The following is a 113,529-nucleotide window of genomic DNA, read 5'->3' as shown; positions in this document are numbered from 1 at the left end:
TCACCAGCAGATCGTCGGTGACATCACGCTCGCCCGGCGCCTGAAGGTGGTGGTGGACTGCGGCAACGGTGCCGCCGGGGTCAACGCCCCGCAACTGCTCGCCGCGCTGAATTGCGAGGTCATCCCGCTGTTCTGCGAGGTGGACGGCAACTTCCCCAACCACCACCCGGACCCAGGCAAACCGGAAAACCTGGTGGACCTGATTGCCAAGGTCAAGGAAACCGGTGCCGATATCGGCCTGGCCTTCGACGGTGACGGCGACCGCGTCGGCGTGGTGACCAACACTGGCAGCATCGTCTACCCCGACCGCCTGCTGATGCTCTTCGCCCAGGACGTGCTGGCCCGCAATCCGGGCGCCGAGATCATCTTCGACGTCAAGTGCACTCGCCGCCTGATCCCGCTGATCGCCCAGTACGGCGGCCAGTCGCGGATGTGGAAGACCGGCCATTCGCTGATCAAGAAGAAGATGAAGGAAACCGGCGCGCTGCTGGCCGGCGAGATGAGCGGGCACATCTTCATCAAGGAGCGCTGGTTCGGCTTCGACGATGGCATCTACAGCGCCGCACGCCTGCTGGAGATCCTCAGCAAGGCAGACGTCGATGCCGAAACCCTGTTCGCCGCGTTCCCGAATGATATTTCCACGCCGGAAATCAACATTGATGTGACCGACGAGAGTAAATTCAGCATCATTGATGCACTGCAACGCGACGCCGACTGGGGCGAAGCCGATCTGACCACCATCGACGGTGTGCGGGTCGATTATCCCCACGGCTGGGGCCTGGTCCGCGCCTCCAACACCACGCCGGTGCTGGTCCTGCGCTTCGAGGCCGACAATGACGCCGAACTGCAGCGAATCAAGGCTATATTCCACGCGCAACTCAAGCGCGTAGCCCCTGACCTGCAACTACCGTTCTGACCGAACCACTTGTTCCAACTGGAGCCCTGCATGACCCTCGATCGCGATGCCGCCACCCATGTCGCCAAGGTACTGTCCGAAGCGCTGCCTTACATCCGACGCTTTGTCGGCAAGACCCTGGTGATCAAGTACGGCGGCAACGCGATGGAAAGCGAGGAGCTCAAGACCGGCTTCGCCCGCGACGTGGTGCTGATGAAAGCGGTCGGCATCAACCCGGTGGTCGTGCACGGCGGCGGTCCGCAGATCGGTGACCTGCTCAAGCGCCTGTCCATCGAAAGCCACTTCATCGATGGCATGCGCGTTACCGACGCCGCCACCATGGACGTGGTTGAAATGGTCCTCGGGGGCCAGGTGAACAAGGACATCGTCAACCTGATCAACCGCCATGGCGGCAGCGCCATCGGCCTGACCGGTAAGGATGCCGAGCTGATCCGCGCGAAAAAGCTCACCGTCACCCGTCAGACCCCGGAAATGACTACCCCGGAGATCATCGACATCGGCCACGTGGGCGAAGTCGTGGGCGTCAACACCGACCTGCTGAACATGCTGGTCAAGGGCGACTTCATTCCGGTCATCGCACCGATCGGTGTCGGCGCCAACGGTGAGTCCTACAACATCAACGCCGACCTGGTCGCCGGCAAGGTCGCCGAAGCGCTGAAGGCCGAGAAGCTGATGCTGCTGACCAACATCGCCGGCCTGATGGACAAGCAAGGCACCGTACTGACCGGCCTGAGCACCGAGCAGGTCGACGGCCTGATCGCCGACGGCACCATCTACGGCGGCATGCTGCCGAAGATCCGCTGCGCACTGGAAGCCGTCCAGGGTGGCGTGCACAGCTCGCACATCATCGACGGTCGTGTACCGAACGCGGTACTGCTGGAGATCTTCACCGACACCGGCGTCGGCACCCTGATCACCAACCGCAAGCCACGTCAGTAATGACACCGCGGGGTTCGCCCCGCGCCTGAATGCTGCAAGCGCCAAGCCTCAAGCCGCAAGAAAAAAGCAGCGTCGATACGAGCTGCTTTTTCTTGTCGCTTGAGGCTTGGCGCTTGTGGCTTCAGATGCCGTACTGCGCGCGGTAGGCTTCCACCGCCGGCAGGTGCTGCTTGAGCTGTGGATCGTCGGCCAGGTACTCCAGCACCTGGGTCAGCGAGACAATGCTGACCACTGGAATGCCGAAGTCGCGTTCCACTTCCTGGATCGCCGACAGTTCGCCATTGCCGCGCTCTTCGCGGTTCAACGCGATCAGCACGCCGGCGGCGTTGGCCTGCTGGGCCTTGATGATCTGCATGACTTCGCGGATCGCGGTGCCAGCGGTGATCACATCGTCGATGATCAGCACGTCACCGGCCAGGGGCGCGCCCACCAGGCTGCCGCCTTCGCCGTGGTCCTTGGCTTCCTTGCGGTTGAAGCACCATGGCACGTCGAGCTGATGCTGCTCGGCCAGGGCTACCGCAGTGGCTGCGGCCAAGGGAATGCCCTTGTACGCAGGGCCGAACAGCACGTCGAACGGGATCTTGCTGTCGACGATGGCCGCCGCGTAGCAACGACCCAGCTGAGCCAGGGCCGAGCCGCTGTTGAACAGGCCGGCATTGAAGAAATACGGGCTGGTGCGACCCGACTTGAGGGTGAACTCACCGAAGCGCAGAACCCCGCGATCGATGGCAAAACGGATGAATTCGCGCTGATACGGCTGCATGAGGAGTCCCGGATACCACGGATTTAGCTAATTGAGTAGAGCTCGGGTATCATACACGCACGTGATTTTTGGGGCCATTTATGCGGATCATCAGTGTGAACGTGAATGGCATTCAGGCTGCGGTCGAGCGAGGTTTGCTCAGCTGGCTGCAAGCTCAGAATGCCGACGTCATCTGCCTTCAGGATACCCGCGCCTCGGCCTTTGAACTCGACGACCCGGCTTTTCAGCTCGATGGCTACTTCCTTTATGCCTGCGACGCAGAAGTACCCGCCCAAGGCGGCGTGGCACTTTACTCGCGTTTGCAGCCCAAGGCAGTCATCAGCGGCCTGGGCTTCGAGACAGCCGACCGCTACGGACGTTACCTGCAGGCCGATTTCGACAAAGTCAGTATTGCCACCTTGCTGCTGCCTTCCGGACAGAACGGCGACGAAGACCTGAACCAGAAGTTCAAGTTGATGGACGACTTCGCCAAGTACCTGGACAAGCAGCGCCGCAAGCGCCGCGAATACATCTACTGCGGCTCGTTGTACGTGGCGCAGCAGAAGCTCGACATCAAGAACTGGCGCGACAGCCAGCAGTCGCCAGGCTTCCTCGCGCCAGAACGCGCCTGGATGGACGAGATCGTCGGCAACATGGGTTATGTGGACGCCCTGCGCGAAGTCAGCCGTGAAGGTGACCAGTACAGCTGGTGGCCAGACAACGAACAGGCCGAGATGCTCAACCTGGGCTATCGCTTCGACTACCAGTTGCTGACCCCAGGCCTGCGCCGCTTCGTGCGCAGCGCCCGCCTGCCACGCCAGCCGCGCTTCTCGCAACACGCGCCGCTGATCGTGGACTACGACTGGACGCTGACCATCTGACCTCCGGAGCCACAAGCTTCAAGCTGCAAGCCATAAGAAAAGGCAGTTGCCGTACCGCTCTTGCTTACCGCTTGCAGCTTGTTGCTTGAAGCTCAAAAACGAAAAAGCCGACCATCAGGTCGGCTTTTTCGTTTGTGCCAGCGGCTCAGTCAGCCAGCGCAGCTTTCTGCAGCTCGAACAGATCGGTCATGCCTTTCTGCGCCAGCTCCAGCATGGCGTTGAGTTCCTGCGGCTGGAACGGTGCACCTTCGGCGGTGCCCTGGACTTCGATGAAGCCGCCAGCGCTGGTCATGACCACGTTCAGGTCGGTTTCGGCGGCGGAGTCTTCCAGGTAGTCCAGGTCGAGGACCGGAGCGCCCTGGTACATGCCCACCGAGACGGCGGCAATCATGTGCTTGAGCGGATCGCCGCCCTTCAGGCCGCCACGCTTCTTGACCACGCGCAGGGCATCGACCAGGGCGACCATGGCGCCAGTGATGGACGCGGTGCGGGTGCCGCCGTCAGCCTGGATCACGTCGCAGTCGACGTACAGGGTGATGTCGCCCAGCTTGCTCATGTCCAGCGCTGCGCGCAGGGAGCGGCCGATCAGGCGCTGGATTTCCAGGGTGCGGCCACCCTGCTTGCCACGGCTGGCTTCACGCTGGTTACGCTCGCCGGTGGAACGCGGCAGCATGCCGTATTCGGCGGTCAGCCAGCCCTGGCCCTGGCCTTTGAGGAAGCGTGGAACACCGTTCTCGACGCTGACCGTGCAGACGACCTTGGTGTCGCCAAACTCGACCAGTACCGACCCTTCGGCGTGCTTGGTGTAGTTGCGGGTGATGCGGATCGAGCGGAGCTGATCGGCAGCGCGACCACTTGGACGTTTCATAAAGGGATACCTGTACTGGGTTTCGAATCTGCCGAGCATTATAGAGTGCCAGACTGCTGCTGGACATGCCCGGTGGCGAAAGCCCGCCGCACCACTCGTCGCGACGACGAAACCCCGGCCCCAAGGGCGTCGGTCGGGTTTTGCCCGGGCGCTTGCCCCAGTTTGTAACATCCGTTTATGGGAGCCGGGGTCGCACTGCGCTACAATCCTGCGCCTTTGCAGCCTGTCGGCTTTCCCCTTCATCTATCTGCGAGGTACTTCCCATGGTGCACAGCATGACCGCCTTCGCTCGTGCCGAACGAGCCGGGACCCAAGGCACCCTGATATGGGAACTGCGCTCGGTCAATCACCGCTACCTCGAACCGCACCTGCGCCTGCCCGAAGCCTTCCGCGACCTTGAAGGCGCCGTGCGCGAGTCCCTGCGCCAGGGCCTGTCCCGCGGTAAAGTGGAGTGCACCCTGCGCTTCAACGAGGAAAATGCCGGCAAACCACTGCAGGTCGATCGCGAACGCGCCGCACAGCTGGTGGCCGCTGCCGAGACCGTAGCCAGCCTGATCAAGCAGCCCGCGCCGCTCAACCCGCTGGAAGTGCTGGCCTGGCCCGGCGTGCTGGTGGCCGACGCCGCCGACCCGCAGGCGCTGAACCAGGAAGCCATGAGCCTGTTCGAAGCCGCCCTCACCGAGCTGAAGAACGGCCGCAACCGCGAAGGCGCGGAGCTGGCACGCCTGATCAACGAGCGCCTGGACAGCATGAGCCAGGAAGTCACCACCCTGCGCGCCCTGGTGCCACAGATGCTGGCCACCCAGCGGCAGAAAATCCTCGACCGCTTCAGCGACATGCAAGCCGAGCTCGACCCGCAGCGCCTGGAGCAGGAAATGGTCCTGCTGGCGCAGAAAAGCGATGTTGCCGAAGAACTCGACCGCCTCAGCACCCACGTCACCGAGGTGCGCCGGGTGCTCAAGTCCGGCGGCGCGGCGGGCCGGCGCCTGGACTTCCTGATGCAGGAGCTCAACCGCGAAGCCAACACCCTGGGCTCCAAAGCCTTCGACCCACGCAGCACCCAATCGGCGGTCAACCTCAAGGTGTTGATCGAACAGATGCGTGAACAAGTACAGAACATCGAGTAAGGCCACCCCTACCATGAACCACAGCAGCGGCACCCTGTACATCATTTCGGCCCCCTCCGGCGCCGGCAAGACCAGCCTGGTCAAGGCCCTGACCGATGACCTGAACCACATTCGCGTGTCGGTCTCGCACACCACCCGCGCCATGCGGCCGGGCGAGCACGACGGGGTGAACTACCACTTCGTCGACCGCGCCGAATTCGAGCGCCTGAACGCCCAGGGTGACTTCCTCGAGCAGGCCGAGGTCTTCGGCAACTGCTACGGCACCTCGCGCAGCGCGCTGCAGCACACGCTCGACCAGGGCCACGACCTGATCCTTGAAATCGACTGGCAAGGCGCCCAGCAGGTGCGCAAGCTGATGCCCGGCGTGCGCTCGATCTTCATTCTGCCGCCGAGCCAGCAGGCTCTGCGCCAGCGCCTGACGAACCGTGGCCAGGACAGTGACGAGATCATCGAAGGCCGGATGCGCGAAGCGGTCAGCGAGATGGTCCATTACGACGAATACGAGTACGTCATCATCAATGACGACTTCGCGACCGCACTGGAAGACTTGAAGGCCGTGTTCCGCGCCAATCGCCTGCAACGCGACGGCCAGCAACAGCGCCACGGCGAGCTGCTCAAGCAATTGCTCGCCTGAGCCCTCGCCGCACTGTGCCCGGCCGCTTCAGCGGCGGCTGGGCACAGTGGCGTGACGACGCAGCGTCATGCCCAGGAAGAACGCCGGCGCCCGCAGGCGTGAAATCAGCATCAGCACGATGCCCAGCAGCAGAATGATCATCGCGATCACGAACACTAGCCCCAACCCGCCCACGTGCGAGCCACTGCCGAATTCCGGCGAGGCGCTGTCGATCGCGGTCTGAACAAAGATCACCGAAAGAATCCCGCCGCCCAGCAACGGGCACAGGCCGCGCATCAGGAAGTGCCGCAGGCTGTCGAACAGGCTGTGGCGGAAGTACCAGACACAGGCGAACGCCGTCAGCGAGTAGTAGAAGCAGATCATCATTCCCAGGGCGGTGATGGTGTCGGCCAGCACGTTCTCGCTGAGGGTGCGCATGGTCACGTAGAACACACCGGCGGCGACACCGGCGCAGATGGTGGCGTAGCGTGGGGTTTGCGAACGCGGGCAGATGCGCGCGAAACGCTCCGGCACGGCGCCGTAGTAACCCATCGCCAGCAGGGTGCGGGCCGGCGACACGAAGGTCGACTGCAGCGACGCGGCGGTACTGGCGAGCACGGCGATGGACATCAGGATCGCCAGCGGCCCCATGACCGGGCCGGCCAGGTGGGCAAAGACGTTTTCCTGGATGCGCGGGTTACCCAGCCCCAGGCCTTCCTCGCTGATACCGGCAAATTGCAGAGTGGCGATCGCGGTCATCAGGTACAGGCCCAGAATCAGCAGCACCGTCAGGGTAGCGGCGCGGCCCGGAACTTCATCGCTGCCCACCGATTCTTCGCTCATGGTCAGGCACACGTCCCAGCCCCAGAAGATGAAGATCGACAACGACAGGCCGGCAGCGAAGGCCGAGAACGATTCGACACCGAACGGGTTGAACCAGTCCATCTCGAAATTCATCGGCACATGCTCGGCACTGCCACCGAATGCCGCCATGGCGAAGCCCACCAGCACCACCAGTTGCAGCGCCACCAGGCCGTACTGCACCGTCATCGTCGTACCGATGCCGCGACAGCAGATCCACACCGCCATGGCGATGAACACGCAACAGGTGGTGACGTTGACCAGCAGGTTGTCGCTCAGCGCAGCCACCTCGTGGCTGCCGGTGAGTTGCCCGAGGAAGAGATAGAAGAAATCCACCGCCACGCCAGCGAGGTTGGACAGCACGATGGTGGTGGCCGTGACCAGGCCCCAACCGCCGATCCAGCCGATCATCGGGCCGAAGGCGCGGGCCGACCAGGTGAAGGAGGTACCGCTGTCGGGTTCGGCCGCATTCAGCTCGCGGTAGCCCAGGGCTACCAGCAGCATCGGCAGGAAGCCGACGATGAACACCGCCGGCAAGTGTTCGCCGACCTCGCGGACCGTTGGACCCAGGGCGCCGGTGAGGGTGTACACCGGGGCGATGGTGGAAATGCCGAGCACGATGCTGGCGAGCAGCCCGAGGCGGCCCTTGGCCAACCCCTTGGATGCTCCGCCAGATTGCGTGCGAGCCGTCCCCGCCGTACTCGGGGACAGGCTTGCTTGGAATTCGCTCATGAGTTGTTGCCGCCGCTATTGGTATTGTTTTTCAGGGCATCCGGGGATGCCCGCACTCAATGAAACTGCCGGTAAGGCCCGGCGATATTGCCTTCGCAGGGCTTACAGGATTGCCAGACGCTGGCTTTCGCCACGCGCATAGGCGTTACAGGCTGCACGGAACGCCTGAAACAGACGCAACGAAACCGGGTTCTCGGCGATACGCCATTCCGGATGCCACTGCACCCCGAGCACGAAGCCGGGTGCATCCTCCATGGAAACGGCTTCGATCAGTCCGTCCGGGGCGGTCGCCTCGACGCGCAAACCCTCGGCCAGGCGGTCGATGCCCTGGCTGTGGAGCGAGTTGACCATGAAGCTCTGCGGTAAACCCAGTCGCTCGAATTGCCCATCGGGCTCGACATTGACCAGGTGGCGCGGGCTGTACTGCTCTTCCAGCGGGGCGTCGTGGGGTTCGCGGTGGTCCAGGTAACCGGGCAGTTCCTGAACCCGTTGGTGCAAGGTGCCGCCCAGGGCCACGTTGAGCTCCTGGAAACCACGGCAGATGCAGAACACCGGGACGCCGGCGGCAATGGCCGCCTGCAACAGCGGCAGGGTAAGCCGGTCACGAAACACGTCGTGACGGGTACCTTCCGCGCTGGGGGCGCCATTGTAATGATGCGGCTCGACATTTGAAGGCGAGCCGGTGAAAAGAATGCCGCCGAGCTTTTCCAGCAACTGCTCCGGCGCCAGCGCTTCGTTGCGCGCTGGCAGGATCAGCGGAATGCCGGCAAAACCGGCGGCCTCGACGTACTTGTCACCCACGGTGTGGGACGGGGTGTTGCCCAACATCTGGCGGCACGCGGTGACGCCGATCAAAGGGGTTCCGGCTTGCTTCATCGATCCAGCCTCGCATGGAACAACAAATGGCGCATTGAGTTGACACAGCCCTCGTGGGAACTGGCTTGCCAGTTCCCACAGCAAGGCACCGCCACCTGTTCAGAGCTTGATCCAGGTCGCCTTGAGCTCGGTGTACTTGTCGAAGGCATGCAGCGATTTGTCGCGACCGTTGCCCGACTGCTTGAAACCACCGAACGGTGCGGTCATGTCGCCGCCGTCGTACTGGTTGACCCACACGCTGCCGGCACGCAGGGCGCGGGCGCTGCGGTGGGCTTTGGAGATATCGGCAGTCCACACCGCCGCCGCCAGGCCGAACGGCGAGTCGTTGGCGATGGCGATGGCTTCCTCGGCGCTGTCAAAGGTAATCACCGACAACACCGGGCCGAAGATTTCCTCGCGGGCGATACGCATGGCGTTGCTCACGCCGTCGAAGATCGCCGGCTCCAGGTATACGCCACAGGTCTCTTCCAGCACGCGGCGCCCGCCAGTGACCAGCGTCGCACCCTCGGCCTTGCCGGCTTCGACATAGCCGAGCACGGTGTCCAGTTGGGTGCCGTCCACCAGCGCGCCGACGCGGGTTTCCGGGTCGAGCGCATGGCCGGGCTTCCAGGCTTTCAGCGCGTCGACCACCATCGGCAGGAAGCGCGCCTTGATCGAGCGCTCCACAAGCAGGCGCGAGCCGGCAATGCAGACTTCGCCCTGGTTGAAAGCGATCGCACTGGCGGCAGCTTCAGCGGCAGCCTGCAGGTCCGGCGCGTCGGCAAAGACGATGTTCGGGCTCTTGCCGCCGGCCTCCAGCCAGACACGCTTCATGTTCGATTCACCGGCATAGACCATCAGTTGCTTGGCAATGCGGGTCGAACCGGTGAACACCAGGGTATCCACGTCCATGTGCAGGGCCAGGGCCTTGCCCACGGTGTGGCCGTAGCCTGGCAGCACGTTGAGCACGCCAGCCGGAATGCCGGCATCCACCGCCAGTTGGGCAATACGGATCGCAGTCAGCGGCGACTTTTCCGACGGTTTGAGGATCACTGAGTTGCCGGTCGCCAGGGCCGGGCCGAGCTTCCAGCAGGCCATCATCAGCGGGAAGTTCCACGGCACGATGGCCGCGACCACGCCGATGGGCTCGCGGGTGACCAGGCCGAGCTGGTCGTGCGGGGTCGGCGCCACCTCGTCGTAGAGCTTGTCGATGGCTTCGGCGCTCCAGCGGATGGCGTTGGCCGCCGCTGGAATGTCGATGCTCAGCGAGTCGGCGATCGGCTTGCCCATGTCCAGGGTTTCCAACAGCGCCAGCTCCCGGGCATTGGCCAGCAGCAGGTCGGCGAAGGCGATCAGCACGCGCTTGCGCTGGGCCGGTGCCTGGTGCGCCCAGATGCCGCTGTCGAAGCTGCGGCGCGCGGCGGCCACGGCCAGCTCGGCGTCGGCAGCATCGCAACTGGCGATGGCGGCCAGGGCGCGACCATCCACCGGGCTGAGGCAGTCGAAGGTGTCGCCGCTGGCGCTTTCGCGATATTCACCGTCGATGAACGCGCGGCCTTCGATGCGCAGTTGTTGGTAATGGGCTTCCCATTGTTCGCGAGACGGCATTGTCATTGTTCTGTGCTCCGGGCATTACACGGTATGCAGGTACCAGTTGTATTCGAGGTCGGAAATCGACACCTCGAACTCCGCCAGTTCGCTTTCCTTGCAGGCGACGAAAATATCGATGTAGTCAGGGCTGATGTACTGGTTGAGCACTTCGCTGTCGTCCAGCTCGCGCAAGGCATCACGCAGGTTGTTCGGCAGGCTCTGCTCCAGTTGCTCGTAGGAGTTGCCTTCGATGGGCGCTCCCGGCTCGATCTTGTGGGTCAGCCCGTGATGAATGCCGGCGAGGATCGCCGCCATCATCAGGTAGGGGTTGGCGTCGGCACCGGCCACGCGGTGTTCGATGCGCACGGCATCGCTGCTGCCGGTGGGCACGCGAACCGCCACGGTGCGGTTGTCCAGGCCCCAGCTCGGCGCGTTCGGCACGTAGAACTGCGCGCCGAAGCGGCGGTAGGAGTTGATGTTCGGGCAGAGGAAGGCCATCGAGGCCGGCATGGTCTCCAGCACGCCACCGATGGCGTGGCGCAGCGGCTCGCTCTGTTCGGGGTCGTCGCTGCTGAAGATATTCTTGCCGGTGGCCTTGTCCAGCAACGAGATGTGCACATGCAGCCCGTTGCCCGCCTGGCCCGGATAGGGCTTGGCCATGAAGGTGGAGTCCATTTCATGGTCGTAGGCGATGTTCTTGATCAGGCGCTTGAGCAATACCGCGTAGTCGCAGGCCTTCATCGGGTCGACAACGTGGTGCATGTTGACTTCGAACTGCGCCGGGGCGCTTTCCTTGACGATGGCGTCGGCCGGAATGCCCTGCTCCTTGGCGGCTTCCAGCATGTCTTGCAGGCAATCGACATATTCGTCGAGGTCGTCGATCAGGTAGACCTGGGTCGATTGCGGGCGCTTGCCGGAGATTGGCGAGCGCGGCGGCTGCGGGCGACCGTTCAGGTTGTCCTGGTCGATCAGGTAGAACTCCAGCTCGAACGCCGCGCAGATGGTCAGACCCAGGGCGTCGAACTTCTCCACCACGCCGCGCAGCACTTCACGGGGGTCGGCGAAGAACGGCGTGCCATCCAGCTCATGCATGGTCATCAGCAGTTGCGCGGTCGGGCGCTTCTGCCAGGGCTCGAAGCTCAGGGTGCCGGGAATCGGGTAACAGATACGGTCGGCGTCGCCGATGTCCAGGCCCAGCCCGGTGCTCTCGACGGTCGAGCCGTTGATATCGAGGGCGAACAGCGACGCGGGCAGGTTGATGCCCTTTTCATAGACCTTGACCAGGCTCGCCCGCTCGACACGCTTGCCGCGCACCACGCCGTTCATGTCGGCGATCAGCAGATCGACGAACTGCACCTCGGGGTGGGCCTTGAGAAACTCGCCCATTTCGTCAACAGGGATGGCGCACGGAGAGACCGACGTCATGGCTAGGCATCCTTTGGATTTTTTATTGGGGCAGCGATGTAGGGGGTAACGGGGAAATTCGGGGCGGCGATGGCTGGCTTTTGTTCTCGGGAAGTCCATCGGGGGAACGGCTGGGCGCGACACGATCGGACGGGCGTCCCAGGTTCTGGCGCATCATGCCTTGCTTGACGGCCACCGTCGCACTATAGAATGGCCCCCACGCAACAGACATTGGCGTTTTGGCAAGCGAAGAGTGCACCGATGCAATATCAGATCAGTCATGCCGACCTCTCCCTGGTTCTTGCCCTGGTCCGTGGGCGCTCCCTGGCCAAGGCGGCGGAACTGCTCAAGGTCGACGTTTCCACGGTATTCCGCTCGATCCGACGGATGGAGGCGGCGCTGGGGACGGCGTTGTTCGTAAAAAGCCGCAAAGGTTACATCCCCACCGGCACGGCCCAGGCCCTCGCCGAGCAGGCCGAGCGGGCCGAACAGGCGCTGGATGCGGCGCGGGTGGCACTGGCCCATGGCGAGCAGGTGGTCAGCGGCACCGTGCGCCTGACCTGCACCGACGCCGTGCTGCACAGCCTGCTGCTGCCAGCGCTGGCCGACTTCATGCCGGCCTATCCGGCGCTGACCCTGGAGCTGGCGACCTCCAACACCTTCGCCAACCTCAGCCGCCGTGACGCAGACATGGCCCTGCGTCTGACCAACTCGCCGCCCGAGCATCTGGTCGGACGCTGCCTGGGATCGGCGTCCTATGTGGTCTGTGGCCGCGAGGAATTTCGCGCGCGCCTCGACCAGGTGCCGGCCAGCCTGCCGTGGATCTCCCCGGACGACTCCATGCAAGACCACCCCACCGTGGTCTGGCGCACCGAGAAACTGCCTGGCGTGACGCCCCGTTACCGCTGCAGCGGTATCTCGTCCATCGCCCAGCTGGTGGCCGCCGGCCTTGGCGTGGCGGCACTGCCGGACTACATGGCGCACACCTTGCCGGGCGTCGAGCAACTGAGCGACGCGCTGCCCGGTTGCGACACGCAATTGTGGCTGCTGACCCGCCCGGATTGCCGCGCGCTGCGCTCGGTACAGACCCTGTTCGACGAGTTGACCCCACGCTTGCGCAATGCCTTGATCTGACCAATAGACGAAGACTATTGAAATAGACGCTTACAAGTCGGTATTGTCAGCGTATTCAGGGCTCGCAGCCGAAATCAGCGCTTCCCTAACCGCTGGTGATTTTTTAAACTGTCGAGTCCGCTCGCCCACATTCGGGCAGTACACCGCATTTGCTACTTGAGGAACACCATGGCCCGCGTAACCGTTGAAGACTGCCTGGAACACGTCGATAACCGCTTTGAGCTGGTCATGCTGTCCACCAAGCGTGCCCGTCAATTGGCAACCGGCGGCAAGGAGCCGAAAGTGGGCTGGGAAAACGACAAGCCTACCGTCGTCGCGCTGCGCGAAATCGCCGAAGGTTTCGTGACCGCCGAGTTCATCGCCGCCGAAGAGATCGTCACTGAAGACCCTGTCTTCACTGCGTTCGAGGACGAGGCCAACGAGGCCGTCTAAGTCCATGCCTGGTCGACGTTGTACGGCGCGGGGCCCTCATCTTCTTCGGCAGGAGGTCGTATCTTGCCGAGCATAGACGCCCTCGCCGATCGTCTGTCGACCTACCTCGGCCCGGATCAGGTCAACCTGGTCCGCCGAGCCTATTTCTACGCCGAGCAGGCCCACGACGGCCAGCGCCGCCGCAGTGGCGAGGCGTATGTCACGCATCCGCTGGCGGTCGCCAGCATCCTCGCCGACATGCACATGGACCATCAGAGCCTGATGGCCGCCATGCTGCACGATGTCATCGAAGACACCGGCATCGCCAAGGAAGCCCTGAGTTCACAATTCGGCGAAACCGTCGCCGAACTGGTCGATGGCGTCAGCAAGCTGACCCAGATGAACTTCGAGACCAAGGCCGAAGCCCAGGCGGAAAACTTCCAGAAAATGGCCATGGCCATGGCCCGGGATATCCGCGTGATCCTGGTCAAGCTGGCCGACCGGCTGCACAACATGCGCACCCTGGAAGTGCTGTCCGGCGAAAAACGCCGACGCATTGCCAAGGAAACCCTGGAAATCTACGCCCCCATCGCCAACCGTCTCGGCATGCACAGCGTGCGCATCGAGTTCGAAGACCTGGGCTTCAAGGCGATGTACCCGATGCGCTCCGCGCGTATCTACCAGGCGGTCAAGCGCGCCCGCGGCAACCGCAAGGAAATCGTCAACAAGATCGAAGAGTCGCTGAGCCACGCCCTGGCGGTGGATGGCATCGAAGGCGAGGTCAGCGGCCGGCAGAAACACATCTATGGCATCTACAAGAAGATGCGCGGCAAACGCCGGGCCTTCAACGAAATCATGGATGTCTACGCCTTCCGCATCATCGTCGACAAGGTAGACACCTGCTACCGCGTGCTCGGCGCCGTGCACAATCTGTACAAGCCGCTGCCCGGCCGCTTCAAGGACTACATCGCGATTCCCAAGGCCAACGGCTATCAGTCGCTGCACACCACGCTGTTCGGCATGCACGGTGTGCCCATCGAAATCCAGATCCGCACCCGCGAGATGGAAGAGATGGCCAACAACGGCATCGCCGCCCACTGGCTGTACAAGTCCAGTGACGACGAGCAACCCAAGGGCACTCACGCCCGTGCACGGCAGTGGGTCAAGGGCGTGCTGGAAATGCAGCAACGGGCGGGCAACTCCCTCGAATTCATCGAAAGCGTGAAGATCGACCTGTTCCCGGACGAGGTCTACGTGTTCACGCCCAAGGGCCGGATCATGGAGCTGCCAAAAGGCTCCACTGCCGTGGACTTCGCCTACGCCGTGCACACCGATGTCGGCAACAGCTGCATCGCGTGCCGTATCAACCGTCGTCTGGCGCCGCTGTCCGAGCCGCTGCAAAGCGGCTCGACGGTGGAAATCGTCAGCGCGCCGGGCGCCCGACCGAACCCGGCGTGGCTGAACTTCGTGGTAACCGGCAAAGCCCGGACCCACATCCGCCACGCCCTGAAGCTGCAACGCCGCTCCGAATCCATCAGCCTGGGCGAACGCCTGCTGAATAAGGTACTCAACGGTTTCGACAGCGCCCTGGACAAGATTCCGCCGGAGCGCATCCAGGCCATGCTCGCCGAGTACCGCCTGGAACTGATCGAGGACCTGCTCGAAGACATCGGCCTGGGCAACCGCATGGCCTACGTTGTGGCCCGCCGCCTGCTCTCCACCGAAGGCGAACAATTGCCGAGCCCGGAAGGCCCGCTGGCGATCCGCGGCACCGAAGGCCTGGTCCTGAGCTACGCCAAATGCTGCACGCCGATTCCCGGCGACCCCATCGTCGGCCATCTTTCGGCCGGAAAAGGCATGGTGGTGCACCTGGAAAGCTGCCGCAATATCAGCGAAATCCGCCACAACCCGGAAAAGTGCATCCAGTTGTCCTGGGCCAAGGACGTGACCGGCGAGTTCAACGTCGAACTGCGCGTCGAGCTGGAACACCAGCGCGGCCTGATCGCGCTGCTGGCCAGCAGTGTCAACGCCGCCGACGGCAACATCGAGAAGATCAGCATGGATGAGCGCGATGGTCGCATCAGCGTCGTCCAGTTGGTGGTCAGCGTACACGACCGCGTGCACCTGGCCCGTGTGATCAAGAAACTGCGTGCGCTGACGGGCGTCATCCGAATCACCCGCATGCGCGCGTAGCCCTTCCCTTGCAAGGAGTCACCATGACCAAGACCGTCATCAACAGCGACAAGGCCCCTGCCGCCATCGGCACCTATTCCCAGGCGATCAAGGCCGGCAACACCGTCTACATGTCGGGCCAGATCCCTCTCGATCCGAAAACCATGGAACTGGTCGAAGGCTTCGAAGCCCAGACCGTTCAGGTCTTCGAAAACCTGAAAGCCGTGGCTGAAGCGGCTGGCGGCTCCTTCAAGGACATCGTCAAGCTGAACATCTTCCTGACCGACCTGAGCCACTTCGCCAAGGTCAACGAAGTCATGGGCCGCTATTTCGAACAGCCTTACCCGGCGCGCGCGGCCATCGGCGTCGCCGCGCTGCCACGCGGTTCGCAAGTCGAGATGGACGCCATCCTGGTACTCGAGTAATACCTTGCGGCGAGCCCTGCCGGGCTCGCCGCTCTTGTCTTCCTGAAGGACCCCGTCATGCGCCACGCGCTTGCCCTTTCGCTGCTTGCCGCACTGCTTGGCGGCTGCGCCAGCCACAAACCCGAAGATTTCAACGGCGTCTGGATCAACCAGGCCGCTATCGATGCTGCCTCCAAAGGCACCGGCCTGCGCTACGCCCTTGAGCGTCACGGCCCGAATTTCGAATGGAAAATCAATATTCCCGCCGGCCAGGCCAGCTACAGCAATGGCTTCGAACTGGTGGAAGGTCGCCTGAAAGCCGTCGATGAAGACCGCTGGCAAGTGGAACTGGAAGGCGACCAGGTGGAAAACCTCGAACTGGACGGCAAGGAACTGGTGCAGGCCACCAGCGATTGGGCCCCGGAACAGCACTTCCAGCGCAGCAGCGAGACCATCAACCCTGACGCCCCACCCGGTGCCGCCTTCGAACAGGCGCTGTACGGCGCTTACCTGAAAGGCAACTGGAAAGTCCTCGAAGGCCCCGGCCAGGGCGGCGTGGTGCGCTTTCGCGACAATGGCGCCCTCGACGGCCTGCCGAACCTGGACCGCTACGCCCTGTGCCTGGCCGGCGACTGCGCCAGCATGACCGGCAAGTGGGACAGCCTGTGGCTGGAACGCAACCAGCAGGGCAACCCCTGGATCTTCAAGCGCAACGGCAAGCAACTGGAGATTTTCCAGGCCGTCAACGAGGCTCAGCCCGATGAAATGCCCGAACTGCGCCCCGGTGCTCGCCGCTGGCTCCTGGAGCAGAAGTGACCGAAGGGCGCCTCAGCGCCCTTCGAGAATCGCCGAATATCCCTCGCGGTAGCTGGCAAATGCCGGCGCCCATCCCAACGCGCGGGCCCGGGCATTGCTGCAGCGCTTGCTGCCGGTACGCCGCACACGCTGCTGATCGGACCACTCGGTAACGCCCAGGTACTCGCGCAGCCAGGCCACGACCTCGGCCAGCGGCGCCGGCGCGTCATCCACGCCAATGTAGCAGTCGTCCAGGGGTGTTCCCGCCAGATCCGCCTTGAGCAGGAACGCGAGCAGGCCGGCGGCATCCTCGGCGTGAATGCGGTTGCCGTACAGCGGCGGCTCCTCGGCGACTCGATAGCCCTGGCGCACCTGGCTCAACAACCATTCACGCCCCGGGCCGTAGATGCCGGTCAGGCGCACGATGCTGGCGGGCAAACCGCTGTCGAGCGCCAGACGCTCCGCTTCCAGCATCACACGCCCGGAGTATTCCTTCGGCGCAGTCTCCGAGGTTTCATCGATCCACTCGCCGTTCTGCTGGGCGAACACGCTGCTGCTGGAGACGAAGAGAATGCGCCGGGGCCGCTGCCCACGGTCGCTCAGCCAGGCCAGCACATTGCGCAGCCCCTCGACATAGGCCGAGCGGTAGCCGGCCTCGTCATGCTGGCTGGCAGCCACGCTGTAGACCAGGTAATCCGGAGCCTCCACCGGCCAGTCTGCCGGGCACAGGCCGGTTTCCAGATCGCCGGCGATGCCCGTGACACCCTCTGGCAGCGCACTGATGTTTCGGCGCAGCCCGCTGACCGACCAGCCGGCACCCAGCAATTGCCTGGCGAGGCGCCCCCCCACATCACCACAGCCGACGATCAGAACCGAAGGTAAAGACATGCCGAAACTCCCATAACCAAAGACCGAACTATTCCGCCATATTCGATAGGCGGCTAGCCATCATTGCAAAAAAAGCTACTTTATTATTTCTGCTAACAAGAATTACTTGCAATAATGGCCGCCCTTTTTTCGTTCTCGGCCTGTTTCGAGGCCTTGAAGACCATTCACTCCTTCTCTTCATCAGGTCCGGCCAGCATGACACGCATCCAACCTTCCGCTTCGCCAACCACGTCGCGCTCCCTGCGCGCCATCGCAGCGCTGATGCTCAGCCTGATGCTGGCGCCCGTCGCAATGGCTGAAGAACCCGCCAATGCCGCCGCAGCACCCGCTGCTGCCGCTGCTGCCCCGGCCGCACCTGCCGCCGAAGGCAGCGCGCCCGCCGCAGCCCCTGCCGCCGCCCTGACGCCTGAGCAGCAGGCGCAACTGGATGAAGCGCTGAAGAACAATCCGGAACTGAAGGAGGCAATGGACAATCTGGAGAAGCTGGGTGCCGACCTCGAAGCGCAAAAAGCGCTGGAAGAAGACACCACCCTGGGCATGGGCCATGACCTGTCGCCGTGGGGCATGTACCAGAACGCCGACGTGGTGGTGAAAGCCGTGATGATCGGCCTGGCCATCGCCTCGATCATCACCTGGACCATCTGGATCGCCAAAGGCTTCGAGCTGCTGGGCGCCAAACGTCGCCTGCGCCGTGAAATCGCCGTCCTGAAGAAGGCCACCAGCCTCAAGGACGCCAGCGACAACACCAACACCCCCGGCACCCTGTCGCACATCCTGGTCCATGACGCGCTGGAAGAAATGCACCTGTCGGCCAACGCCCGCGAGAAAGAAGGCATCAAGGAACGCGTCAGCTTCCGCCTGGAGCGCCTGGTCGCCGCCAGCGGTCGCAACATGAGCAGCGGCACCGGCGTGCTGGCGACCATCGGTTCCACTGCACCGTTCGTCGGTCTGTTCGGTACCGTATGGGGCATCATGAACAGCTTCATCGGCATCGCCAAAACCCAGACCACCAACCTCGCCGTGGTTGCCCCGGGTATCGCCGAGGCCCTGCTGGCCACCGCACTGGGCCTGGTCGCAGCGATTCCGGCCGTGGTCATCTACAACGTCTTCGCCCGCTCCATCGCCGGCTACAAGGCTCAGGTCTCGGACGCTTCGGCCCAGGTCCTGCTGCTGGTCAGCCGTGACCTGGACCATCAGCCAGGCGAGCGCTCCGCTCAGCCGCACATGGTGAAAGTGGGGTAAGCCATGGGCCTGCATCTTAACGAGGGTGGCGACGACCTCGCCGAAAACCACGAAATCAACGTGACGCCGTTCATCGACGTCATGCTGGTTCTGCTGATCATCTTCATGGTGGCAGCGCCGCTGGCCACGGTCGACATCAAGGTCGACCTCCCCGCGTCGACCGCGAAACCCGCGCCGAGACCGGAAAAGCCGGTGTTCCTCAGCGTCAAGGCCGACCAGAAGCTGTACCTGGGTGAAGACCTGGTGCAGCAGCAGGACCAGTTGGGTGCGATGCTCGACGCCAAGACCAAGGGTGACAAGGAAACCACGATCTTCTTCCAGGCCGACAAGGGCGTGGATTACGGGGATCTGATGGAAGTCATGAACGTTCTGCGTGCCGCCGGCTACCTCAAGGTCGGTCTGGTCGGACTTGAGACGGCAGCCAAGAAATGATCGAGACCCGGTACAAGCTGGGGCGTTACGGCGGTAGCCTGTTCCTCGTACTGGCCGTGCATGCCATTGCCATCGTGTTGACCCTGAACTGGTCGACCCCACAGGCCATCGAACTGCCGCCCCAGGCCATGATAATCGAGATGGCCCCGATGCCGGAGCCGGCGCCGCCGCCACCGCCCAAGGTGGTGACGCCGCCGCAGCCGCCCGCGCCGGTGGAAGAGCCGCCGTTGCCGAAGCTGGTCGAAGCGCCGAAGCCGAAAATCGCGATTCCAAAGCCTGCCAAGCCCAAAGCCAAGCCACAGCCGCCCAAGCCTGAGCAGAAGGAAGAACCGAAAGAGAAGCCGGTCGATCAGGAGGTGGTCGATACACCGCCGAGCAATGCTCCGGCGCAGAAATCGGCCGCACCGCAACCGAGCATCGCCAGCAACAGCAACGCTCTGCCCACCTGGCAAAGCGACCTGCTGCGTCACCTGGCCAAGTACAAGCGTTATCCGGAAGATGCCCGTCGTCGCGGACAGACCGGTATCAACCGGCTGAACTTTGTGGTGGACGGCGAAGGTCGGGTGCTCTCGTACAATCTGGTCGGCCGCTCGGGCAGCGCCTCGCTGGACCGTGCGACCCTCGAGATGATCCGCAAGGCGCAACCGCTGCCGGTACCGCCGAAGGAGTTGCTCAATAACGGCACGATCGAAGTGAACGCGCCGTTCTCCTATACGCTGGACAAGCGCTAGGTTTGAAACAGGCTTGAGAGGACTGCGGCGTGAGTCGCAGGCCTTCCAGGCCTGTTTGCATTTTGCCAGGCCTGAATCCGCAGCCTGGATCAATGTTTCCGTCTCCCGCATGCAACTCTGATAACGTGCGTCTATCGGTTGCAGCCGCTATGCTGGGGCCGCTACCTCATGGACGCACGTTATGACCCTTACAGAATTACGCTACATCGTCACTCTTGCCCAGGAACAGCATTTCGGCCACGCGGCCGAGCGCTGCCATGTCAGCCAGCCGACCCTGTCGGTGGGCGTGAAAAAGCTCGAGGACGAACTCGGCGTGCTGATTTTCGAGCGCAGCAAGAGCGCGGTGCGCCTGACACCCGTCGGTGAAAGCATCGTCGCCCAGGCGCAGAAAGTCCTCGAACAGGCCCAGGGGATCCGCGAACTGGCCCAGGCCGGCAAGAACCAGCTGACTGCGCCACTCAAGGTCGGTGCCATCTACACCGTCGGTCCTTACCTGTTTCCGCACCTGATTCCGCAACTGCACCGGGTCGCCCCGCAGATGCCGTTGTACATCGAGGAAAACTTCACCCACGTCCTGCGCGACAAGCTGCGCAACGGCGAGCTGGACGCGGTGATCATCGCCCTCCCGTTCAACGAGGCAGACGTCCTGACCCTGCCGCTCTACGACGAACCCTTCTATGTGCTGATGCCTGCCGGCCATCCCTGGACCCAGCAGGAGACCATCGATGCCAGTCTGCTCAACGACAAGAGCCTGTTGTTGCTCGGCGAAGGCCACTGTTTCCGCGATCAGGTCCTGGAAGCCTGCCCGACCCTGACCAAGGGCAACGACGGCGCCAAGCACACCACGGTGGAATCCAGTTCGCTGGAAACCATCCGTCACATGGTTGCCTCGGGCCTGGGCGTGTCGATCCTGCCGCTGTCGGCCGTGCACAGCCACCATTACGCTCCCGGCGTGATCGACGTACGCCCGCTGAGCGCCCCGGCGCCGTTCCGCACCGTGGCCATCGCCTGGCGGGCGAGTTTCCCGCGGCCCAAGGCCATCGAGATCCTCGCCGATTCGATCCGTCTCTGCTCGGTGGCCAAGCCACCTGCGGACCAGTAGGTTGTTGCCATGACCGAGTTGTCCCAGGTGTCGGTCACCGCACTGAAAGGCGTCGGCGAAGCTATGGCCGAGAAGCTCGCCAAGGTCGGTCTGGAAAACCTCCAGGACGTGCTGTTCCACCTGCCCCTGCGCTACCAGGACCGCACCCGTGTGGTCCCTATCGGCGCACTGCGTCCGGGCCAGGATGCGGTAATCGAGGGCGTGGTCAGCGGTGCCGATGTGGTCATGGGCCGACGCCGCAGCCTCGTCGTGCGCATGGGTGACGGCAGCGGCGTACTGAGCCTGCGCTTCTATCACTTCAGCAATGCCCAGAAAGAAGGCCTCAAGCGCGGCACGCACCTGCGCTGCTACGGCGAGGCCAGGCCTGGCGCCTCGGGGCTGGAGATCTACCACCCGGAATACCGTGCCCTCAATGGCAGCGAGCCGGCACCACCGGTGGACCAGACCCTCACCCCGATCTACCCGACCACCGAGGGCCTGACCCAGCAACGCCTGCGTCAGTTGTGCCAGCAGAGCCTGGACATGCTCGGTCCGCGCAGCCTGCCGGACTGGCTGCCCGAAGAATTGGCCCGCGACTATCACCTCGGGCCGCTGGACGAAGCCATTCGCTATCTGCACCAGCCCCCGGCCGATGCCGATGTCGACGAGCTCGCCGAAGGCCAGCACTGGGCCCAGCACCGCCTGGCGTTCGAAGAACTGCTCACTCACCAGTTGTCCCAGCAGCGTCTGCGGGAAAGCATGCGTACGCTGCGGGCGCCGGTGTTGCCCAAGGCCAGGCGACTGCCGCAGCAGTTTCTCGCCAACCTCGGCTTCCCGCCCACCGGCGCCCAGCAACGGGTCGGCAACGAAATCGCCTACGACCTCAGCCAGCACGAGCCCATGATGCGCCTGGTTCAGGGCGATGTCGGCGCGGGCAAGACCGTGGTCGCCGCCCTCGCCGCGCTACAGGCCCTGGAAGCCGGTTATCAGGTGGCGCTGATGGCGCCCACCGAGATTCTTGCCGAACAGCATTACCTCACCTTCAAGCGCTGGCTCGAGCCACTGGGCATCGAAGTCGCCTGGCTGGCCGGCAAGCTCAAGGGCAAGGCGCGCACGACGGCGCTGGAGCAGATCGCCGGCGGCACGCCGATGGTGGTCGGCACCCACGCGCTGTTCCAGGAAGAAGTGAAATTCCACAACCTGGCACTGGCGATCATCGACGAACAGCACCGTTTCGGTGTCCAGCAGCGCCTGGCCCTGCGCCAGAAAGGCGTTGGCGGCCGTTTCTGCCCGCACCAGCTGATCATGACGGCGACACCGATCCCGCGGACGCTGGCCATGAGCGCCTATGCCGACCTCGACACCTCGATCCTCGACGAGCTGCCGCCCGGCCGGACGCCGGTCAACACCGTGCTGGTGGCCGACAGCCGGCGCTTCGAAGTGGTCGAGCGCGTCCGCGCCGCGTGTGCCGAGGGACGCCAGGCCTACTGGGTCTGCACCCTGATCGAAGAGTCCGAGGAGCTGACCTGCCAGGCGGCGGAAACCACCTTCGAAGAGCTTTCCAGTGCCCTTGGCGAACTTCGCGTGGGGCTGATCCACGGACGCATGAAGGCCGCCGAGAAGGCGGCGGTAATGGCCGAATTCAAGCAGGGTCATCTGCAATTGCTGGTGGCCACCACGGTGATCGAAGTCGGTGTCGACGTTCCCAACGCCAGTCTCATGATCATCGAAAACCCCGAGCGCCTGGGCCTTGCGCAACTGCATCAGTTGCGCGGCCGGGTCGGGCGCGGCAGTGCGGTAAGCCACTGCGTGCTGCTGTACCACCCGCCGCTATCGCAGATTGGCCGCGAGCGCCTGGGGATCATGCGCGAGACCAATGACGGTTTCGTCATCGCCGAGAAGGACCTTGAACTGCGCGGCCCGGGCGAAATGCTCGGTACCCGGCAGACCGGCCTGCTGCAATTCAAGGTCGCCGACCTGATGCGCGATGCCGACCTGCTGCCCGCCGTGCGCGACGCTGCCCAGGCTCTCCTGGCGCGTTGGCCCGACCACGTCAGCCCGCTGCTCGATCGCTGGCTGCGCCATGGCCAGCAATATGGCCAGGTGTGACGTGGTCGGCGGAATGGGATCCAGTCGGCGTGCCAGGCTGGTTATACTCTTGCCACTGTAAAGAATTTGGATACAGACCATGATTGAAGTTGCCCTCGAACCCGCAACCCCACAGGTTCCGTCTGTTATCCGGCTGCTGCTCGAGAAGCTGGGCGTCGCCTACCGCGAAGTGCCCGAACACCCGCAGTTGCCGCCCGAAACCCGCATTCAGGCCGTCCTGCTGGACGACTCGGTCGGCGCCCTGATGGTGCTGTTCCCGCAGAGCCAGCTCCTGGACCTCAACCGCCTGACCGAGCTGACCGGACGCAAGCTGGTTGCCGTGCCCCTGGATCGCCTGCAGCACATGCTCGACAAGCATGGGCTGCGGATCCTGCCCGGCATTCCGGCCCTGACCAGCTCACCGTGCCTGTACGAGGAAAGCGTGCTCAAGCCCGAGCACATCCTGGTGCAGTCGGGCGAAGCGGGTCTGCTGCTGGAAATCCAGCGGGATGACTTCCGCAAGATGCTCAGCAAGGCAAGCGCCGGTCAGTTCGGCGAGCTGCTGAGCCAGATCCGCCCCAACCTCGACCGCCCGGCGGATGACCGCGACGAGATCATCCACGCCGTCAACGAATTCACGGCCCGGCGCATCCAGCAACGCCTGGAGTCCACCATCGAGATCCCGCCCCTGGCGGAAACGGCGCAGAAAATCATCAAGCTGCGGGTCGACCCCAATGCCACCATCGATGACATCACCGGCGTGGTGGAAACCGACCCCGCACTGGCCGCCCAGGTGGTCAGCTGGGCAGCGTCGCCCTACTACGCCTCGCCCGGCAAGATCCGCTCGGTGGAAGACGCCATCGTCCGCGTACTGGGCTTCGATCTGGTCATCAACCTGGCGCTGGGCCTGGCACTGGGCAAGACCCTGAGCCTGCCCAAGGATCACCCGCAGCACACCACGCCGTACTGGCAGCAGTCGATCTACACGGCGGCAGTGATCGAGGGGCTGACCCGCGCCATGCCTCGTGCCGAGCGCCCCGAGGCCGGCCTCACCTACCTGGCAGGCCTGCTGCACAACTTCGGCTACCTGTTGCTGGCCCATGTATTCCCGCCGCACTTCTCGCTGATCTGCCGGCATCTGGAGGTCAATCCGCACCTGTGCCACAGCTACGTCGAGCAGCACCTGCTGGGCATCAGCCGCGAGCAGATCGGCGCCTGGCTGATGCGCTTCTGGGACATGCCTGAAGAGCTGGCCACCGCCCTGCGTTTCCAGCACGACCCGTCCTACAGCGGTGATTACTCGGCCTTCCCGAACCTGGTGTGCCTGTCGGTACGACTGCTGCGCGCACGCGGCATCGGCTCGGGACCGGACGAACCGATTCCCGACGAGTTGCTGGAACGCCTGAGCATCAGCCGTGAGAAAGCCGAGGACGTGGTGCACAAGGTGCTGGAAGCGGAAACCATGCTGCGCGAACTGGCCTCGCAGTTCAGCCAGCACTGATACCGGCTGTCGCGAAAAAGCCTGGCCCCTGGGGGTCAGGCTTTCTTTTTGGGCTTGAGATACTTCATCAGACCCTGGAACCAGATCACCAGGGCCGGGTTGCCCTTGATCTGAATCGTCTTGTCCTGAATCCCCTGCATGAACGCCAGTTGCTTGTTCTTCGCCTGAAGGGTCTCGAAGCCGAACGCAGCGTCCTTGAAGGCGATGGCGAACGCCGGTGCCGGATGGGTGCCGCCACTGCTGCTGATACGCTCGTTCTTGACGACAAAATGCCGCGCGGCCTTGCCGTCGAGGGTCTGCAGCTGGAATACCAGATCCTTGTCCTTCAATTGCTGCTGGAAAGCCGGATTGTTGCGACTGGCCCGGGCCATCAGCAGACCCATGGCCCAAAGGAGAAAGCGAAACTTCATTGATGCGCCTCGGCGAAAATGTGACTGGCGCGCGCAGTTTATCCTTTTAGTGAACGAAAGCCACAAAACAAAACGGGCATCCCTTGGGATGCCCGTTCCGACTGCGTTTCAGCGACGTCACTTCGACGGATTGACACTGTCCCTGAGGTTTTTGCCTGGCTTGAATGCAACGGTGTTGCTGGCCTTGATCTTCACAGGCTCACCGGTCTGCGGGTTCTTGCCCTGACGAGCCCCCCGGTGACGTTTCTCGAAGGTCCCGAAGCCGACCAGGGTCACAGTATCTTTATCCAGAGCGCCGGTGATGGAGTCGAGGATGGCGTTAAGCACCTCGTTGGCCTTGTCTTTGGTCAGGTCAGCCTTCTCGGCGATCACTGCGGCGAGTTCGGGTTTACGCATGGTGAAGCCCCTTTTGACGGAATTTTTTGTTGTTATGCCGTGCTGCCTTTCACAGGCAGCGCCCAAGGCACCGCAGGCTCTAGCCTGCGGCAGACGGAAGTGAGGATGGCACGGCCTCGGAGGGCGCGCCAGTATCCATACGGACATTGTGCGAACAATGGGGGGATAAATCCGACAGAACGCCCGCCATTTAGGCCATCAGTGGCGGAAGCTGGCGATTGAGCGCCAGTTTTTCCATTACCGCTATGCCGGTGAGCGCATAGCCGAGCAGTTGCCCTTGTTGATCGTGGCAAAGCACTTTCAGATCGCCGCCCTGCCCCTCGACCGTCCAGACGCCCTCGCGGCCAAGCGGCGCAGGCGACACCACCAACGGGCACGCCGGCGTCTTCACGGTGATGGGCATCGGCCCGTAGGCGACTGCGGTCGGATTACCCGACAGCGTCTGTGCCAAGGCACGGGCCCCACCCATCAGCGGCATGACATACAGCAGGTTCAGCCCATCCACTTCGGCACAGTCGCCCACAGCGTAGATGTTGGCGTGAGAGGTGCGCAGATGACGGTCAACCACCACCCCGCGATTGACCTGCAGCCCTGCGGCGGCGGCAAGATCAGTGCGCGGCTTGAGTCCGACCGCCGATACCACCAGGTCACAACCGATCACCGTGCCATCCGACAGGTGCGCCTCCAGTGCATCGCCCACCCGCTGCAGACGGTTCAGCACCGGCCCGAGGTGGAAACGCACGCCGAGGCCTTCGAGGCCCGCCTTGACTGCCGCGGCGGCCGCAGGATGCAACAGCGTCGGCATGACCTGCTCGCACGGTGCTACCACGTCCACCTCGAAGCCGCCCAGGCTCATGTCGTTGGCAAATTCGCAACCGATCAGGCCGGCGCCGAGGATCAGCACCCGACGCTTGCCGGCGGCAGCCGCACGAAAACGCGCGTAATCCTCGAGATCGTTGATGGGGAATACCCGATCGGCGGCGTCGCCCTGTAGCGGAACCCGCACGGTTTCAGCGCCCCAGGCCAGCACCAGGTCACGGTAGCGCACCTGTTCTTCGCCGATCCACAGGCGCTTGTGGCCGGGATCGATACCGCTGATACGGGTATGGGTGCGGATTTCGGCCTTCAGTTGCTCGGCCATGGCCCCTGGTTCGGCCATGCTCAGGCCATCGGCATCCTTGTTCTTGGCAAAACCGGTAGACAACATCGGCTTGGAATAGGAGCGGCCGTCATCGGCACTGATCAGCAGCAACGGAGTCTCGCCGTCGAGCTTGCGAAATTCGCGCGCCAGGTTGTAACCCGCCAGTCCGGTGCCGATTATCACTACGGGATCGGTCATGCCTTGCTTGTCCTTGATGGGATGAAAAAACAGATCAGCCGATGGCGATCATCTCGAAATCGGATTTGCCTACGCCGCAATCCGGGCACAGCCAGTCCTCGGGCACATCTTCCCAGCGCGTCCCAGGCGCGATGCCGTCATCCGGCCAGCCCTCGGCCTCGTCATAGATCAGGCCGCAGACCACACATTGCCACTTCTTCATCGTCGTTCTCCTCACATTCCAGGCCAGGCGCGATCGTTATGCGTCGATCGTCAGCAGGGCTTTGTACTGACGCAGGCCTCGGGATGCAAGTTGCCGAGGGCAAACATGCTAAGCTCGGCGCCTCTCTGGCCTGTAACCCTTTACCTACCGTGCCATACGAATCGTCGCAATTTCCCGCTGCCCAATGGATGCAGCATTCGCCGCAACTTGCCGCGAAAACGCCCGCGCGGGTCCTCGACTGGTTGTTCGACCAAGGCTCCCTCACCCGCCGCCTGACCCGGCTTAGCGCTGATCACTTTACCGTCACGCCCCTTTTCGAAGGCTGGCAGCCCTTGCGCCTGGACGAATGCCAGGCCCTCGGCCTGCCTGAAGGCAGCGAAGGCTGGGTGCGCGAGGTGTACCTGCGCGGCCACGGCGAACCCTGGGTATTCGCCCGCAGCGTCGCCGGACGCGACGCTCTGCGCGCCGATGGCCTGGATCTGGAAGCGCTGGGCAGTCGCTCGCTGGGCGAGCTGCTGTTCTGTGACCGCGGTTTCAACCGCCAGGCCCTCGAGGTCTGTCATTACCCGGCGCAGTGGCTGCCGACCGAGCAGGCCGCCAGCGGGCTGTGGGGCCGTCGCTCGCGTTTCGACCGCGGCGCACTGGGCCTGCTGGTGGCCGAAGTCTTTCTGCCCGCCCTGTGGCACGCCACCGAAGCCTTCCAGGAGGCTCACTGATGTACCTGAACCTGCTCAAGTCGCTCAATCGTCTGCATCCCCGGGCCTGGGACTTCCTCCAGCTGAGCCGCATGGACAAGCCGATCGGCATCTATCTGCTGCTCTGGCCGACCCTGTCGGCGGTATGGATCGCCGGCAACGGCTCGCCGAGCCTGGCCAATGTGCTGATCTTCCTGTTCGGCGTGGTGCTGATGCGCGCCGCCGGCTGCTGCATCAACGATTTCGCTGACCGCAAGGTGGACGGCCACGTCAAGCGCACCGCCGAACGCCCGCTGGCCGCCGGCCGGATCAGCAGCCGCGAGGCCCTGGCGCTGTTCGCCTTGCTGGTGGGCGTGAGTTTCCTGCTGGTTTTGTGCACCAATGCCAAAACCGTGTACCTGTCGTTCGGTGCGGTAGCGCTGGCGGCCTGCTATCCCTTCATGAAGCGCTACACCTACTACCCGCAGGTGGTGCTGGGGGCGGCATATTCGTGGGGCATTCCGATGGCGTTCACTGCGGCCAATGGCGAGCTGCCGGCCATCGCCTGGCTGCTGTATATCGCCAACCTGCTGTGGACCGTGGGGTATGACACCTATTACGCGATGGTCGACCGCGACGACGACCTCAAGATCGGGGTGAAGTCCACCGCCATCCTGTTCGGCGAGGCGGACCGCACCATCATCGTGTCGCTGCAAGGGGCTTCGCTGCTGTGCCTGCTGCTGGCAGGCAACCAGTTCGACCTGGGCGGCTGGTTCCACCTCGGCCTGCTGGGGGCGGCGCTGTGCTTCGCCTGGGAGTACTGGTCGACCCGCAGCCTGGCGCGGGAAGCCTGCTTCAAGGCATTCCTGCACAACCACTGGGCGGGGTTCATCATTTTCGTCAGCATCGTGATCGACTACGCGACCCGCTGATCCGCATCAGGCGGCAGTCCGGTGTGGGAGCGGCTTCAGCCGCGACGGCTGCGCCGCCGATCGCGGCGGTCCGGCGTTCCGGTGAATCCGCTCCCACAAGAGGCATGCCAGGCCTCCCGCGGGTTTCAGGGCTTGGCCACGTGCCAGACGTCCTTCATGCCATCGCCGGTCATGTCCCCGGCTTTCTTGTCCTTGACGAAGGTGTACAGCGGCTTGCCGTCGTAGGCCCACTGCATGCTGCCGTCATCGCGCTTGATCTGCGTCCACTTGCCGTCGGCCTTTTCGTCACCCTTGACCATCAGCGGTGGCCAGTTCTTGGCGCACTCGCCGTTGCACATGGACTTGCCGCCCGCATCCTTGTCGAAGGTGTAGAGCGTCATGCCGGCGTGATCGACCCACATGCCATCTTTCTCCATGGCATGGTGGGCGAACGCCATTCCTGGGACTGCGAGGGCGGCACAGAGCGTCATCCAGTTCAGCGTATGTCGTGTCATTGGATTCACCGTCAAATCTCGGGATCGGGATTTAAAAGCCTAGCTCAGTAACAGAATGTTGCTGCAACGGCCCACGACCTGTCACACGACTGCAATAATTCCGTTATCTAATGCGGGCCAAGACACCACAGGCTGGGGAGAGGTTTGAGCATGGTTGGCAGGAACATTCTGATCGTTGACGACGAAGCGCCAATTCGCGAGATGATCGCCGTTGCATTGGAAATGGCCGGCTATGACTGCCTCGAGGCCGAGAACTCGCAGCAGGCCCACGCCATCATCGTCGACCGCAAGCCGGACCTGATCCTGCTGGACTGGATGCTGCCAGGCACCTCCGGCATCGAACTGGCCCGCCGCCTCAAGCGCGACGAACTGACCAGCGACGTGCCGATCATCATGCTCACCGCCAAGGGTGAGGAAGACAACAAGATCCAGGGCCTGGAGGTCGGCGCCGACGACTACATCACCAAGCCATTCTCGCCCCGCGAGCTGGTCGCCCGCCTCAAGGCCGTGCTGCGCCGTACCGGCCCGAGCGATGGCGAGGCACCGATCGAAGTCGGCGGCCTGCTGCTCGACCCGATCAGCCACCGCGTGACCATCGACGGCAAGCCCGCCGAAATGGGCCCTACCGAATACCGTCTGCTGCAGTTCTTCATGACCCACCAGGAACGCGCCTACACCCGCGGACAACTGCTCGACCAGGTCTGGGGCGGCAACGTCTACGTCGAAGAGCGCACCGTCGACGTGCATATCCGCCGGCTGCGCAAGGCGCTGGGTGATGCCTACGAAAATCTGGTACAAACCGTGCGCGGAACGGGCTACCGTTTTTCGACCAAAAGCTGAAACCCGTTTCAAGCTTCAAGCTGCAAGCCTCAAGTAGAAGCAAGAGCCGGCCTGCGTCGGCTTGAAGCCTGGGGGCATACTGTCTCACGAAGAGCGAAAGTATTAGACGATCCGCTTCATTCTTGCAGCTTATAGCTTGCAGCTTGAAGCTGATCCGCAAGGATCCCGAAGTGAACCAGAACTGGCACGGCACCCTGATTCGCCATCTGCTGCTGCTGATCACCGTCTGCCTGCTGGTCGGGCTGGTCAGTGGCCATTACGGCTGGGCCCTGGCCGCAGGCCTGGCCCTCTACCTGGGCTGGACCCTCAAGCAGATGCTGCGCCTGCACCAGTGGCTGCAGGAACACAAACCGGACGAGCCTCCGCCGGACGGCTACGGCCTGTGGGGCGAGATCTTCGACAGCATCTATCACCTGCAACGCCGCGACCAGCGCGTGCGTGGCCGTCTGCAAGCGGTCATCGACCGTGTCCAGGAGTCCACCGCCGCGCTGAAAGACGCGGTGATCATGCTCGACAGCGAAGGCAACCTGGAGTGGTGGAACCGCGCCGCGGAAACCCTGCTCGGGCTCAAGACGCCTCAGGACGGCGGCCAGCCGGTGACCAACCTGGTTCGCCATCCGCGCTTCAAGGAGTACTTCGATCAGGAGAACTACCTGGAACCGCTGGAAATTCCGTCGCCCATCAGTGACCGCCTGCGCATCCAGTTGTACATCACCCGCTACGGCAACAACGAACATCTGATGCTGGTGCGCGACGTCACCCGCATCCACCAGCTGGAGCAGATGCGCAAGGACTTCGTCGCCAACGTCTCCCATGAGCTGCGTACCCCGCTGACCGTGATCGCCGGCTACCTGGAAACCCTGCTGGACAACGTCGAGGACGTGAATCCGCGCTGGAAACGGGCACTGCAGCAGATGCAGCAGCAGGGCGGACGCATGCAGACCCTGCTCAACGACCTGCTGTTGCTGGCCAAGCTTGAAGCCACCGACTACCCGTCGGACAACCACCCGGTGGCCATCGACAGCCTGCTGCAATCGATCAAGGGCGATGCCCAGGCCCTGTCAGGGCAGCGCAACCAGCGCATCACCCTCGAAGCCCAGCCCGGCCTGCGCCTCAAAGGGAGCGAGGCGGAACTGCGCAGCGCCTTCTCCAACCTGGTGTTCAACGCCGTGAAGTACACCCAGGACGAGGGCAACATCCGGATTCGCTGGTGGGGCGACGAGCAGGGCGCGCACCTGAGCGTGCAGGATTCAGGCATCGGCATTGACGCCAAGCACCTGCCGCGCCTGACCGAGCGTTTCTACCGGGTCGACTCCAGCCGCGCCTCCAACACCGGTGGCACGGGCCTTGGCCTGGCGATCGTCAAGCACGTGCTGTTGCGCCACCGCGGTCGCCTGGAAATCAGCAGTGTCCCCGGCCATGGCAGCACCTTTACCTGCCATTTCGCCGCCGTTCAGGTCGCGGGAGAAAAGCTTCACTGATCCAGCGCACTTTGCATTTGGGTTCTCAGCCGCTACATTGGCGGACCGGTGCCAGCATGAGCTGGCATCTTTTTTCTCCCCCTTTCAAAAAGACGGACCCCGTAAAACTCCATCATGGACCCTTCCTCTAGTATCTCCCTCGCGTCTCTTTTCGCCGATTTCGGCATGATTCTCTTCGCTCTGCTGCTGGTCTTGCTCAACGGCTTCTTCGTAGCCGCCGAGTTCGCCATGGTCAAACTGCGCTCGACCCGCGTCGAGTCGATCGCCGAGCAGCACGGCTGGCGCGGCAGCATCCTGCGCACCGTACACAGCCAGCTGGACGCCTACCTGTCCGCCTGCCAACTGGGTATCACCCTCGCTTCGCTGGGCCTGGGCTGGGTCGGCGAGCCCGCCTTCGCCCACCTGCTGGAACCCTTGCTGGCCGCGGTCGGCGTGCAATCGCCGGAAATCATCAAGGCCATTTCGTTCTTCAGCGCCTTCTTCGTGATTTCGTACCTGCACATCGTGGTCGGCGAACTGGCCCCCAAGTCGTGGGCGATTCGCAAACCCGAGCTGCTGTCGCTCTGGACCGCCGTGCCGCTGTACCTGTTCTACTGGCTGATGTACCCGGCCATCTACCTGCTCAACGCCAGTGCCAACGCCATCCTGCGCATTGCCGGCCAGGGCGAACCCGGTCCGCACCACGAGCACCATTACAGCCGTGAAGAGCTCAAGCTGATCCTGCACTCCAGCCGTGGCCAGGACCCGAGCGACCAGGGCATGCGCGTGCTGGCCTCGGCGGTGGAAATGGGCGAACTGGAAGTGGTCGACTGGGCCAACTCCCGGGAAGACATGATCAGCCTCGACGCCAACGCGCCGCTGAAGGAAATCCTGGCGATGTTCCGCCGCCACAAGTTCAGCCGCTACCCGGTGTACGACGCCGAACGCGGCGAATTCGTCGGCCTGCTGCACATCAAGGACCTGCTGCTGGAGCTGGCGGCGCTGGACCACGTGCCCGAGTCCTTCGACCTGGCCGAACTCACCCGTCCGCTGGAGCGTGTGTCCCGGCATATGCCGCTGTCGCAGTTGCTGGAGCAGTTCCGCAAGGGCGGCGCGCATTTCGCCCTGGTCGAGGAAGCCGACGGCAAGGTCATCGGCTACCTGACCATGGAAGACGTGCTGGAAGTGCTGGTGGGCGACATTCAGGACGAACACCGCAAGGCCGAGCGCGGCATCCTCGCCTATCAGCCAGGCAAACTGCTGGTACGGGGCGACACGCCGCTGTTCAAGGTCGAGCGCCTGCTGGGCCTGGACCTGGACCATATCGAGGCGGAAACCCTCGCCGGCCTGGTCTACGAGACCCTCAAGCGGGTTCCGGAGGAGGAAGAAGTGCTGGAAGTCGAAGGCTTGCGCATCATCATCAAGAAGATGAAAGGGCCGAAGATCGTCCTGGCCAAGGTCCTCAAGCTGGACTGATGCGCCTCAGGGGTTGCCGGCGGTGAAGTTCGGCAACCCGCCCACGGGCTGGTTGAACTGGTAGGGAATCGACTCCACCGCCAGCCCGACATTGCGCTGCACCACGAAATGCAGGTGCGGCGCAGTGCTCCGCCCAGTGTTCCCCGACCGCGCCAGTTGCGTACCGTACGCCACCTGTTGTCCTTCCCTGACCACCACCGAGCCGCGCATCAGGTGCAGGTACACGCCCATGGTGCCGTCGTTGTGCAGGATCCTCACGAAGTTGCCGGAGGGCTGCGTACCCCGCCCGCTCTGGCGATTCTCTACCTTGACCACTACACCGGGGCGCGCGGCGATGATCGGCGTGCCCTCGGGCATGGCGATGTCCATCGCGTAGCGCCCTTTCGGACCGAAGTGACTGAAGCGGCCATTGGGGCCTTGAGTGAGTCGGAACGGACCGCCACGCCAGGGCAGCGGGTAACGATAGGCCTGCGGGCGCTGGGCGGGATCGCCGAGGGCGGTTCGAAACTTCTCCCGATAGGTCACCGGCTTGCCTGGCTGCAGGGCCGCCACGCTGGTGAGTGCCACCGTGGCGCGCGGGCCCACGACCCGTCGCACCACGCGAGGCCCGGCGTCACGGGCATTGGCGAGACGCTCCAGGCGCAACTCCACCTCCACCGGCGCGAACAGCTCGTTGTACACGGAGAAATGCACACCACCGGCGTGGGGGGTGGCCTGAAGATGCACCTGACTGTCGAGTTGCTCGACCATCTGGTCCCGGAAAACGAGAGGCCGTGCTCCGGGCATCGGCCGATCGGAATAGGACACCACACCGTAGGCATCGGTGTGCTTGTAGATGGTCATGGCCAGAGCCGGCCCGGCGCAGAACAGCAAGGCGCAGAACAGCAGCAGGCGGGACGGCATGACTAATGGCCTTCTGACAGTTTTGCTTTGTCGAAGACTAGCAGCCAGTGTTCGTCGCGCAGGACCGCAAGTGTTTCAGGAGGGTTCCAGACGATCAGCGGTGGCAATTTGCCGCCAGACGGTTCGCCGACCGGCTTCGGTCGGCGAAGGACACAGGATCAAGCTCCGGGAATGTACTGCTTCTGCGCGGTGCCACGGGCGATCAGGCGCGACAGGTAGTCGAGCTTCTGCGCATCCTGGTCGACGAAGCGGAAGATCAGTTGCAGCCAGTCGCTGTCGGGCTTCGGCTCAAGCGCCGCTACCGAGTGCAGGTAGCCGTTGAGGCGGGCGATTTCCGAGGTCTCGCCCTGTTCGAGATCGAGTACCGCGCCTTCCAGCACCTGCGGCAGCGCTTCACTGCGGCGAACCACCAGCGACGCTTCCTTGAGGGTCAGGGCCTTGATGATGCAGGGCTGAATGCCACTGGACAGGCGCAACTGGCCCTGACCACGACCTGTCGGGGTCGCTGGCTGTGCCGGAGGCGTCGGTGCGTTCACCAACGGTTTGACGGCAGGCGCAGCCGCCGGCGTGCTGGCCGCGACTTGCTCGGCTTTGCCGCTGGTCAGCGCCGACAGCGAGTCGTTGGCGAAACCGGTGGAGGATCGGGCGGGGCCGCCAGCCATGGCTGCGTCAAGCTTGCCGACCTTGGCCAGGGCTTTCTTCACTTTGGTCAGCAATTGTTCGTTGGTGAAGGGCTTGCCGACATAGTCGGAAACGCCGGCCTGAATCGCCTGGATCACGTTTTCCTTGTCGCCACGGCTGGTGACCATGATGAAGGGCAGCGTCTTCAGCGCGTCCTGCTGGCGGCACCAGGTCAACAACTCAAGGCCCGACATTTCCGGCATCTCCCAGTCGCACAGCACCAGGTCGAAGACTTCACGGGTCATCAGGGTCTGGGCCTTGCGCCCGTTGACCGCATCTTCGGTGACCATGCCCGGGAAATAGTTGCGCAGGCACTTTTTCACCAGGTCGCGGATGAACGGCGCGTCATCCACCACAAGAACACTGACTTTACTCATCGCCACTCCTTCCAGAACCCGGCTAGCATAACGTTGACTGATGGCCATTTGCCAAAACTTCGGTCACGCCGGGACACATCTCAATTCGTTCGCGGGTGCCTTCTCTTGCGCTGCCGCAAACGAAAACGCCCGGCCATGAGCCGGGCGTCAGTTCTCGGGGCAGTCTTATTTATCGTCAGATTCGCCCGGAACATTAGGCATTTCGACGCCTTGCACTTCTTCTTTCATGCGTTTGAGGCCCAGGTGACGCACATCGGTGCCGCGCACCAGGTAAATCACCAGTTCCGAGATGTTGCGCGCGTGGTCGCCGATACGCTCCAGCGAACGCAGTGCCCAGATGACGCTCAGCACCCGCGAGATCGAGCGCGGGTCTTCCATCATGTAGGTCACCAGCTCGCGCAGGGCGGTCTTGTATTCGCGGTCGATGGTCTTGTCGTACTGGGCCACCGACAACGCCAGGTCGGCGTCGAAGCGGGCAAAGGCGTCCAGCGCATCGCGAACCATGTTGCGCACCTGGTCGCCGATGTGGCGAACCTCGACGTAGCCACGGGGCGACTCGCCTTCTTCGCACAACTGGATGGCGCGGCGGGCGATCTTGGTGGACTCGTCGCCGATGCGCTCCAGGTCGATCACCGACTTGGAGATGCTGATGATCAGGCGCAGGTCGGACGCGGCCGGCTGGCGACGGGCGAGGATGCGTACGCACTCCTCGTCGATGTTGCGTTCCATCTGGTTGATCTGCTCGTCGACTTCGCGCACTTGCTGGGCCAGGCCCGAGTCGGCCTCGATCAGCGCGGTGACCGCGTCGTTGACCTGCTTCTCCACCAGGCCGCCCATGGCCAGGAGATGGCTGCGCACCTCTTCGAGCTCGGCGTTGAACTGCTGGGAGATGTGATGGGTGAGGCTGTCTTTATCGATCATGCTTTCGCTCCGCGAAGAAGCTTTCAGCTACAAGCTGCAAGCTTCAAGTCATTCGTGTAGTCCCTGGGTCCACCTTCTTGCCGCTTGAAGCTCGCAGCTTGAAGCTGTCGCGCCTCGCGCGACTAGCCGTAGCGACCGGTGATGTAGTCTTCGGTCTGTTTCTTGGCCGGGTTGGTGAACAGGGTATCGGTATCGCCGAATTCGACCAGTTTGCCCATGTACATGAACGCGGTGTAGTCCGAAACCCGGGCCGCCTGTTGCATGTTGTGGGTCACGATGACGATGGTGTACTTGGACTTCAGCTCGTAGATCAGCTCCTCGACCTTCAGGGTCGAGATCGGGTCCAGTGCCGAGCACGGCTCGTCGAGCAGCAGGACTTCCGGTTCCACGGCGATGGTACGGGCGATCACCAGACGCTGCTGCTGACCACCGGACAGGCCCAGCGCCGAGTCGTGCAGGCGGTCTTTGACTTCGTCCCACAGGGCTGCGCCCTTCAGTGCCCACTCGACGGCTTCGTCGAGCACGCGCTTCTTGTTGATGCCCTGGATGCGCAGGCCGTAGACCACGTTCTCGTAGATGGTCTTGGGGAACGGGTTCGGCTTCTGGAACACCATGCCGACGCGACGGCGCAGCTCGGCGACGTCTTCGCCCTTGCGGTAGATGTTGTTGCCGTAGAGGTTGATCGCACCCTCGACGCGGCAGCCATCGACCAGATCGTTCATCCGGTTGAAGGTACGCAGCAGGGTGGACTTACCGCAGCCGGACGGGCCGATGAAGGCGGTCACGCGCTGTTTGGGGATGTTCATGCTGACGTCGAACAGGGCTTGTTTCTCGCCGTAGAACAGGCTCAGGCCCGGCACTTCGATCGCCACGGTTTCTTCAGCCAGGCGCAGACTCTGTTTGTCGCGACCCAGGGCCGACATATCGATGCCGTGGGCGTGGGATTCATGCTGCATGGTCAGACTCCATACGCTATCAATTTCGTTTCATCGAGCCGCCCGGCGCTCGGCACGGGCGGCACTTGCAGATAAGGGTGTGCGGATCAGCTATCCAGCGCCTTGTACTTCTCGCGCAGGTGGTTGCGGATCCAGACCGCCGACAGGTTCAGCGTGGCGATGACCAGCACCAGCAACAGCGCGGTGGCGTACACCAGCGGCCGTGCGGCCTCGACGTTCGGGCTCTGGAAGCCGACGTCATAGATGTGGAAGCCCAGGTGCATGATCTTCTGGTCCAGGTGCAGGTACGGGTAGTTGCCGTCCACCGGCAGCGATGGCGCCAGTTTCACCACACCCACCAGCATCAGCGGCGCCACTTCACCGGCGGCACGGGCCACCGCGAGGATCATGCCGGTCATCATCGCCGGGCTGGCCATCGGCAGGACAATCTTCCACAGCGTCTCGGCCTTGGTCGCGCCGAGGGCCAGGGAGCCTTCGCGCACGGTCCGCGGGATACGCGCCAGACCTTCTTCGGTCGCCACGATCACCACCGGTACCGCCAGCAGTGCCAGAGTCAGCGATGCCCAGAGCAGGCCCGGAGTACCCAGGGTCGGCGCCGGCAGTGCCTCGGGGAAGAACAACCGGTCGAGCGAGCCACCCAGCACATAGACGAAGAAGCCCAGGCCGAATACGCCGTAGACGATCGCCGGAACACCGGCCAGGTTGTTCACCGCGATGCGGATCAAGCGGGTGACCGGGCCCTGGCGGGCGTATTCACGCAGGTAGACCGCTGCCAGCACGCCGAACGGGGTCACGATCACGGCCATGATCAGGGTCATCATCACCGTACCGAAAATGGCCGGGAAGATACCGCCTTCGGTGTTGGCTTCACGCGGGTCGTCGCTGAGGAATTCCCAGACCTTGGCGAAGTACACGCCCAGCTTGGTGAACAGGCCCATGCCGTTCGGCTGGTAGGCGTGCACCACCTTGCTCAGGTTGATCTCGACTTCACGACCGTTGCCGTCGCGGGCAACCAGGCTGTCGCGGGCGAAGTCCTGGTGCAGGCTGCCCAGACGCTCTTCGATGGCCTTGTAGCGGTTGTTCAGCTCGGCGCGCTCGGATTCGATATCGGCCTGGGCGGCGGCGTCCAGCTTGCCTTCCAGTTCCAGCTTGCGGCTGTGCAGACGCAGGCGCTCCAAACCATGGTTGATGGCGCCGATATCTTTCTTCTCGAGGGACTGCAGGTCACCGGCCAGCTTCTCGGAGCGAGCCAGGCGGTTCTGCAGTTCGGTCCAGGCAGCCTGGCCCTCGGCAACGACCTTGCCGTTTTCCTTGACGCTGACCAGGTAGCCGTAGAAGTTGCCCCACTCGCGGCGCTCCAGGGCGATCAGGTCGGCCGGGGTCTGCTGCTCGGTCAGCCATTCGCCGACGACCCAGGTGAAGTCGCTGCCATTGAGGTCGCGGTTACCCACCTTGATCAGCTCGCGGGTCATGAATTCCGGGCCGTCATCCGGAACCGGCAGGCCAGCCCCTTTCAGACGCGCACGCGGTACTTCTTCCTTCTGTACCACCTCGCCGATCACAACGTGCGCGGGTTGGCCCGGCACGGTGTAGTTGGCTTGCAACAGGTCGGCCGGCCAGAAATGGCCCAGGCCACGGACGGCGATAACAGCGAGCAGGCCGACGGTCATGATGACCGCGATGGCCACCGAGCCACCGCTTATCCAGACGCCTGGGGCGCCGCTCTTGAACCAGCTTTTGAGGGAATCCTTTTTCACGGATCTCTACCTTTCTATCAAAGCGACGAGTATTTCTTGCGCAGACGCTGGCGAATCAGCTCGGCCAAGGTGTTCATCACGAACGTGAACATCAGCAGCACCAGTGCGGCAAGGAACAGGACGCGGTAGTGGCTGCCGCCGACTTCCGATTCGGGCATTTCCACGGCGACGTTGGCCGCCAGGGTCCGCATACCTTCGAACAGGTTCAGCTCCATGACCGGGGTGTTGCCGGTGGCCATCAGCACGATCATGGTCTCGCCAACGGCACGGCCCATACCGATCATCAGCGCCGAGAAGATGCCCGGGCTGGCGGTGAGGATGACCACGCGGGTCAGGGTCTGCCATGGCGTGGCACCCAGTGCCAGCGAGCCCAGGGTCAGGCTGCGCGGTACGCTGAACACGGCGTCCTCGGCGATCGAGTAGATGTTCGGGATGACCGCGAAGCCCATGGCGATACCCACTACCAGAGCGTTGCGCTGGTCGTAGGTGATGCCCAGGTCGTTGGTGATCCACAGGCGCATGTCGCCACCGAAGAACCAGGTCTCCAGGAACGGACTCATGTACAGGGCGAACCAGCCGGTGAAGAGAATCACCGGGATCAGGATCGCGGCTTCCCAACCATCCGGGACGCGCAGGCGGATCGACTCCGGCAGGCGGCTCCAGGTGAAACCGGCGACCAGGATACCTAGCGGCAGCATCAGCAGCAGGCTGAACACACCCGGCAGGTGGCCTTCAAGATACGGCGCGAGGAACAGACCGGCGAAGAAGCCGAGAATCACCGTCGGCATCGCTTCCATCAGCTCGATCACCGGCTTGACCTTGCGGCGCATGCCCGGTGCCATGAAGTAAGCGGTGTAGATCGCCGCGGCGATGGCCAGCGGAGCGGCCAGGATCATCGCGTAGAACGCGGCCTTCAGGGTACCGAAGGTCAGCGGCGAGAGGCTCAGCTTGGGTTCGAAGTCGGTGTTCGAGGCGGTGGACTGCCAGACGTACTTCGGCTCGTCGTAGTTCTCGTACCAGACCTTGCTCCACAGCGCGCTCCAGGACACTTCCGGGTGCGGGTTCTTCAGGGTCAGCGGCAGCAGCTTGCCGCCTTCTTCGATGATCACTCGATTGGCACGAGGCGACAGGGCCAGGGTGCCCGGACCTTCAGCGGCCGGCTCGACCAGCAAGGTGCGGTGCGCGGTGCTGTGGAACACGCCCAGCTTGCCGTTGGCGTCCAGGGCGATGAAGCCCTTGCGGCGCTCTTCGGCGTCGATCTGCACGATCGGCGCGTTGTCCATCTTGAAGTCGCGGATACGTTTGAAGCGCTGCTCGCCATCCGGATCACGGGCCATGAACCACTGGCTCAGGCCGCCCTTGGAGTCACCGAGGATCAGCGAGATACCGCCAACCAGCTGGGCGCTGGCGGTGATTTCGGCGTTGCCGTCTTCAAGCAGCTTGTAGCGACCGTTGAGGCTCTTTTCGCGCAGGCTGAACACGTCGGCCTGGGCGCGACCGTTGAGCACGTAGAGCCACTGCTGACGCGGGTCGATGAAGATGGCCTTCACCGGCTCGGTCATCTGCGGCAGGTCGATGCGGTTCTGCTCGCTGGTGACTTCGCCGGTCATCATGTTCTCTTCACGGCTCAGCGACAGCACCTGCAGGTGCGAACCCGAAGAGCCGGCCAGCAACAGCGTGTCGCCGTTATGGTTCAGGCTGACGTGCTCCAGGGGCTGACCCTGGTCTTCCAGCGTGATGGGCTCCTGGCCGTAAGGGAAGTCGATGGCCGGGGTGATGGTCTTCTTGTTGTCCGGGTAGGTGATCTTGTAGCTGTGGTTGAACACCATCACCTGACCGTTGGACAGACCCAGCACGATCAGCGGGCTGCCCGGCTGGTCGGAACCGATCGAGGTCACCTGGACGCCTGCCGGCAGGGGCAGATCGACGCGCTTGAGCTCGGCACCGGTCTTGGTATCGAAGAACAGGGCCTGGCCCTTGTCCGAGACACGCATACCCACCAGGTTCTGCTCTTCCAGGGCGATCATCAGCGGCTTGCCGGCGTCCTGTTGCAGCCAGGTCGGCTCCAGTGCCTGCTTGCTGGTCAGCGTCGCGCCCTGGAACAGCGGCACGACCACATAGGCCAGATAGAAGAAGATCAGCGTGATCGCCGCCAGCACAGCCAGCCCGCCCACCAGTACGTACCAGCGGGTCAGGCGGTCCTTGAGGGCGCGCAGACGACGTTTGCGTTGCAGTTCGGGCGTATTGAAATCAATCCGCACGGGGGGAGAATTTTGGGTCATTGTGGAGTTGGCCAGATCATTCATGCGCACACCCTAGCGGTCCCGTATGACAAAAACATTACAGTGCAGTGACGCAAAAAAGCCCGCCGCGCAGATGTCCTGGCAGCGGACTGGGAATTTGCGGCGGGGCTCGGCATCCTCCGAACCCCGCCAGGTCACACTCAGTTCTTAGCTACACCGGCGGTGTGGCTCAGGCCCAGATCGGCCAGCGCTTTTTCAGCCACTTTGGCTGGCAGCGGGATGTAACCGTCTTTCACTACGACCTGCTGGCCTGCCTGGGACAGAACCAGTTTCACGAACTCGGCTTCCAGCGGGGCCAGAGGCTTGTTCGGGGCCTTGTTGACGTAGACGTACAGGAAGCGGGACAGCGGGTAGGTGCCGTTCAGGGCGTTGGCTTCGTTGTCTTCAACGAACTCGCCGCCTTCTTTCTTGGCCAGGGCTACGGTCTTGACGCTGGCGGTCTTGTAACCGATGCCCGAGTAGCCGATGCCGTTCAGCGAAGAGCTGATCGACTGAACAACGGAAGCCGAACCTGGCTGCTCGTTGACGTTAGGCTTGAAGTCGCCTTTGCACAGGGCTTCTTCCTTGAAGTAGCCGTAGGTGCCGGATACCGAGTTACGGCCGAACAGCTGGACTGGCTTGTTGGCCAGGTCGCCGGTCACGCCCAGGTCGCCCCAGGTCTTGACGTCGGACTTGCCGCCGCACAGACGGGTGGACGAGAAGATCGCGTCAACCTGAGCCATGGTCAGGCCTTTGATCGGGTTGTCCTTGTGGACGAAGACAGCCAGGGCGTCAACGGCAACCGGGATGGCAGTCGGCTTGTAGCCGTACTTCTGCTCGAAAGCCTGAAGCTCGACGTCCTTCATCTTGCGGCTCATCGGGCCCAGGTTGGCGGTGCCTTCGGTCAGTGCGGGTGGTGCGGTGGAGGAGCCGGCGGCCTGAATCTGGATGTTTACGTTCGGATATTCTTTCTTGTACGCCTCAGCCCACAGCGTCATCAGGTTGGCCAGGGTATCGGAACCAACGCTGGAGAGGTTGCCCGACACACCGGTGGTCTTGGTGTAGGTCGGAATAGCTGGGTCAACAGCGGCAACCGCATTGGCGGTGGCAACGCCAGCGGCGACAAAGGTCAGGGCCGCCATCAAACGCTTCAGTTTCATGCCTTGCTCCTAGCAGGAATTCGGGGGTGAGATGGATCGGGCCCAAGTATCTGCAGGCCGTGTGACTACTCTATGAATCGATTGTGACAATTAGATGAAAGGCCATCACGCGGTTGTAACACCAAGAGTCAAAGCGCCTGAGAACGGCGCCGTAAAGCCCTGCCCGCTCGTCAGAAGACCGCGGGCAAAGCTTCATGGGCCTACTGGATACCCTTGAAGGTCAAGTAGATCGGTTCAATTTCGCTCTCGGGCGGAAATACAACGACACAGTCCTCAAACACTATGTTTTCCATCTCTTGCACGGATTCGAGCAGTGGCACCTTGGGCATATCCAGTACTCCGCCTCGGGTTGCGACAGACGGCTTGATCGCATCGTCCACGGCACTTCCGATATCCGTTGCCGAGCACCAGTGAAGGGTAACGGGAGCCCTGCCGGATAAGGTGAAGCGGAACGCTGCGGATGTTGAATCCCACGCGGCCAACCTGACGCTGACGCTGGATGGCAACAATCTTCCATCGGCAGGTGTCAGGCAAATCTGCTGCAGCTCGGTAAGCGTCTTCAGTCCGACAGACAGCTTTCGCTCACCCGCTGGAACGGACCTCGAAAAAAGACGATAGGGCATTTTCACAGTCGCCTCGGTACGGGCGAGATGCTGCCAGTCATATCCCTCCACGGGCATCAGTTCGCCCAGCGGAACACTCAGGGCGTACCAGTCGCGCGCCTTCCAGTGAGCGAAGCTGAAGGAGGCAATGGCAGAAACTGTCCTCGGGTGCTCGCCATCCAACGAAGTCGCCTGCCAGTCGAACTCCGCGACCGCTGAGCGAATGGCGCTCTTGAGGGCGACGGAAATTCCCTCGCCAACGTGCAGGGTCTTGGCGGCAACCATCAGACAGGGACCCTTAGAGACCGAACGAAGGCGCATGCGCACCGTTTGCGCAAGTTCTATTGAATGGATCTGCGCCTCAGCCAGTCGCGCAACGATGGACCGCTCGGCTTCGTCAAACAACGAGACAGAACGACCATAGAGTTCGGCATGACGCTGGCCGGCATCAGCGAAGACAGCCTGGTATCGCAATTCACTCTGGCTGATGAGTTCAAGAATGCTGCTCAGAATGGCGGTGTCATGAACGCTGCTGGTTCTATTTCGCTCGGCAGCGGCTTTGGCAAAGTCCAGCTTCATTCTCGGTGCATCCAGCGCTTTCACCGATTTGACGACTTGCGACAACGCCAACTCCAAAGCATCGATGGCGTCGACATGCTGAGCGATGCTCCGACTCTGTGCCGGAATGGATTGCCACTGGTCCATCAACTGGCCGAAATGGTCCAACGCTCCGTTTGCAACTTGTGCGGAAGCTTCTATGTCTGCGGCGATCTGCCGAACCTTTTCGAGTTCCTTCCTCGAAGCTTCCACCTTCCTTTCCTGCGCACTCGAACGCACATTCGCCCTGACCGTCGGGGCTGGCACGGACTCACCCGCGAAGGGCGCCACACCCTTGCTGTGATGCCACTGGGTGATGTGGAAAAGAACATTGCCAACCGAATGCGGGTTGCCGGTCTCGGCATCCGGGGGATAGAAAATCAGGTCCGCTCCCAGGGGGTGACCGACGACCTTGTCGAAGTGGTCGATCAGCCGGGCTTGAGTACTGTTGTTCGCTTCGGCGTTCCAGATGGCGGATATCAGTCCGGTGAATTCCGCTCTGGTGTAGTCCTGCAAGTTTAGTTTTAATTCCATTTCACTACCCACTCACATATCAGCTGGCGTTCATTCAATTTAAATGAACGCCGTTTTGTTCACGACTTCAGTTCGAAAATCAAGTTCTGGACCGTAGAATCGGCCAGGTACTTGAATGTCAGATCCACATATGGAAATTTTTCGAGATCAAAATCGTAAAGATCCCAGCCACCTGTCCAACCCGTCTGTGGTAACTTCACAGGGCCGTGACTAGACTTCGGAACACCGAAAAGTTTATGCACTGTGGCTTTGTCCATGTTCATTAACAAACGATTTGGCAGCTCCCCTTCGTACTCGATTGTGGATGGCGTGGTTTCTTTTAGCGTAATAAACAGTCTTGTGAATATTTTCTCCTCTGGTGAAAAGGTCATGCCAACCCCCTCTTCAGGCTCAAAGAAGAAAATCTCCGACTCCGGAAAAATCTGCAAAAGCGGAGCATCTGGCACAACGTTCATTGCAATCAGGTCAACGTGGCTTTTCCCGAGGAGGCCAATAAGCGTCTCAAGTTCAGAAATTTTCATTCATACCATCCTTGCTCCCGGTTAAGGGCGTGAAGTTTATCGCGTGCAGCTTCAATATCTGCCTCTAGCAGCCCATACTCGAGCAGGCCCGGCTTGATAGCATCGAGATTGCTGTCTACCGCAGTCTTGATATCAAGCGAGTCTTGATACTGTTTGTCCTTGGTATTTCTTCCGCCAAAAGTCTCACTAAACTTTCGATGAACCTCTGCGGGAATTGCAATACTTGGCGCTTTTGAAAGGTGGTCTCTTAAATCCCAGGCTTCTATTTTAGGATCCCGCCTCAAAATAAACATCTCCAACGCCTTCCGCGAAGAAATGTGGTCAATATCCAGCCCATCCTTTCTGCTCTCACGACTCAACTCATCATAAGGCCCCACATCCAGCGGTTCCGAGAAAACCAGCCCAGGCTCGGGTAGATCATCGTCAGCCCCGTAACCAGGAATACTGGACCCGATCTCGCCCTCGTCCAGCCCCGGAAGTGTTTCAATTTGCGGTCGATATGGGTCGAGTTCGGTGCCTGGCAGGATTCCCGGCAGCGACGGCCCTTCGGGCAGATCGGTCGACCCCAGCAGACCGGCTCCCGGCGGTACCAGAGGCGTCCAGGTACGACGGCCACCCGAGGAGTGCGCCAACGATTTCGCCGCCTCGAGTGAAATGGGTTCGCCGAGCGACAGCCACGGGATGAAAGGCTGAGTCTGTGGTCGCGCGCCCACAACACTGGCGGGATTGTGGATACTCAGGCGGTCAAGGTCATAGGGCTCGGTGCCGAGCGCAGCACCTTCAGGGTAACGAATCTCGAATTCGCGGCGTTCGCCAACCCAGGTGCTTTTCGGCGCATAAGGTGCCAGACCGTTGGCAATGCGCCGCTGGTTGGCCTCGCCAAATGCCCCGCCGGGAGCCGCTTCTTCGGCAATAGCCCGCCACATCGCCTGCTCGAAGCTGCCGAACGAAGCGAACGCCCGCCCCCGCAGCGTACTCGCCGACTGCGCCGGGATCGGTGCTCCAGCCGCCTGGGCGCTGGCTTCCCACCAACCCGGTGCAGCAACTTGTCCACTGCCACTGACGACACCCGCCCCGGCTGGCGGAACATCGAACGAAAAATAAAGCGGTGCCCGACCGGGAATGCAGACGATGCAGTCGTCGATACGGTAATCGACACCGACTGGAATCTCGAGAGCCTCCAACCCGGACGACAGCAAGCCCGACTCCATGACGGACTGCGCCCCGGGCAGATCGACAGGCGCGGCGTCAGACGCAAACACCAGGTCACGGTCCATGGGCGTTTGCCCTGCTGCCCTGTACGTGTTGGTCAGCGGATCGAAAACCGCGCTTCTGACTGGAATGCGGGCTGGAATCTGCTCACCCGTTCCGGCCACGATGATTGCGGTGCTGCCGCTGTGTGCTTCGAGCTTGACCCGATAGTCGACCTCAGCCATTTCTCCGCTCTCGGCCAAGGCTTGCAGATATTGCCCCGAACGGACGCCCATCACGCCAGCCGGGACGCCGATCCCTTGAATGAAGCGACGCTGGCCGGGCCTGAGCTCGCTATATCCCATATCCGCGGAGTAGGTGATCGTCGCCACGAACAGGGCAACTGTCTGACCTGCGCGGATAGCAGCGATACGGATAGCTTCCTTGGTCGCGTCGAAAACCATCCGTTCGATTGCGCCGACAACAGGTTCGGCCACCCGGACGCCGTTCCAGGTGAGGATGCTGACACCGCCTGTCGCGGCCATTGGCATCGTCAGCGAGTTGGCCTCGGGCAGCCGCTTCAGGCGGAGGTTTTCGTCAGCCAGTTGCTTGAACCGGACGCGCGCCTCGCGCAGTTCGGCGTACTGCCGCTGCCGCTCCCACTCCGCCTCCCGAGCCTTCCACAGCTCTTTCTTCTCGGCATGCAGAGCCATCAGGGCATTGGATCGCTCGGTCAACTGGCGAATGGCTTCAGAAAGGAGCTGTGCCTCGTGCGCCGCGATGTAAGCGGCCTCCCAGGCTTGGTGGAGTTGTTCAAAGGACTGACGGGAACTCTGCTGCGCCAGTTGCGCCGCATAGTCCTGTGGTGATCGCTGCAGGGGGTCTTGCCCGTCAAACGCTTGAGCTTGCTGGGTTGCGCGCTGAAGCTCGGCAGCTTTCGCAGCGATGATCTGTTCGACCACCACCCTTTGCCTGGTGATCAGATAAAGCTGCCAGCGCTCACTGCCATCACTGGCCGGATACCGGCGGACAGCGTTCAATTCAGCCGTCAGCGCTTGTCCGACATTTCCCTGATGGGCAGCGTAACGTCGGTCAATTTCCGCACGAGTAGCCTGCTGGCTTTGCGAGAAGTGTTCTACCCACTGCCGGTGGGCTGCCGCCTGAGCGGCGAGTTGCGCCTGTTGCGCAGCTTCGGCGGCTGCCTGGTCCCCGGCATGGCGATTGGCAAGCGCTTGCGCCCTGGCCCTGGCGCGCTTTTTGGCTCGCTTGCGGCTGGATCCCCCAAATCCCCCGGAAAACCCGCCGCCCCCTCCTATGGTAAAAAAGCCCGCGTCGCGCTGACCCGGTGTTTGCGTGGAACCCTCACGGATAACCACGTCACCCGTGGATTTATCGAATAGCGTTTTGTCCATACAGATTCTCCTTGTCTGTATGGCGCAGGGTGTCGGGTTGACCTGGAGCGGCTGAGGTACATCTTTATGGCAGTGGGGCCGCCATATTGATCAGCATGTTTCGCAGGAGCCGTTGCAGGATGGCCCTGCAACGGAAGAGCAGAAGATCAGCGTTTGGTCGCAAGCAGGTACAAGCCAACCAGCAGACCAATGGTGCAGATCCCGGCCACATACAGCGCCGGCGCCATGGGGCTGAACTTGAGCAGCGCGGTCACGGCCATCGGGGTCAGGCCGCCGAAGATGGCGTAGGCGACGTTGTAGGAGAACGACAGGCCGCTGAAACGCACCACCGGCGGGAAGGCCCGCACCATCACGAACGGCACGGCGCCGACGATGCCGACGCAGAGGCCGGTCAGGGCGTACATCGGGAACAGCAGGTCCTTGTGGTCGGCGAGGGTGTGATAGAAGGTCCAGGAGGTCACCAGCAGCGCCAGACTGCCCGCCACGAACACCCGGCCGGCACCGAAGCGGTCCACCAGCTTGCCGGCGCCGATGCAGCCCAGGGTCAGCAGCACGATCGCCAGGCTGTTGGCCTGCAGGGCCACGGTCGGGGTGAAGCCGTAGACGGTCTGCAGGATGGTCGGGGTCATCAGGATCACGACGATGATGCCGGCCGACAGCAGCCAGGTCAGCAGCATCGACAGCACGATGGCGCCGCGATGGTCACGCAGGACCGCGCGCAGCGGCACTTCTTCGGCCAGGGCCTTGCGCTGCTGCAGCTCGGCGAAGACCGGGGTCTCGTGCAGCCAGCGACGCAGATAGACCGAGAACAGGCCGAACACGCCGCCCAGCAGGAACGGGATCCGCCAGGCGTAATCGGACACTTCGGCCGGGGTGTAGACGGTGTTGATCAACGTGGCGACCAGCGAACCCAGCAAAATGCCCGCCGTCAGGCCAGCGGTCAGGGTGCCGCAGGCAAAGCCCGTGTTACGTGCCGGCACGTGCTCGGAGACGAACACCCAGGCACCGGGCACTTCACCACCAATGGCCGCGCCCTGGATGACGCGCATCAGCAGGAGCAGGATGGGCGCCGCCATGCCGATCTGCGCGTAGGTCGGCAGCAGGCCCATGATCAGGGTCGGCACGGCCATCAGGAAGATACTCAGGGTGAACATCTTCTTGCGCCCGAGCAGGTCGCCGAAGTGCGCCATGACGATGCCGCCCAGTGGCCGCGCCAGATAGCCGGCGGCAAAGATGCCGAACGTCTGCATCAGGCGCAGCCATTCGGGCATGTCCGCCGGGAAGAACAGCTTGCCGACCACCGTGGCGAAGAACACGAAGATGATGAAGTCGTAGAACTCCAGCGCACCGCCAAGGGCGGAAAGCGACAGGGTTTTGTAGTCACTGCGGGTCAGCGGCCGGGCGGGCTGATCGATACTGGAGGGCACGGAGGTCATTGAAGGTTCTCTTATTGATAGTTCAGGCCTGGCAGCACGGTTGTAACGGGCCTGAAATGAACTCCGGACAATAACAAATTGTCCGAAAGCGACACAGATCTACATATTCCCCGCAGATAATGGTGACTGCATGGTCGTCGGTGCCTGCGAGGCTCTATATACTGGCCCCTCGTAGAAACCGGTTGAGTCCAAGGTGGGATATTGTGCGAAAACGCTGCCAAGTAAGCTTGGTCGGTTTCGCAGAGTTTCCCTTCGCCGCCCTTCGAAGCGAAAGCAGCGTGGTTTGAGTCTGCTGAGAATCGTTTTTCGCGGCGTCCGATACTGCGTCAACCAACGAAGCGACACGGGTCCGAGGCACCCCCGGCATGATTGAACTCGAACAAGAAGATCCCATTCCGCAAGGCGACCTGGCCTTGCAGATCACCGCGCTACCGCGGGAAACCAACGGTTTTGGCGATATTTTCGGCGGCTGGCTGGTCGCACAGATGGACCTGGCCGGCACCGCGATGGCCAGCCGCGTTGCCGGTGGCCGTGTCGCGACCGTGGCCATCGACCGCATGGCGTTCCTGGTGCCGGTCGCCGTTGGCGCACAATTGTCCTTCTATACCCAGACCCTGGAAATCGGCCGCAGCTCGATCCAGATGATGGTCGAAGTGTGGAGCGACGACCCACTGTCCAGCGAATGGCGAAAGGTCACCGAGGCTGTCTTCGTCTTCGTCGCCATCGACGGCAGCGGCCGCACCCGCTCGGTCCCGCCTCGTCGCTGAACCGGGTGCGCGGTAAACTCACGGGTCTGTGAAAGGTCAAAGACCTTACGGTAACCCAACGAGATCAGCGCATGTCCACACCCAAGGTCGAATCGGAACAACACGGCGAGCTCAACTGCTGGCGCATCACCACCGACAGCGCCGAGCTGCTGGTGGCGCAGCAGGGTGCGCAGGTGCTGAGCTACCAGCGACTGGGCGAACCTCCCCTTCTCTGGCTCAGCGACCAGGCCCTGTTCAAGCGTGGCAAATCGGTGCGCGCCGGCGTGCCGGTATGCTGGCCATGGTTCGGTAATCTGCAACGCAATCCCGAAGCGGTCCGCGCCCAGTTCAACGGGCTCGATGCCCCGGCTCACGGTCTTGCCCGCGGGCGCGACTGGCAACTGCTGGGCATCGACAGCAGCGGCGACACCGTGCAACTGGAATTCACGCTGCCGGAAAGCCAGGGCGAACTGCCCGAGTGGCCGCATCAGGTCGAGCTCACGCTGACCATCGTGATGGGCGAGCAACTGAGCCTGAGTCTCACCAGCCATAACCTGGGCACCGACCCGGTCACCCTCAGCCAGGCGCTGCACAGCTATTTCGCCGTGAGCGACGTGCGCTCGGTGCACGTAGAAGGCGTCTCCGGGCTTGGCTACATCGAGACGCTCGCCGACTGGGAACAGCGCACGCAGGTTGCCGATCTGGACTTCAGCGGCGAGACCGACCGCATCTACCTCGACACCCCCAGGCAGCTGAGCATCGTCGACCCGTCATGGAACCGGCGCATTCACCTGAACTGCACCGGTTCGCGCTCGGCGGTGATCTGGAATCCATGGACCGAACGTGCCGCGCAGTTGCCAGACATGGCAGACGATGGCTGGCAACGCATGCTGTGCATCGAGACCGCCAACGTCTGGGATGACATCGTCACCCTCGCCCCCGGCGCCAGCCACACCCTTGGCCTGAGTATCACCAGCGCGCCTCTGTGAGCCTTGCGGGCCTGTGTCCTACAGGTCCGCGTCTTCCACGACCCGTACTTTGCCGGCGTCCATGGCATAGGCCGCGTCTGCCAGGTCGTTGCTGACCTTCTCGATCTTCAGAGTGCCGCTGACCCACAGCGGTGTGTAGATGTCGGCCAGCTTGATGCCTTTCGGATAACGCACCAGCACCAGCTGGTTCGGCGGCGGTGGCGGCACGTGAATGCAGGCGCCCGGATAGGGGACGAGGAAGAACAGGGTGCTGTTGCCCTTGGCGTCGCTCTCCAGCGGAACGGGATAGCCACCCAGGCGAATGGATTTTCCGTTCATGGCGGCCACGGTCTTGGTCGAGTACATCACTGCCGGCAGCCCTTTGCTTTGCTTCAAGCCACCCTTGTCGGTAAAGGTGCCCTGGGCTTCCGGAGAGTTGTGATCGATTTCGGGCATGGCTTCCAAAGCCTTCTGGTCCGACTTGGGCATCAGGTCCAGCCAGTCGGTCTCAGGCAGCTGGGCCCGGGCCAGGGTGCTGCACAGCAGCAGGGGAATGAATAACAACGCGCGCATGAAAAAGCTCGGCAACTCGCAGGAAAGTTGCCGAGCATTCTAGCCTTGTGTCAGCTCTTTTTGATGAAACCGTAGATCACCAACAGGATGATTGCGCCGACCACGGCGCCAATGAACCCTGCGGCCTCACCGGCCTGGTAGATACCCAGTGCCTGGCCACCGTAGGTCGCCGCGAGCGAGCCACCGATGCCGAGAAGAATGGTCATGATCCAGCCCATGCTGTCGTCGCCGGGCTTGAGAAAGCGCGCCAGCAGACCAACGATCAGGCCGATGAAGATGGTTCCGATGATTCCCATGGCAATCCCTCTGATGTAGATCCAATAGCCAAAGCCTAGTAGCGCTTTGGCGTCCTGCAATCAGAGGGTGCCGGGATGAAGAGGTTCAGTTCAGCCCGCGATCAGGGCTTCGACTTGCTGGATCTTCTGCTCCAGGGTCGCCATGTCGGCGCAACGCAGGGTGGCATGGCCCACCTTGCGACCGGCCTTGAAGGCCTTGCCGTAGTGGTGCAGATGGCAGTCGTCGATGGCGACGACTTTATCCACAGCCGGCACTTCGCCGATGAAGTTGAGCATGGCGCTCTCGCCGACCTTGCGAGTCGGCCCCAGCGGCAGGCCGGCGACGGCACGCAGATGGTTCTCGAACTGGCTGCACTCGGCACCTTCGATGGTCCAGTGGCCGGAGTTGTGGACACGCGGGGCGATTTCGTTGGCCTTCAGGCCACCATCCACTTCGAAGAACTCGAACGCCAGCACGCCGACGTAATCGAGTTTTTCCAGCACACGGCCAGCGTAGTCTTCGGCCAATGCCTGCAACGGGTGATCGCTACTGGCCACCGACAGGCGCAGGATGCCGCTCTCGTGGGTGTTGTGCACCAGCGGGTAGAAACGGGTTTCGCCATCACGGGCACGCACGGCGACCAGCGAGACTTCGCCGGTGAACGGCACGAAACCTTCCAGCAGGCATGGCACGCTGCCCAGCTCGGCGAAGGTATCGGTGACATCGGCGGCGCTGCGCAGGACTTTCTGGCCCTTGCCGTCGTAACCCAGGGTGCGGGTTTTCAGCACGGCCGGCAGGCCGATGGCGGCGACAGCGGCATCCAGGTCGGCTTGCGACTGGATGTCGGCGAACGCCGGGGTCGGAATGCCCAGCTCCTTGAACATGCTCTTCTCGAACCAGCGATCGCGGGCGATGCGCAGGGCTTCGGCACTCGGGTAAACCGGCACGAACTGCGAAAGGAACGCCACGGTTTCCGCCGGCACGCTTTCGAACTCGAACGTCACCAGGTCGACTTCATCGGCCAGTTGGCGCAGGTGGTCCTGATCGCCGTAGTCGGCGCGCAGGTGTTCGCCCAGAGGGGCAGCACAGGCATCCGGGGCCGGATCGAGGAAGGCGAAGTTCATGCCCAGCGGAGTGCCCGCCAGGGCCAGCATGCGGCCCAGCTGGCCGCCACCGATTACACCGATTTTCATGCGTGTGACCTCAGGCCTGGCGTGGGTCTGGATTGTCCAGAACGCTGTCTGTCTGCTCAGCGCGGAACTGCTTGAGCACGGTGTGGAACTGCGGGTGCTTGGCGCCCAGGATGCTCGCCGAGAGCAGCGCGGCATTGATGGCACCGGCCTTGCCGATCGCCAGCGTTGCCACCGGGATACCGGCCGGCATCTGCACGATGGACAGCAGCGAATCGACACCCGACAGCATCGACGACTGGACCGGTACGCCCAGTACCGGCAGGTGGGTCTTGGCCGCGCACATGCCCGGCAGGTGAGCCGCGCCACCGGCACCGGCGATGATCACCTCGATGCCACGGCCTTCGGCCTCTTCGGCGTACTGGAACAGCAGATCCGGCGTACGGTGGGCGGACACCACCTTCACTTCGTAGGGAATGCCGAGTTTTTCCAGCATATCGGCGGTGTGGCTAAGGGTGGACCAATCGGACTTGGAGCCCATGATCACGCCAACCAGTGCACTCATCGTCGAGCCTCTCCTGTAAGCGCCTTGCGGCGACCAAAAGCAACGAGCCACGCGGGAAGACCGGCGTGGCTCGTCATACGGATTCTGATTCGACCGTCTGGTCGAAGGCGCGGGATTGTAGCGCAGTTGGCAAGGAAACGCCCAGCCCTGTCGGCAGGTCCGACCGGTGACCCACTGCGGGGTTTCCAGATGCTCTGGCAGCGGGGGCTGGCGTTACGGTGACGGCTCATGCCACCCGATGCGAGGACGCTCCATGCAAAACCTGCTGAAATCCGCCCTGCCACTGGCCCTGGCGCTCTCATTCCAGGCCACGCCAGCCAACGCCGATACCTCCCGACAATTGACCATCTGGGTTTTTCCCCATGATGAACTGGCCGATATTTCAGACGAACAGCTACAAGCCGATTATTTCGATTTCTGGCTCAACGAACTCCGCCAGATCGTCGACATGCCCGTACTCCTCTACTTCGAGCGCAACATTCCAGAGCTGACCAGCATCGACTACTCGAGCAACACGCCTGAACAGACCCTGGCCCTCTGGGCCGACGCCTCATCGGTCTGGCGCCGGCAGCAGAACACTCCCGGGACCACGATCGGCAACAAATACTTGCTGCTCACCCGCGAGGGGCTGGGCAAGGAAGGCACGGCAACCATTTCGGGCATAGCCCACCAGGCGGGCCACGCGGCGATTGCCTCACTCACCTCCTATGCCACGCCCGGCCATGAGTTGGGCCACACGCTGAGCGCTACCCATGAACAGTCCTATGTCAATTTCAACGGCTGGTTCTGCGAGCCCTATATGTTCGCCCAACGGCTCTATCTACGCTCCAACTGCTATCGGTATACCGATGAAAACCGCAACAACATTGCCAGCTACCTGAAAAAACTCCAGCGATGACCCGCCCTCAGGGTTGTTCATGCATGCCCGATTCGAGCTTGCGCCACAGTAGCCGGACATTGGCCTTGCGCACCAATGCGCACCGGTACAGGCGGATTTCCAGTGGCACATGCCACTGGGGTCCGCCACAGATCACCAGTTCCCCACGCTCCAGTTCGGCCCGCGCCGACAGACTGGGCACCCAGGCGATACCCAGCCCTTCCAGGGCCATGCCCTTGAGGCTGTCGGCCATGGCGGTTTCATAGATGGTGGTAAACCGCAGGTTGCGCTGGCGCAGCAGCAGGTTCACCGATCGCCCGAGAAACGCACCGGCGCTATAGGCCAGCAGCGGCACGCTGCCCTCGCCTTCCAGGTCGAACAGCGGTTTGCCATCGGGCCCTGCGGCGCAGACCGGCAACATCTCGGTATGACCCAGGTGCAACGAAGGGAAGATTTCGGCGTCCATCTGCAACGCCGCGTCGGGGTCATAGAACGCCAGCATCAGATCGCAGCCGCCTTCACGCAGCGCATGCACGGCGTCGCCGACGTTGGTCGCCACCAGCCGGGTTGCGATATTCAGGCCGTCATTGCGCAACTGGGCGATCCAGCGCGGGAAGAAACCCAGCGCCAGGGAATGGGCGGCCGCCACCTGGATCACTTCACCCTGACCGCCCTCAAGATGGTGTAAATGGCGGAGAACTTCGCTCAACTGGTCGACAACCGTACGGGCAGTGACCAGAAACAGTTGTCCGGCCGCTGTCAGCTCGATGGGCGTTCTCGAGCGGTTGACCAGGGTCAGGCCGAGCGCGGCCTCCAGGCTTCTGATCCGGCGGCTGAAAGCGGGCTGGGTCACGAACCGGCGCTCGGCGGCCTGGGAGAAGCTGCGGGTCGCAGCCAGGGCGCTGAAGTCTTCCAGCCATTTGCTTTCAAGGTTCATCAGGGTATCTCCAATGCCTGCACCAAAATGGCACACGCTCGATCGCGAAAGAACGTCACATGGGGCGTTATGCCGTTTGTGCATAGGTTAGCGTGCAACAGCATTGGCCGCAAAAGGGGCCTCACCCCTACGATTAGCGCCATTCCGGCATGTGCCGGGTTAATTCGAGATGATATCCATCATGTCCGCTGCTGCATCGTTCCGCGTTGAAAAAGACCTGCTTGGCACCCTGGAAGTCCCTGCCGACGCCTACTACGGTATCCAGACCCTGCGCGCTGCCAACAACTTCCACCTCTCCGGTGTACCGCTGTCGCACTACCCGAAGCTGGTCGTGGCCCTGGCCATGGTCAAGCAGGCTGCTGCCGACGCCAACCGTGAGCTGGGCCACCTGAGCGATGCCAAACACGCAGCCATCACCGAAGCCTGCTCTCGCCTGATCCGTGGCGAGTACCACGAGCAGTTCGTCGTGGACATGATTCAGGGCGGTGCTGGTACTTCCACCAACATGAACGCCAACGAAGTCATCGCCAACATCGCGCTGGAGGCCATGGGCCACCAGAAGGGCGAGTACAAGCACCTGCACCCGAACAACGACGTGAACATGGCGCAGTCGACCAACGACGCCTACCCGACCGCGATCCGCCTGGGTCTGCTGCTGGGTCACGACGCGCTGCTGGCCAGCCTCGACAGCCTGATCCAGGCGTTCGCGGCCAAAGGTGAAGAATTCAACCACGTTCTGAAGATGGGCCGTACCCAGTTGCAGGACGCGGTACCGATGACCCTGGGCCAGGAATTCCGCGCCTTCGCCACCACCCTGACCGAAGACCTGAACCGCCTGCGCACCCTGGCACCGGAAGTGCTGACCGAAGTGAACCTGGGCGGTACCGCCATCGGTACCGGCATCAACGCCGACCCAGGCTACCAGGCTCTGGCCGTTCAGCGCCTGGCCGCCATCAGCGGCCAGCCGCTGGTTCCGGCCGCCGACCTGATCGAAGCCACCTCGGACATGGGCGCCTTCGTCCTGTTCTCCGGCATGCTCAAGCGTACTGCGGTCAAGCTGTCGAAGATCTGCAACGACCTGCGCCTGCTGTCCAGCGGCCCGCGCACCGGCATCAACGAGATCAACCTGCCGGCTCGCCAGCCAGGCAGCTCGATCATGCCAGGCAAGGTCAACCCGGTCATCCCGGAAGCGGTCAACCAGGTGGCCTTCGCCATCATGGGCAACGACCTGGCCCTGACCATCGCTGCCGAAGGCGGCCAACTGCAGTTGAACGTGATGGAGCCGCTGATCGCCTACAAGATCTTCGACTCGATCCGCCTGCTGCAACGCGCCATGGACATGCTGCGCGAGCACTGCATCGTCGGCATCACCGCCAACGAACAGCGCTGCCGTGAACTGGTCGAGCACTCGATCGGCCTGGTCACCGCCCTGAACCCTTACATCGGCTACGAAAACGCCACCCGTATCGCCCGCGTCGCCCTGGAAACCGGCCGCGGCGTGCTGGAACTGGTGCGCGAAGAACAGCTGCTGGACGAAGCGATGCTCAACGACATCCTGCGTCCGGAAAACATGATCGCTCCGCGTCTGGTTCCGCTGAAGGCGTAATCCCACGCAACCACCGTCTCACCAGGTCGAGGGACTAGACACCTCTCACCTTTGAGGGCCCAGGGCTTACACCCCGGGCCCTTTTTTTATTCCCGCCCAGGCTCCGGCCCTCGGATTGCGCCTGACAGTTCTCCACCGGATGTCGTACTGTGCCCGGCTACGAACAAGATCGACCATGGAGAATGGCGCATGATTCCGGCGTCCCACCGACCCGCCCGCAGCATCATGGTGCTCTATACCGGCGGCACCATCGGCATGCAGGCCAGTGCCAACGGCCTGACCCCCGCTTCCGGCTTCGAGCAGCGCATGCGCGCGCAGTTGTCCGGCCATGGCGACCTGGCAGCGTGGCGCTTTCGCGAAATGGCGCCGTTGATCGACAGCGCCAACATGACGCCGCAGTATTGGCAGCGCCTGCGCGCGGCGATCATCGAAGCCGTCGATGCCGGCTGCGATGCGGTGCTGGTGCTGCATGGCACCGATACCCTGGCCTACAGTGCGGCCGCTTTGAGCTTTCAGTTGCTCGGGCTGGACACGCCGGTGCTGTTCACTGGCTCGATGTTGCCGGCTGGCGTGGAGCAAAGCGACGCCTGGGAAAACCTCACCGGCGCACTGCAGGCGCTGAGCGACGGTATCGCCAGCGGCGTGCAACTGTATTTCCACGGCGAACTGCTGCCGCCCCATCGCACCGCCAAGATCCGCAGCTTTGGCCGACACCCGTTCGTTGCCCTCAAGCGCAACGGCATCGCGGCACCCGCATCACCTCTGCCCGCCGCGCTGGATTACCGTCAGCCGAAGCAATTGGCGAATGTCGCCGTGCTGCCGCTGGTGCCGGGCTTTTCCGCAGACGCGCTGCGAGCGATGCTCAACACCGGTGCCGGCGGCCTGATTCTCGAATGCTTCGGCAGCGGTACCGGGCCTGGGGATAACCCGGACTTCATCGCGGCCCTCAACGAAGCCCGCGCCAGCGGCGTGGTGGTGGTCGCCATCACCCAATGCCAGGAGGGCGGCGTGGAACTGGACATCTACGAAGCCGGCAGCCGCTTGCGTCAGGCAGGAGTGCTGTCCGGTGGCGGCATGACCCGCGAGGCGGCCTTCGGCAAGTTGCAATTGCTGCTGGGCTGCGGCCTGGATGTGGAAGAAGTCCGCCGCCTGGTGGAGGTGGACCTGACCGGAGAGTTGCGGTGAAGGCATACAATTTGCTCGCTTCCCGGTCAGTCCAATAGCCGGGTACCGAGCATGCTCCACTCCCACCTGACCACCTTGAACGCGGTGTCCCTGGTACTCCAGGCTTTCCGCAACCAGGGCCTGGATGAAGATGCCCTGCTGGAAGGCAGCGGCATCAGCCCGGCAGACCTGGGCCGCGCCGATCCGCGCATCACCACTCGCCAGGAGATGCTGGTGTGCGCCAATGCCGTGGCCCGGCGGCGGGAAATCGGCCTGGAACTGGGCCGGCGCATGCACGTCTCGTCCTACGGCATGCTTGGCTATGCCCTGCTCTCCAGTGCCACCTTAGGTGACGCCCTGCGCCTGGCGCTGCGGTATCCCGCGCTTCTGGGAACACTTTTCCATCTGCGCCTGATCGAGGATGGCGAACGCATCTGGTTCAGCGCCAGCGATTACCGCGAAGAACCGCAGTTGGCGGCGTTCAACGCCGAGTTCTGCCTGACCTCGCTGAAAGTCATCTGCGACGACCTGCTGGGCCAGCCGTTGCCGCTGCTCGGCGCCCGCTTCGCCCACCCGACGCCGGATTACCACCCGCTGTACGGCGATCCCTTCAGCTGCCCGCTGCGCTTCGACGCCGACGACAACGCTTTCGCCTTCGACCGCACCCTGCTGCAACAGCCGTTGCCGCTGGCCGATCAGGTGACCCACCGGGCCATGAGCGAACGCTGCCGACAGCTCAATCTCGAGTTCACCGGCCGCCAGGCCTGGCTGGGCCGCATCCGCGATCTGCTGGCCCGGCAACTGGACGCCGCGCCGGGCCTGGAAGGACTGGCGCGGCAGATGAACTGCTCATCGCGCACCCTGCGCCGCCATCTGGGCGACATGGGCAGCAGCTACCAACAATTGCTGGATGAGCTACGGTTTGAGCGGGCCAAGCAATTGCTGGGCGAAGGCGAAATGCCGATCTACCGCATCGCCGAGGAACTGGGCTTCAGCGAGACCGCGAGTTTCCGGCATGCATTCATGCGCTGGAGCGGCGTGGCGCCGAGTCATTTCCGGCCCTGAACGGCGGCGCAGCGCCGATGCACCATCCAGGGGCCAAATCCGGACACCCGCATTGGCCATATCGATCCCCTTTTGGCCGTTTGCGCCGTTCTGCTGCACCGCATTGCCCATGAACAATTGGCTCCAAAAACAACGCCAGTGATTTGGAGAACAACAATGCTGACGATCTATTCCGATGACCATCGCCTGCACCACGGCCGCTGCGAGCTGATCGACGGTCAACTCATGCCCTGCTTCGAAATGCCCTCGCGCGCCGACCATGTCCTGGAACGGGTCAAGGCTCGAGACCTCGGTCCCATCAGCGGCCCACGGGACTTCGGACGCGAACCGCTGCTGCGGGTCCACAGCGCCGATTACCTGAACTTCTTCGAAGGTGCCTGGGCCCGCTGGGCCGAGCTCAAGCGTGACGGCGACCTGCTGCCCTTCACGTGGCCAGCCCGCACCCTGCGTCGGGTCAAGCCCACCAGCCTGCTGGGCGAGCTGGGCTACTACAGCTTCGACGCCGGCGCCCCGATCACCGCCGGCACCTGGCAAGCCGCCTACAGCGCCGCGCAAGTCGCGCTGACGGCCCAGGCCGCCGTGCAGGCCGGCGCCCACAGCGCCTTTGCCCTTTGCCGTCCACCAGGACACCACGCCGCCAGCGATGTAATGGGCGGCTACTGCTACCTGAACAACGCCGCCATTGCCGCCCAGGCCTTCCTTGATCAGGGCCACCAGAAAGTCGCCATCCTCGATGTCGACTACCACCACGGCAACGGCACCCAGGAAATCTTCTACGCGCGCAGCGACGTGTTCTTCGCCTCGATCCACGGCGACCCGCAGGCCGAATTCCCGTTCTTCCTCGGCTATGCCGACGAACACGGCGAAGGGGCCGGCGAAGGCTACAACGTCAACTATCCGCTGCCCGCCGGCAGTGACTGGACCACCTGGAGCAACGCCCTCGACCAGGCCTGCCAGCGCATCGAAGCCTACGCACCGGACGTGCTGGTGATTTCCCTGGGCGTGGACACTTTCAAGGACGACCCGATCTCCCAGTTCAAGCTCGACAGCCCTGATTACCTGGCGATGGGCGAACGCATCGCCCGTCTCGGCAAGCCGACCCTGTTCGTGATGGAAGGCGGCTATGCGGTGGAAGAAATCGGCATCAACGCCGTGAACGTACTCGAAGGTTTCGAACGCACCCAACAGGAAGCCCACGCATGACTCGATTCAAGCGACTGCTCGCCCCCCTGCTGTGTACCACCCTGCTCGCCGGCAGCCTCCAGGCCGTCGCCGAGCAGCGAACGTTGCGGGTCTACAACTGGTTCGACTACATCACGCCGCAGACCCTGACCGACTTCCAGAAGGACACCCAGGTCAAGCTGATCTACGACATCTTCGACACCAACGAGGCCCTCGAAGCCAAGCTGCTGACCGGCAACTCCGGCTACGACGTGGTAGTGCCATCCAACGTATTCCTGGCCAAGCAGATCGAGGCCGGGGTGTTCCAGCCGCTGGACCGCAGCAAGCTGCCGAACTGGCAGCACCTGGACCCGGCACTGATGAAGCTGATCGAAGCCAACGACCCCGGCAACAAATTTGCCGTGCCGTACATGTACGGCACCGTGCTGATCGGCTTCAACCCGGCCAAGGTCAAGGCGGTGCTGGGCGACAACGCGCCGGTGGACAGCTGGGACCTGATCTTCAAGGAAGAAAACATCTCCAAGCTCAAGCAGTGCGGCGTGGCCTTGCTCGATTCGCCGTCGGAGATCATGCCGCTGGCCCTGCAGCACCTGGGCCTGCCGCCCAACAGTGACAAGCCTGCGGACTACAAGAAGGCCGAAGAGCTGATGCTGAAGATCCGGCCGTATATCACCTACTTCCACTCGTCCAAGTACATGGCCGATATCGCCAACGGCGACATCTGCGTGGCCGTGGGCTATTCCGGCAGCTTCTCGCAGGCGGCCAACCGCGCCATCGAAGCGAAGAACGGCGTGGTGGTGGACATGCGCCTGCCGAAGGAAGGGGCGCCGATCTGGTTCGACATGCTGTCGATCCCCAAGGGCGCGGCCAACCCGGACGATGCCCATGCGTTCATCAACTACCTGCTGCAACCCAAGGTGATTGCACCGATCAGCGACTTCGTCGGCTATCCGAACCCGAACAAAGACGCTACCGAACTGGTTGCGCCGGCGATCCGCAACAACCCGAACCTGTATCCGACAGCGGAAGCGATGAAGAAGCTGTACACACTGACACCGCTGAACCGTGACGCCGAGCGGGCACGGACACGGGCCTGGACCAAAATCAAGGCTGGGACCTAGGTGTTTGCGCCTCATCGCTGGCAAGCGGAGCGCCGCTTGCCAGCGATGAAGGCCTGAAGGCCAACGAATAACTCACCCTTTCCAGGCGCGCTTCAACTTCTCCAGCGCCTCGGCAATCCCCGCTTCGCCCACCGCCGCAAAGCCCAGCACCAGCCCCGCGCTCTTATCCACAGCCGGCGGCGTTTCCGGCAACCAGTAATCACTCAGCGCATTCAACTCGACCCCTGCCTCCAGCGCCTTGTCCACCAGCCAGCGTTCCTGCTCCGGGTTATCCACATCCACCTTGACGTGCAACCCCGCGACCATTTCCGGCAAACCACCCACGCCCGGGATATCCACAGGCCAGCCGGCCATCAGCGCATTCCTGCGACTCAACGCCGCCCGCCGCATGCGCCGAATATGGCGCTGGAAGTGTCCCTGGGCCATGAACTGCGCCATCACCGACTGGGTCCCGACCTCCGAGTGCCGCACCATCAGCGCCCGGCAGCGGGAAAACGGCTGGACCAGTTGCCGCGGCAATACCAGGTAGCCCAGGCGCAACGCCGGAAACGCCACCTTGCTGAACGTACCGACATACAACACCCGCCCGCTTCGGTCCAACGCGGCCAACGGCGCCAAGGGCGCACCGCTGTAGCGGTACTCGCCGTCGTAGTCATCCTCGACGATCCAGCCCTCGCTGCGCTCGGCCCAGGCCAGCAGTTCCAGGCGCCGGGCCAGGCTCATCACTACGCCGGTGGGGTATTGATGCGAAGGCGTGACGTAGGTCATGCGGCAATCCGGCAGCGCCGCCAGAGCCGCACAATCCAGCCCATCGTTATCCACAGCCACGCCATGCACCGTGGCACCGGTCTGCGCGAAGGCGCAACCGGCGGCACGGTAGCCCGGGTTTTCCACAGCGACTCCCGTCCCGGGCTCCAGCAGCAACTGTGCACAAAGGCTGATGGCCTGCTGCGCGCCGGTGGTGATCACAATTTGCTCAGCCGAGCAGGAAACCCCTCTGGATCGACGCAGATAGGCCGCAATCAGTTCTCGAAGCAGCGGCTCGCCCGCCGGATCGCCATAACCGAGGCTCGCCAAATCCGGATTTCGCCAGAAACCCGCCTGCAGCTTGGCCCAGACCTCGAACGGAAACAGATCGAAGGCCGGTACACCCACCCGAAAAGCCCGGGGCGGACCGCTTCTGGGTGTAGGCAAATGATGATTTTCCAGACGAATCAGCGGCGCGGTGTGGATAACTTTACTGGACGAATCCTCAGTGGTTTCTGCCGATTTTGTGGATAACCCTGTAGATAAACCCCGGGATAACCTTGTGGATACTTTTGTGGACAACTTCGGCAACTGGCTGACATAGGTGCCATCTCCCACCCGGCTTTCGATGAAGCCCTCGGCATAAAGCTGGTCGTAGGCGCGCACCACACTGTTGCGGGACAGGCCGAGGATTGCCGCCATATCACGGCTGGCCGGTAGCCGCGTGCCGCTGCCGAGGCGCCCGTCCAGCACCCGCGCGCGCAAGGCCTGGTACAGCTGCCGGCTCAGGCCCTGGCGGCGGTCGAGGGCGATTCCGGAGGGATCGAATGACAGGGAAACAGAAGGATCGACCATGGAATTGGACCTAAAAAATCAACCTGAAATGGCTCTTACTCTAGACCAATAGCCTGCCTAGGATGAGGCCATTCGCCAAGGAAACCCTCCATGTACACACCCAGCGCTTTCAAAGACGAAGACCTGAACAGCCTGCACCAGCACATCGCCGATACCCGCCTGGCACTGTTGGTCACCCAGGGTGAGCAAGGCCTGCAGGCGACCCATGTGCCATTGCTGCTCGACCCGGCCGTCGGCGCCAAGGGCACGCTGTACGGCCACCTGGCACGCGCCAACAAGCAATGGCGCGATCTGGAGAAAGGCGCCGAAGTCCTGGTGGTATTTCCCGGCGCCGACGCCTACGTCAGCCCCGGTTTCTACCCGAGCAAGGCCGGGAACCCGCGCACCGTGCCGACCTGGAACTATGTGGCGGTCCACGCCTGGGGCTCGCCGCGGGTGATCCACGAAGCCGCGCCGCTGCTGGACATCGTCCGCCGCCTCAGCGACCGCCACGAACAGGGCCGCGAACATCCGTGGTCGGTGGACGATGCGCCGGCCGACTACATTGACGGCATGCTCAAGGCCATCGTCGGCTTCCAACTGCCGATCGATCGCCTGCAAGCCAACCGCAAGCTCAGCCAGAACCGTTCGGCCATCGACCAGGACGGCGTACGTCGCGGCCTGGCCGCCAGCCACGACCCACTGGACAACCAACTCGCTGCGCTGATGCAGCAACCCTGAAGGAACGCGCCTCATGTCTACCGTACAGATCCGCCCGGTCAGCGCCGCCGACCACGCCGCCTGGTTCCCGCTGTGGCAGGCCTACCTGCGCTTCTACGAGACCGAACTGGCCGACGACGTCAGTGCCGTCACCTGGCAGCGCCTGCTGGACCCGAGCGAGCCCACCCATTCCGCCCTCGCCTGGGTCGATGGCAAGGCAGTGGGCATGGTCAACTTCATCTACCACCGCACCAACTGGGCAGTGGAGAACGCCTGTTACCTGCAAGACCTCTACGTCGACGGCAACCAGCGCGGCCTGGGGATCGGTCGCCAGTTGATCGAGCACGTCTACGCCGCCGCCACCGAGGCGAACTGCTGCAAGGTCCACTGGCTGACCCACGAAACCAATGCCACGGCGATTTCCCTGTACGAGCAGGTCGCCGAGCGTGGCGGCTTCATCCAGTTCCGCAAGCCGCTGCTGTAAGCCAAGGAGCCTTCATGAGCACGCATCTGAACTGGCAACCCGCCAGGGAACCCCAGGCCGAACCGCTGACCGGCCGCTTCATCCGCCTGGAAAAACTCGACCCGCGCCAGCACGGCGACGACCTCTGGGATGTACTGCAAGGCCCGGACTCGGACGCGAAGCTGTGGGACTACCTGCCTTACGGCCCCTTCACCGAACGCGCCGCCTTCGACCAGTGGCTCGAAGGCAACGCTGCCAGCCGCGACCCGCTGTTCTACAGCGTGATCGACCTCGCCAGCGGGCAGGTGCAGGGCATTCTCAGCCTGATGTCCATCGTCCCGACGCAGGGCCGTATCGAGATCGGCCATATCGCCTTTGGCGCCGCCATGCAGCGCACGCCAAAAGGCACCGAGGCCGTCTACCTGCTGGGCAAGCAGTCCTTCGAACTGGGCAACCGACGCCTGGAGTGGAAGTGCAACAACGCCAACGCCCGTTCGCGGCGGGCCGCGGAGCGCTTCGGCTTCAGCTTCGAAGGGGTGTTTCGCAAGCACATGGTGGTCAAGGACCAGAACCGCGATACGGCCTGGTACTCGATTCTCGATGACGAATGGCCGGCGATCGCCGCCGGCTTCGAGCGCTGGCTGAGCGCCGACAACCAGGGCCCGCAAGGCCAGTTGACGACGCTCGAAGCCTGCCGCGAAAACGCCTGAGGCGTTACTTCAGGCGTTCGGCCAGCAGCGCGATGTGCTCGGGGCCGATGCCGCAGCAACCACCCAGCAGACTGGCGCCGCGTTGGCGCCAGTCTTGCGTCCAGTGCAGGTAGCCCGGCGGGTCGAGGTCTTCGCGCAGCTCGTCCAGACCATCGTTGGCGGTGGCGTCTTTTGGCTGCGGCGGGAAGGCGTTGGCATAGGCGCCGACCGCGATGTCCACGCCCAGGCGCTCGAAGGTGGCGATGGCGTCGTCGATGGCGGCACCGATCACTTCCGGCTGGCTGCAGTTGAACAGCAGCGTCTGGGCACCGAGCGCGGCAACCGCCTCGGCGGCATCGACCACCGGCTCGCCCGAACGCAGGCGCGGCACTTCATCGACGTCTTCGTCCTGCAAGGTGAACGAGACCCACAGCGGCTTGCCGTCCTGCGGCAAGCCGGCGCGGATAGCCTGGACCTCAGCGATGGCACTCTGGGTTTCCGCCAGCCACAGGTCCACATGCTCGGACAGCCCGTCCACCAGCGGCGTCAGCACTTCGGCAACACGCTCGGGCTGGTACAGGTCAGGGCGATAGGAGCCGAACAGCGGCGGCAGCGAGCCTGCCACGCGCACCTTCTGCGGGCCGGCGTCTGCCGCGGTACGGGCCAGCTGGCCTGCGGTACTGGCCAGAGCGCGCCCCTCTTTCCTGAAACGTTCCTCACCAATATGGAATGGCACCACCGCATAACTGTTGCTGGTGATGACCTGCGCCCCGGCTTCGATATACGCCCGATGTACCGCCACCACCGCTTCCGGCGCCTCGCTCAGCGCGAGCGCCGACCACTCCGGCTGCCGGAACGGCGCGCCACGGCGCTGCAGTTCCCGGCCCATGCCGCCATCGAGAATGACCAACGACTTTTCGCCCATATAACACCCGCTTCTATAAATAGAAATAAAACGTATTAGTGCCCGAATATTTATAACTATTTAATACACCCATCGTTTTTTCTTACAACTTTTTCCGGTGATTCTCATGCGATTTTCCTCCCTGTTGGGCGCGGGCCTGCTGGCCTTGACCGCTGCCACCCAAGCCTTCGCCGGTGCCACTCTGGACCGCGTGGAATCCCGCAAAGAGCTGGTCAACGTGCTGATGGAAAGTTATCCACCGTTTTCCTTCCTCAATGAGCAGAACCAGCTCGACGGTTTCGACGTCGACGTGGCCAAGGCGGTGGCCGACAAGCTTGGCGTCAAGCTGCGCCTGGAGACGCCGTCCTGGGACGTGATCGCCGCCGGCCGCTGGAGCGGCCGCTATGACATCTGCATCTGCTCCATGACCCCGAGCAAGGCTCGCGCCGAGGTCTTCGACTTCCCGGTGGAGTACTACGCCTCGCCAGCGGTAATCGTGGTCAACGCCAAGGATGAGCGCATCCATTCGGCCAAGGACCTGAACGGCCTCAAGGTCGGCCTGACGGCAGCGTCCAGCTACGAAAGCTACCTGAACAAGAACCTGGTGATCGAAGGCGCCGAGGACGCGAAGATCGACTATCCGTTCGAAGCCGTGCAGATCGCGCCGTACGACACCGACAACATCGCCTTCCAGGACCTCGGCCTGGGTGCCGGCGTGCGTCTGGATGCCATCCTCACCAACCTGGTCACCGCCAAACCGCGCCTGGACCAGGACAAACGCTTCAAGCTGGCCGGCGCGCCGATTTATGAAGAGCCGAACTCGGTGGCCATCGAGAAAGGCGACGCCGAGTGGGACGCCAAGGTGCGTGACGTGTTCGCCCAACTGAAACAGGACGGCACCCTGGCGCGCATCTCGCAGAAATGGATCGGCGCCGACATCAGCAAATGAGTGCCCACGAACTGCCTCCCAAGCCCGCCGCCACTGGCGCGGGCGTGCCGCTACCGGGCTTCCGGACGCGGCTTTACCTGACCTGGCTGGTGTTGCTGCTGGTCTTTGTCGGCTTCTTCCTGAGCTTTGATCTGAAGTTTTCGATCATCGTCGAGAAGTTTCCCAATCTGGCCGGCTTCAAGCTCGGCCCGAACGGCTTCCTTCAGGGCGCGGCGCTGACGCTGTTCCTGTGCCTCTGTTCGATGGTCTGCTCGGTCGCGCTGGGCTTCGCCGCCGCGTTGGCGCGTCTGTCCAGCAGTGCGGTGCTGCTGGGCATCGCCAGCTTCTACACCTCGTTCTTCCGTGGCACCCCGTTGCTGATCCAGATCCTGCTGATCTACCTGGGCCTGCCGCAGATCGGCCTGGTGCCGGGCGCCATCAGCGCCGGCATCATCGCCCTGTCGCTGAACTACGGCGCCTACCTCAGCGAGATCTTCCGTGCCGGTATCCTCGGCGTCGCCCCCGGCCAGCGCCAGGCAGCCCTGGCCCTCGGCATGCGGCCATCGACCATCTTCTGGAGCATCACCCTGCCCCAGGCCATGCGCACCATCATCCCGCCAGGCGCCAACCAGTTCATCTCGATGCTCAAGGACTCGTCGCTGATCTCGGTGATGGGGGTATGGGAAGTGATGTTCCTGGCGCAGTCCTACGGCCGTTCCAGCTACCGCTACCTGGAAATGCTCACCACCGCGGCGCTGATCTACTGGCTGCTGTCGGTTGCGCTGGAACTGGTGCAGGCGCGGTTGGAGCGGTATTACGGGAAGGGGTTTGAGCGATAAGCTGCCGATCACTTCATCCTGTCCGGCCGCCGCAGCACACCCATCTGCAACCCGAACGGCCGGAAAACCGAATTCAACGAATTGAGTGTCGGATTCCCTTCACCCTGTTCGATCTGAATCAGGGTCCGCACGGAAATCTTGCACATCCGCGCAAACTGGGTTTGCTGCATCTTGGCGACTTCGACCCGCAATTTGCGCACCCCAGCCCCAAGGCCCAACGAGCCATCGGCAATGCCCTGCAAGACGCTTTCGATCAACAAAGCGCGAATCTCGATCGAAACCGTCATAGCAATCCCCAACCGTTCATACGTTGTTCAAGATTCTTCAAGGCAATGGCCGGATGATCCAGGACAGCATCGGGTAAACCCGAGTCCACCAGAAGATCCGGCAGGGCCAACAGAGCACGCGCATCCTGGCGTAGCCGCTCGAACGCCTCATCCGGCTCCACCAGCGCGTTCAGAAGCTCGCATGCTGCTCGCCAATCGACTTCCCCGCCACGTTCTACAGGCGAAGCCCATTTGGTCGTTCGTGTAATGCCTTCGGCGTCCATCACCATGGGAGCCAGATCGTAGATCGGCGCCAGTCGCAGTCTGTCGTCGCTGCGGAGGATTGCGGTGTTACGGCCATGGTTGTCGGAATTGCCCAGGATCTTGTTGATCAGATCACGACGCAGGTACTCCGCGATCAGGTCAGGGATATCAGCTTTCTGCCCGGCCTTTATCCACAGGCCGGCAAGCGTCTGAATGACCTCGACATGATCCATCCGGCTGCCCGGCTCAGTCACTCCCGCCAGCGAATACACTGACTCCACCGCCAGCCGCTCGACGCCGGAGGTGCCGATTCGACGGTCAAAGCGCTTCATCCAGAGGCTGGGTTTTTCGGCCTCTTTCAGATCCAGTTCGGCTGTCGCTACCGTGTCGATACCAAGGTGCTGCAGCGCTTTGTAGTAAAGAAATTCAGCACGCAGGATGACCTGGTCATTGCCTAGCGCCTGGTTACGGGCGAATTTCACAAACCAATGGCAGACAGCGTGTTCATCATTCAGCACCGCGTCCGGGTAGAGCTGACCGTCCTGCCCTTCTGTCAGCAGCAGCTTGGGCGCCTCGCCCCCGGCACCTGTAGCCCCGCCAATCGCCGCGCCCTGTTCATAGGCGTATTCAAGAAAACGCTGATCGCGACTGACGACATCCGTGAAGCTGAACCCCATCGGGGCGCTGGTATCCAGTATCTCGGACGACTCCTTGATACGAAGATTGCCAATCGGAGCAGGCGTGCTGCGTGCCAGGAGAAAGATGTCGTCAGCCAAAGCCTCTGGCTTTTCTCGTCCCATGTGCCTGAGCAGGAAGCGTTTGGCCGCTCCCGAGGGCGCAATGTCATACAGAAAGGCCGGGGCTTTACTCGATCGATGCGTATCGAAATCCACCGGCAGGTTAACGCTGACGGCTTTGTCGAAAGTGCTCTGGTAGGCATCCAGGTTGGCTTTCACATAGGTCGAGGTGTAGGCGAACTGACAGGGGCTCTGAAAACCGTTTCCTGGCTCGGAGAAGGTCAAGGTCATGGCGTCCTGCCACTCGCCTTGAGCAAAAAGCTGGAGGGTCAACGGGTACATATCAGCCTCTGTCAGTGATTTCAGCCAATCTGCAATATAGTGCAAATCCAGTAGTGACACATCTCCGATTTCTGCATTTTAGTGCAGATATTTTTCATAACTTTAAGAGTTTCTGCATTAAAATGCATATCGGCAGATAAAAAAAGGGGAGCAATTCGCTCCCCATGAGGTTAACCGTTTACCGCCGAGGGCTTATCAGCCCTCGATCTCGATCAGGATCTCGCCCGGGTTGACCCGGTCGCCTTTGGCAATGTGGATGGCGGCAACCTTGCCGGCGATCGGCGATTGCACTTCGGTTTCCATCTTCATCGCTTCGGTGATGAGCACTGCCTGACCGGCCTTGACCGTGTCACCTTCCTTGACCAGTACATCGACGATGTTGCCTGGCATGGTGGTGCTGATATGGCCCGGCGCGCTGGCCTGCTTGCGCTTGCTGCCGCCACCGCCGACGAATTCGTTGAGCGGTTCGAACACCACTTCTTCCGGCATGCCGTCGATGGACAGGTAGAAGTGACGCTTGCCTTCGGCCTTGACGCCAACACCGGTGATGTCGACGCGGTAGGTCTCGCCGTGGACGTCGATGACGAACTCGGTCGGAACACCTTCACCGCTGGCCGAGGCCACGGCGCCTGCTTCCGGAATCGGCAGCAGCACTTCGGGGGTCAGGGTGCCGGCTTCGCGTTCTTCGAGGAACTTGCGGCCGATGTCCGGGAACATGGCGAAGGTCAGCACGTCTTCTTCCGACTTGGCCAGGCTGCCGATATCGGCGCGCAGCTTGGTCATTTCCGGCTTCAGCAGATCGGCCGGGCGCACGTCGATGACGTCCTCGCTGCCGATCGCCTGGCGACGCAGTTGCTCGTTGACCACACCCGGTGCCTTGCCGTAGCCGCCTTGCAGGTACAGCTTCACTTCGTTGGTGATGGTCTTGTAGCGCTCGCCGGCCAGCACGTTGAAGAACGCCTGAGTGCCGACGATCTGCGAGGTCGGGGTGACCAGCGGCGGGAAGCCGAGGTCTTCACGCACCCGCGGGATCTCCGCGAGCACTTCGTTCATGCGGTTCAGCGCGCCCTGCTCTTTGAGCTGGTTGGCCAGGTTGGAGATCATGCCGCCTGGCACCTGGTTGACCTGGACGCGGGTGTCCACCGAGGTGAACTCGCTTTCGAACTGGTGGTACTTCTTGCGCACGGCGTAGAAGTACAGGCCGATTTCCTGCAGCAGTTCCAGGTCAAGGCCGGTGTCGAACTCGCTGCCCTTGAGCGCAGCGACCATCGACTCGGTGCCGGGGTGGCTGGTGCCCCAGGCGAAGCTGGAGATGGCGGTGTCGATGTGGTCGGCGCCGTTCTCGACCGCCTTGAGCTGGCACATGGCAGCCAGGCCGGCAGTGTCGTGGGAGTGGATGAACACCGGCAGCGACTGCTCGGCTTTCAGTGCCTTGACCAGCTCGCCGGTGGCGAACGGGGTCAGCAGGCCGGCCATGTCCTTGATCGCGACCGAGTCGCAACCCATGGCTTCCATCTGCTTGGCCTGGGCGACGAAGGCGTCGATGGTGTGCACGGGGCTGGTGGTGTAGGCGATGGTGCCCTGGGCGTGCTTGCCGGCGGCCTTCACGGCTTCGATGGCCACCCGCAGGTTACGCACGTCGTTCATGGCGTCGAAGATACGGAACACGTCGATGCCGTTGACCGCCGCCTTGGCGACGAAGGCTTTGACCACGTCGTCGCTGTAGTGACGGTAGCCCAGCAGGTTCTGGCCGCGCAGGAGCATCTGCAGGCGGGTGTTGGGCAGTGCGGCGCGCAGCTTGCGCAGGCGCTCCCACGGGTCTTCCTTGAGGAAGCGCACACAGGCATCGAAGGTCGCGCCGCCCCAGACTTCCAGCGACCAGTAGCCGACTTTGTCGAGCTTGTCGCAGATCGGCAGCATGTCTTCGGTGCGCATGCGGGTCGCCAACAGGGACTGGTGGGCGTCGCGCAGGATGGTGTCGGTTACAAAGATCTTCTTGGACATTCTTATCTCCTCTTAGCGACAAGCTTCAAGTTGCAAGCTGCAAGAAAAAGCCTATCTGCTTTGTCTTGCCGCTTGTGGCTTGCAGCTTGCAGCTGCATTCAAAGGCCTGCGTGCGCGGCGATGGCGGCGGCGATGGCGAGTGCCAACTCTTCGGGTTTGCGCTTGATCGAGTAGTTGGTCAGTTCCGGATGGCTTTCCACGAAGCTGGTGTTGAACTGGCCGCTGCGGAATTCCGGGTTGCGCAGGATTTCCTGGTAGTACGCGGCGGTGGTCTTCACGCCTTGCACACGCATGTCGTCCAGGGCGCGCAGGCCGCGGTCCATGGCTTCTTCCCAGGTCAGCGCCCAGACCACCAGTTTCAGGCACATGGAGTCGTAGAACGGCGGGATGGTGTAGCCGGTGTAGATCGCCGTGTCGGTGCGCACGCCGGGGCCGCCGGGCGCGTAGTAACGGGTGATCTTGCCGAAGCTCGGCAGGAAGTTGTTTTTCGGGTCTTCGGCGTTGATCCGGAACTGCAGGGCGAAACCGCGGTGCTGGATGTCTTCCTGCTTGACCGACAGCGGCAGGCCAGAGGCCACGCGAATCTGTTCGCGGACGATGTCGATGCCGGTGATTTCCTCGGTGATGGTGTGCTCCACCTGCACCCGGGTGTTCATTTCCATGAAGTACACCTCGCCCTCGGCGAGCAGGAACTCCACGGTACCGGCGTTTTCATAACCGACCGCCTTGGCCGCACGCACCGCCAGGTCGCCGATGTAGGCGCGCTGTTCCGGGGTGAGCTGCGGGCTCGGGGCGATCTCGATCAGCTTCTGGTTGCGGCGCTGGATCGAGCAGTCACGCTCGAACAGGTGCACCACGTTGCCGAAGCTGTCGCCAAGAATCTGGGCTTCGATGTGTTTCGGGTTGACGATGCATTTTTCCAGGAAGACTTCCGCCGAGCCGAAGGCTTTGGTCGCTTCGGAAATCACCCGTGGGAACGCCTGCTCCAGCTCTTCGCGGCTGTTGCAGCGACGAATGCCGCGACCGCCACCACCAGAAGTGGCCTTGAGCATCACCGGGTAACCGATGCGATCACCTTCCTGCAGGGCTTCGTGGATATCGGCCACGTTGCCTTCGGTGCCAGGAGTGACCGGGACGCCGGCCTTGATCATGCTGCGGCGCGCTTCGGTCTTGTCGCCCATGCGGCGAATCACTTCGGCGGCCGGACCGATGAACTTGATTCCACGCTCGGCGCAGATATCCGCCAGTTCGGCGTTTTCCGACAGGAAACCGTAACCGGGGTGAAGGGCGTCACAACCGGTTTCCACAGCCAGGTTCACCAGCTTGCGCGGGTTCAGGTAACCGGCCAGGGGCTCGGCACCGATGCTGTGGGCCTCGTCGGCGCGCTTGACGTGCAAGGCGTGACGGTCGGCGTCGGAGTAGATCGCCACGGAGCGGATACCCATCTCGGCGCAGGCCCGCACGATCCGAACTGCGATTTCACCCCGGTTGGCGATCAGGATTTTTTTTATCACTGGAGTCTTCCCAAAGCCGCTGGACAAACGACCCGGCCATGCGGGTCGGCGCGTGACCAGAGCGTGCTGGCCAGTCGCACAATCACCCTAGCGCCGTAGGTGAATAAACAAAAATCAATATTTATTAGAGGCTCCATTAGCAATTGCTTATAGTGCCGTTACAAGATTTTTCCACAGGCTGGGGATAACATGCGTAAGTCATTGATGCGTATGACATTGCGTCAATTGCAGATCTTCAATGAGGTGTGCGATTTGCGCTCGTACAGTCGCGCCGCGGAGGAAATGGCGCTGACGCAACCCGCCGTTAGTCTACAGATCCGCCAGCTCGAAGAGCTGATCGGGCAGCCATTGTTCGAGTACGTTGGCAAGAAACTCTACCTCACCGAAGCCGCCGAAGCGCTGCAACGCGCCAGCCGGGATATCTTCGGCCGCCTAGAAAGCCTCGACATGCAGCTTTCCGACATGCAGGGCTCATTGCAGGGCCAGTTGAAGCTGGCAGTGGAGTCCAGCGCCAAGTACTTCGTGCCGCACCTGTTCGCGGCGTTCAAGCGGCTGCACCCCGAGGTCAACCTGACGCTCACGGTGGTCAACCGCGCCCAGGCGATCCGCCGCCTTTCCGACAACCGCGACGACCTGATCATCATGTCCATGGTGCCGCAGGACATGGGGCTTGAGTTCCTGCCCTTCCTCAACAACCCCATCGTTGCAGTGGCACCGCCCGATCATCCGCTGTGTCGGCTGGAAAGCCTGCGCTTGCAGGATCTGGAACCTCATACATTACTGGTCCGCGAGCAAGGCTCGGGTACCCGCAAGGCGTGCGAGGAGTACTTCAAGGAGAAGCGGGTGCACTTCACCCAGACGCTGGAGGTGGCCTCGGCCGACGCCCAGCGCGAATGCGTTATCGCCGGCCTTGGCATCGCCCTGCTGACCCGTCACGCGCTCAACATGGAACTGGCCACCGGCGTGTTGCGCGAACTGCCGGTGGAAGAACTGCCGCTGTATCGTAGCTGGTGCATCGTGCAATCCAAGGCCAAGCGGCAATCGCCGGTGGCCTTGGCGTTTCTTGCGTTCATTCGCAGCGAACGGGCACAGATCAGCGGGCTTGTTGAGCGCTTCTCCGGGGTTCTGCCGCCGATACCTGCCACACGTTGAAGCTGTTCAGTTCGCCAAAATCGGAGATTTCCTGAAGCAGGCGACGCTGTTCCGAATAACTTTCGATCGCGCGGCGGTATTCCATGCGGCGCTGGTCTTTTTCCTGCTGCTTACGGGATTTGGCGCTGGGTTGATACGAGCCATCGAAGTCACGAGCCATTGCATATCTCCCTGATCGAGTGCGGGAGTTTCAGACTGAAGGGCGAAGTTGACGGTTTGACGGCGGGAGGGTGACAGGGGTGTGAAGGGTGATGAACTGTCTGGGGCTTCATCGCTGGCAACGCCAGCTCCCACAAGGTTCCAGGCGGCGCTCCACCCTGTGGGAGCTGGCGTTGCCAGCGATGAGGTCGTCAGGAACAGAACGGAATGACGATCAGTCTTCCATGTTCTTCAAGGATTTCGGCGACAACCGCAAGCTGCGCAGGCTGCGCTTGACGCTCTTGAGGTGGTTGACCAGGCTCGGCCCACGAGCCATGGCCACGCCCATGGCCAGCACGTCGATTACCACCAGGTGGGCGATCCGTGAGGTCAGCGGGGTGTAGATTTCGGTATCTTCATGCACATCGATGGCCAGGTTGACCGTCGACAGCTCGGCCAGCGGGGTCTGGCTCGGGCACAGGGTGATAAGGTTGGCACCGCTCTCGCGCACGATATTGGCGGTGATCAGCAAGTCCTTGGAACGGCCGGACTGGGAGATACACACCGCCACGTCGCCGGGCTTGAGGGTTACTGCCGACATCGCCTGCATGTGCGGGTCGGAATAGGCTGCCGCGCTCAGCAGCAGACGGAAGAACTTGTGCTGGGCATCGGCGGCCACGGCTCCGGAGGCACCAAAGCCGTAGAACTCCACGCGCTGGGCCTGAGCCATGGCGGTGACCGCACGCTGCAACGCCTGTGGATCGAGGTGTTCGCGCACTTCCATGAGGGTGTGCAGGGTGGTGTCGAAGATTTTCAGGCTGTAGTCGGCGACCGAGTCATCTTCGTGAATGGCGAACTGGCCGAAGCTGGCGCCTGCGGCGAGACTTTGCGCCAGCTTGAGCTTGAGGTCCTGGAAGCCGGAACAACCGATGGCCCGGCAGAAACGCACGATGGTCGGCTCACTGATGCCGACGCTGTGGGCCAGGTCGGCCATGGAGCTATGCATGACCGCCGCGGGGTCAAGCAATACGTGGTCGGCAACCTTGAGTTCCGACTTGCGTAGCAGGTGCCGCGACTGGGCGATGTGTTGCAACAGATTCAATGGCGGGACTCGGTTATGATCGACTGGCCGGTTGTAGCAATCTTGTAGTTATACTACATGACTGGCGAACCGCCCAGCTAAACGAGACAGGAGAGTGGTGGGTTTGACTATTCCTTGCGACATTCTGGTGTTCGGCGGAACCGGTGATCTGGCCCTGCACAAACTGCTTCCGGCGCTCTATCACCTGTATCGCGAAGACCGCCTGCACCCTGCCGTGAGGATCGTGGCGCTGGCCCGCAGCCCGATGCCGCGCAATAGTTTTCAAAAGCTTGCAGAACGTCGCTGCCGCGCCCAGATCGCCCGCAACGATTTCGACGAAGACACCTGGCAGCGCTTCTCCACCCGCCTCGACTACTTCTCCATGGACGCCTCGCAAAGCGCCGACTTCGGTCGTCTGGCGCATTTTCTCGGCGAGCCTGGAGGGCTGGCACGGATCTACTACCTGGCCACCGCGCCCAACCTCTTCGTGCCCATCGTCACCCACCTGAACATCGCCGGCCTGGTAGACAGCGAATCGCGCATCGTTCTGGAAAAGCCCATCGGCCACTCACTGGAATCGGCCACCGCCATCAACGGTGCGATCGGTGCGGTGTTCGACGAATCCCAGGTGTTTCGCATCGATCACTACCTGGGCAAGGAAACCGTGCAGAACCTCATGGCCCTGCGCTTTGCCAACGCCCTGCTCGAGCCGGTATGGCGCTCCAGCCAGATCGACCATGTACAGATCAGCGTGTGCGAAACCCTCGGCGTGGAGAACCGCGGCGCCTACTACGACCGCGCCGGCGCCACCCGCGACATGCTGCAGAACCACCTGCTGCAACTGCTTTGCCTGGTGGCGATGGAGCCGCCGGCACAGTTCGACGCCGAGGCGGTGCGTGACGAAAAGGTGAAGATCCTCCGCGCCCTCAAGCCCATCACCGGCCAGGATGTGCAGGACAAGACCGTGCGCGGACAGTACAGCGCCGGCAAGATCGGCGGCCAGGAAGTCCCCGCCTACTACTTCGAAAAGGATGTGGACAACGACAGCGACACCGAGACCTACGTCGCCGTCGAGGCCCATATCAACAACTGGCGCTGGGCCGGCGTACCGTTCTACCTGCGCACCGGCAAGCGCCTGGCCAAGCGCTCCTCGCAGATCGTCATCCAGTTCAAGCCCGTGCCCCATCGCCTGTTCGACGGCGACCGGGCCAATCAGTTGCTGATCCAGCTACAGCCGGATGAGCGCATCAGCCTGCAGATGATGACCAAGAGCCCCGGCAAGGGCATGCGGCTGGAACCGGTGGAGTTGAACCTCAACCTTGCCCAGGTATTCGGCCAGACCCGCCGCTGGGACGCCTATGAACGCCTGCTGCTGGATGTTCTGGACGGCGACTCGACGCTGTTCATGCGCCGCGATGAGGTGGAAGCCGCCTGGGCCTGGGTCGATCCGATCCTCAACGGCTGGCAGGAGCATTTCCAGACACCGCGCCCCTATCATGCCGGCACCCATGGGCCGGAGCAGGCTCACAGCCTGCTGGCCCGCCATGGACGCGCCTGGCACGGCTGACGCTACCAGACCGTCTCGTCCTGCAGCAGCGCCGCCAGCGCCGCCGCCGGCACTGGCCGGCTGATCAGGTAGCCCTGGACCTCGTCACAGTCCTGCTCCCGCAGGAATGTGAGTTGCTCGCGGGTTTCCACGCCCTCGGCCACGACCTGCAAATCCAGGCTGTGGGCCATGACGATGATCGCCCGGGTGATCGCTGCATCTTCGCTACCCTCACGCAGGCCACGAATGAAGGTCTGGTCGATCTTCACGTAGTCCACGGGGAAGCGCTTGAGGTAACTGAGCGAGGAGTAACCGGTGCCGAAATCGTCGATCGCCAGCTTCACGCCCAGCTCGTGCAACTGGCGGAAGGTGGCGATGATGTGCTCGACACTGTCCAGCAACTGGCTTTCAGTCAGCTCCAGCTCCAGCAGGTGGGGTTCCAGCCCGGTTTCCTCCAGGACCTGGCGCACCAGGCTGACCAGCTTGCCCTGGCGCAACTGATAGACCGACAGGTTCACCGACACGCGGATCGGCTCAAGCCCCTGGCGTTGCCATTCGCACGCCTGCCAGCACGCCTGGCGCAGGACGAATTCACCCATGGGGGCGATCAGGCCGGTTTCCTCGGCCAGGCCGATGAAGTCCCCCGGCGGCACCATGCCCATCGCCGGATGATGCCAGCGCACCAAGGCTTCGGCGGCGTGCATCCGACCGCTCGCCAGGCACACCTTGGGCTGGTAGTAGACCTCCAGTTGCCGCTCGTCGATGGCCTTGCGCAGCTGGTTTTCCAGTTGCAGGCGGTCGAGGGTGCTGGCCTGGAGGCTCTCGGTATAGAACTGGAAGTTGTCGCCGCCCAGGTGCTTGGCGTGCTGCATGGCCATGTTGGCCTGACTGACCAATTGCTGGGTATCGAGCGTCATGTCCGACAGCAGGGCGATGCCCACCGACGCGCTGATGACCAGTTCGTGGTGATCGACCCGCACCGGCACCCGCAGTTTCTCCAGCAGCCGGGTCGCCACCCGGACCAGGCTGGACAGGTTGCTGTAGCCATCGAACAGTACGACGAACTCGTCACCGGACAGCCGTGCCACGGTATCGGCCTCTGGCATGGCGTTGCCCACCCGCAGGGCGATCTGCCTGAGCAACTGGTCGGCAATCTCGTGACCGAGGCTGTCGTTGAGCAGCTTGAAGCGGTCCAGGTCGATATGCATCAGTGCCAGGCTGCGGCCACTGGTGCGCAGGCGCTGACCGGCCTCGTGCAGGCGCAGGCGGAACAGCGCGCGGTTGGCCAGGCCGGTGAGTTCGTCGTAATGGGCGAGGTAGCGCAAACGCTCTTCCGACTCGCGGCGCTCCGACAGGTCGCTGAAAAAACCGACGACATGGCTGATATTGCCCCGGCTGTCGCGCACACCATTGAGCTGCAGCCACTGCGGATACAACGCGCCATCCTTGCGGGCTTCGACCAGTTCACCCTGCCATCGCCCCTGCTGTTCCAGGGCCTGGTCGATCGCGCCGTAGTGCCGCCGGGCATCCAGGCTGCAGGGCAACTCCAGCACGTTACGGCCAAGCAACTCTTCGCGGCCGTAGCCGGTCATGCGGCAGAACGCCTGGTTCAGCGCCAGCAATTCATAGTCGGGGCCCAGGATGGCGATGCCCTCGCTGGCCGCCTCGAACACGGTCGCCGCCAGTCGCTGCTGCTCTTCCTGGGCCTTGCGAGCGCTGATGTCACGACGAGTGCCGATCATGCGCACCACACGCCCGCTGCTGTCGCGCTCCACGGCCCGGCCACGGTCCTCGATCCAGCACCAATGCCCCAGGTTGTGGCGAAAACGGTATTCGATGCGGTAGTCGTCGGTACGGCCCTTGAGATGTTCCACCAGCGTGCGCTTGAGGGCCGGGACATCATCCGGGTGCAAACGCGGCTTGAGGTGCACCAGCATCGCCTTGACGTCTTGCGGGTTGAGGCCGAACAGCTCCTGGAGCTGAGTGTGATGCACTTCGTCAGTCTGCAGGTTCCAGTCCCACAGGCCCAGCTCACTGGCTTCCAGCGCCAGGGCCAGGCGTTGTTCGCTGGCGTCCAGTTCGGCGCTGCGCTGAACCACGCGGGTTTCCAGCGTCGCCTGTGCCTCGCGCAACTGATCCTCGGCACCCCGCCGCTGCTCGACTTCCTCGGCCAGTGCCTGGTTCAGAAGCTCGCTGCGGGCATGGGCCGCCTGCAGGTGCTCGATCAATGCCTGATTCTGGAAACGCCGCAACAGGCTGTGTTCCATCAGCCGGTTGACCTGCCAGGCCACTACCACCAGCGCGCCCAGCAAAATCAGGCCGAGCAGGCCCCAGCCTTGCTGTTGTTGATCACCGGTCCAGAACAGAAAAGCGATCGGCGGCAACAGGCACGGCAGGGCGAAGCTGAGAAAAGCGGGAAGACTGACCGCGTACGCGACACTGGCCGAGAGGGTCGCCGCACCGAGCAGGCCGAACACCCAGGCCTGCTGCACGAAGTTATCCACAGGTACGAGTGCAATGGCCGCACTGGCCAGGGTCAGGCCGCTGAAGGCCGAACCCAGCAGGAACATTCGCCACCAGGTCGGCTTGGCTTGTCGGTCCGGCATGGCCGCATCGAACGCGGCCACCTGGATCACCCGCAGAGACACCAGCGCCATCAACCACACCACCCAGACGCTGACCAGCAGGTAGCGCTGCGGGCTCCACAGCAACCAGGCACAGACCAGGCCGTTGAGCAGCATGAACAGGGTTGGCAACAGAGAACCTTGATACAACAAACGGGTACGCTCGACCGCCAGTTCCGTGGCGAACTGCTTGCGTATTCCTCGGCGCGCCTCGGCAGGCACGCTCGCGGGTCCAGATGCGAGTGTCATGGGCAATGTTCTTGTAATGGTGAGCCACAAACGTGCACGGAGCATACACAAGCAGCGCCCCTTGCCAAACTGCTCTGTGTCATAAATTGGTAGCCCCTTTTCCCCGTCTTTTGCCTCATTGCCGACCGCTCAAGCACGCGGGCCAAGGCTTGCGTCCGATGACCGGCCGGTCGGCGGGCGAATTGTTTTTCACCAGCGGGTTTGCCCAGGGCTCCCCTGCCCCCCTAGAATGCGCGCATGCATGACGACCTCTCCCTCCTGTTGAATTCCCTCAACGACGCCCAGCGCCAGGCCGTAGCCGCGCCGGTCGGGCGTCAGTTGGTCCTGGCCGGTGCCGGCTCCGGCAAGACCCGTGTGCTGGTGCACCGCATCGCCTGGCTGATCCAGGTCGAGCAGGCCTCCCCGCACTCGATCCTGTCGGTGACCTTCACCAACAAGGCCGCCGCCGAGATGCGCCACCGCATCGAACAGTTGCTCAACCTCAGCCCGGCGGGCATGTGGGTCGGCACCTTCCACGGCCTGGCCCACCGCCTGCTGCGTGCGCACTGGCAGGAAGCCGGGTTGAACCAGAACTTCCAGATCCTCGACGGCGACGACCAGCAGCGCCTGGTCAAACGGGTAATCCGCGACCTCGGCCTGGACGAACAGCGCTGGCCAGCCCGTCAGGCGCAATGGTTCATCAACGGACAGAAAGACGAAGGCCTTCGTCCACAGCACATTCAAGTCAATGGCGACCTGTTCCTGGGCACCATGCGCAGCATCTATGAAGCCTACGAGGCTGCCTGCCAGCGCGCCGGCGTCATCGACTTCTCCGAACTGCTGCTGCGCGCTCTGGACCTGTGGCGCGACCACCCCGGCCTGCTGCAGCATTACCAGCGGCGCTTCCGTCACCTGCTGGTGGACGAGTTCCAGGACACCAACGCCGTGCAGTACGCCTGGTTGCGCCTGCTGGCCCAGGGCGGCGACAGCCTGATGGTGGTCGGCGACGACGACCAGTCGATCTACGGCTGGCGCGGCGCCCGGATCGAGAACATCCAGCAGTTCTCCAGCGACTTCCCCGACGCCGAGCTGATCCGCCTGGAGCAGAACTACCGCTCCACCGCCGGCATCCTCAAGGCCGCCAACGCCCTGATCGCCAACAACAGTGGCCGTCTGGGCAAAGAGCTGTGGACCGAGGTCGGCGACGGCGAAATGCTGAGCCTGTACGCCGCCTTCAACGAACACGATGAAGCCCGCTACGTGGTCGAAACCATCGAAAGCGCGCTGAAGACCGGCCTGGCCCGCAGCGATATCGCCATCCTCTACCGCTCCAACGCCCAGTCGCGGGTGCTGGAAGAGGCATTGCTGCGCGAACGCATCCCTTACCGCATCTACGGCGGCCAGCGCTTCTTCGAGCGCGCCGAAATCAAGAACGCCATGGCGTACCTGCGCCTGCTGGAAGGTCGCGGCAACGACGCAGCCCTGGAGCGGGTAATCAACGTGCCACCGCGCGGTATCGGCGAGAAAACCGTCGAAACCATTCGCGAACACGCCCGCCACGCCCAGCTTTCGATGTGGGAAGCCATGGTCCAGTTGCTCGCCAACAAGGCGTTGAAAGGCCGGGCCGCCAGCGCCCTGAGCGCCTTCATCGAATTGATGGAGAACCTCACTGCCAAGGTGCTCGACATGCCGCTGCACCTGATGACCCAGACCGTCATCGAGCAGTCGGGGCTGATCGTCTATCACCAGGAAGAAAAGGGTGAAAAGGGTCAGGCGCGGGTAGAAAACCTTGAGGAACTGGTGAGCGCCGCGCGCAACTTCGAAAGCAGCGAAGAAGACGCCGACCTGTCGCCGCTGTCCGCCTTCCTCGGCCACGCTTCGCTGGAAGCCGGCGACGCCCAGGCCGACGAGCACGAAGACAGCATCCAGCTGATGACGCTGCACAGCGCCAAGGGCCTGGAATTCCCTTACGTGTTCCTGGTGGGTATGGAAGAAGGCCTGTTCCCGCACAAGATGAGCCTGGAAGAGCCGGGACGTCTTGAAGAAGAACGGCGCCTGGCCTACGTCGGCATCACCCGGGCCATGCAGCACCTGGTCATGACCTACGCCGAAACCCGACGCCTGTACGGTAGCGAAACCTACAACAAGGTTTCTCGCTTCGTACGCGAGATCCCGGCCGGCCTGGTACAGGAAGTACGTCTGAACAACAGCGTCAGTCGTCCGTTCAATAACCAGAAACAGACCGTCAGCAGCCTGTTCGCCAACGCCAGCATTCCGCAGACCGCCTTCAACCTGGGTCAGCGAGTGCAGCACGCGGTATTCGGCGAGGGCGTCATCCTCAACTTCGAGGGCTCCGGAGCCCAGGCCCGGGTCCAGGTGAATTTCGCCGAAGGCAGCAAGTGGCTGATGCTCGGCTACGCCAAGCTCGAAGCGATCTAACCGATAAATCCGACCGATCGAACAAGCCTGTCCTTCTATTGATGAAGGACAGTCCTACAGCCTGTGGTGTAGGCGGTCGGATTTTTCAGGCAAAAGATGGAAACATCTTGTCGCTGGTCATGTGTCCGGGAACCTGTGCAACATGGCGCGCGTGTAATCCACAAAACGGGAATACCCTTCTATGCAACGTTTTCTCAGCATCGCCCTGGCGCTGTGCATCGGTCTCACCATGAGCCTCGACGCCAACGCCAAGCGCTTCGGCGGCGGCAAGAGCTCGGGCGCCGCGCCGACTCACCAGGCCCGTCAGGCCACTCCAGCCAACCCTGCCGCCACCCCGACTGCGCCAGGCCGTGCTCCAGCCGCCGCCAGCGGCGCATCCAAATGGCTCGGCCCTCTGGCCGGCATCGCCGCCGGTGGCCTGCTGGCCTCCATGCTGATGGGCGATGGCTTCGAAGGCATGCAGATCTTCGACATCCTGATCATGGCGCTGATCGCGTTCCTGGTCTTCCGCTTCATTGCCGCTCGCCGTCGCAAGCAGCAGCCGCAGATGGCCGCCGCCGGTCATCCGCCGTACCAGCGTGAAGCCTACGAGCAACAGCCGCAGCCTTCGATCTTCGGTGGTTCCGCGCCTGCCGCTGCAGCCCGTCCGGTGATCAACGCGCCGGCCTGGTTCAACGAGCAGAACTTCCTGGCTGCCGCCCGCAACCACTTCCAGACGCTGCAGCAGCACTGGGACGCGAACGAGATGGACAAGATCGCCGAGTTCGTCACGCCGCAACTGCTCGAGTTCCTCAAGCGTGAGCGCGCCGAGCTGGGTGATGGCTTCCAGTCCACCTACATCGACAACCTCGACGTGCAACTGGAAGGTGTCGACGACCGTGCCGACAAGACGATCGCCACCCTGACCTTCAGCGGTGTGTCGAAGACTTCGCGTTTCGACCAGGGCGAAGTGTTCAGCGAAAGCTGGAACATGGAACGCGCCCAAGGCGAAAACCAGCCTTGGCTGGTTGCAGGTATCCGCCAGAACGGTTGATCCTGAGCCTTCGCACGAAAAAACCCCGGGCTTGCCCGGGGTTTTGCTTTTAGCGCACTGCCCTACTAGGGTATAACGCGCAACGTTTGGAAAAGGTCAGGCCACAGAGGACGACAACCGTGGAAGAAGTCATCGAACAACTGCGTGAAGCCAACGAGCCGGTGCCGGTACCGCTTGAGCTGCCCGATGAAGATCAGCTGGTCGAGATCGAGGAACAGTTGTTCATCAATATCCCGTTCGTCTTCAAGGAGTACCTGCTGACCGTCAGCGATGTGGTGTACGGCAGCCTGGAGCCGGTGACCGTCACCGACCCGCAGTCTCACACCTATCTGCCTGAAGTCGCAGCCAACGCCTGGGACGCCGGTGTACCACGGGACCTGATTCCGCTCTGCCAGGACGGCGACGACTACTACTGCGTCGAAGAAGACGGCACGGTCGTACTGTGGTCCGGCGAAGAAGAGATCGTCACCGAGGAAAGCTGGGAGTCGGTCTGGCACTGGGCCCGCGACGTGTGGCTGGAAAGCTGAGGCAATTCCCTTACAAATTAGTGGCTCATAGCCATCAATCTTCGTAGAATCCGCCACACCTTCCTGTGCGTGGCGGGTCGCTACCGCTCCATCCCCTCGGACATTCGCCCCGCTCGCACACGAAGCCTTCACGGCGTTTGCGGATTTTCGATGTCGAGTCTTCCTCGTTGGTTATTGCCCCTTGGCTTGACGCTGCTGGCTGGCTGCCAGGCGCCGCTGGCTCAGTTGCAGGCATTGAGCGCCCAGCACGGGCACCGCGTCGAGATCCAGCAGACCCGCCCCTTTGCCCTGGCCATGAGCCTTCCGGCACTCAGACCCGCAACCCCGCGCCTGCGCATCTACCTCGAAGGTGACGGCCACGCCTGGGCCACCGCAAGCCAACCCAGCCTCGACCCGAGCCCGCGCACGCTGCTGCTGGCCCGCCTGGCCATGAATGATCCACAACCCAGCCTCTATCTGGCCCGGCCCTGCCAGTTCGTCAGTGGTCCGGCCTGCAAACCGGAAGTCTGGACCGACCAACGCTTCAGCCAGGCCGCACTCGACAGCCTCGACCAGGCGCTGGATCGCATCCGCCGGCAATACGGCAATCGGGACTTCGAACTGATCGGTTATTCCGGCGGGGCCGCGCTGGCGCTGCTGCTGGCGGCGAAACGAGACGATATCGCGGTAGTGCAGACCCTGGCTGGCAACCTTACGCCGCGGGAGTGGGCGCGGCGCCTGGAGTTGAGCCCGTTGACCGGCTCCCTGGAGCCGCTGGACCAGCCAGGGCGGCTCGCCCACGTCGCGCAGCGGCACTTCCTCGGCCTGGACGACCGCACCGTGCCGCCGGCGCTGTACGCACATTACCGCGCCAGCCTCGGCGCGGCGGACTGCCTGGAAGAAGTCAGGCTGCCAGGCGTGAGCCACGCCGACGGCTGGGCCGCAGCCTGGGCACAGTGGCGCGAACGGCCACTGCGCTGCGCACCTCAGTGATGATGTTCCTTCTGGTTCTCCAGGGTTTCCAGCAGCGCGATCTGCATGCGCGTGTGCACCCGGATGAACCAGCGCCACAGCAGCGCCACCACACCTGCCGCCACCACCGCGATCAATAGCAGCAACTCGCTGGTGGGCAGGATGCTGGCCGACAGCGCCGACAGCAGCAGGAAGATCACCAGCAGCGAGATCAGTGGAATCACCTCGGCGATCACCCGGCGAACCCGCTGGGTATGCCGCCCGGCCATTTCAGGCTTCACGCCCATCTCCGCCAGCAACATCGACAGCGCCTTGAGCTTGCGGTACGCGGCAATCAGGAATGGCAGCGACAGCAGCAGCGCCAGCCCCCAGATCAGCGCCTTTTGCTGGCCGAGATCGGGCAGCCAGCCGGTCAGGTACTCACCGATGGGCCCGGCGAAGTAACCGCCACTGAAGAAGATCGCCACCACCAGCGCCAGGTTGACCCCGACCTGCAGCAGGATGCGGCGGATCATCGAGGCCAGCATCGCCCCTTCGCCCTGCGGTTGGATGCTGCGCAGCCACTCGCCGTACAGCGACAGCACGCGAGACAGCCGGCTCGGCACCACCTTCGCCAGCGTCAAGGACAGCGGGTCCGCGGCACGGATCAGGTAAGGCGTGAGCAAGGTGGTGATGACGGAAACAGCAACAGCAACCGGGTAGAGGAAGTCGCTGGTGACCTGCAGGGTCATGCCAAGGGCGGCGATGATGAAGGAAAACTCGCCAATCTGAGACAGACCCATCCCGACCCGCAGCGAGGTCCGTCCGTCGTTGCCGGCGATGAAGGCGCCCATGCCGCAGGACAGCATCTTGCCCAGCACCACGGCAATGGTGATGACCACGATCGGCCAGATGTACTCCACCAGCACGTTCGGGTCGATCATCAGGCCGATGGCAACGAAGAAGATGGCGCTGAACATATCGCGAACCGGCTCGATCAACCGCTCGATCTTCATCAACTGGCGGGACTCGGCCATGATCGCGCCGATCAGGAAGGCGCCTAGCACCATGCTGTATTCGAGCTTGACCACCAACAGGCAGAAGCCGAAGCACAGGCCGAGCACGGTGATCAGCAGCATCTCGTTGCTTTCGAATTTCGCCACGTAGGCCAGCAGCCGCGGCACCAGGAGGATGCCCACCACCAGCGCGACGATCATGAACAGCGAGAGCTTGCCGACCGTGGAGAAGACTTCGCCGGAGCTGACCGTGCCGCTCACGGCAATACCCGACAACAGCGCGATGATGCCAATGCCGAGGATGTCCTCGACGATCAGCACGCCGAAAATCAGTTGGGCGAAGCGCTCGTTCTTCATCTTCAGGTCATTGAGCGCCTTGACGATGATGGTGGTCGAGGAAATCGCCAGGATGGCGCCGAGGAACAGAGAGTCCATGGTGCTCCAGCCAAACCAGCGGCCGATCTCGAACCCGATCCAGATCATCAGGACGATTTCCAGGAACGCCGCGATGAAAGCCGTGGCACCGACCTTGAACAGCTTGCCCAGGCTGAATTCAAGGCCGAGGCAGAACATCAGGAAGATCACCCCGAGTTCGGCCAGGGTCTTGATGGTGTCTTCGTCGTGGATCAGGCCGAACGGCGGTGTGTGTGGGCCGATGATGAAGCCGGCGACGATGTAGCCCAGCACCACCGGCTGCTTGAGGCGGTGAAAGAGGATGGTGACCACACCGGCAACCAGCATGATCACCGCCAGATCCTGGATAAAGCTGATGGCATGCACGGCGTGACGCTCCTTACTTCTTGTACGAAGGGCAAAGCGCAACCCAACCCCGACTCGGATTGAGTTGCGGACGTTTCTGATTTAAATGTAGGAAATAGCCTTGTTACAAAGCCGTTTCTGGAGGTTATCACCGACCACCGCTGCAAAATGGTCGTGCAATATGCAGAAACAGATCGGCACTTCCATCGCCGCAAATGGCATGAACCGCGTGACGGCAAACAGCTTGCCGGCGTCCCGTTTCTGGATGGCAAATTTCAAGGGGAAGAAGCATGGAAAAACCGAGCCACCCCGCCACAGCCCAACCCAACCGTGAGCACCCTATGGAACCCGGAAACGCCCAGCTGTCGATGACCGTTCTGATGACTCCGGACATGGCCAATTTTTCCGGCAATGTCCACGGCGGCACCCTGCTCAAGTACCTCGACGAAGTCGCCTATGCCTGCGCCAGCCGCTATGCCGGTCGCTATGTGGTCACCCTCTCGGTCGATCAGGTGGTGTTCCGTGAGCCGGTGCATGTCGGCGAACTGGTGACCTTCCTGGCCTCGGTCAACTACACCGGCAATACCTCGATGGAGGTCGGCATCAAGGTGGTGACCGAGAACATCCGCGAGCGCTCGGTGCGCCACAGCAACAGTTGCTTCTTCACCATGGTGGCGGTGGACGATGATCGCAAGCCGGTGGCCGTACCGCCGCGCCAGCCGCAGACCAGCGAAGAAAAACGACGCTTCCTGCAGGGCAAGCAGCGCCGTCTGATCCGGCAGGAGCTGGAGAAGCGCTATCAGGAACTGAAGGTCGATCCCGATTCGATCTGAGCCGCCAGGCGCCGGGCCTCGAAGCGCAGCCGTGGATGCACGATGCGGTCCTGGGCCCGCACCACTTCCAGCTCGTAGCTGCCGCAGGCCTGGGTTTCCAGCAGCACTTCGTGAACCGCCGCGGCGGTGAATTCGAACGCCGCGACCCAGTTGTCGCCGAGCAGCAGCCGGGCGAGGAACAATCCGGCGGTCAGGTCACCGACACCGACCGGCTGACGCGGGAAGGCCAACAATGGGCGCTGAAGGTGCCAGCTTCCCTCTGCGGTCACCAGCAGCATCTCGAACTCGTCCGGGTGCTTACCCGGATAGGAGAGGTGTTTGACCAGCACCGCCTTTGGCCCCAACGCCATCAGCGCCCGGGCCATGTCCACGCAGTCCTCCAGCGATTCGGCGCGACGCCCGGAGAAGCTGTCCAGTTCGAGCTGGTTCGGACACAGGATGTCAGCGGCGGCGACCGCTTCCCGGAGCAGAAAGTCACTGACCTCGGCCGGAACGATGCAGCCCTTCTCTGGATGCCCCATCACCGGATCACACAGGTACAGCGCACGCGGGTTGGCTTCCTTGATCCGCGCCACCGCGCTGAGGATCGCCCGGCCCTGGGCCGCACTGCCCAGGTAGCCGGATAACACTGCGTCGCAGTTGCCAAGCTCACCGATATTGCTAATCCCTTCCACCAGCGCAGGAATTTGCGCCGGAGCAAGCACTTCGCCAGCCCACTGGCCATACTGAGTGTGATTGGAGAACTGTACGGTGTTGAGCGGCCAGACATTGACCCCGACCCGCTGCATCGGGAACACCGCGGCGCTATTGCCGGCGTGGCCAAACACAACGTGAGACTGGATGGCGAGCAGGTGCGGTGTACGTTTCATGCGGGACGTCCAAACCAATGAATGACAAACAAGGCGCGCAGTATGGCGCCAAATGCCACCTGTACGACAGGCCGTGGTGGCAGTTAAGCTGGCACACCTCTGTGGAGCATGTGTAGATGGTTACCCTCGAAAATATCCTGGTGCTCATGTTGCTGGCCACGGCGGGCGCCTGGCTGTGGCACAACCATGGATTGCGGGAAAAGGCCCTGGAGCGGGTCAAGCAGCATTGCGCCAAGCTCGACCTCGAACTGCTCGACGGCAACGTCGCGCTGAAGAAGATCGCCTTCGTCCGTGATGCCAACGGGCGCAAGCGTCTGGCGCGCATCTACAACTTCGAATTCACCGTGACCGGCGAGCAGCGTCATCCGGGGACGGTTACCCAGTTCGGCGCCCACAGCGTGCAGATCGAGCTGGCGCCCTACCCGTTCGAAATCAGGCCGCCCGTGCACGGCGACAATGTCATCGAGATGAAGCAGTGGCGCCAGGAGCACAATCGCTGGCGTCAGTGATCCAACACTACGCGACAGGCCAGCATCTCCCGTTCCAGCGCTGCAGGGTCCTTTGCCTGGTCGAAGATGAGCTCGATCCGCGAGTCTCGCCGCCAGGCACTGTCCTGCCATTGCAGTGCCTGACCCTCGACGGCGTTGGCTGAACACCAGCCGCCTGGGCTGTGGATAACCATCTTGGCCCGCCGCCACGTCAACCCTTCAAGAAATATCCCCAACCGCTCTGGATCAAGGCGTTGCTGTGGATGAAAGCGCCAGCCGATGCTCCACCCTTCTGGCAGCTGTTGATAACTGCACAATGGCCGCGCGGTGTCTGTCCACAGTGGAACGATCGGTGGCGGCCCTTGTGGAATTGGCTTATCCACAGGCTGGTTATCCACTGCCCCAGAGGGCAGATCGCTCAACGCAATCTGCCCGTGATCCGTCCACAGCAAGGGTGTCGAGGGCAGTCGTGAAGTTATCCACAGCCGCTGTGCTTTATCCAGCTCGCGCGCCTTGTTCAGCACCAGCAAACCGGCACTCCCCAAGGCTTGTTGCTGGGCATCCGGCAACGGCACGCCCGCAGCCAGCGCTGGCGCATCGAGCACCAGCACGGCCGGATGCACCGCCAGCACGCCTTGCCAGGGCGGCAAACGCAGTTGCGCCAATAACTGTGCGGGGTGACCGAGGCCAGAGGGTTCGATGAACAGGCGATCCGGCCGCGCCTTGCGCAGCAACCGGCCCAGACCAACCTGGAACGGCGCGCCATTTACGCAGCACAGGCAACCGCCAGCGACTTCACCCATGCTCACGCCGGTGTCGTCGGTGCTGAGCAATGCCGCATCCAGACCAATCTGCCCGAATTCGTTGATCAGCACGGCCCAGCGCTCGCTGGCCGGGCGCTGGCTCAGCAGATGGCGAATCAGGCTGGTCTTGCCGGCTCCAAGCGGGCCGGCGATAAGATGGGTCGGAATGTTCTTCAGCATGGAGCGCCGCTTCACCGGGAAATGTCAGCCCTATGCTCCGGGCTCAGGCGAGCCAGTCAAGCGTCAGGATCAAACGGCGCTCGCCATGGGCCAACGCCGGAGAGCGATGAACCAACCCGGCGCCTTCATTGCCCTGCCACTTCTCACCCTTGAGCAATGCCACGTCGCCGCACGCCAGTTGCCGAATATCCGCCGCATTCACCTCTTCCTGCCCCAGCCGCCGCCGATCCACAGCGCCTTCCCCGAGCCACTCGCTGGCCGGGCCCGCGTAGGTGGTGATCAAGCGCACGGGCACATGGTCGACATGAAAACGCGGACACATCGCCCGTTCCAGTACCCGCAGGCGCACGCCCACGCTTCTGGCATCGAGCAGGCAGGCGTAGGCACCGATCAGCCAGCGGATGTCGGCGATGAAACCGTCGTAGCCGGCGAGGTCGCCGCAGGCGCTGACCAGATGATCGAAGGCTGGAACCTGCCCGTCTGTGTCCAGGTTCAGGGTGAAGGCTTCGGCCAGGGGCTCGTTCAGCGACAGCACCAGGCGGGCGAAGTCTTCGACATGGGCGGGCAGGCGCCGCTGCCACACCGCCAGATTGACGCCTTCATACAACGCCTCGGTCAATACCCGGGGCGTCTCTCCAAACACCTGGCGCACCGGCACCTGTGCTTCGGCCACCCGCATCAGGCCACCTCCTCGTCATGCCAGGCACCGAACGGGTCCGGCAAATGACGCCAGTTGGCAGCACCCAAGGCCATTTCCCGATCATCGAGCAGGCAGGCATCGAGTTCGGCATGCAGGCGCGGCACATCGAGATGCTGGCCGATGAACACCAACTCCTGGCGGCAGTCGCCACACTCTGGGTTCCATTGCTGGAGGATCGCCGCAGTGCTCTGCGGGTCTTGCGGCCATTGGGCTTTCGGCACGAAACGCCACCAGCGCCCGGCAAACCCGTGACGCATCATGCCACCGGCCTGGGACCAGCTCCCGGCTTCCTGATATTTGCTGGCGAGCCAGAAGAAGCCCTTGGAGCGCAGGAGGCGTCCATTAGCCCAGGGCTTGTGGATAAAGTCGAAGAAGCGCTGCGGATGGAGCGGACGACGAGCCTGCCAGACACTGGCGGCAATACCGTATTCCTCGGTTTCCGGAACGTGCTCGCCACGCAGTTCCTGCAGCCAGCCCGGTGCGCTGGCGGCGCGGTCGAAGTCGAACAGGCCGGTGTCGAGGATCTCGTTCAGGTCTATCTGCCCCATCACCATCGGCACGATGCGCGCGTGGGCGTTGAGACGGCGCAGGATCGCGGTGAGTTCTTCCCGCTCGTGGCTGCTGATCAGATCGATCTTGCTCAGCAGAATCACATCAGCGAACTCCACCTGGTCGATCAGCAGGTCACTGATGGAACGCTCGTCGTCCTCGCCAAGGGTCTCACCGCGAGAAGCGAGGCTGTCGGCGGCCTGGTAGTCGCGCAGGAAATTCAGGCCATCGACCACGGTGACCATGGTGTCCAGCCGTGCCATCTCCGCCAGGCTGCGGCCTTCGTCGTCGCGGAATGTGAAAGTTTCCGCCACCGGCAGCGGTTCGGCGATACCGGTGGATTCGATCAGCAAATAATCGAAACGCCCCTCGGCAGCCAGGCGGCCGACTTCTTCCAGCAGATCTTCGCGCAGGGTGCAGCAGATGCAGCCGTTGCTCATCTCGACGAGCTTTTCCTCGGTGCGGTTGAGGCTGACGTTGCGCTGCACCTCCGTGGCATCGATGTTGATCACGCTCATATCGTTGACGATCACCGCAACCCGCAGGTTGTCGCGGTTGCGCAGCACATGGTTGAGCACAGTGCTCTTGCCGGCACCCAGAAAGCCGGACAGCACGGTTACGGGAAGACGATCGGTCATGGCGCGGTTTCCTCATCAGGGCGGCAAGTGCATTCGAGCGATGCATTCGAACAATGTTACATTATAACAATGCTATTCTAGCAACCACTTGTCCACACCCACCGAGAGAGCGCTCATGAAATTCCGCCACTGCCTGTTGTGGATAACCCTGTCGTGCTGCGTCGGGTCGGCCTTGGCCATGCCGCGCGGGGATCTGGCGAACTGCACCCGCAGTACCAACCTGCTGGCGTGCCAGGATCGCTCAGGCAGTTACTACGGCGTACACACGCGCGGCTCGACCACATACCTCAACGGTTACGACAAACCGAGCGATCGCCGCTGGTCTCAGACCAACAGCCGCTATGGCCAACTGACCTTCTATACCGGGCTGGCCAACGATGGTGAGGTGTGGGTGGGCTATAGCCGTCGAGTGGGATGGACCACGCTCAATCGGGTCTCCAGCTCCAGTGGTCAGCGCTTCAGCCTGCGCTGCAATCGGTTGAGCGGTTGCCAGTAGGCAGGAGAAAAGTGCTGGCAATAGCATTGTTATAATGTAACTTATTGCACATCCCTTGCCCGATGGTTCGCAACATGACCGCCCTGACACTCCCCGACATCGCCGCACAAGCCAGCCAGCAATTCCTGCCTCTGGACTGGGTTGGCATGTGTGGTATCGCCCTTCCGCTACGCCTGGCTGACCAGCCCCTCGTTGCCAAAGCCGATGCAGGCGTCGACCTGAACGATGGCAGTTCCCGCGGGATTCATATGTCGCGGCTCTACCTGGCACTGGCAGCGTTCGAGAACGAGTCACTGACCTTGCCGTTGATCCATCGAGTGCTCAAAGGGTTTCTCGACAGTCATGAGGGGCTTTCCACCTGCGCCTACCTCAGCCTGCGGTTCGAGCTTTTGCTCAACCGTCCTGCACTGGTCAGTGCTGCCTCAGGGTTCAAGAGCTATCCGATCACCCTCGATGCCCGCCTTCGTGGTGAAGTGTTCCACGTGGAACTAAACGCCGAGGTCGTCTATTCCTCAACCTGTCCATGCTCCGCCGCACTGGCGAGGCAGCTCATTCAACAGCAGTTTTTGACAGACTTCGGCAATCGCGACCTTAGCCACGAGGATGTGCTGAGCTGGCTGGGCAGCGCTCAGGGAATTGTCGCCACACCGCATAGCCAGCGCAGCACCGCCAGGCTGCGGACCCGTTTGAACCCGAGTTGTGTGGAGCTGCCAATCGAGGAGTTGATCGATCAAGCGGAACAGGCCTTGGGCACCGCAGTGCAGACCGCAGTGAAACGCGCCGACGAACAGGCCTTTGCCTTGGCCAACGGCCAGAACCTGATGTTCTGCGAGGATGCCGCCCGCCGCCTGATCCAGGCGCTAAAGCGTCTGCACGCGGTGGCGGGTTTCGAAGTGCGCGTGGAACACGCCGAGAGCCTGCACGCTCACGACGCAGTAGCGCAGAGCCAGTGGAACTGGTAACTCCGCGCCAATTACCGCCGGGATTCAGCTACGCGGCTTGATGGTGCCGCAATCGGTCCCAAGCCACTGGGCACGCGTATTCATGCTGCCCTGTTGCTGAACTCCGGTTGCATTGAAAGTGCCCTGCACCGTGGTAACGAACTCCTTGTCGCTGAGGAAAGTCGCCTGTCCGGTACCTTGGGCTTTCGGGCAACTGAACTGGAATTTCCAGACATTGCCGCTGCGCTCGGTGATCTTCTGCGTGCAGCCCGATTGCGGATCCTGCAGCGGAATGTCATCGGTCTTCACCTGCTCTGGCGTCAGGCAGGAGCGGACGCCCTTTCCAGCCAGAGTCACCCCCTGTTTGGCCAGCACGCCTTCCATCATCGCCCGTTGCTCAGGCGGCAGGTTCTTCAATTGCCCGAGCATGAACTCCATATCGGGCAGGGGTTTGCCATCGACCTGCATATTGCTGGTGGTCAGTTCCCACAGCCCCGGTTGCAACATCTGCGCGTGAACAAGGGGGCTCGACAGGCCAACCAGCAACGCCAACACCGACATGCGAACGTTCATCTAATGACTCCTGAAATCTCCGGCCCAGTGCCGGACTACGGGTTAGACGTCAAAGTGCCCACCGGGTTGCAAGACCGGTAGGGAACATGGTCTGTTAGGGAGACTGATTGCGGACGGCGGGATGCACATGGATTTCCACAGCCTTCAGTTTTTCGGCTACCTCATCGGCACGCTCCACCTGCTGGGCGTGATTGCTGCCCTGCACGCGGTGTTCACCGTGCGCACCGCCCAAGGAGCGATCGCCTGGGCGATGTCCCTGTTGTTCATTCCTTACCTGACCCTGATTCCCTACCTGATCTTCGGCAGCCGGACATTCGAGGCCTATATCCAGGCCCGCCGCCAGGCCAACCAGGAAATGCACGTCGCCATGGCCGACCTGAACTGGCGCCCGTGGGTCGAAGAAGCACTGACCGCCAGCAACTCCCCTGCCTATGCCGGTCTGCGCGCCCTGCCCAAGCTCGGGCGCATGCCTTGCCTGGCCAACAACACCCTGAAACTGTTGATCGATGGCCAGGCCACCTTCAAGGCGGTCTTCAATGCCATCGAACAGGCCCGCGATACCGTGCTGGTGCAATTCTTCATCATTCATGACGATGACCTCGGGCGGCAGCTCCAGACGCTGCTGCTGAAGAAGGCCGCTGAAGGCGTGAAAATCTATGTGCTCTACGATAGTGTCGGCAGCCACGCCCTGCCCGCACGCTACAGCCAGGCCCTGCGCGAAGGCGGCGTGCAGATCCGCGCCTTCGCCACGCGCCGCGGCTGGTTCAACCGCTTCCAGGTCAACTTCCGCAATCACCGCAAGATCGTGGTGGTCGATGGTGTGCACGGCTTCGTTGGCGGGCATAACGTCGGCGACGAATACCTCGGCGCCAATCCACGGCTATCGCCATGGCGCGACACCCACGTACAGGTGACCGGGCCGGTCCTGGCCTGTTTGCAGGAATCTTTTGCAGAGGACTGGTTCTGGGCCGCGCGCAAACTGCCGCCGCTGATTCTGCCGGACACTTATCCCGACAACGGCGTCCTTTGCCAGGTGCTGGCGACCGGGCCTGCCGATCCGAGAGAAACCTGCTCCCTGTTCTTCCTCGACGCCATTCATGCCGCACAGGAGCGTGTGTGGATAACCAGCCCTTACTTCATCCCCGATGAAGCGATTTTCGCGGCATTGCGCCTGGCAGTGCTGCGCGGGGTCGACGTCCGCATCCTGATCCCTTCACGCCCCGACCACCGCATCGTCTACGCCGCCTCCAGCCTGTTTGCCTTCGAGGCCGTTCGCGCAGGCGTGCGAATGTTCCGTTATCAGCCAGGCTTCCTGCACCAGAAAGTGGTGCTGGTAGACAACGATGTCACGGCAATCGGTAGCGCCAACCTGGACAACCGCTCATTCCGCCTGAATTTCGAAATCATGCTGGTGACCGTCGACACCGGCTTCGCCACCAGCGTGGAACGCATGCTGCAGGAAGATTTCGGCAACGCTCGGGAAATCACCCCGGAAGACAGTCGCGACACGCACCGCCTGCAACAGCTCGGCATGCGTATCGCCCGTCTGATTTCCCCGATTCTGTAGCCCGCTCAGCGATACAGGTCTTCGCGGGTCAGCGGCAGATCATGACTGCCATCGGCTCTCGGCTTGACCGCAAGAATCTGATGCAGGTTGATCCAGCCTCGGCTGAACGCGTAGGAGCAGCCCGCCAGGTACAGCCGCCAGATGCGCAGGGCTTTTTCCGGGACCATGGCCGCCGCCTGATCCAGTCGCGACTCCAGATTGTCACTCCAGATCTTCAAGGTTCGCGCGTAATGCAGACGCAGGCTCTCCACATCCACCACTTCCAGTCCGGCCTCGCTGATGACACCACTGATCATCGCCATGTGCGGCAACTCCCCGTGGGGAAACACATAGCGCTCGATGAAATTGCCGGCGCCCCGCCCTACCGGACGGCCGTCCAGATGCCTGGCGGTGATCCCATGGTTCATTACCAGTCCACCTTCGCGAACCGCGCCGTACAGGCGCTGGCAGTACAGGGCAAGGTTGGCGTGGCCGACATGCTCGAACATGCCGACGCTGACCACTTTGTCGAAGCGACCATCCTGAGGCAGGTCGCGGTAGTCGAGAATCTGCAGGTCGACCTGTTGTTCCAGACCTTCGGCCTTGACCCGCTCACGGCCCAGCTTGAGCTGCTCCTTGCTCAACGTGATGCCCATGACCCTCGCACCGAACTCACGGGCAGCGAAACGCGCCAGGCCGCCCCAGCCACAACCGACATCGAGCAGATAGTCGCCCGGCTGCAGGCGCAGCTTGCGGCACAGGTGTTCGAACTTGTTCTGCTGGGCCTGGTCGAGGCTGTCGCTCGGGGTCTTGAAGTAGGCACAGGAATACGCCATGTCACGGTCCAGCCATAGCTGGTAGAAGGCGTTGGACAGGTCGTAGTGATAGGAAATCGCAGCCGCGTCAGTGGCCTTGTCATGCTCGCTGCGTACCGGGAGGTCTTCCTCTTCATCCTTGAGCAGCGCTTCGCTGAGTTCGTCGCAGACTCGGATGACTTCACCGATGGTGCCTTCCAGTTCCAGCTTGCCCTCCACGAACGCCGCACCCAGTTCATCCAGGCCCGGATGAGTGAGCTGGTTCATCAGCGTCGGATCCTTGACCAGAATGGTCACTTGTGGCTGAGGGCCGAGATCGAACTCGTTGCCGTCCCAGAGCCGCAGGCGAAGTGGAAGATGCAGGCTTTGCAAAGCTGGTGGAAGTTGCACGAGCATGAAGTGAACCCTCCCATTTCTTCATCGGATGCCACGGGAGAAGGGTAGTTCATAAGCAGGATATTTCAGGCTATCGAGACCATAGTCCAAGGCTATCCGCCGATCTCGGTTTTGTGCGAGAGCAACCGATAAATTGTATACAATTCGCCATCCGACCGATTAATCTTTGCGCCACTTTCGATTCTTCATCCGGGAGCACAACAATGAAAAGCTACGACGTCATCATCATCGGCGGCGGCCCTGGCGGCTACAACGCCGCGATCCGTGCCGGTCAACTGGGCATGAGTGTCGCCTGCATCGAAGGCCGCTCGACCCTTGGCGGCACCTGCCTGAACGTTGGCTGCATGCCTTCCAAGGCGCTGCTGCATGCGTCGGAGCTCTTCGAGGCCGCCAGCAATGGCGAGCTTGCCCATCTCGGCATCGAGGTCAAGCCAAGCCTCAACCTGGCGCAGATGATGAAGCAGAAGGAAGAGAGCGTGACCGGCCTGACCAAGGGCATCGAGTTTCTCTTTCGCAAGAACAAGGTGGACTGGATCAGGGGCTGGGGCCGTCTGGACGGCGTCGGCAAGGTGAAGGTCACCGACGATCAGGGCAACGTCAGCGAATACGGCGCCAAGGACATCGTCATCGCCACCGGTTCCGAGCCCACTCCCCTGCCCGGCGTGACCATCGACAACCAGCGCATCATCGACTCCACCGGCGCGCTGTCGCTACCCCAGGTGCCCAAGCACCTGGTGGTCATCGGTGCCGGCGTCATCGGTCTGGAGCTGGGCTCGGTCTGGCGTCGCCTGGGCAGTGAAGTCACAGTGATCGAATACCTCGACCGCATCTGCCCCGGCATCGACGAAGAAACCGCCAAGACCCTGCAACGCTCGCTGGCCAAGCAAGGCATGGCCTTCAAGCTGGGCAGCAAGGTCACCCAGGCCACGCCTTCCGCCGACGGCGTCAGCCTGACCCTGGAACCCGCCGCCGGCGGCGAAGCCCAGACGCTTCAGGCCGACTACGTACTGGTCGCCATCGGCCGTCGCCCGTACACCGAAGGCCTGGGGCTGGACAGCGTCGGGTTGCAGACCGACAAGCGCGGCATGCTCGAGAACCAGGGCCACCGCACCAGCGTACCGGGCGTCTGGGTCATCGGCGATGTCACTTCCGGACCGATGCTCGCGCACAAGGCCGAAGACGAAGCCATCGCCTGTATCGAACGCATCCACGGTAAACCGCACGAAGTGAACTATGGCCTGATCCCCGGCGTTATCTACACCAAGCCGGAGCTGGCCACCGTCGGCAAGACCGAGGAGCAGCTCAAGGCCGAAGGGCGTGCCTACAAGGTCGGAAAATTCCCGTTCATGGCCAACAGCCGGGCCAAGATCAACCATGAGACGGAAGGATTCGCCAAAGTCATTGCCGACGCCGAGACCGACCAGGTCCTGGGCGTACACCTGGTCGGCCCGAGTGTCAGCGAGATGATTGGGGAATACTGCGTGGCCATGGAGTTCGCCGCGTCGGCGGAGGACATCGCACTGATCTGCCACCCGCACCCGACCCGCTCGGAAGCGCTGCGTCAGGCCGCGATGAATGTCGACGGAATGGCCATGCAGATCTGAGCCTGTGCGGCCTCACCGCTGGCGCGCCAGCGATGAGGCCAGTCCGGATGACGCTGGAATCAAGTCCTGAAGCGCGATACCAACCCTCGGAATTCCTGCGACAGCTTGTTCAACTGCCGCGAATCCTCCTGCGCCGATCCAGCCAGTTGTTCGATCAACTGCGCATCCGCCTGGATCTGCACGATGTGCTGGTTGATATCTTCAGCCACCTGATGCTGCTCTTCTGCCGCGGTGGCGATCTGGTTGCTCTGGTCGCGAATCGCATCCACCGATGCCTTGATGTCCTCGAAGCTGTCCCGCGCCTCGCGAATGCTGCTCACGCTCTGCTGCGACATATCCAGGCTGCTGTGCATCTGTTGGGTGACGTCCTGGGCACGACGCGCCAGGCCGCCGAGCAGACCATCGATTTCACCGGTTGAATCGGCGGTACGCTTGGCCAGAGCGCGGACTTCATCCGCCACCACCGCAAAACCACGCCCCTGCTCGCCTGCCCGCGCCGCTTCGATGGCAGCGTTCAGCGCCAGCAGGTTGGTCTGCTCTGCGATGGAACGGATGGTGCCGAGGATGGTGTTGATGTCCTGGCTTTCCTTTTCCAGCTCCTGCATGGCCTCGGTGGACTGCAGCAGGTTCTCGCTCAGGCGGGTGACGCTGTTGGTCGCCTGCTCGATCTGCTGCTGGCCGGCGCTGACCTGACGCTGGCCTGCATCGGCAGACGATGCCGCCTCACTGCAGGATTTGGCCACTTCGTTGGCCGTGGCGACCATTTCGTTGAAGGCCGTCGATACCAACTCCACCGCCTGACGCTGGCGCCCGGTGGCATCGCCCATGTCCGAGGCCACGCGGCTATTGGTTTCCGATGCGCTCTGCAAGTCGGCCGAAGCGTGGCCAATGCGCTGCACCAGTGCGCGGATCCGCTCCACGAACTGGTTGAACCACCCCGCCAGCGCAGCGGTTTCATCGCTGCCCTTCACTTGCAGCGAACGGGTCAGATCGCCCTCACCCTGGGCGATGTCCTCCAGGCTGCCGGCCACGCCTTTGATCGGGTTGACGATCACATTGGCGAACGCTGCGCCCAGTACCGCGAACAGACCGGCGAGCACCAGGGCAATGGCCGTGATGGTCCAGGTCAGGCTGGTGACACCGGCCATGACTTCGCTCTTCTCGATCAGGCCGACAAAGCGCCAGCCCAGGGTCGGCGAGGTCCAGACGTTGGCCATGTAGCGCTTGCCGCCCAGTTCCACTTCGATCAGGCCCTTGCTGGCGCTGGCGATCAACCCGTAGTCGCCACCCAGGTCCTTGAGCTGCTTGAAGGCGTGGGATGGATTGCTGGGGTCCACCAGCACCGCACCGGTGTCTTCCACCAGCATCAGGTAGCCACTCTCGCCGAGCTTGGTCTTGCCGATGAACCCGGCCAATTGCTCAAGCGACACATCCGTCCCCATCACACCGACTACCTCGCCGGACGGGCCGTGTATCGTGCGTACAGTACAAATCAGCGGTTCGTTGCCCCACAGGTAAGCGCTGGTACGAGAGACCTTGCCTGGATTGGCGACCCCCAGCTGATACCACGGGCGTTTGCGCGGATCGTAGTTCTTCAGGTCCGGCTCGTCGGGCCAGGCCACATAGCTGCCGTCGTTACGGGCCATCGAGACGAACGCGGTGGTGGGATGAGCCTTGGCGTAGCGGGTGAAATGCTCCAGCAACAGGCGACTGCCCTCCGGCAATGGCGTACTTGGGGCATCGGCGCCGGTGTAGTTCTTCAGATCCCTGGCATTGACCACCAGCGGATCGTCCGCCCACTGGGCGACGTTCTGCGCAATGGCATCGAGGAAGACATTGACCGTGTTGTCGATCTGCCGGATCTCACGGCTGGACGTATCGACGAAACCGCTCCTGGCCTGTTCGTTAAGGTTGTAAACCACCAGGCAGGCGATAAGCGCCACCGGGATCACGGCGATTACGCCGAATGCACACGTCAGCTTTGTTTTTATATTCATTCGCAGGCTTCCGATACGACGTGCCATGAGTACGTTGCTCATGGGGCTTGGGGATTGCCTCTCGTCCGGCGGCGTTGGGGCGAAACCGCTCTGCTGGACGATTCAGCAAGGCGCAGAATGGCAATTTGATGTTGCCGGCGCAAGGGTTCTCGCGACCTCAACGAAGGGGAATCGGGAGAAGCGTTTGGGGAGGGAATTTACTGGAGCGGAAAAGAACACGGGAGCGTCTGGAAGACGCTCCCGTGCCTGTTTTAACGCGGGATGAGGCTCACTCGACCGTTACCGATTTCGCCAGATTACGCGGCTGATCGACATCAGTCCCCTTGAGCACCGCAACGTAGTACGACAGCAGTTGCAGTGGGATGGTGTAGAGGATCGGTGCCAGCGCATCGGCGATGTGCGGCATGGCAATGACGTGGGTGCCTTCGCCATTGCTCATCCCGGCCTGTTCATCGGCGAAGACCACCAGTTGGCCGCCGCGAGCACGGACTTCCTGCAGGTTGGATTTGAGCTTCTCCAGCAGTTCGTTGTTCGGCGCAACGGTGACCACTGGCATGTCGTTATCCACAAGCGCCAGCGGGCCGTGCTTCAGCTCGCCTGCCGGGTAGGCTTCGGCGTGGATATAGGAAATTTCCTTGAGCTTGAGTGCACCTTCCATCGCCACCGGGAACTGCGCGCCACGGCCAAGGAACAGGGTGTGGTGCTTGTCAGCGAACAGCTCGGAGATTTTCTCGACCGTAGCGTCCATCGCCAGGGCTTCGCCCAGGCGAACCGGCAGACGGCGCAGCTGTTCGACCAGTTCGGCCTCGACACCGGCAGCCAGGGTACCGCGCACCTGACCCAACGACAGGGTCAGCAGCATCAGCGATACCAACTGAGTGGTGAAGGCTTTGGTCGAGGCCACGCCGATTTCCGGGCCGGCCATGGTCAGCAGGGTCAGGTCGGACTCGCGTACCAGCGAGCTGATACCGACGTTGCAGATCGCCAGGCTGGCCAGGAAGCCCAGTTCCTTGGCGTTACGCAGGGCGGCCAGGGTATCGGCGGTTTCGCCCGACTGGGAAATGGAGACGAACAGGGTGTCCGGCTGCACCACTACCTTGCGGTAGCGGAATTCGCTGGCAACTTCGACCTGGCAAGGGATACCGGCCAGCTCTTCCAGCCAGTAACGGGCGACCATGCCGGCATGGTAGCTGGTGCCGCAGGCGACGATCTGGACATTGCGTACCTTGGCGAACAGTTCGGCGGCTTTCGGCCCGAACGCCTGGACCAGCACATGATCGCTACCCAGACGACCTTCCAGGGTGCGCTGCACCACGGATGGCTGCTCGTGGATTTCCTTGAGCATGAAGTGACGGTACTCGCCCTTGTCCGCCGCTTCGGCGCCTTCGTGGTACTGCACGGTCTCGCGCTGCACCGGCTTGCCGCTCTGGTCCCAGATGCTGACCTGGTCGCGGCGGATCTCGGCGATGTCGCCCTCTTCCAGGTACATGAAGCGGTCTGTGACCTGACGCAGCGCCAGTTGGTCGGACGCCAGGAAGTTCTCGCCGTGGCCCAGGCCGATTACCAGCGGGCTGCCGCTGCGGGCAGCGATCAGGCGATCGGGTTGCTTGGCGCTGATCACGGCCAGGCCGTAGGCACCGTGCAACTGCTTGACCACGGCCTTGAGCGCGTCGGCCAGATCCGGGGTGGTTTTCAGGGTGTGGTGCAGCAGGTGCACGATCACTTCGGTGTCGGTTTCAGAGCTGAAAACGTAGCCCAGCGACTTCAGGTTCTCGCGCAGGACTTCGTGGTTCTCGATGATGCCGTTGTGCACCACGGCCAGTTCGTTGCCGGAGAAATGCGGGTGCGCGTTGTGCTCGGTCGGGGCGCCATGGGTGGCCCAACGGGTGTGGGCAATGCCCAGTTGGCCGGCCAGCGGATCAGCGACAACGGCGGCCTGCAATTCACTGACCTTGCCGATGCGACGGCGGCGTTCGAGAGCCCCCTGTTGGGTCAGAACGGCCAGACCGGCGCTGTCGTAGCCGCGGTATTCAAGACGTTTCAGACCTTCGATCAGAATGGCGGTGATATTGCGCTCGGCGACAGCGCCAACAATTCCACACATGACTCAATTCTCCTGGCTGATAGCGGCACAAATCACGTTTATGCCGCGGGCTTCAATCTGTTCACGTGCCTCAAGGGGCAGGCGATCATCGGTAATAAGAGTGTTTACGCTGCTCCACGGCAGCTCCAGGTTGGGGATCTTGCGCCCGACCTTGTCCGACTCGACCATCACGATCACTTCCCGGGCCACCTCGGCCATGACCCGGCTCAGGCCCAGCAGTTCGTTGAAGGTGGTGGTACCACGAACCAGATCGATGCCATCGGCACCGATGAAGAGCTGGTCGAAATCGTATGAACGTAGCACTTGCTCGGCCACCTGGCCCTGGAACGACTCCGAATGCGGGTCCCAGGTGCCACCGGTCATCAACAGGACCGGTTCGTGCTCCAGCTCGCTCAGCGCCCGGGCGACGTTGAGGGAGTTGGTCATCACCACCAGGCCAGGCTGCTGGCCCAGTTCGGGAATCATTGCGGCGGTGGTGCTGCCGCTGTCGATGATGATCCGCGCATGCTCGCGAATCCGCGCCACGGCGGCGCGGGCAATGGCTTTCTTATAGAGGGAAACAGGCTGGGTCTGCTCGGCGATCAGCTCTTGCGGCATGGTCACCGCCCCACCATAACGGCGCAGCAGCAGGCCGTTGGCTTCGAGGGCTGCCAGATCCTTGCGAATCGTGACCTCGGAGGTTTCGAAACGCCGGGCCAACTCGTCCACGCTGACCTCTCCCTGCTCGTTGAGCAAGGCAAGGATGTTATGCCGTCGCTGAGGTGTGTTTCGTTTCGACATTTCGCTATTAAGTTTCGATTCGAAAGATAGTGACGCCAATCAAAACTCAATGTCGAAGCGCGGTCAAGTCCGGTACTGAAAAAAGTGATGTGGATAACACTATCCACACCGTGGGGTTATCCACACGCAAAGCAACCAATAAAAAAGGCCGACTTATGCACAATGCAGGTCGGCCTTTTCTTCAGCTGTGAATATCTCAGCCCTTCTTGATTTTCTTCGGGCGTTTCCAGCCATCGATGTTGCGTTGGCGGGCCCGCGCTACGGCGAGTTGGCCAGCCTCGACGTTCTGGTTGATGGTCGAACCGGCAGCCGTGGTCGCACCGGCGCAGATATCCACAGGGGCTACCAGCGAGTTGTTCGAGCCGATGAACACGTCTTCGCCCAGCACGGTCTTGAACTTGTTGGCACCGTCATAGTTGCAGGTGATGGTGCCAGCACCGATGTTGGTGCGTGCGCCGATTTCGGCGTCACCCAGATAGGTCAGATGACCGGCCTTCGCGCCTTCACCCAGGTGGGCGTTTTTCAGCTCGACGAAGTTACCCACATGGGCGCGGGCTTCCAGCACGCTACCCGGACGCAGGCGAGCGAACGGACCGGCATCGCTGCCCTCGCCCAGCACCGCACCGTCGATATGGCTGTTGGCCTTGATGATCACGCCCTTGCGCAAGGTGCTGTTGCGAATCACGCAGTTCGGGCCGATCTGGACATCGTCCTCGATCACCACACGGCCTTCGAGAATCACGTTGATATCGATCAGCACGTCACGACCCACAGTGACTTCACCGCGTACGTCGAAACGCGCCGGGTCGCGCAGGGTCACACCTTGGGCCATCAGACGGCGGGCTTCGCGGAACTGGTAGTGACGCTCCAGTTCAGCCAGTTGGCGGCGGTCGTTGGCGCCTTGCACTTCCATCGGGTCCAGCGGCTGCTCGGTGGCGACCACCAGGCCATCGGCGACCGCCATGGCGATCACGTCGGTGAGGTAGTACTCGCCCTGGGCGTTGTTGTTGGACAAGCGCCCCAGCCACTCGGCCAGGCGCGCACCTGGCACGGCGAGAATGCCGGTATTGCCTTCAGGAATCGCTTTCTGAGCGTCTGTCGCATCCTTGTGCTCGACGATCGCAGCCACCCGGCCGGCATCGTCACGCACGATGCGGCCGTAACCGGTCGGGTCGTCGAGCGTGACGGTAAGCAGGCCAAGCTGCTGCGCGTCGACCTTGGCCAGCAGGCGCTGGAGGGTCTCGACTTCGATCAGCGGTACATCGCCATAGAGGATCAGCACGGTTTCGGCGGTCAGCGCCGGAAGCGCCTGTGCGACGGCATGGCCGGTACCGAGTTGTTTGTCCTGGAGAACGAAATTCAGGTCATCAGCGGCAAGGCGCTCACGCACCAGCTCCGCACCATGGCCAATCACCACGTGAATACCCTGTGGTTCGAGTTGGCGAGCGCTGTGGATAACATGACCGAGCATGGAGTCGCCGGCGACCGGGTGCAGTACCTTGGGCAGCGCCGAACGCATGCGAGTGCCTTGGCCTGCAGCAAGAATAACGATATCGAGAGACATTGACTGGCTACCAATCCTGGGTGGTCAGCGATGTGACCGGGAGAATAATGCAGAAAAAGAAAAAGGGTAGCCGAGGCTACCCTTTAACTCAATTGCGGCGGAAGTGATCGGCGAAGCCGGATTACTTCTTGCGCATTTGCTGGACGGTACGCAGCTGGGCTGCGGCCTCGGCCAGACGTGCGGCGGCGGCACTGTAATCGAAGTCCGCGCCTTTGGCATTCAGCGCATTCTCGGCAGCCTTGAGAGCTTCCTGAGCCTGTGCTTCATCCAGGTCAGCAGCACGTTGCACGGTATCGGCAAGAACCTTGACCATGTTCGGCTGGACCTCAAGGAAACCGCCAGAGATGTAGTACACCTCTTGAGCGCCGCCTTGCTTGGTCAGCGTGATCGGACCCGGCTTGAGATTGGTAATCAGCGGCGCGTGGCCTGGAGCGATACCAAGATCACCCAGGTTGCCGTGCGCAACTACCATCTCGACCAGACCGGAGAAGATCTCTCCTTCCGCGCTGACGATATCGCAATGGACTGTCATAGCCATTTGCTTGCCTCGACCTGATTAGCGCCCCTTTCGGGGCGCCGGGATTACAGTTTCTTGGCTTTCTCGATCGCTTCGTCGATGCTGCCGACCATGTAGAACGCTTGTTCTGGCAGGTGGTCGTAGTCACCTTTGAGGATGCCGCTGAAGCCAGCGATGGTGTCTTTCAGGGAAACGTATTTGCCTGGAGAACCGGTGAAGACTTCTGCCACGAAGAACGGCTGGGACAGGAAGCGCTGGATCTTACGAGCACGGGCAACCAGTTGCTTGTCGGTCTCGGACAGCTCGTCCATACCCAGGATCGCGATGATGTCCTTCAGCTCTTTGTAGCGCTGCAGAACATACTGAACGCCGCGAGCGGTCTCGTAGTGCTCGGTACCGATCACCAGAGGGTCCAGCTGACGGGAAGTCGAGTCCAGTGGGTCAACCGCCGGGTAGATACCCAGGGAAGCGATGTCACGGGACAGTACGACGGTGGCGTCCAAGTGGGCGAAGGTGGTCGCTGGCGACGGGTCGGTCAGGTCGTCCGCAGGTACGTATACGGCCTGGATCGAGGTGATCGAGCCTTCCTTGGTCGAAGTGATACGCTCTTGCAGAACGCCCATCTCTTCAGCCAGGGTCGGCTGGTAACCTACTGCCGAAGGCATACGGCCCAGCAGTGCGGATACTTCGGTACCGGCCAGGGTGTAACGGTAGATGTTGTCGACGAACAGCAGAACGTCGTTACCTTCGTCACGGAACTTCTCGGCCATGGTCAGGCCGGTCAGCGCTACGCGCAGACGGTTTCCTGGTGGCTCGTTCATTTGGCCGTAAACCAGGGCAACCTTGTCCAGTACGTTGGAATCCTTCATCTCGTGGTAGAAGTCGTTACCCTCACGAGTACGCTCACCCACACCGGCGAACACGGAGTAACCGCTGTGCTCGATGGCGATGTTACGGATCAGTTCCATCATGTTTACGGTCTTGCCTACACCGGCACCACCGAACAGACCGACTTTACCGCCCTTGGCGAACGGGCAAACCAGGTCGATAACCTTGATGCCGGTTTCCAGCAGGTCGTTGCCGCCTGCCTGGTCAGCGAAGGAAGGTGCCTGGCGGTGGATACCCCAGCGCTCTTCTTCACCGATCGGGCCAGCTTCGTCGATCGGGTTGCCCAGAACGTCCATGATACGGCCCAGGGTCGCTTTACCGACCGGTACCGAGATAGGAGCCTTGGTGTCGACAACGTCCAGACCGCGCTTCAAGCCTTCGGTCGAACCCATCGCAATGGTACGAACCACGCCGTCGCCCAGCTGCTGCTGAACTTCCAGAGTGGTTTCCGCGCCTTGTACTTTCAGCGCGCTATAGACATTCGGAACGACGTCACGTGGAAACTCCACGTCGATGACGGCGCCGATGATTTGAACGATACGTCCGCTACTCATAGCTGGATCCTCTGAATATTTGAACCGTTAAACCGCGGCAGCGCCGCCGACGATTTCCGAGATCTCTTGGGTGATCGCAGCCTGACGCGCCTTGTTGTAGATCAGCTGCAATTCGCTGATCAGATCACCGGCGTTGTCGGTGGCGTTTTTCATTGCGATCATCCGGGCAGCTTGTTCAGCCGCGTTGTTCTCGACCACCGCCTGGTAAACCTGCGACTCCACGTAACGCACCATCAGGCCGTCCAGCAGCTCTTTGGCGTCAGGTTCGTAGAGGTAGTCCCAGTGGTGCTTGAGTTCTTGATCCGGGGTTGCCACCAACGGTACCAACTGCTCGACCGTCGGCGTTTGCGTCATGGTATTGATGAACTTGTTCGATACCACGGACAGGCGGTCGATACGACCGTCCAGGTAAGCGTCCAGCATGACCTTGACGGAACCGATCAGATCATTGATCGATGGCTCTTCGCCCAGGTGGCTGATCGCTGCAACGACGTTGCCGCCGAAGCTGCGGAAGAACGCCGCACCCTTGCTGCCGATCACGCACAGGTCGATCTCGACGCCTTGCTCGCGGTTTACCGCCATGTCCTTGACCAGGGCCTTGAACAGGTTGGTGTTCAAGCCACCGCACAGACCACGGTCACTGCTCACCACGATATAACCGGCGCGCTTTACAGGGCGCTCGATCATGAACGGGTGGCGGTATTCCGGGTTGGCGTTGGCCAGATGACCAATCACCTGGCGGATGCGCTCCGCGTAGGGACGGCTAGCAGACATGCGCATTTGAGCCTTGCGCATCTTGCTGACCGCCACTTTTTCCATGGCGCTGGTAATTTTTTGCGTGCTTTTGATGCTCGCAATCTTACTGCGAATCTCTTTTGCGCCTGCCATGTAACACCTATCAGGTTAGCAAGCGGGGGCTGCAAGGCCCCCGCTGCGGCTTACCAGGTTTGGGTGGCCTTGAACTTCTCGATACCGGCTTTGATGCCAGCGTCGATTTCGTCGTTGAAGTCACCCTTCACGTTGATCTTCGCCATCAGGTCGGCGTGATCACGGTTGAAGTAAGCAATCAGCGCTTGTTCGAAGCTGCCGATCTTGGCGATTTCAACGTCGGTCAGGAACCCACGCTCAGCGGCATACAGCGACAGCGCCATGTCAGCGATGGACATTGGAGCGTATTGCTTCTGCTTCATCAGCTCGGTAACACGTTGACCGTGCTCGAGCTGCTTGCGGGTGGCTTCGTCCAGGTCAGAAGCGAACTGGGCGAAGGCCGCCAGTTCACGGTACTGAGCCAGAGCGGTACGGATACCACCGGAAAGCTTCTTGATGATCTTGGTCTGAGCGGCACCACCCACACGGGATACCGAAACACCGGCGTTCACTGCAGGGCGGATGCCCGAGTTGAACATGGCCGATTCCAGGAAGATCTGACCGTCGGTGATGGAGATCACGTTGGTCGGAACGAACGCGGAAACGTCGCCCGCCTGGGTTTCGATGATCGGCAGTGCGGTCAGGGAACCGGTCTTGCCAGTTACAGCACCGTTGGTGAACTTCTCGACGTACTCTTCGGAAACGCGCGATGCACGCTCCAGCAGACGGGAGTGGAGATAGAACACGTCACCTGGGTACGCTTCACGTCCTGGTGGACGGCGCAGCAGCAGGGAGATCTGACGGTAGGCAACGGCTTGCTTGGACAGGTCGTCGTACACGATCAGCGCGTCTTCACCGCGGTCGCGGAAGAATTCGCCCATGGTGCAACCGGCGTATGGCGCCAGGAATTGCAGTGCGGCGGATTCCGAAGCACTGGCAACCACCACGATGGTGTTGGCCAGGGCGCCGTTTTCTTCCAGCTTGCGAACGATGTTGGCAACGGTGGAACGCTTCTGGCCGACAGCAACATAAACGCAGAAAATACCGGAGTCTTTCTGGTTGATGATGGCGTCGATGGCCATGGCGGTCTTGCCGATCTGACGGTCGCCGATGATCAGCTCACGCTGACCACGGCCGACAGGGATCATGGCGTCGACGGATTTGTAGCCAGTCTGTACAGGCTGGTCTACCGATTTACGCCAGATCACGCCTGGAGCAACTTTCTCGACCGCGTCGGTCTCGGTGTTGCCCAGCGGGCCTTTGCCGTCGATTGGGTTGCCCAGTGCGTCAACGACGCGACCCAGCAGTTCCTTACCAACAGGAACTTCCAGGATGCGGCCGGTGCACTTGGCGCTCATGCCTTCGGCGAGGGTGTCGTAGGCGCCCAGTACTACCGCACCAACGGAGTCTTGCTCCAGGTTGAGGGCCATACCGTAGACGCCGCCTGGAAACTCGATCATTTCGCCGTACATGACGTCGGCCAGACCGTGAATCCGCACGATGCCGTCAGAAACGCTGACGACAGTACCTTCGTTGCGGGCTTGGGAGGCTACATCGAGATTCTCGATGCGGCCCTTGATGATTTCACTAATTTCGGAAGGATTGAGTTGCTGCATTGCTCTGCTGCCCCTTCAAACTCAAGATTTCAATGCTTCGGCCAGTTTCGCGAGTTTGCCGCGAACGGAGCCATCGATTACCAGGTCGCCGGCGCGGATCACGACACCACCGATCAGGGAGGCATCCTCCGTCGCATGCAGGCGCACTTCCCGGCTGAGCCGTGCACTGAGAACCTTGGCGAGTTTGTCTTGCTGTTCTTGGTTCAACGCAAAAGCACTGGTGACTTCCACGTCCACGGATTTCTCTTGTTCTGCCTTGTACAGGTCGAACAGAGCCGAAATCTCCGGCAACAGCTGGAGACGGTCGTTTTCCGCGGCAACACGAATGAAATTCTGTGCCTGTGCATTGAACTTGTCACCGCACACGTCAATGAACGTGGCGGCCTTGTCTGCGCTCGTCAGTCGCGGGGCCTTGAGCAGGCGCTGCATGGTGTCGTCTTGCGACACCGCAGCAGCCAGGCCGAGCATGGCTGACCAATTGGCCAGTTGCTGCTGGGCCTGGGCGTGCTCAAAGGCAGCCTTAGCGTAAGGTCGGGCCAACGTGGTCAGTTCTGCCATGATCGCCCTCGCTTAAATTTCAGCGGCCAGTTTGTTAACCAGCTCCGCATGCGCGTTTTGATCGATTGTGGCGCCAAGGATTTTTTCAGCACCGCCAACGGCCAGGCTACCCACTTGGGCGCGCAGCGCGTCTTTGACGCTGTTAATTTCCTGCTCGATCTCGGCTTGAGCCTGAGCCTTCACACGGTCAGCTTCGACGCGGGCCTGATCACGGGCCTCTTCGACGATCTGAGCACCGCGTTTCTTGGCTTGCTCAATGATTTCGGCTGCTTGAGCTTTAGCTTCGCGCAGTTGCTGACCCGCTTTGTCTTGGGCCAGCTCCAGGTCGCGAGCTGCTCGGTTGGCAGCGTCCAGTCCGTCCGCGATCTTCTTTTGACGTTCTTGCAGAGCTGCGATGACCGGAGGCCATACAAACTTCATGCAGAAAACCACGAAAATCAAGAACGCAAGGGACTGACCAATCAGGGTTGCATTAATGTTCACGCCAACACCTCGCTCGTTCTTCGTCTATCACACCAATCCACTCGAAAAGACGAGTGATCAGCCAGCGATTTGACCAACGAAGGGGTTCGCGAAGGTGAAGAACAGAGCGATACCAACACCGATCATGGTTACGGCGTCGAGCAGACCGGCAACGATGAACATTTTAACTTGCAGCATTGGAACCATTTCTGGCTGGCGAGCAGCGCCTTCCAGGAACTTGCCGCCCAGCAGGCCGAAACCAATGGCGGTACCCAGAGCACCCAGGCCGATCAGCAGAGCAACAGCGATAGCGGTAAGACCAACTACAGTTTCCATCTTTCCTCCCGACTTTTACGTCGTATTGGTTAGGTTTTTTAGTTTGAAGCGGTAAAACAAAATCGTTTCGTACAGCGGTGCCCTTGCGGACTTTTTCGGCCCTCTCTCGTACCGACGAGAGGGCCCATCAGACACGCCAGGCGGTCTTAATGGTTATCTTCGTGCGCCATCGACAGGTAGACGATGGTGAGCATCATGAAGATGAATGCTTGCAGGGTGATGATCAGGATGTGGAACACAGCCCACGCCCATTGCAGCACGATGCCCAGACCGCTGAGCCACAGCAGGCCGGCGCCGAACATCACGGCAATCAGGATGAACACCAGCTCGCCGGCGTACATGTTGCCGAACAGACGCAGTGCCAGGGAGATCGGCTTGGCGATCAGGGTCACGAATTCCAGCAGGAAGTTGACCGGGATCAGCAGGATCTGAACGAAGATGTTCTTGCTGCCGAACGGGTGCAGGGTCAGTTCACCGAGGAAGCCGCCCAGGCCCTTGACCTTGATGCTGTAGAAAATGATCAGCGCGAACACGCAGAAGGCCATGGCCAGGGTGGCGTTCGGGTCGGTGGTGGAAACGGCACGGAACGGAATGTGCGGATCACCGGAGATCAGGATCGCCAGCTGAGGAATCCAGTCGACCGGAACCAGGTCGATGGCGTTCATCAGGAAGACCCAGACGAAAATGGTCAGTGCCAGCGGCGCGATGACTGCGCTACGGCCGTGGAAGGAGTCCTTCACGCTGCCATTGACGAACTCGACCAGCACCTCGACGAAGTTCTGCAGGCCGCCGGGCAGGCCGGAGGTCGCTTTTTTCGCCGCTGCGCGGAAAAGAAGGATGAAGATCAGGCCCAGACCGAAAGACCAACCCAGGGTGTCCACATGGAACGCCCAGAAGCCCATTGCCTTGGCTTCTGCTGCGGTGTGGGCAAAGCCCCAGCCGCCGTCTGGTAATTGACCGAAGGTCAGGTTCTGCAAGTGGTGCTGGATATAGCCCGAAGCGGTTTCTGCTGCCATGTTTGCCTCAAACGCCCTAAGGTCTCGAAAGTCTTGTTTTCATCAGCAGGGGCGCGAACCAGCTGACCAGTTGGGTCAGCAAGAAGACGCCGAATACTGCTAATGGCGCCAATGGCTTCACTCCTGCGAACGTCAGTGCGAACAGCACCGCCGTCAAAATCAATTTGCCCGCCTCGCCTGCGTAGAACGACTTGACGATGGCCTGGGCCGCCCTGGCTCCGGTAAACCGGAACGCCTTCCAGGCGAAGTACAGATTCGGTAGCCAGGCGATCAGTCCTCCGCAGAGGCCCGAATATCCGCTGACTGTCCCGCGCCACTGCCATAAAGCCAAAGCTGCCAACAGAAACACGACACATTGGGTTGCCAGTACCGGGAAAACCGCCCAGCGATGGAAAGGCAGGCGGTTTGGCGTGCGGGTTTCCATCAAAACTGCTCCCCTGAAGTCGGCCAACCAGTCAACTATGACTTGGCATAATTTGTGCCGACAAAATGCGCGCAGAGTATAGGGGCGGTTTAACCCCTATTCAACTGCCGGGTAGTGATTTCCGACTACGCGCTACAAAGGGAATTGTTTCAGCGGATGTGAGCAAGGACGCCCTGCAACTCATCTAACGAGTTGTACCGAATAACTAACTGGCCCTTGCCCTTGTTACCGTGGCGAATCTGTACGGAGGAGCCCAAACGCTCGGCCAGACGCTGTTCCAGGCGGGTAATGTCCGGATCAGGTTTGGCAGTTTCCACCGGTTCAGGCTTGCCGTTGAGCCACTGGCGAACCAGCGCTTCGGTCTGGCGCACGGTCAGACCGCGTGCGACAACGTGTCGCGCCCCGTCAACCTGCTGTTCTTCGGGCAAACCGAGCAATGCGCGGGCGTGCCCCATTTCCAGATCGCCATGGGACAGCATGGTCTTGATCACGTCCGGCAGGGAGATCAGCCGCAGCAGGTTGGCCACGGTCACCCGCGACTTGCCTACCGCATCGGCGACCTGTTGCTGGGTCAGCTGGAATTCGGTCTGCAGGCGCTGCAGCGCGATCGCTTCCTCGACCGGGTTGAGGTCTTCACGCTGGATATTCTCGATCAGCGCCATGGCGATGGCCGCTTCGTCCGGCACATCGCGCACCATGGCCGGAATGGTATCCAGCCCGGCTTGCTGGCTCGCGCGCCAGCGTCGCTCACCGGCGATGATCTCGTAGCGCTCGCCGTCGATCGGGCGAACCACGATCGGCTGCATGACGCCCTGGCCCTTGATGGACTGGGCGAGCTCTTCCAGCGCCTGCGGGTCCATGTCCCGGCGTGGCTGGTATTTGCCGCGCTGGATCAGGTCCAGCGGCAGGTGTTGCAGTTCTTTCTTGTCGACCTTTACAGCCTGCTCTTCGAGCGCGCTGACGGTCGGACCACTCAACAGTGCATCCAACCCACGTCCGAGACCCCGTTTCTTGACGGCCATGCGGATTCCTTAAGTTGTCTGTGCAGTGCGAGTTTTACGGCGCTGGCGACGAACGAGTTCACCAGCCAGGGCCAGATAGGCCAGGGCGCCGCGGGATTGCTTGTCGTACGCAAGCGCCGGCATGCCGAAGCTCGGCGCCTCGGCCAGGCGGATATTGCGGGGAATCACGGTGTCGTAGAGCTGCTCGCCGAAGTGCTCCTTGAGCTGCACCGACACGTCGTTGTTCAGGCTCAGGCGCGGGTCGTACATGGTCCGCAGCAGGCCTTCGATCTTCAGCTCCGGATTGAGGCGTGCGCCAATGCGCTTGATGTTATCCACAAGGTCGCTCAGACCTTCCAGTGCGTAGTACTCGCACTGCATGGGGATAATCACGCCATCGGCCGCGACCAACGCATTGAGCGTCAGCATCGACAGCGAAGGCGGGCAGTCGATGAGGATGAAGTCATAGCTTTCCCGGATGGGCGCCAGCGCGTTGCGCAGACGGCTTTCCTTCATCTGCATTTCCAGCAGCACCACTTCGGCGGCGGTGAGGTCACGGTTGGCCGGCAGCAGTTGATAACCACCGTGCTCGGAGATGTGGATGGCCTGGGCCAGATCGCATTCACCGATCAGCAGGTCGTAGACCGAATGCTCCAGGACATGCTTATCCACACCACTACCCATGGTGGCGTTGCCCTGTGGATCGAGATCGATCAGCAGCACGCGGCGCTTGGTTGCCACCAGCGACGCCGCGAGGTTGATACAGGTGGTGGTTTTACCCACGCCCCCCTTTTGGTTCGCAATCGCGAATACCTTAGCCATTCTTGCTTGTGTTCCCAGTCATGCCGTGCGGCGCAGTATCAGCAGATGGCGCTGGCCTTGGCAACCTGGAACGGTCAAGGCCTGCTCGCTATCCACTCTGAAATCTGCCGGCAATGCTACCAGCTCATCGGCCGGATGCAGTCCTTTCATTGCCAGCCACTGTGTCTGGGAATCCCCCAGGTGCCGCGTCCAGCCAGTAAAGTTTTCCATGCTGCTGAAAGCACGGGAAATGATCCCGGTAAACGGCTGCGCTGGCTGGAACTCTTCCACCCGCTTGTGGATAACCGTGAGGTTGTCCAGCTTCAGCTCCAGTTTCACCTGGGTCAGGAAGCGGGTTTTCTTGCCATTGCTGTCGAGCACCGTGACCTGCTTGTCCGGATGCAGGATAGACAATGGAATTCCAGGCATGCCACCTCCGCTGCCAACATCCAGCCAGCGCTCGCTGTGGATAAACGACATGACGCTGAGGCTGTCGAGCAGATGGCGGGAAACCATTTCGTCCGGATCACGCACGGCGGTGAGGTTGTAGGCCTTGTTCCATTTGATCAGCAGGGCCAGGTAGGCCAGCAATTGCTCTTGCTGGAACGCAATCAGCTCGAGGCCAAGCTCGCGGGCGCCTGTGGACAACTCCTGGGCATGTTTTTCGGTGACCATAGAACTCAAGCGCTTTGCTCCAGACCGCGGCCAGCGCCGCGTTTTTTCAGGTGGATCAGCAACAGGGAAATCGCCGCCGGCGTCACACCGGGAATGCGAGAGGCCTGGCCCAGGGTCTCAGGGCGGGTCTGGCCGAGCTTGCCCTGGATCTCCTTGGAAAGACCGGAAATCGAGCTGTACTCGATATCGTCCGGCAGACGTGTGTCTTCGCTGGCGCGCAGGCGCGCGATTTCTTCCTGCTGCCGGTCGATGTAACCGGCGTATTTGGTCTTGATCTCGACCTGCTCGGCCACTTGTTCCGAGGCGTCGCTGCCGCCGGTCACTTCCACCAGGCCTGCATAGTCGATTTCCGGACGGCTCAGCAGGTTGAGCAAATTGTATTCATGGCTCAGCGGCGTGCCGAACCGTTCGGCCACGGCATTACCCTGCTCGGTACCCGGACGGATCCAGGTGCTTTTCAGGCGCTGCTCTTCACGCTCGATGCCTTCGCGCTTGGCGCTGAAGGCAGCCCAGCGTTCGTCATCCACCAGCCCAAGCTCCCGGCCTTTTTCGGTCAGGCGCAGGTCGGCGTTGTCCTCGCGCAGGATCAGGCGGTACTCGGCGCGGGAGGTGAACATGCGATACGGCTCCTGGGTACCATGGGTAATCAGGTCGTCCACCAGTACGCCGATGTACGCCTCGTCGCGGCGCGGGCACCAGCTTTCCAGGCCTTTGGCACGCAGGGCGGCGTTGGTTCCGGCGAGCAGCCCCTGGGCACCGGCCTCTTCGTAGCCGGTAGTGCCGTTGATCTGTCCAGCGAAGAACAAGCCGCCGATCACCTTGGTTTCCAGGCTGTATTTCAGATCCCGCGGATCGAAATAGTCGTATTCGATGGCGTAGCCCGGGCGAACGATGTGCGCGTTCTCCATGCCGCGGATCGAACGGACGATTTCGAGCTGGACGTCGAACGGCAGGGATGTGGATATCCCGTTCGGGTAGAGCTCATGGGTATTGAGCCCTTCAGGCTCGATGAAGACCTGATGGCTTTCCTTGTCGGCGAAGCGG

At 62.3% G+C, this 113,529-nt stretch carries 107 protein-coding genes and 2 pseudogenes (2 of these 109 only partly in view); 47 read left to right on the top strand and 62 right to left on the bottom strand.

Translation table 11 applies throughout. The features are described 5' to 3' along the window. Positions 1-916: pseudogene (locus AC05QJ_RS01560) on the top strand (phosphomannomutase/phosphoglucomutase); its annotated part reaches 458 nt to the left of the window's first position; the annotation flags it as partial. A 30-nt stretch (positions 917-946) separates the two neighbouring features. Then, positions 947-1,855, top strand: coding sequence for an acetylglutamate kinase (argB, locus tag AC05QJ_RS01555; RefSeq protein WP_476745255.1), 909 nt, complete (start codon positions 947-949; stop codon positions 1,853-1,855). 121 nt (positions 1,856-1,976) lie between these two features. On the opposite strand, the gene pyrE is transcribed toward argB, so the two are convergent. Beyond that, positions 1,977-2,618: an orotate phosphoribosyltransferase gene (gene pyrE / locus AC05QJ_RS01550; RefSeq protein WP_476745254.1), complete on the bottom strand. Its 642-nt coding sequence runs from the start codon at positions 2,616-2,618 to the stop codon at positions 1,977-1,979. A gap of 80 nt (positions 2,619-2,698) precedes the next feature. Between pyrE and AC05QJ_RS01545 the strand changes: the two genes are divergently transcribed. Next, the gene (locus AC05QJ_RS01545) at positions 2,699-3,478 is read left to right on the top strand and encodes an exodeoxyribonuclease III (protein ID WP_095158959.1); all 780 of its coding nucleotides are present in this window, start codon (positions 2,699-2,701) and stop codon (positions 3,476-3,478) included. A 145-nt stretch (positions 3,479-3,623) separates the two neighbouring features. On the opposite strand, the gene rph is transcribed toward AC05QJ_RS01545, so the two are convergent. Further along, positions 3,624-4,346, bottom strand: a complete 723-nt coding sequence (gene rph, locus AC05QJ_RS01540) for a ribonuclease PH (protein WP_476745253.1) — start codon at positions 4,344-4,346, stop codon at positions 3,624-3,626. Between the two features lie 263 nt (positions 4,347-4,609). Here rph and AC05QJ_RS01535 point away from each other — a divergent pair, with 263 nt between their 5' ends. Together AC05QJ_RS01535 and gmk are read left to right on the top strand one after the other, a co-directional pair. Further along, positions 4,610-5,473, top strand: coding sequence for a YicC/YloC family endoribonuclease (locus AC05QJ_RS01535; RefSeq protein ID WP_476745252.1), 864 nt, complete (start codon positions 4,610-4,612; stop codon positions 5,471-5,473). Positions 5,474-5,486: 13 nt separating this feature from the next. Beyond that, positions 5,487-6,107 carry a guanylate kinase gene (gene gmk, locus AC05QJ_RS01530; protein ID WP_476745251.1) on the top strand — a complete coding sequence of 207 codons (621 nt, stop codon included), beginning with the start codon at positions 5,487-5,489 and terminating at the stop codon, positions 6,105-6,107. A 27-nt stretch (positions 6,108-6,134) separates the two neighbouring features. Here gmk and AC05QJ_RS01525 read toward each other — a convergent pair whose 3' ends face one another. From AC05QJ_RS01525 to AC05QJ_RS01510, 4 genes are all read right to left on the bottom strand, one after another. Further along, positions 6,135-7,679, bottom strand: coding sequence for an APC family permease (locus AC05QJ_RS01525; protein ID WP_476745250.1), 1,545 nt, complete (start codon positions 7,677-7,679; stop codon positions 6,135-6,137). Between the two features lie 102 nt (positions 7,680-7,781). After that, complete coding sequence (locus AC05QJ_RS01520) at positions 7,782-8,555, bottom strand: gamma-glutamyl-gamma-aminobutyrate hydrolase family protein (protein ID WP_476745249.1); 774 nt, start codon at positions 8,553-8,555, stop codon at positions 7,782-7,784. Between the two features lie 99 nt (positions 8,556-8,654). Then, a complete protein-coding gene (locus AC05QJ_RS01515; protein WP_476745248.1) occupies positions 8,655-10,148 on the bottom strand; it encodes an aldehyde dehydrogenase in 1,494 nt (497 codons plus the stop codon). Positions 10,149-10,166: 18 nt separating this feature from the next. Further along, complete coding sequence (locus AC05QJ_RS01510) at positions 10,167-11,549, bottom strand: glutamine synthetase family protein (RefSeq protein WP_476745247.1); 1,383 nt, start codon at positions 11,547-11,549, stop codon at positions 10,167-10,169. Positions 11,550-11,789: 240 nt separating this feature from the next. Here AC05QJ_RS01510 and AC05QJ_RS01505 point away from each other — a divergent pair, with 240 nt between their 5' ends. The 5 genes from AC05QJ_RS01505 (at position 11,790) to AC05QJ_RS01485 (ending at position 16,465) form a co-directional block, all read left to right on the top strand. Further along, on the top strand, positions 11,790-12,662 hold the full coding sequence (locus AC05QJ_RS01505) for a LysR family transcriptional regulator (RefSeq protein ID WP_476745246.1): 873 nt from the start codon (positions 11,790-11,792) through the stop codon (positions 12,660-12,662). Between the two features lie 168 nt (positions 12,663-12,830). Continuing rightward, the gene (gene rpoZ, locus AC05QJ_RS01500) at positions 12,831-13,094 is read left to right on the top strand and encodes a DNA-directed RNA polymerase subunit omega (RefSeq protein ID WP_476745245.1); all 264 of its coding nucleotides are present in this window, start codon (positions 12,831-12,833) and stop codon (positions 13,092-13,094) included. A 63-nt stretch (positions 13,095-13,157) separates the two neighbouring features. After that, entirely contained in the window at positions 13,158-15,266 is a 2,109-nt protein-coding gene (gene spoT / locus AC05QJ_RS01495) for a bifunctional GTP diphosphokinase/guanosine-3',5'-bis pyrophosphate 3'-pyrophosphohydrolase (protein WP_476745244.1), read from the top strand. Positions 15,267-15,289: 23 nt separating this feature from the next. Next, positions 15,290-15,670 (top strand): RidA family protein, encoded by a 381-nt coding sequence (locus AC05QJ_RS01490; protein ID WP_009394407.1) that lies wholly within the window; start codon positions 15,290-15,292, stop codon positions 15,668-15,670. Positions 15,671-15,727: 57 nt separating this feature from the next. After that, complete coding sequence (locus AC05QJ_RS01485) at positions 15,728-16,465, top strand: hypothetical protein (protein WP_476745243.1); 738 nt, start codon at positions 15,728-15,730, stop codon at positions 16,463-16,465. Positions 16,466-16,477: 12 nt separating this feature from the next. On the opposite strand, the gene AC05QJ_RS01480 is transcribed toward AC05QJ_RS01485, so the two are convergent. After that, complete coding sequence (locus tag AC05QJ_RS01480) at positions 16,478-17,332, bottom strand: SDR family oxidoreductase (RefSeq protein ID WP_476745242.1); 855 nt, start codon at positions 17,330-17,332, stop codon at positions 16,478-16,480. Positions 17,333-17,527: 195 nt separating this feature from the next. On the opposite strand from AC05QJ_RS01480, the gene exbB reads away from it, so the two are divergent. The 6 genes from exbB (at position 17,528) to AC05QJ_RS01450 (ending at position 24,407) form a co-directional block, all read left to right on the top strand. Further along, positions 17,528-18,574, top strand: coding sequence for a tonB-system energizer ExbB (gene exbB, locus AC05QJ_RS01475; RefSeq protein WP_476745241.1), 1,047 nt, complete (start codon positions 17,528-17,530; stop codon positions 18,572-18,574). Positions 18,575-18,577: 3 nt separating this feature from the next. Then, positions 18,578-19,006, top strand: coding sequence for a TonB system transport protein ExbD (gene exbD / locus AC05QJ_RS01470; protein WP_476745240.1), 429 nt, complete (start codon positions 18,578-18,580; stop codon positions 19,004-19,006). Beyond that, the gene (locus AC05QJ_RS01465) at positions 19,003-19,737 is read left to right on the top strand and encodes an energy transducer TonB (protein ID WP_476745239.1); all 735 of its coding nucleotides are present in this window, start codon (positions 19,003-19,005) and stop codon (positions 19,735-19,737) included. Before exbD ends, AC05QJ_RS01465 begins: the two co-directional genes overlap by 4 nt. Before the next feature lie 181 nt (positions 19,738-19,918). Then, the gene (locus AC05QJ_RS01460) at positions 19,919-20,839 is read left to right on the top strand and encodes a LysR substrate-binding domain-containing protein (protein ID WP_476745238.1); all 921 of its coding nucleotides are present in this window, start codon (positions 19,919-19,921) and stop codon (positions 20,837-20,839) included. A gap of 9 nt (positions 20,840-20,848) precedes the next feature. Further along, the gene (recG, locus tag AC05QJ_RS01455) at positions 20,849-22,927 is read left to right on the top strand and encodes an ATP-dependent DNA helicase RecG (protein ID WP_476745237.1); all 2,079 of its coding nucleotides are present in this window, start codon (positions 20,849-20,851) and stop codon (positions 22,925-22,927) included. 79 nt (positions 22,928-23,006) lie between these two features. Then, positions 23,007-24,407, top strand: a complete 1,401-nt coding sequence (locus AC05QJ_RS01450) for an HDOD domain-containing protein (protein WP_476745236.1) — start codon at positions 23,007-23,009, stop codon at positions 24,405-24,407. 35 nt (positions 24,408-24,442) lie between these two features. On the opposite strand, the gene AC05QJ_RS01445 is transcribed toward AC05QJ_RS01450, so the two are convergent. The 4 genes from AC05QJ_RS01445 to AC05QJ_RS01430 all read right to left on the bottom strand — a co-directional run bounded on the left by AC05QJ_RS01445 (position 24,443) and on the right by AC05QJ_RS01430 (position 26,754). Next, positions 24,443-24,817: a helicase gene (locus tag AC05QJ_RS01445; RefSeq protein ID WP_476745235.1), complete on the bottom strand. Its 375-nt coding sequence runs from the start codon at positions 24,815-24,817 to the stop codon at positions 24,443-24,445. A gap of 117 nt (positions 24,818-24,934) precedes the next feature. Then, a complete protein-coding gene (locus AC05QJ_RS01440) occupies positions 24,935-25,213 on the bottom strand; it encodes an HU family DNA-binding protein (RefSeq protein WP_476745234.1) in 279 nt (92 codons plus the stop codon). Between the two features lie 190 nt (positions 25,214-25,403). Next, complete coding sequence (locus AC05QJ_RS01435; protein WP_476745233.1) at positions 25,404-26,552, bottom strand: NAD(P)/FAD-dependent oxidoreductase; 1,149 nt, start codon at positions 26,550-26,552, stop codon at positions 25,404-25,406. 34 nt (positions 26,553-26,586) lie between these two features. Further along, positions 26,587-26,754, bottom strand: coding sequence for a rubredoxin (locus AC05QJ_RS01430; RefSeq protein ID WP_476745232.1), 168 nt, complete (start codon positions 26,752-26,754; stop codon positions 26,587-26,589). A 188-nt stretch (positions 26,755-26,942) separates the two neighbouring features. Here AC05QJ_RS01430 and AC05QJ_RS01425 point away from each other — a divergent pair, with 188 nt between their 5' ends. Both AC05QJ_RS01425 and ubiA read left to right on the top strand, forming a co-directional pair. Further along, positions 26,943-27,470, top strand: a complete 528-nt coding sequence (locus AC05QJ_RS01425; RefSeq protein ID WP_476745231.1) for a chorismate lyase — start codon at positions 26,943-26,945, stop codon at positions 27,468-27,470. Then, positions 27,470-28,360 carry a 4-hydroxybenzoate octaprenyltransferase gene (gene ubiA / locus AC05QJ_RS01420; RefSeq protein WP_476745230.1) on the top strand — a complete coding sequence of 297 codons (891 nt, stop codon included), beginning with the start codon at positions 27,470-27,472 and terminating at the stop codon, positions 28,358-28,360. Before AC05QJ_RS01425 ends, ubiA begins: the two co-directional genes overlap by 1 nt. Positions 28,361-28,485: 125 nt before the next feature. Here ubiA and AC05QJ_RS01415 read toward each other — a convergent pair whose 3' ends face one another. Beyond that, complete coding sequence (locus AC05QJ_RS01415; RefSeq protein WP_476745229.1) at positions 28,486-28,854, bottom strand: COG4315 family predicted lipoprotein; 369 nt, start codon at positions 28,852-28,854, stop codon at positions 28,486-28,488. A gap of 150 nt (positions 28,855-29,004) precedes the next feature. On the opposite strand from AC05QJ_RS01415, the gene phoB reads away from it, so the two are divergent. The 3 genes from phoB to AC05QJ_RS01400 all read left to right on the top strand — a co-directional run bounded on the left by phoB (position 29,005) and on the right by AC05QJ_RS01400 (position 32,630). Beyond that, a complete protein-coding gene (phoB, locus tag AC05QJ_RS01410) occupies positions 29,005-29,694 on the top strand; it encodes a phosphate regulon transcriptional regulator PhoB (protein WP_476745228.1) in 690 nt (229 codons plus the stop codon). 170 nt (positions 29,695-29,864) lie between these two features. Beyond that, complete coding sequence (gene phoR, locus AC05QJ_RS01405) at positions 29,865-31,175, top strand: phosphate regulon sensor histidine kinase PhoR (protein ID WP_476745227.1); 1,311 nt, start codon at positions 29,865-29,867, stop codon at positions 31,173-31,175. 114 nt (positions 31,176-31,289) lie between these two features. Continuing rightward, entirely contained in the window at positions 31,290-32,630 is a 1,341-nt protein-coding gene (locus AC05QJ_RS01400) for a hemolysin family protein (RefSeq protein WP_476745226.1), read from the top strand. A gap of 6 nt (positions 32,631-32,636) precedes the next feature. On the opposite strand, the gene AC05QJ_RS01395 is transcribed toward AC05QJ_RS01400, so the two are convergent. The 11 genes from AC05QJ_RS01395 to AC05QJ_RS01345 all read right to left on the bottom strand — a co-directional run bounded on the left by AC05QJ_RS01395 (position 32,637) and on the right by AC05QJ_RS01345 (position 47,960). Beyond that, entirely contained in the window at positions 32,637-33,533 is an 897-nt protein-coding gene (locus tag AC05QJ_RS01395; RefSeq protein ID WP_476745225.1) for a peptidoglycan DD-metalloendopeptidase family protein, read from the bottom strand. Between the two features lie 158 nt (positions 33,534-33,691). Further along, a complete protein-coding gene (locus AC05QJ_RS01390) occupies positions 33,692-34,591 on the bottom strand; it encodes a response regulator (protein ID WP_476745224.1) in 900 nt (299 codons plus the stop codon). A 165-nt stretch (positions 34,592-34,756) separates the two neighbouring features. Further along, entirely contained in the window at positions 34,757-35,512 is a 756-nt protein-coding gene (gene phoU, locus AC05QJ_RS01385) for a phosphate signaling complex protein PhoU (RefSeq protein WP_476745223.1), read from the bottom strand. Positions 35,513-35,634: 122 nt separating this feature from the next. Further along, positions 35,635-36,468: a phosphate ABC transporter ATP-binding protein PstB gene (gene pstB, locus AC05QJ_RS01380; RefSeq protein WP_476745222.1), complete on the bottom strand. Its 834-nt coding sequence runs from the start codon at positions 36,466-36,468 to the stop codon at positions 35,635-35,637. A gap of 86 nt (positions 36,469-36,554) precedes the next feature. Beyond that, on the bottom strand, positions 36,555-38,225 hold the full coding sequence (gene pstA / locus AC05QJ_RS01375; protein ID WP_476745221.1) for a phosphate ABC transporter permease PstA: 1,671 nt from the start codon (positions 38,223-38,225) through the stop codon (positions 36,555-36,557). Positions 38,226-38,242: 17 nt separating this feature from the next. Beyond that, positions 38,243-40,531, bottom strand: coding sequence for an ABC transporter permease subunit (locus tag AC05QJ_RS01370; RefSeq protein ID WP_476745220.1), 2,289 nt, complete (start codon positions 40,529-40,531; stop codon positions 38,243-38,245). A gap of 137 nt (positions 40,532-40,668) precedes the next feature. Further along, the gene (locus tag AC05QJ_RS01365; protein WP_476745219.1) at positions 40,669-41,667 is read right to left on the bottom strand and encodes a phosphate ABC transporter substrate-binding protein PstS; all 999 of its coding nucleotides are present in this window, start codon (positions 41,665-41,667) and stop codon (positions 40,669-40,671) included. A 200-nt stretch (positions 41,668-41,867) separates the two neighbouring features. After that, on the bottom strand, positions 41,868-43,382 hold the full coding sequence (locus AC05QJ_RS01360; RefSeq protein ID WP_476745218.1) for a bacteriocin immunity protein: 1,515 nt from the start codon (positions 43,380-43,382) through the stop codon (positions 41,868-41,870). Between the two features lie 77 nt (positions 43,383-43,459). Beyond that, the gene (locus AC05QJ_RS01355) at positions 43,460-43,921 is read right to left on the bottom strand and encodes a DUF6392 family protein (protein WP_476745217.1); all 462 of its coding nucleotides are present in this window, start codon (positions 43,919-43,921) and stop codon (positions 43,460-43,462) included. Then, positions 43,918-46,524, bottom strand: a complete 2,607-nt coding sequence (locus tag AC05QJ_RS01350; protein ID WP_476745216.1) for an S-type pyocin domain-containing protein — start codon at positions 46,522-46,524, stop codon at positions 43,918-43,920. The genes AC05QJ_RS01355 and AC05QJ_RS01350 overlap by 4 nt, the downstream gene beginning before the upstream one ends. 146 nt (positions 46,525-46,670) lie before the next feature. Beyond that, positions 46,671-47,960, bottom strand: coding sequence for an MFS transporter (locus tag AC05QJ_RS01345; RefSeq protein WP_476745215.1), 1,290 nt, complete (start codon positions 47,958-47,960; stop codon positions 46,671-46,673). Positions 47,961-48,325: 365 nt separating this feature from the next. Here AC05QJ_RS01345 and AC05QJ_RS01340 point away from each other — a divergent pair, with 365 nt between their 5' ends. Together AC05QJ_RS01340 and AC05QJ_RS01335 are read left to right on the top strand one after the other, a co-directional pair. Beyond that, positions 48,326-48,727, top strand: coding sequence for an acyl-CoA thioesterase (locus tag AC05QJ_RS01340; protein ID WP_009402429.1), 402 nt, complete (start codon positions 48,326-48,328; stop codon positions 48,725-48,727). 71 nt (positions 48,728-48,798) lie between these two features. Next, positions 48,799-49,695, top strand: a complete 897-nt coding sequence (locus tag AC05QJ_RS01335; RefSeq protein WP_476745214.1) for a D-hexose-6-phosphate mutarotase — start codon at positions 48,799-48,801, stop codon at positions 49,693-49,695. Positions 49,696-49,713: 18 nt separating this feature from the next. On the opposite strand, the gene AC05QJ_RS01330 is transcribed toward AC05QJ_RS01335, so the two are convergent. The 4 genes from AC05QJ_RS01330 to purE form a co-directional block, all read right to left on the bottom strand. Continuing rightward, positions 49,714-50,247, bottom strand: coding sequence for a DUF3299 domain-containing protein (locus tag AC05QJ_RS01330; RefSeq protein WP_476745213.1), 534 nt, complete (start codon positions 50,245-50,247; stop codon positions 49,714-49,716). A 50-nt stretch (positions 50,248-50,297) separates the two neighbouring features. Next, positions 50,298-50,543 carry a GlsB/YeaQ/YmgE family stress response membrane protein gene (locus tag AC05QJ_RS01325; RefSeq protein ID WP_476745212.1) on the bottom strand — a complete coding sequence of 82 codons (246 nt, stop codon included), beginning with the start codon at positions 50,541-50,543 and terminating at the stop codon, positions 50,298-50,300. A 90-nt stretch (positions 50,544-50,633) separates the two neighbouring features. Continuing rightward, positions 50,634-51,716, bottom strand: coding sequence for a 5-(carboxyamino)imidazole ribonucleotide synthase (locus tag AC05QJ_RS01320; RefSeq protein ID WP_476745211.1), 1,083 nt, complete (start codon positions 51,714-51,716; stop codon positions 50,634-50,636). Between the two features lie 10 nt (positions 51,717-51,726). Continuing rightward, positions 51,727-52,218 (bottom strand): 5-(carboxyamino)imidazole ribonucleotide mutase, encoded by a 492-nt coding sequence (gene purE, locus AC05QJ_RS01315; protein ID WP_009402441.1) that lies wholly within the window; start codon positions 52,216-52,218, stop codon positions 51,727-51,729. A gap of 253 nt (positions 52,219-52,471) precedes the next feature. Between purE and AC05QJ_RS01310 the strand changes: the two genes are divergently transcribed. Beyond that, positions 52,472-53,116, top strand: a complete 645-nt coding sequence (locus tag AC05QJ_RS01310; RefSeq protein ID WP_476745210.1) for a hypothetical protein — start codon at positions 52,472-52,474, stop codon at positions 53,114-53,116. 7 nt (positions 53,117-53,123) lie between these two features. Here AC05QJ_RS01310 and AC05QJ_RS01305 read toward each other — a convergent pair whose 3' ends face one another. Continuing rightward, the gene (locus tag AC05QJ_RS01305) at positions 53,124-54,032 is read right to left on the bottom strand and encodes a LysR substrate-binding domain-containing protein (protein WP_476745209.1); all 909 of its coding nucleotides are present in this window, start codon (positions 54,030-54,032) and stop codon (positions 53,124-53,126) included. Positions 54,033-54,213: 181 nt separating this feature from the next. Here AC05QJ_RS01305 and aspA point away from each other — a divergent pair, with 181 nt between their 5' ends. From aspA to AC05QJ_RS01280, 5 genes are all read left to right on the top strand, one after another. After that, a complete protein-coding gene (aspA, locus tag AC05QJ_RS01300) occupies positions 54,214-55,638 on the top strand; it encodes an aspartate ammonia-lyase (protein ID WP_476745208.1) in 1,425 nt (474 codons plus the stop codon). 189 nt (positions 55,639-55,827) lie between these two features. Continuing rightward, positions 55,828-56,823 (top strand): asparaginase, encoded by a 996-nt coding sequence (locus AC05QJ_RS01295; RefSeq protein ID WP_476745207.1) that lies wholly within the window; start codon positions 55,828-55,830, stop codon positions 56,821-56,823. Between the two features lie 51 nt (positions 56,824-56,874). Further along, positions 56,875-57,867, top strand: coding sequence for an AraC family transcriptional regulator (locus AC05QJ_RS01290; RefSeq protein ID WP_476745206.1), 993 nt, complete (start codon positions 56,875-56,877; stop codon positions 57,865-57,867). 156 nt (positions 57,868-58,023) lie between these two features. Beyond that, a complete protein-coding gene (locus AC05QJ_RS01285; protein ID WP_476745205.1) occupies positions 58,024-59,070 on the top strand; it encodes a histone deacetylase family protein in 1,047 nt (348 codons plus the stop codon). Next, the gene (locus AC05QJ_RS01280) at positions 59,067-60,170 is read left to right on the top strand and encodes a polyamine ABC transporter substrate-binding protein (RefSeq protein WP_476745204.1); all 1,104 of its coding nucleotides are present in this window, start codon (positions 59,067-59,069) and stop codon (positions 60,168-60,170) included. The genes AC05QJ_RS01285 and AC05QJ_RS01280 overlap by 4 nt, the downstream gene beginning before the upstream one ends. Positions 60,171-60,242: 72 nt before the next feature. Here AC05QJ_RS01280 and pdxR read toward each other — a convergent pair whose 3' ends face one another. After that, positions 60,243-61,772 carry a MocR-like pyridoxine biosynthesis transcription factor PdxR gene (pdxR, locus tag AC05QJ_RS01275; protein ID WP_476745203.1) on the bottom strand — a complete coding sequence of 510 codons (1,530 nt, stop codon included), beginning with the start codon at positions 61,770-61,772 and terminating at the stop codon, positions 60,243-60,245. A gap of 90 nt (positions 61,773-61,862) precedes the next feature. Between pdxR and AC05QJ_RS01270 the strand changes: the two genes are divergently transcribed. From AC05QJ_RS01270 to AC05QJ_RS01260, 3 genes are read left to right on the top strand one after another with little or no spacing between them, the layout of a single operon-like run. After that, positions 61,863-62,492: an FMN-binding negative transcriptional regulator gene (locus tag AC05QJ_RS01270; RefSeq protein ID WP_476745202.1), complete on the top strand. Its 630-nt coding sequence runs from the start codon at positions 61,863-61,865 to the stop codon at positions 62,490-62,492. A 13-nt stretch (positions 62,493-62,505) separates the two neighbouring features. Further along, entirely contained in the window at positions 62,506-62,955 is a 450-nt protein-coding gene (locus AC05QJ_RS01265; RefSeq protein ID WP_476745201.1) for an N-acetyltransferase family protein, read from the top strand. 14 nt (positions 62,956-62,969) lie between these two features. Next, a complete protein-coding gene (locus AC05QJ_RS01260) occupies positions 62,970-63,644 on the top strand; it encodes a GNAT family N-acetyltransferase (protein WP_476745200.1) in 675 nt (224 codons plus the stop codon). Between the two features lie 4 nt (positions 63,645-63,648). Here the strand turns inward: AC05QJ_RS01260 and AC05QJ_RS01255 are convergent, their stop codons facing one another. Then, positions 63,649-64,548, bottom strand: a complete 900-nt coding sequence (locus AC05QJ_RS01255; protein WP_476745199.1) for a homocysteine S-methyltransferase family protein — start codon at positions 64,546-64,548, stop codon at positions 63,649-63,651. Between the two features lie 106 nt (positions 64,549-64,654). Between AC05QJ_RS01255 and AC05QJ_RS01250 the strand changes: the two genes are divergently transcribed. Then, positions 64,655-65,476 carry an ABC transporter substrate-binding protein gene (locus AC05QJ_RS01250; protein ID WP_476745198.1) on the top strand — a complete coding sequence of 274 codons (822 nt, stop codon included), beginning with the start codon at positions 64,655-64,657 and terminating at the stop codon, positions 65,474-65,476. Then, positions 65,473-66,294, top strand: coding sequence for an amino acid ABC transporter permease (locus AC05QJ_RS01245; RefSeq protein WP_476745197.1), 822 nt, complete (start codon positions 65,473-65,475; stop codon positions 66,292-66,294). The genes AC05QJ_RS01250 and AC05QJ_RS01245 overlap by 4 nt, the downstream gene beginning before the upstream one ends. A gap of 8 nt (positions 66,295-66,302) precedes the next feature. Here the strand turns inward: AC05QJ_RS01245 and AC05QJ_RS01240 are convergent, their stop codons facing one another. From AC05QJ_RS01240 to AC05QJ_RS01225, 4 genes are all read right to left on the bottom strand, one after another. After that, positions 66,303-66,581: a helix-turn-helix domain-containing protein gene (locus AC05QJ_RS01240; protein WP_476745196.1), complete on the bottom strand. Its 279-nt coding sequence runs from the start codon at positions 66,579-66,581 to the stop codon at positions 66,303-66,305. Further along, complete coding sequence (locus tag AC05QJ_RS01235; protein ID WP_476747846.1) at positions 66,578-67,903, bottom strand: type II toxin-antitoxin system HipA family toxin; 1,326 nt, start codon at positions 67,901-67,903, stop codon at positions 66,578-66,580. The genes AC05QJ_RS01240 and AC05QJ_RS01235 overlap by 4 nt, the downstream gene beginning before the upstream one ends. Before the next feature lie 195 nt (positions 67,904-68,098). Further along, entirely contained in the window at positions 68,099-69,907 is a 1,809-nt protein-coding gene (gene oadA, locus AC05QJ_RS01230) for a sodium-extruding oxaloacetate decarboxylase subunit alpha (protein WP_476745195.1), read from the bottom strand. Between the two features lie 98 nt (positions 69,908-70,005). Then, positions 70,006-71,421 carry an acetyl-CoA carboxylase biotin carboxylase subunit gene (locus AC05QJ_RS01225; protein ID WP_476745194.1) on the bottom strand — a complete coding sequence of 472 codons (1,416 nt, stop codon included), beginning with the start codon at positions 71,419-71,421 and terminating at the stop codon, positions 70,006-70,008. Between the two features lie 204 nt (positions 71,422-71,625). On the opposite strand from AC05QJ_RS01225, the gene AC05QJ_RS01220 reads away from it, so the two are divergent. Further along, a complete protein-coding gene (locus tag AC05QJ_RS01220) occupies positions 71,626-72,573 on the top strand; it encodes a LysR family transcriptional regulator (RefSeq protein WP_476747845.1) in 948 nt (315 codons plus the stop codon). Here AC05QJ_RS01220 and AC05QJ_RS01215 read toward each other — a convergent pair. Together AC05QJ_RS01215 and hexR are read right to left on the bottom strand one after the other, a co-directional pair. After that, on the bottom strand, positions 72,515-72,733 hold the full coding sequence (locus AC05QJ_RS01215; RefSeq protein WP_476745193.1) for a PA3496 family putative envelope integrity protein: 219 nt from the start codon (positions 72,731-72,733) through the stop codon (positions 72,515-72,517). The genes AC05QJ_RS01220 and AC05QJ_RS01215 overlap by 59 nt on opposite strands. A 213-nt stretch (positions 72,734-72,946) precedes the next feature. Beyond that, the gene (gene hexR / locus AC05QJ_RS01210; protein ID WP_476745192.1) at positions 72,947-73,813 is read right to left on the bottom strand and encodes a transcriptional regulator HexR; all 867 of its coding nucleotides are present in this window, start codon (positions 73,811-73,813) and stop codon (positions 72,947-72,949) included. 103 nt (positions 73,814-73,916) lie between these two features. Between hexR and zwf the strand changes: the two genes are divergently transcribed. Continuing rightward, on the top strand, positions 73,917-75,359 hold the full coding sequence (gene zwf / locus AC05QJ_RS01205) for a glucose-6-phosphate dehydrogenase (RefSeq protein WP_476745191.1): 1,443 nt from the start codon (positions 73,917-73,919) through the stop codon (positions 75,357-75,359). 2 nt (positions 75,360-75,361) lie between these two features. On the opposite strand, the gene AC05QJ_RS01200 is transcribed toward zwf, so the two are convergent. Beyond that, positions 75,362-78,211: a putative bifunctional diguanylate cyclase/phosphodiesterase gene (locus AC05QJ_RS01200; protein ID WP_476745190.1), complete on the bottom strand. Its 2,850-nt coding sequence runs from the start codon at positions 78,209-78,211 to the stop codon at positions 75,362-75,364. Positions 78,212-78,448: 237 nt separating this feature from the next. On the opposite strand from AC05QJ_RS01200, the gene uvrD reads away from it, so the two are divergent. From uvrD to AC05QJ_RS01180, 4 genes are all read left to right on the top strand, one after another. Then, the gene (gene uvrD / locus AC05QJ_RS01195) at positions 78,449-80,629 is read left to right on the top strand and encodes a DNA helicase II (protein ID WP_476745189.1); all 2,181 of its coding nucleotides are present in this window, start codon (positions 78,449-78,451) and stop codon (positions 80,627-80,629) included. A gap of 181 nt (positions 80,630-80,810) precedes the next feature. After that, on the top strand, positions 80,811-81,662 hold the full coding sequence (locus AC05QJ_RS01190; protein WP_476745188.1) for a Tim44 domain-containing protein: 852 nt from the start codon (positions 80,811-80,813) through the stop codon (positions 81,660-81,662). A gap of 119 nt (positions 81,663-81,781) precedes the next feature. After that, on the top strand, positions 81,782-82,189 hold the full coding sequence (locus AC05QJ_RS01185) for an SMI1/KNR4 family protein (protein WP_476745187.1): 408 nt from the start codon (positions 81,782-81,784) through the stop codon (positions 82,187-82,189). A gap of 150 nt (positions 82,190-82,339) precedes the next feature. Then, positions 82,340-83,161: an alpha/beta hydrolase gene (locus AC05QJ_RS01180; RefSeq protein WP_476745186.1), complete on the top strand. Its 822-nt coding sequence runs from the start codon at positions 82,340-82,342 to the stop codon at positions 83,159-83,161. On the opposite strand, the gene AC05QJ_RS01175 is transcribed toward AC05QJ_RS01180, so the two are convergent. Continuing rightward, on the bottom strand, positions 83,155-84,915 hold the full coding sequence (locus AC05QJ_RS01175) for a cation:proton antiporter (RefSeq protein ID WP_476745185.1): 1,761 nt from the start codon (positions 84,913-84,915) through the stop codon (positions 83,155-83,157). The genes AC05QJ_RS01180 and AC05QJ_RS01175 overlap by 7 nt on opposite strands. 160 nt (positions 84,916-85,075) lie before the next feature. Here AC05QJ_RS01175 and AC05QJ_RS01170 point away from each other — a divergent pair, with 160 nt between their 5' ends. Together AC05QJ_RS01170 and AC05QJ_RS01165 are read left to right on the top strand one after the other, a co-directional pair. Further along, on the top strand, positions 85,076-85,228 hold the full coding sequence (locus tag AC05QJ_RS01170) for a hypothetical protein (protein WP_476745184.1): 153 nt from the start codon (positions 85,076-85,078) through the stop codon (positions 85,226-85,228). 7 nt (positions 85,229-85,235) lie between these two features. Continuing rightward, positions 85,236-85,727, top strand: coding sequence for an acyl-CoA thioesterase (locus AC05QJ_RS01165; RefSeq protein ID WP_476745183.1), 492 nt, complete (start codon positions 85,236-85,238; stop codon positions 85,725-85,727). On the opposite strand, the gene pdxY is transcribed toward AC05QJ_RS01165, so the two are convergent. Further along, positions 85,694-86,596: a pyridoxal kinase PdxY gene (pdxY, locus tag AC05QJ_RS01160; protein WP_476745182.1), complete on the bottom strand. Its 903-nt coding sequence runs from the start codon at positions 86,594-86,596 to the stop codon at positions 85,694-85,696. The two genes, AC05QJ_RS01165 and pdxY, sit on opposite strands and share 34 nt — an antisense overlap. Before the next feature lie 116 nt (positions 86,597-86,712). Here pdxY and AC05QJ_RS01155 point away from each other — a divergent pair, with 116 nt between their 5' ends. After that, positions 86,713-87,105 carry a DUF3301 domain-containing protein gene (locus AC05QJ_RS01155; protein WP_476745181.1) on the top strand — a complete coding sequence of 131 codons (393 nt, stop codon included), beginning with the start codon at positions 86,713-86,715 and terminating at the stop codon, positions 87,103-87,105. On the opposite strand, the gene AC05QJ_RS01150 is transcribed toward AC05QJ_RS01155, so the two are convergent. Genes AC05QJ_RS01150 through zigA form a run of 3 tightly spaced genes read right to left on the bottom strand, consistent with a single transcriptional unit; the run spans position 87,099 to position 89,954 of the window. Next, entirely contained in the window at positions 87,099-88,067 is a 969-nt protein-coding gene (locus AC05QJ_RS01150; RefSeq protein ID WP_476745180.1) for a CobW family GTP-binding protein, read from the bottom strand. The genes AC05QJ_RS01155 and AC05QJ_RS01150 overlap by 7 nt on opposite strands. A gap of 43 nt (positions 88,068-88,110) precedes the next feature. Further along, positions 88,111-88,746, bottom strand: coding sequence for a DUF1826 domain-containing protein (locus tag AC05QJ_RS01145; protein ID WP_476745179.1), 636 nt, complete (start codon positions 88,744-88,746; stop codon positions 88,111-88,113). Then, positions 88,746-89,954, bottom strand: coding sequence for a zinc metallochaperone GTPase ZigA (gene zigA / locus AC05QJ_RS01140; RefSeq protein WP_476745178.1), 1,209 nt, complete (start codon positions 89,952-89,954; stop codon positions 88,746-88,748). The genes AC05QJ_RS01145 and zigA overlap by 1 nt, the downstream gene beginning before the upstream one ends. Before the next feature lie 115 nt (positions 89,955-90,069). On the opposite strand from zigA, the gene AC05QJ_RS01135 reads away from it, so the two are divergent. After that, positions 90,070-90,450, top strand: a complete 381-nt coding sequence (locus AC05QJ_RS01135) for a glutamine synthetase (RefSeq protein WP_476745177.1) — start codon at positions 90,070-90,072, stop codon at positions 90,448-90,450. Positions 90,451-90,524: 74 nt separating this feature from the next. After that, positions 90,525-91,412 carry a GTP cyclohydrolase FolE2 gene (gene folE2 / locus AC05QJ_RS01130; RefSeq protein WP_476745176.1) on the top strand — a complete coding sequence of 296 codons (888 nt, stop codon included), beginning with the start codon at positions 90,525-90,527 and terminating at the stop codon, positions 91,410-91,412. Positions 91,413-91,436: 24 nt separating this feature from the next. On the opposite strand, the gene AC05QJ_RS01125 is transcribed toward folE2, so the two are convergent. After that, positions 91,437-91,964, bottom strand: coding sequence for a DUF3617 domain-containing protein (locus AC05QJ_RS01125; RefSeq protein ID WP_476745175.1), 528 nt, complete (start codon positions 91,962-91,964; stop codon positions 91,437-91,439). A gap of 127 nt (positions 91,965-92,091) precedes the next feature. Here AC05QJ_RS01125 and cls point away from each other — a divergent pair, with 127 nt between their 5' ends. Beyond that, the gene (cls, locus tag AC05QJ_RS01120; RefSeq protein WP_476745174.1) at positions 92,092-93,531 is read left to right on the top strand and encodes a cardiolipin synthase; all 1,440 of its coding nucleotides are present in this window, start codon (positions 92,092-92,094) and stop codon (positions 93,529-93,531) included. 5 nt (positions 93,532-93,536) lie between these two features. Here cls and cfaB read toward each other — a convergent pair whose 3' ends face one another. Further along, a complete protein-coding gene (gene cfaB, locus AC05QJ_RS01115; protein ID WP_476745173.1) occupies positions 93,537-94,721 on the bottom strand; it encodes a C17 cyclopropane fatty acid synthase CfaB in 1,185 nt (394 codons plus the stop codon). 203 nt (positions 94,722-94,924) lie between these two features. On the opposite strand from cfaB, the gene lpdA reads away from it, so the two are divergent. After that, positions 94,925-96,325, top strand: coding sequence for a dihydrolipoyl dehydrogenase (gene lpdA, locus AC05QJ_RS01110; RefSeq protein WP_476745172.1), 1,401 nt, complete (start codon positions 94,925-94,927; stop codon positions 96,323-96,325). Between the two features lie 59 nt (positions 96,326-96,384). Here the strand turns inward: lpdA and AC05QJ_RS01105 are convergent, their stop codons facing one another. The 18 genes and pseudogenes from AC05QJ_RS01105 to mnmG all read right to left on the bottom strand — a co-directional run. Then, complete coding sequence (locus AC05QJ_RS01105) at positions 96,385-97,152, bottom strand: methyl-accepting chemotaxis protein (RefSeq protein WP_476747844.1); 768 nt, start codon at positions 97,150-97,152, stop codon at positions 96,385-96,387. Positions 97,153-97,239: 87 nt separating this feature from the next. Further along, positions 97,240-98,322, bottom strand: a pseudogene (locus AC05QJ_RS01100) (cache domain-containing protein); the annotation flags it as partial. Positions 98,323-98,590: 268 nt separating this feature from the next. Next, positions 98,591-100,426 carry a glutamine--fructose-6-phosphate transaminase (isomerizing) gene (gene glmS / locus AC05QJ_RS01095; protein WP_476745171.1) on the bottom strand — a complete coding sequence of 612 codons (1,836 nt, stop codon included), beginning with the start codon at positions 100,424-100,426 and terminating at the stop codon, positions 98,591-98,593. 3 nt (positions 100,427-100,429) lie between these two features. Then, positions 100,430-101,206 (bottom strand): DeoR/GlpR family DNA-binding transcription regulator, encoded by a 777-nt coding sequence (locus tag AC05QJ_RS01090; RefSeq protein WP_476745170.1) that lies wholly within the window; start codon positions 101,204-101,206, stop codon positions 100,430-100,432. A 196-nt stretch (positions 101,207-101,402) separates the two neighbouring features. After that, the gene (gene glmU / locus AC05QJ_RS01085) at positions 101,403-102,770 is read right to left on the bottom strand and encodes a bifunctional UDP-N-acetylglucosamine diphosphorylase/glucosamine-1-phosphate N-acetyltransferase GlmU (RefSeq protein ID WP_476745169.1); all 1,368 of its coding nucleotides are present in this window, start codon (positions 102,768-102,770) and stop codon (positions 101,403-101,405) included. 121 nt (positions 102,771-102,891) lie between these two features. Then, positions 102,892-103,308 (bottom strand): F0F1 ATP synthase subunit epsilon, encoded by a 417-nt coding sequence (locus tag AC05QJ_RS01080; RefSeq protein ID WP_476745168.1) that lies wholly within the window; start codon positions 103,306-103,308, stop codon positions 102,892-102,894. Between the two features lie 44 nt (positions 103,309-103,352). Further along, entirely contained in the window at positions 103,353-104,729 is a 1,377-nt protein-coding gene (gene atpD, locus AC05QJ_RS01075; protein WP_476745167.1) for a F0F1 ATP synthase subunit beta, read from the bottom strand. Positions 104,730-104,756: 27 nt separating this feature from the next. Continuing rightward, complete coding sequence (gene atpG / locus AC05QJ_RS01070) at positions 104,757-105,617, bottom strand: F0F1 ATP synthase subunit gamma (protein ID WP_009402522.1); 861 nt, start codon at positions 105,615-105,617, stop codon at positions 104,757-104,759. 50 nt (positions 105,618-105,667) lie between these two features. Beyond that, complete coding sequence (gene atpA / locus AC05QJ_RS01065) at positions 105,668-107,212, bottom strand: F0F1 ATP synthase subunit alpha (RefSeq protein WP_009402524.1); 1,545 nt, start codon at positions 107,210-107,212, stop codon at positions 105,668-105,670. A 21-nt stretch (positions 107,213-107,233) separates the two neighbouring features. Beyond that, positions 107,234-107,770, bottom strand: coding sequence for a F0F1 ATP synthase subunit delta (locus AC05QJ_RS01060; RefSeq protein WP_476745166.1), 537 nt, complete (start codon positions 107,768-107,770; stop codon positions 107,234-107,236). Positions 107,771-107,782: 12 nt separating this feature from the next. After that, on the bottom strand, positions 107,783-108,253 hold the full coding sequence (locus tag AC05QJ_RS01055) for a F0F1 ATP synthase subunit B (protein WP_009402529.1): 471 nt from the start codon (positions 108,251-108,253) through the stop codon (positions 107,783-107,785). Between the two features lie 57 nt (positions 108,254-108,310). Continuing rightward, the gene (gene atpE / locus AC05QJ_RS01050) at positions 108,311-108,568 is read right to left on the bottom strand and encodes a F0F1 ATP synthase subunit C (RefSeq protein WP_003097235.1); all 258 of its coding nucleotides are present in this window, start codon (positions 108,566-108,568) and stop codon (positions 108,311-108,313) included. Positions 108,569-108,714: 146 nt separating this feature from the next. After that, positions 108,715-109,584 (bottom strand): F0F1 ATP synthase subunit A, encoded by an 870-nt coding sequence (gene atpB / locus AC05QJ_RS01045; RefSeq protein ID WP_476745165.1) that lies wholly within the window; start codon positions 109,582-109,584, stop codon positions 108,715-108,717. A gap of 16 nt (positions 109,585-109,600) precedes the next feature. Further along, a complete protein-coding gene (locus AC05QJ_RS01040; RefSeq protein ID WP_476745164.1) occupies positions 109,601-110,008 on the bottom strand; it encodes a F0F1 ATP synthase subunit I in 408 nt (135 codons plus the stop codon). Between the two features lie 149 nt (positions 110,009-110,157). Next, positions 110,158-111,030 carry a ParB/RepB/Spo0J family partition protein gene (locus tag AC05QJ_RS01035; RefSeq protein WP_476745163.1) on the bottom strand — a complete coding sequence of 291 codons (873 nt, stop codon included), beginning with the start codon at positions 111,028-111,030 and terminating at the stop codon, positions 110,158-110,160. Positions 111,031-111,039: 9 nt separating this feature from the next. After that, the gene (locus AC05QJ_RS01030; protein WP_476745162.1) at positions 111,040-111,831 is read right to left on the bottom strand and encodes a ParA family protein; all 792 of its coding nucleotides are present in this window, start codon (positions 111,829-111,831) and stop codon (positions 111,040-111,042) included. An 18-nt stretch (positions 111,832-111,849) separates the two neighbouring features. Next, positions 111,850-112,494, bottom strand: a complete 645-nt coding sequence (gene rsmG, locus AC05QJ_RS01025; RefSeq protein ID WP_476745161.1) for a 16S rRNA (guanine(527)-N(7))-methyltransferase RsmG — start codon at positions 112,492-112,494, stop codon at positions 111,850-111,852. After that, on the bottom strand, positions 112,491-113,529 hold the 3' portion of the coding sequence (mnmG, locus tag AC05QJ_RS01020) for a tRNA uridine-5-carboxymethylaminomethyl(34) synthesis enzyme MnmG (RefSeq protein WP_476745160.1). It continues 854 nt past the right edge of the window; 1,039 of the gene's 1,893 nt are visible here — the last part of the coding sequence; its start codon lies beyond the right edge, outside the window; its stop codon occupies positions 112,491-112,493. The genes rsmG and mnmG overlap by 4 nt, the downstream gene beginning before the upstream one ends.

The organism is Pseudomonas sp. TUM25319 (genome assembly GCF_056388475.1).
This window is presented reverse-complemented; position numbering and strand designations above follow the sequence as displayed.

Bases quoted from the DNA above. Each gene is read 5' to 3' on its own strand.
- argB (WP_476745255.1), top strand. From the start codon at position 947: ATGACCCTCGATCGCGATGCCGCCACCCATGTCGCCAAGGTACTGTCC.
- pyrE (WP_476745254.1), bottom strand. From the start codon at position 2,618: ATGCAGCCGTATCAGCGCGAATTCATCCGTTTTGCCATCGATCGCGGG.
- AC05QJ_RS01545 (WP_095158959.1), top strand. From the start codon at position 2,699: ATGCGGATCATCAGTGTGAACGTGAATGGCATTCAGGCTGCGGTCGAG.
- rph (WP_476745253.1), bottom strand. From the start codon at position 4,346: ATGAAACGTCCAAGTGGTCGCGCTGCCGATCAGCTCCGCTCGATCCGC.
- AC05QJ_RS01535 (WP_476745252.1), top strand. From the start codon at position 4,610: ATGGTGCACAGCATGACCGCCTTCGCTCGTGCCGAACGAGCCGGGACC.
- gmk (WP_476745251.1), top strand. From the start codon at position 5,487: ATGAACCACAGCAGCGGCACCCTGTACATCATTTCGGCCCCCTCCGGC.
- AC05QJ_RS01525 (WP_476745250.1), bottom strand. From the start codon at position 7,679: ATGAGCGAATTCCAAGCAAGCCTGTCCCCGAGTACGGCGGGGACGGCT.
- AC05QJ_RS01520 (WP_476745249.1), bottom strand. From the start codon at position 8,555: ATGAAGCAAGCCGGAACCCCTTTGATCGGCGTCACCGCGTGCCGCCAG.
- AC05QJ_RS01515 (WP_476745248.1), bottom strand. From the start codon at position 10,148: ATGACAATGCCGTCTCGCGAACAATGGGAAGCCCATTACCAACAACTG.
- AC05QJ_RS01510 (WP_476745247.1), bottom strand. From the start codon at position 11,549: ATGACGTCGGTCTCTCCGTGCGCCATCCCTGTTGACGAAATGGGCGAG.
- AC05QJ_RS01505 (WP_476745246.1), top strand. From the start codon at position 11,790: ATGCAATATCAGATCAGTCATGCCGACCTCTCCCTGGTTCTTGCCCTG.
- rpoZ (WP_476745245.1), top strand. From the start codon at position 12,831: ATGGCCCGCGTAACCGTTGAAGACTGCCTGGAACACGTCGATAACCGC.
- AC05QJ_RS01490 (WP_009394407.1), top strand. From the start codon at position 15,290: ATGACCAAGACCGTCATCAACAGCGACAAGGCCCCTGCCGCCATCGGC.
- AC05QJ_RS01485 (WP_476745243.1), top strand. From the start codon at position 15,728: ATGCGCCACGCGCTTGCCCTTTCGCTGCTTGCCGCACTGCTTGGCGGC.
- AC05QJ_RS01480 (WP_476745242.1), bottom strand. From the start codon at position 17,332: ATGTCTTTACCTTCGGTTCTGATCGTCGGCTGTGGTGATGTGGGGGGG.
- exbB (WP_476745241.1), top strand. From the start codon at position 17,528: ATGACACGCATCCAACCTTCCGCTTCGCCAACCACGTCGCGCTCCCTG.
- exbD (WP_476745240.1), top strand. From the start codon at position 18,578: ATGGGCCTGCATCTTAACGAGGGTGGCGACGACCTCGCCGAAAACCAC.
- AC05QJ_RS01465 (WP_476745239.1), top strand. From the start codon at position 19,003: ATGATCGAGACCCGGTACAAGCTGGGGCGTTACGGCGGTAGCCTGTTC.
- AC05QJ_RS01460 (WP_476745238.1), top strand. From the start codon at position 19,919: ATGACCCTTACAGAATTACGCTACATCGTCACTCTTGCCCAGGAACAG.
- recG (WP_476745237.1), top strand. From the start codon at position 20,849: ATGACCGAGTTGTCCCAGGTGTCGGTCACCGCACTGAAAGGCGTCGGC.
- AC05QJ_RS01450 (WP_476745236.1), top strand. From the start codon at position 23,007: ATGATTGAAGTTGCCCTCGAACCCGCAACCCCACAGGTTCCGTCTGTT.
- AC05QJ_RS01445 (WP_476745235.1), bottom strand. From the start codon at position 24,817: ATGAAGTTTCGCTTTCTCCTTTGGGCCATGGGTCTGCTGATGGCCCGG.
- AC05QJ_RS01440 (WP_476745234.1), bottom strand. From the start codon at position 25,213: ATGCGTAAACCCGAACTCGCCGCAGTGATCGCCGAGAAGGCTGACCTG.
- AC05QJ_RS01435 (WP_476745233.1), bottom strand. From the start codon at position 26,552: ATGACCGATCCCGTAGTGATAATCGGCACCGGACTGGCGGGTTACAAC.
- AC05QJ_RS01430 (WP_476745232.1), bottom strand. From the start codon at position 26,754: ATGAAGAAGTGGCAATGTGTGGTCTGCGGCCTGATCTATGACGAGGCC.
- AC05QJ_RS01425 (WP_476745231.1), top strand. From the start codon at position 26,943: ATGCAGCATTCGCCGCAACTTGCCGCGAAAACGCCCGCGCGGGTCCTC.
- ubiA (WP_476745230.1), top strand. From the start codon at position 27,470: ATGTACCTGAACCTGCTCAAGTCGCTCAATCGTCTGCATCCCCGGGCC.
- AC05QJ_RS01415 (WP_476745229.1), bottom strand. From the start codon at position 28,854: ATGACACGACATACGCTGAACTGGATGACGCTCTGTGCCGCCCTCGCA.
- phoB (WP_476745228.1), top strand. From the start codon at position 29,005: ATGGTTGGCAGGAACATTCTGATCGTTGACGACGAAGCGCCAATTCGC.
- AC05QJ_RS01400 (WP_476745226.1), top strand. From the start codon at position 31,290: ATGGACCCTTCCTCTAGTATCTCCCTCGCGTCTCTTTTCGCCGATTTC.
- AC05QJ_RS01395 (WP_476745225.1), bottom strand. From the start codon at position 33,533: ATGCCGTCCCGCCTGCTGCTGTTCTGCGCCTTGCTGTTCTGCGCCGGG.
- AC05QJ_RS01390 (WP_476745224.1), bottom strand. From the start codon at position 34,591: ATGAGTAAAGTCAGTGTTCTTGTGGTGGATGACGCGCCGTTCATCCGC.
- phoU (WP_476745223.1), bottom strand. From the start codon at position 35,512: ATGATCGATAAAGACAGCCTCACCCATCACATCTCCCAGCAGTTCAAC.
- pstB (WP_476745222.1), bottom strand. From the start codon at position 36,468: ATGCAGCATGAATCCCACGCCCACGGCATCGATATGTCGGCCCTGGGT.
- AC05QJ_RS01370 (WP_476745220.1), bottom strand. From the start codon at position 40,531: ATGAATGATCTGGCCAACTCCACAATGACCCAAAATTCTCCCCCCGTG.
- AC05QJ_RS01365 (WP_476745219.1), bottom strand. From the start codon at position 41,667: ATGAAACTGAAGCGTTTGATGGCGGCCCTGACCTTTGTCGCCGCTGGC.
- AC05QJ_RS01355 (WP_476745217.1), bottom strand. From the start codon at position 43,921: ATGAAAATTTCTGAACTTGAGACGCTTATTGGCCTCCTCGGGAAAAGC.
- AC05QJ_RS01350 (WP_476745216.1), bottom strand. From the start codon at position 46,524: ATGGACAAAACGCTATTCGATAAATCCACGGGTGACGTGGTTATCCGT.
- AC05QJ_RS01345 (WP_476745215.1), bottom strand. From the start codon at position 47,960: ATGACCTCCGTGCCCTCCAGTATCGATCAGCCCGCCCGGCCGCTGACC.
- AC05QJ_RS01340 (WP_009402429.1), top strand. From the start codon at position 48,326: ATGATTGAACTCGAACAAGAAGATCCCATTCCGCAAGGCGACCTGGCC.
- AC05QJ_RS01335 (WP_476745214.1), top strand. From the start codon at position 48,799: ATGTCCACACCCAAGGTCGAATCGGAACAACACGGCGAGCTCAACTGC.
- AC05QJ_RS01330 (WP_476745213.1), bottom strand. From the start codon at position 50,247: ATGCGCGCGTTGTTATTCATTCCCCTGCTGCTGTGCAGCACCCTGGCC.
- AC05QJ_RS01325 (WP_476745212.1), bottom strand. From the start codon at position 50,543: ATGGGAATCATCGGAACCATCTTCATCGGCCTGATCGTTGGTCTGCTG.
- AC05QJ_RS01320 (WP_476745211.1), bottom strand. From the start codon at position 51,716: ATGAAAATCGGTGTAATCGGTGGCGGCCAGCTGGGCCGCATGCTGGCC.
- purE (WP_009402441.1), bottom strand. From the start codon at position 52,218: ATGAGTGCACTGGTTGGCGTGATCATGGGCTCCAAGTCCGATTGGTCC.
- AC05QJ_RS01310 (WP_476745210.1), top strand. From the start codon at position 52,472: ATGCAAAACCTGCTGAAATCCGCCCTGCCACTGGCCCTGGCGCTCTCA.
- AC05QJ_RS01305 (WP_476745209.1), bottom strand. From the start codon at position 54,032: ATGAACCTTGAAAGCAAATGGCTGGAAGACTTCAGCGCCCTGGCTGCG.
- aspA (WP_476745208.1), top strand. From the start codon at position 54,214: ATGTCCGCTGCTGCATCGTTCCGCGTTGAAAAAGACCTGCTTGGCACC.
- AC05QJ_RS01295 (WP_476745207.1), top strand. From the start codon at position 55,828: ATGATTCCGGCGTCCCACCGACCCGCCCGCAGCATCATGGTGCTCTAT.
- AC05QJ_RS01290 (WP_476745206.1), top strand. From the start codon at position 56,875: ATGCTCCACTCCCACCTGACCACCTTGAACGCGGTGTCCCTGGTACTC.
- AC05QJ_RS01285 (WP_476745205.1), top strand. From the start codon at position 58,024: ATGCTGACGATCTATTCCGATGACCATCGCCTGCACCACGGCCGCTGC.
- AC05QJ_RS01280 (WP_476745204.1), top strand. From the start codon at position 59,067: ATGACTCGATTCAAGCGACTGCTCGCCCCCCTGCTGTGTACCACCCTG.
- pdxR (WP_476745203.1), bottom strand. From the start codon at position 61,772: ATGGTCGATCCTTCTGTTTCCCTGTCATTCGATCCCTCCGGAATCGCC.
- AC05QJ_RS01270 (WP_476745202.1), top strand. From the start codon at position 61,863: ATGTACACACCCAGCGCTTTCAAAGACGAAGACCTGAACAGCCTGCAC.
- AC05QJ_RS01265 (WP_476745201.1), top strand. From the start codon at position 62,506: ATGTCTACCGTACAGATCCGCCCGGTCAGCGCCGCCGACCACGCCGCC.
- AC05QJ_RS01260 (WP_476745200.1), top strand. From the start codon at position 62,970: ATGAGCACGCATCTGAACTGGCAACCCGCCAGGGAACCCCAGGCCGAA.
- AC05QJ_RS01255 (WP_476745199.1), bottom strand. From the start codon at position 64,548: ATGGGCGAAAAGTCGTTGGTCATTCTCGATGGCGGCATGGGCCGGGAA.
- AC05QJ_RS01250 (WP_476745198.1), top strand. From the start codon at position 64,655: ATGCGATTTTCCTCCCTGTTGGGCGCGGGCCTGCTGGCCTTGACCGCT.
- AC05QJ_RS01245 (WP_476745197.1), top strand. From the start codon at position 65,473: ATGAGTGCCCACGAACTGCCTCCCAAGCCCGCCGCCACTGGCGCGGGC.
- AC05QJ_RS01240 (WP_476745196.1), bottom strand. From the start codon at position 66,581: ATGACGGTTTCGATCGAGATTCGCGCTTTGTTGATCGAAAGCGTCTTG.
- AC05QJ_RS01235 (WP_476747846.1), bottom strand. From the start codon at position 67,903: ATGTACCCGTTGACCCTCCAGCTTTTTGCTCAAGGCGAGTGGCAGGAC.
- oadA (WP_476745195.1), bottom strand. From the start codon at position 69,907: ATGTCCAAGAAGATCTTTGTAACCGACACCATCCTGCGCGACGCCCAC.
- AC05QJ_RS01220 (WP_476747845.1), top strand. From the start codon at position 71,626: ATGCGTATGACATTGCGTCAATTGCAGATCTTCAATGAGGTGTGCGAT.
- AC05QJ_RS01215 (WP_476745193.1), bottom strand. From the start codon at position 72,733: ATGGCTCGTGACTTCGATGGCTCGTATCAACCCAGCGCCAAATCCCGT.
- AC05QJ_RS01200 (WP_476745190.1), bottom strand. From the start codon at position 78,211: ATGACACTCGCATCTGGACCCGCGAGCGTGCCTGCCGAGGCGCGCCGA.
- uvrD (WP_476745189.1), top strand. From the start codon at position 78,449: ATGCATGACGACCTCTCCCTCCTGTTGAATTCCCTCAACGACGCCCAG.
- AC05QJ_RS01190 (WP_476745188.1), top strand. From the start codon at position 80,811: ATGCAACGTTTTCTCAGCATCGCCCTGGCGCTGTGCATCGGTCTCACC.
- AC05QJ_RS01180 (WP_476745186.1), top strand. From the start codon at position 82,340: ATGTCGAGTCTTCCTCGTTGGTTATTGCCCCTTGGCTTGACGCTGCTG.
- AC05QJ_RS01170 (WP_476745184.1), top strand. From the start codon at position 85,076: ATGCAGAAACAGATCGGCACTTCCATCGCCGCAAATGGCATGAACCGC.
- AC05QJ_RS01165 (WP_476745183.1), top strand. From the start codon at position 85,236: ATGGAACCCGGAAACGCCCAGCTGTCGATGACCGTTCTGATGACTCCG.
- pdxY (WP_476745182.1), bottom strand. From the start codon at position 86,596: ATGAAACGTACACCGCACCTGCTCGCCATCCAGTCTCACGTTGTGTTT.
- AC05QJ_RS01155 (WP_476745181.1), top strand. From the start codon at position 86,713: ATGGTTACCCTCGAAAATATCCTGGTGCTCATGTTGCTGGCCACGGCG.
- AC05QJ_RS01150 (WP_476745180.1), bottom strand. From the start codon at position 88,067: ATGCTGAAGAACATTCCGACCCATCTTATCGCCGGCCCGCTTGGAGCC.
- AC05QJ_RS01145 (WP_476745179.1), bottom strand. From the start codon at position 88,746: ATGCGGGTGGCCGAAGCACAGGTGCCGGTGCGCCAGGTGTTTGGAGAG.
- zigA (WP_476745178.1), bottom strand. From the start codon at position 89,954: ATGACCGATCGTCTTCCCGTAACCGTGCTGTCCGGCTTTCTGGGTGCC.
- AC05QJ_RS01135 (WP_476745177.1), top strand. From the start codon at position 90,070: ATGAAATTCCGCCACTGCCTGTTGTGGATAACCCTGTCGTGCTGCGTC.
- folE2 (WP_476745176.1), top strand. From the start codon at position 90,525: ATGACCGCCCTGACACTCCCCGACATCGCCGCACAAGCCAGCCAGCAA.
- AC05QJ_RS01125 (WP_476745175.1), bottom strand. From the start codon at position 91,964: ATGAACGTTCGCATGTCGGTGTTGGCGTTGCTGGTTGGCCTGTCGAGC.
- cls (WP_476745174.1), top strand. From the start codon at position 92,092: ATGGATTTCCACAGCCTTCAGTTTTTCGGCTACCTCATCGGCACGCTC.
- cfaB (WP_476745173.1), bottom strand. From the start codon at position 94,721: ATGCTCGTGCAACTTCCACCAGCTTTGCAAAGCCTGCATCTTCCACTT.
- lpdA (WP_476745172.1), top strand. From the start codon at position 94,925: ATGAAAAGCTACGACGTCATCATCATCGGCGGCGGCCCTGGCGGCTAC.
- AC05QJ_RS01105 (WP_476747844.1), bottom strand. From the start codon at position 97,152: ATGGGCGATGCCACCGGGCGCCAGCGTCAGGCGGTGGAGTTGGTATCG.
- glmS (WP_476745171.1), bottom strand. From the start codon at position 100,426: ATGTGTGGAATTGTTGGCGCTGTCGCCGAGCGCAATATCACCGCCATT.
- AC05QJ_RS01090 (WP_476745170.1), bottom strand. From the start codon at position 101,206: ATGTCGAAACGAAACACACCTCAGCGACGGCATAACATCCTTGCCTTG.
- glmU (WP_476745169.1), bottom strand. From the start codon at position 102,770: ATGTCTCTCGATATCGTTATTCTTGCTGCAGGCCAAGGCACTCGCATG.
- AC05QJ_RS01080 (WP_476745168.1), bottom strand. From the start codon at position 103,308: ATGGCTATGACAGTCCATTGCGATATCGTCAGCGCGGAAGGAGAGATC.
- atpD (WP_476745167.1), bottom strand. From the start codon at position 104,729: ATGAGTAGCGGACGTATCGTTCAAATCATCGGCGCCGTCATCGACGTG.
- atpG (WP_009402522.1), bottom strand. From the start codon at position 105,617: ATGGCAGGCGCAAAAGAGATTCGCAGTAAGATTGCGAGCATCAAAAGC.
- atpA (WP_009402524.1), bottom strand. From the start codon at position 107,212: ATGCAGCAACTCAATCCTTCCGAAATTAGTGAAATCATCAAGGGCCGC.
- AC05QJ_RS01060 (WP_476745166.1), bottom strand. From the start codon at position 107,770: ATGGCAGAACTGACCACGTTGGCCCGACCTTACGCTAAGGCTGCCTTT.
- atpE (WP_003097235.1), bottom strand. From the start codon at position 108,568: ATGGAAACTGTAGTTGGTCTTACCGCTATCGCTGTTGCTCTGCTGATC.
- atpB (WP_476745165.1), bottom strand. From the start codon at position 109,584: ATGGCAGCAGAAACCGCTTCGGGCTATATCCAGCACCACTTGCAGAAC.
- AC05QJ_RS01040 (WP_476745164.1), bottom strand. From the start codon at position 110,008: ATGGAAACCCGCACGCCAAACCGCCTGCCTTTCCATCGCTGGGCGGTT.
- AC05QJ_RS01035 (WP_476745163.1), bottom strand. From the start codon at position 111,030: ATGGCCGTCAAGAAACGGGGTCTCGGACGTGGGTTGGATGCACTGTTG.
- AC05QJ_RS01030 (WP_476745162.1), bottom strand. From the start codon at position 111,831: ATGGCTAAGGTATTCGCGATTGCGAACCAAAAGGGGGGCGTGGGTAAA.